Here is a 115,343-nt window from a genome sequence, read left to right on the forward strand (position 1 = left end):
ACGTGGCCGACAACTACATTCTGCTGATCATCGACAATGGCTCTTACGGCTCCACTGGCGATCAACCGACCTATGCAGGCAAGAAAACCAAGCTGGAAAATGTCGCAAAAGCATGTGGTTGCGAGAACGTCGTCACCTGCAAGGCGGAAGAGACCGGGGCCGCGCTGCAAGCGGCCATCGACAGCAAGGAGATGACCGTGATCGTGAGCAAATGCGACAGCGGCAACATCAAGCTGCCGGTGATCACGATGGACCCGGTGGTGATCCGTGATCGGTTCATGAAAGCAGTTCAGGCCTGAACCGATGCCCGCCGCCGCCCATATCCACTCCGCAGCAGACGCCCGCCGCCTCGCCCGCAGGCGCCTGCCGTGGATGGTCTTCGACTACATCGACGGCGCTGCGGGCGGGGAAACCGGCGCCGAAAGAAACCGAAGAGAACTGGATAAGATGACCCTGAGCCCGCGCATCTTGCGGGATGTCAGCAACCGGTCGCTGGCCACCACGCTGTTTGGTGCGGATGCAGAGCGACCCTTTGGCATCGCCCCCATGGGGATGTGCAATCTCTCCGGGTCCGGTGCTGACCTGATGCTGGCGCGGCTGGCTGCGCGATACAAGGTGCCGCATGGGGTGTCGACCGTCGCGTCAACACCACTGGAAGAAATAATTGAAGTGGCACAGGGGCATGCGTGGTTTCAGATATATTTCAGTGGTGATGGGACCGGGACATTCAAGCTGGTGGAACGGGCCAGGCAGGCCGGCTATCAGACTCTTGTGCTGACGGTCGATGTGCCAGAGGTAGGACGCCGACCGCGCGAATTGCGGCACGGGTTCAAAATGCCCTTCCGGATCGGGCCGCGACAGTTTGTGGATTTTGCCCTGCATCCGCGCTGGTCGCTGGCGGCGCTCTTTAAGGGCAAGCCACAAATGGCAAATTTTGACATGCCTGGCTATGAGTTCGATCGAACTGAAAGCCGTGCCCGAGCAGATTGGGAAACGCTGGCACGCATGCGAGACGTCTGGCCGGGCAAGCTGGTCGTCAAGGGCGTCCTCAATCTGGAAGATGCGGTGGCGTTGAAATCGAAAGGGGTAGACGGGATACAGGTTTCAAGCCACGGGGCGCGGCAGCTGGAAAGTGCGCCGTCACCCTTTGCCCTGTTGCCGCAGATGCGTCAGGCCGTTGGTCCCGGGTTCCCGCTGTTTTTCGACAGCGGATTGCGCAGCGGGGAAGACGCGCTGAAGGCCTTGCTTTCTGGCGCAGATTTTACCTTCTTCGGGCGGATACTCCAATTTGCCATCGCCGCAGGCGGCGAGGAGGGCCTGAACCGGCTTTGGGACATTCTGAGCGAAGAGATGAGTATTGCCATGGCTCAGATCGGGCTGTGCGATCTGCAAAACCTGCCTGATCCGAAAAGCTGAAGCAGGGCCGCGCGCGATGCGCTCTGGGAGAGGTGTCGCCCTTGGTCAGTCTGCCTGATAACTCGGTGCCGAGGCCAGGAATTCCCCGTAAGCCGCCGCGTCGGGATACGAAAACTGCTCTGCCAGTGGATTGCTGCGCTTTGTTTTTCTGGCCCCCATGTCGGCGAGCAATTCATCGAAGTGCTTGAAATGAAAGGGCGCTGAACACAGGCCACCGTAGATTTTGGCCGCGGGCCGTTCATTTCGTTTCCAGTCCAACATAATGTCGATGTTGCTATTCATGTCATCTGTGGTGGGCTGCCGGGCCAGCTTGCCATCTGCGTATCGGACCAACCAGTTGGCGATCATTTCCGCGGAGAGAACCGTGCAGAAGCTGGAATTGAAACCAACAAAGCCCATGTCCGGTAAATCCGGGTTCACGGATAGGCGGTAAACCCGGTATTGCCCATCAGCCTCGATCAGCTTGCCCTGATACTCTTCTGACAGATAGGGCACTCCAAGCTTCCAGCCGGTGGCCAGGATCGCCAGATCGCAAGGTACCGTTTCGCCGGTGCTGAGCTTCAGCCCTTCTTTCTGGTAGCTTTCAAATGTGCCGATCACCGGGATGATCGTGCCCGCATTCAGACACTCAAAAAGACCGGGCGTCACAATCGGAACGGAGCAGGAAACCTCTTTTTCAATTGGCGTGGTTGGCACCATATTGTGTTTCTTGAGGCCCAACTGGAACTTCAACAGCGCCTCAAGCCCGCGAAAATTGACCCATACCAGAGGTTTGAAAGCAGCAGCGATCACCCGCTGCAACGGGGTTTTGCCCCATTGATTGAACTGCTGCTCCTGCGCTCGCATGTAGAGCAGTCGTTTGAAATTTATCCCACCGACAAAATAAGGGATGCGCCAGACGTTTTTCAGATAGACCAGACGTACGGATTTCGCGCCGGAATTGACCGCATTCACCGCGATGTCGGTGGCCGATTTCGATCCACCCAGAACAACCACGTTTTTGCCGTTGACCATGTCGGGATCGGTGTAATCCGACGAATGCATCACCTGGCCATCGCTTGCGATGAACGCCTCCTGACCAGGGTGGGAAATCACGTTTTTATCCGAAAACTGCCCCGTGCAGACGGCAACAAAATCGAAATCTTCCGTCCATTCTCCACCGGCAGCCTTCAAGGTCAATGTCCAGCCCGGTTGGCCGTCAGTGCGGGGCTTCATCGCTGCGACGTTTGTGTTGAGCCGAAAGAGACGCGCCAATTTGTGTTTTGCGGCATAGGAATGAAGATAGGCGTGGACTTGCGGCCCTTTGGGCCATTCCGGATAGGTATCCGGCATTGGGTGGTCGGTGAAACAATAAAGATCCTTGGGAGATTGTGTCTGAACATCCGGGTAAGATCTGGACAGTTCCCAAACCCCGCCAAAATCGTGGCTGCGTTCAAACCCGACCACGCGATGTCCTTTTTCATCAAAGGCTTTGGCGGCGGCAAGCCCGCTTACCCCGCCGCCAATGACTGCGACCTTTTTCCTTTTGGGCATGATTGTTCCCCTGAATTCAGTGTTGTTACGCGTCCGCAGGCGGCGGCAGGAAATCGACTTCGTGCAATGCAGAAAGGCGGACCAGTTCTTGCGGATCTGTAACGCCATCCAGTTCGATGAAAAGGTCAAAGAGTTTGCGGGCGGGTGCCACGCCGAATATGCATTTTGCTTCCTTGCCCGAGCGGTTGAAAATGCCATGAGCTTCGCCCTTCGGCATCCGCACTGTATCGCCCGGTCCCGCTTTGTGAACATCACCTAGGAATTCCACTTCGAGAATGCCTGATTGTACGATGATCCACTCATCCTGGGTCGGGTGAACATGTGGCGGGACGAAAGTATCGGGGGGCAATGTAGCTTCCCAGACGAACGCGTCATTGCTCAGTAATTTGGGCACGTAGGTCTGCCCGACCACATTCCACGACAACCCCTCAATTCCGTTGTTGGCCTTTGTGATGCCTTTTTCCATGAAATATCTCCCGTTGATTTGCCATAGTCTGCGACAGGTTGGTCAAACGACTTATCCAAAAAACGAACCTTTCCGAGGATTGCCGCGATCTTTCTTGCAAAAGACCTCTGTCTGATTAGGCTTCCAGATCAGCACGGAAGGATCAAATGACATTTGAGGCTTTGCAGACCAGCGAGGTATTTCTCGCCGACCATCCCCTGCTCAGAACGGGTGATCTCGACGAAGCGCGGTATTGTGTCGGCCAGAAATTCTGCGATCACCGGCTTGAAATCGCAGGTTGCGGTGCGCCGCTTGCGGTGCAACACAATCACGTTGCGGGTAAAAACATATCGGTGAACTACCTGCACTACGGGGCGGACGTGACCATTGATCCGGGACGTCTTGGCTCTTTTTACCTGCTGCAAATCCCGCTGTCCGGCCGTGCCTTCATTCAGCACCGAGGGAGTGAGGTACAGGCCGGTGTTGACTGTGCATCGTTGCTTAATCCTGACAGGCGCACGCATATGCAATGGCAGGCCTCTTGCAGGAAGCTCTTGCTGCAAATCCGCAAATCACACCTCGATAACGTCGCCGAGGAGTTAACAGATGTGCCCTTGCCGGGGCCCATAAGGTTTGATGCCGAGGTCGATATGACGACAAAAAGCGGGGCCGCTCTGAGGCAGATGACGTTGTCATGTGCGAAGGCCATAGATGGCGGCCATTTGTTCCGGGGGCCGTTCAGCGGAAGAGACCTGCGGGTTGAATACGATCTGGCGCAAGCCCTGTTGATCCACCAAAGGAGCAACATTTCGCATGTCATCGACCGCGCGGACAGCGGTGTGTCGCCGCGTGGTATTCGTCTGGCAATCGAGTTCATTCACGTAAATCTGGGCGAGCCGATTTCCTTGCGGGATATTGCCGGGGCGGCAGATATGAATGTGCGTACACTGCAAAAAAGGCTTCAAAAGGCGTTTTGGAGTGACGCCGATGCAGTTTGTGAGGAATGCACGCCTGGATGCGGCGCGTTACCATCTGAATGTGCGTCGGGATCCGCCGAGCGTGACCAGCGTCGCCTTTGCCAATGGCTTCTCGCATCTGGGCCGGTTCTCTCAGGAATATAAGCTCCGGTTCGGCCATCTGCCGAGCGCGCGGCATCGGTGAACGCTCGCGATTTTGGTCGCCGATCACCGCGGGAATGTGCATGTTGGTAATGGGCCTGTTGGCGGCCGATTGGCGTGAACAGCATTTGCAGCGTCGGATGGCAAATCAACTGCATAGCGAATCTTTCATTGGCCAGTCTGTAGCTCAGGTCACGCGATAAGGGAGTTTTCTTGTGAAAAAAATCATCTGGTCGCCTGTGTTGTTTTCGACGCTTGTCCTTTTTGGCGTCTCCGCAGAGGCCCAGAACCTAGTTCTGACAAATGCCGCTGTATTCACAGTCAACAACACCAGAGATTGGGCGGAAGCGGTTGCGATCGATGCTGATGGTTTCATTGTTGCGGTGGGATCAGAGACCGAAGTGATCGCCCAGGCCGGGCCACAGGCGGATGTCGTTGATCTGGCGGGCAAGATGGTTCTGCCGGGGTTCCAGGATATTCATGTGCATGCGGTCGAGGCCGGGATAAATGCCGTTTTATGCCCCTTCGAAGCATTTGATGATCTGGAAGGCCATATCGCGTCGGTCACGGAATGTGCCAAAAACGGTGAAACCGGACCATGGGTGCTGGGCGCAAACGTGAATATGGTCAATCTGCTGGAGCTGCATGATAACCCCGTCGCCGTTTTGGACGTGGTTGTCCCGGACAAACCCGTCTTGATCCTGGATGACATCGGGCATGGAGCCTGGGCCAATTCGCGGGCATTGGAAGCGGTAGGATATGACCGGGCCGTGGATCAGAACAACGGCAACATCATTTTGCGGAATGCAGCAGGCACGCCCAATGGCATCGTTCTGGAAAATGCACCGCATAATCTGCGGTCGGCGGCCTTTCCGCCAACTCAGGGAAATCTGGATTTTGCTTACGACAGCCTGCTTGATGCAGCCGCAGAACTTAATCGCAACGGCGTAACGTCCGTAAGTGACGCGGGTGGCTACTGGCCTCAGGGCCACCATCAGGTGTGGAACTGGGCAGAGGACGCAGGTGTGCTGACACTGCGTGCCTCCAACGCGTTCTATATCTATCCTGACCGCTCGTTGGATGATCAACTCTCGGAACTACGCGCGATTTTTCACAATGATCCTGACCGCAGGGTGCGGTTCAACGTGGCCAAAATCTATGTGGATGGCATTCTGAGCCAGGCAACAGGCGCCCTGCTGGAGCCTTATGAAAAAGCTTTGGCTCTGCCCACCGAGGAAGAACGCGGATTTCTGTATTTTGAAAAGCAAGCGCTCTTTCGAGCGGCGCGGGAGCTGAGTGCCGCTGGATTCCAGCTCCATTTTCACGTCACGGGAGATTACGGGACCCGCCTGGCGCTGGATGCGATTGAACAGGCCGACCCTCAATCCGGTCCACATCGGTTGACGCACATCTACCTTGCCCATCCCAGCGATTATCCACGCTTTGCCGAGTTAGACGCGATCGCTGATCTGCAACTCGCGCCAAGTGCGTTGAGTGCGGAATATCAAAACTTCATCGGCGCGTTTATCGGGGACCGTGTTGACCGCTTGCTGCCCGCCGGCGCTTTACTTGACGCAGGTGCGACGGTCACCTTGAGCAGTGACTGGGACGCCGATGAGTTGAATCCCATGGTCAAAATCGCGGCGGCGGTCGGCCGGGAAAACAACGGGTTCCCGAATGTGGCCAGCGCCATTGAAGCGATGACAATCAATGCAGCCATTGCCTTGCGGCACGCGGATCGCACCGGGTCTATTGAGGTCGGTAAATTTGCCGATCTTGTGGTGCTGAGCGACAATATTCTTGACATGTCGGTATCTGAGATCGCGACCGTCACGATAGAGGCAACACTCCTGCAAGGAGAGGTGGTGTTTGATCGGGTTGGTCAGTTTGAAAGGTAGAATGGCCGCGTCCTATGATAGAGATAATGTTTTATTTGCAATATATTATATGCGCTATCTAATGTGACGCGTAGCGAAGGTTTCTGATTCAGAATGCGCGCCGAGAGACAGGATTTGCGCGCGCGGCGTGTCGCATCTTAAGCTGGTGTTGCGCAGAACAGGAGAGGTGTAGGTCATGGCCAAAACTGAACGCCAGAAGATGGCGGCGGGTGAATGGTACACCTGCCTTGACGATGAACTTGAAGCACTCAGAGTGGCGGCCCGTGCAGCGGTCCATCAGCACAATTCTCTACCGCCTGAGGCGCGCGGTACCATCGGGCCAAAACTTGGCCAACTCATCGAGGCGCAGGACGCCATTATCGAAGCTCCTTTTCATTGCGCTTACGGGATCAATATCAAGCTTGGCCATCACGTCTTCTTGAATGCCGGCTGCACCATTCTTGATTGCGCTGAGGTGATCATCGGCGACCAATGCCAGCTTGGACCAAACGTTCAGATATATTGCGCGGAACATCATAAGGATCCGGTCAAACGATGCGTGGACGGTCTTGAGATCGCGCATCCGGTGCATATCGGCCAACGCGTCTGGATTGGCGGGGGAGCGATCATTCTTGCAGGTGTTACGGTTGGAGATGGCGCGGTCATCGGCGCGGGTAGCGTTGTTACAAAGGATGTCGCGCCCGGACAGATCGTCGTTGGAAATCCTGCGCGAAGCTTACCGCCCAGGCATCGCTGAGCTTTTGCAATTATGGCGCTATGCGAAAAACCTGAATCACCCGGCGCTGCCTGAAATCAGAGATTTCAACGCATTAGGTGCTGTGTGATGTCTCAGGCATTTCGTCAAACGCTATAATTGGGCAGGTTTAGCTATTCTTGATCCGATCCGGGCAATCTGATCGCGTAGCAAAGGTCAGGCTTCAGCGGCTACGGAACGTTTGTGGTGGGAATACCCGGGGCTCAGATACAGGGCGATAAATCGGCCAACCACAGCTATCGGTTGTTTTTTTTCCGCTTACCGCGTTCAATGGGCCGAAGACTCAAAATGATACAGGAAGTTCAGCTCGTCATTTCGGTCAGTTGACATGCGTGCTGTCGAACCTGTGCGGAAGAAAGTCTTGAGTTACGCAGAACTGATCATGGCAGGTCAGGGAATGTGCCCGGTTTGCAGGGCGCATGGGTTGCTCAAACGTCACGGCCATAACGGGAGGACATTTCATGAAACGACATCGAACCAGGTTTTCTGGGGCATTCATTGCGCTTGGTGCGGCAGCGGCTTTCCTGAGCGCTGCCTCGGTGCATGCGCAGACGGCAGAAGGTTCATCTGCATCGCCGCAACCGGAAATCACCTTCACTTCCTGGACCGGTCCTTACATGCGCAGCCAGATGCTGGGGTTTGTCAGGCCGTACGAGGAAGAAAACGCGGTCCGCATCCATGTCGACCATTACAATGGCGGCATTGATGAAATCCGAAATCAGGTGGAAAGCGCGAACGTCATTTGGGATGTTGTTGATCTGACGCAGGCGGATTCTTTGCGGGCCTGCAAAGAAGGGCTTCTCGAAGACCTGTCTGGGATCGCTTTGCCGAATGGTGCGGATGGAGCTGCATCGGGTGACGATTTCGTCCCGGGCGCGCTGAATGATTGTGGCGTTGGGGTGATCGTCTGGGCGACCGCCTTTGCCTATAGCAATTCGGAATTTGCCGACAACCCACCAACTACCATCGCGGATTTCTTCGACACGGATGCCTACCCAGGCGCGCGCGCCATTCGGGATGACCCCTCGGTGATCATGGAGTGGGCGTTGATGGCAGATGGGGTGGCGCGCAAGGACGTCTACCCGATGCTTGAAACCGAAGAAGGTGTCGCGCAGGCCTTCGCCAAGATGGACGAGATCAGGTCCGGTCTGCAAGTCTGGCAAGCGGGCCGGGAACCGGTGCGGATGTTGAACTCAGGCGACGTGACCATGTCGATGATCTGGGCCACGACGGGTGTGACGGCCTCGCAGGAAGAGGGCGCGGATTTCACCGTGAACATGGACGGGCGCGTGATTGAGCTGGACCTGTTCGGCATTCCGAAAGGCAGCCGCTACAAATCGCAGGCAATTGAGTTCATTCGGTATGCGAGTAGCACCAAAGCCCTGGCTGACATGGTGTCTCATCTGCCCAACGGGCCGACGCGAAAATCATCCCTGGCGCTTTTGTCGGACGCGACCTTGAACCAGATTCCCAATGGTCCGGCCTATGAGGACAAGCAATTCATTCGGTCGGATGCAGAATGGTGGGCCGAAAATCATGCCCGTCTGGAAGAGCAATTTGACATCTGGATGTCTGCCGGAGCCCGACAGGGTGCCGCTGGCACAGTCCGCTAAGCCGGAAAACAGGACATAGAGGTATTAACAAGATGAGTGATCAAACAAGTAACAGACCGGAAAATCTGGTCGCTAGCTCGGGGCTCTTCAAGGGGATGAACCCCTTGATGGGGATCCTGTCGATGCTGATGATACTCGGCTTCGTGCTCTACACGATCATGGATGTGGAACGGTCGAGCGAGGTCTTTTCCGCCGGTAAGAACTTCATCATCGGGACAATGGACTGGTTCTATGTACTGGTGGTGAACGCGGCTCTTTTCTTCGTTTTCTGGCTGATGATCAGCCGGTTTGGAGACGTCAAACTGGGCAAGGATGACGATGAGCCCGACTTCTCCACATTTTCATGGATCTGCATGTTGTTCAGTGCGGGTCTGGGCTCAGGCCTGATCTATTGGGGCGTCGCCGAGCCGATGTACCACATTCAGGGCAGCCCGTTTCTGGACCGGACCGGCGCGGAAGCCGGGAGTGTGGATGCCGCAATTGCCGCCGTGACCGTGACCAATTTTCACTGGGGTTTTCATGGCTGGGGGCTCTACGTGCTGGTTGGCCTGTCGCTTGCTTACTTCTCTTATCGGCGCGATCTGCCCCTGACCCTACGCACCGCTCTCTATCCCGTGCTGAAGGAACGTATTTACGGACCTTGGGGGCATCTGGTTGACCTGATCGGTGTCTTTGGCACGATCTTCGGATTGGCCACGTCTTTGGGTCTGGGAGTGACGCCGATTGCAGCGGGTCTGGAAAGCCTCGGCTGGATGAGCAACACGCAGACCAATCAATTGATTCTGGTTGCCATCATCACCTGCCTGGGTACGGCTTCGGCCGCATCAGGGGTGGGCAAAGGCGTGCGTATCCTGTCTGAGGCGAATGTGATGGCCAGCATCGGATTGCTGATCCTCTTCATTATTCTGGGGCCAACCGCGTTCGTGCTGGGGATCACGATTTCCGGATTTGGCGACTATCTGTGGAATGTCATCCCGATGGGGTTCTGGATCAATGGCGATCCGGAGAACCAGTGGCAAAGCTGGTGGACCATCTTCTACTGGGGCTGGTGGATTGCCTGGTGCCCATTTGTGGGGCTGTTCATTGCGCGGGTCTCCAAGGGGCGCACGATCCGGCAGTTCTGTTTCTGCGTGCTGCTGATCCCGACATCGGTTGTGATGCTCTGGATGGGGGTTTTCGGCGGGGCCGCGGCGGGTGTTGACCTGTTCTACAAGGCCGGCGTGATGGATGCGGTGAACAACGATTACGCGGCGGGCGTGTTTCAGACCGTGGCAGGGTTTGGTTATACGTGGTTGACCTATCCGATCACCGTCCTGATCACCGTTCTGCTGATCTCGTGGTTCGTGACCTCCTCTGACTCCGGTACGTTGGTCATGTGCACCATGTTGTCGATGGGTGACGAACACCCACCGGTGAAGTTCCGTATCTTCTGGGGGCTCACGGCGGGTATTGTGGCTGGCGTGCTGATGCTTGCCGGGGGCCTGAGTGCCCTGCAGACCGCATCCATTGTGGCCGGCCTGCCGATTGCGGTGATCTTGCTGTTCATGATCTACGGCATCGTGAAATCGCTGCACGAGGATCATCCCGTCCCGGATGTGGAGGACAAATACGCGCTGGAGTTCCTTAATCGCTAAGGGGGCGCAAAGCGTTGGAAAGGGGCAGGGGCGGATTTCCGCCCCTTGCTACATGAGGCATTCACAACCGGAAATGGACCCGGTTATGCTGCCGGTCGCAGCCTCTGACGGCTTGGGTGTTCAATCCGCCTAATACAGTCTAGGGTTGTAGTGTCACGCAGAAAGGAAATTCAACTTGGCAAGTTCAGTCATCGAAGAAGACCTGACGATTGAAGGCAACATCAAATCGGATGAAGGCAGTGTTGACGTCAAAGGCAAAGTCGTTGGTGATGTCACGGCGCAATCCGTCATTGTGCAGACAGGTGGGGCCATAAATGGGGCGCTGTCGGCGAAATCCGTTTCGATTGAAGGTAAGCACAAAGGGAAATTGCAGTGTGATGACCTGAAATTGGCCTCTACATCGACCGTGCAGGCGGATGTGACAGCTAAGACAATGACTTCCGAAAGCGGTGCAAGAGTGGCGGGCAACGTTCAGATTACTGGTAACTGACACCCACTCTGCTGGACCGACGCAGCGGGTTTGGACCTGTGTCGTCTGCCCCTTGGTCGGGGCAGAGCAGGGCCGTCAGATCGGTGGCAAGGCGCATTAGGTCCGCAGAAAATCTTCGACCAGCATATTGAAAATCTGTGGTTTCTCCAGATGCACCGCATGGGCGCATCCGGGGACCACAGCAAGATGCGCGTTCGGAATATGCCGCCAAAGAAGTTCCGGCTGGCTCCATTGATAGGTGCGGTCGCTGTCTCCCCAGATTACCAGAGTTTCGGAAGCGACCGTCTTCAGGAATTCCATGCCCGACCAGTCCCGCATCGCATCTAGACCTGCGGCCAGCGCCTTGGCTGCGGACTGTTCGGCAATTGCCGCGCAGGCGGGGTACTCGGGTGCGATGGTGCTGTCGACAAACCAGGTGGCGGAAATTCGACGCGCTGTTTTTCGCACGCCGTCCTGTTGCGCGCGGATTTTGCTCTGCTCGATGGTCTCAAATCGCCCCGGCAAAAGGCCGTTGGGCCCCGTGCCATAGAGGACAAGCTTTTCAATTCGGTCTGGTACCTGATGCGCGATCTGTTGCGCAATCATGCCGCCCATCGAATGGCCCATCAGGTTGAACGTGCCAATCCCCTTGGCGTCGAGTTTTGCGATCACCCAATCCGCGAACCCCTTGATCGTGTTGATCACAGGCAGGTCGCGGTTCTCTCCAAAGCCTGGCAGATCAACCGCAATCAGCTCTCTGGAGGCTGCAAGCGTGTCCTGTTGCAGCGCCCATTGAGCGCTGCCGCCCATGAACCCATGGACGAAGACCAGAGGTGTCACTTTCGCTGACCCTGAACAATGCGGTCAAGGATCATCGCGCAGAACAGGATCGCAAATCCGGCCAGAATACCCTGACCGACGTTGGCATATTGCAGCGCCTCCAGGACGTCCTCACCCAGCCCTTTGGCTCCGATCAGCGAGGCAACGACAACCATTGCCAGCGACAGCATGATGGTTTGGTTGATCCCGGCCCGGATGGACGGGCTGGCGAGAGGCAGATCAACCCGCGTCAGCAGGTACCATTTGTTCGCGCCAAAGGAGATTGCGGCTTCACGCACGCTTTCCGGCACACCACGCAATCCCAGCACCGTCAGGCGCACCACTGGTGTGCCGCCGAAGATCATCGTTGTCACAACCGCTGCCGGTTTGCCGGTGCCGAAAAAGGCGATGACCGGGATCATGAAAACGAAAGCAGGCATGGTCTGCATGAAATCCATGATCGGCTGGATGAAAGCATAAAAGCGCGGACGCCGGGCGCAGAACATGCCCAGCGGTATGCCGATCAGGATCGACAGGCAGGCCGCTGTGCCAAGCAGGGCCAGCGTTGTCATCGCTTTCTCCCAGAACCCCAACAGCCCCATGTAGGACAGAAACGCTGCCGACCATATGGCGGTGCGAATGCCCGCAGTCAGCCATGTCAGCAGGATGATCAGGCTAGCGATCACGATCCAGGGGGTGCTGACGAAGATCAATTCCAACGCGTCGAGAATCAACCTGATGCCATAGGTGATGAGATCGAAAAGCGCTTCACCGTTGGCGACGCAAAAGGCGAAGAAGGCTTCGACCCAGGCAATGCTGTTCAGCCGGTAATTGGGATTTGTCGGGAAGTCGCTCAAAAGCGTAAAACGTCCCGGCAAACTGTAGTGAAGCATGGCGGCACAGACGATCAGCACCATGAAAATCGCGCTGAAAACAATATGCGAAACCGGCAGACCAGAGCGGACTGTCCGGTCAGACAGCCAATCGGAAAAGCGGGCTTCGAGTGCCCAATTGGCAACCGTTGCCTGAACCGCCTTGGCGATGATCAGAATGGCCAGCCCGGAAAGGGCAATCCAGACACCTTGGCTTGCAATTACTTCCGCTTCGGCGCGAATACCGCCGATGGCGGCTTCCAGAGAATCCACGGTGCGCTGATACACGTCCACCTTGTCCGAGCCGCTTTCAATGGCGGCCGCAAGCTGCTGTTGCCTCAGCTCCAGCGTCCCCTCGATAGAGGCGATGCGGGCGCGGGCATCTGCCGCGAGATCGCCAAAAAGACCACGTGCAATCTGAACGAAGGCCATTGTCTCCAGGATCAGGAAGGGCAGGGCCCAGGACCACAAACCCCGCGCACCAAACCAAATGGGGCCAAACAGCCCCGCCATGGCATTGAATGTTGCGGTAAACTTCGCACTGGCACCGATCTTGTCGAATTGGGTGATGTAGTATTCCGGATTGGTGCGCACGAAGGTCCGGATGTTTTCGCGGCGCTCGGCGGCATAGGCGCGTGCCACATCCGTGTCTGTCGCTTCCAGCGGGTTTTGAGCTGCGTCAGTCATGACATTTCCGTTCCTTCAACCACAGTGCGCAGGATGTCTGCACGGGTAATGACACCGATATCTTGTCCCTGGTCCTCAACCAGAATGGGACTGTCGTGATCGATTGCGAGATTGATAAGCGTGCTGAGCGTTTCGCTTTCGTTGACCCGTGGTGCGTCCGTAGCGATGGGTCCGGAGCTTTGCACGAAGGCCTCGAGTTTTTGCATGACCGCATGGGCCCTAACGACTTTCAGACGGGAAATGCCGGCTACGAAATCTGCAACATAGTCATCTGCCGGGTTCATCACGATTTCTTCCGCCGTGCCGATCTGAACCAGTCGACCGTCGCGCATGATCGCAATGCGGTCCCCGATCCGAACAGCTTCGTCAAGGTCGTGGGTAATGAAAATCGTGGTCTTCTTGAGGATTTGCGAAAGGCGGATGAATTCATCCTGCAACTGACGGCGGATCAGCGGGTCAAGCGCGCTGAAGGGTTCGTCCATCAACAAGACATCGGGATTGGCGGCAAGGGCCCGGGCAAGACCCACGCGCTGTTGCATGCCGCCAGAGAGTTCATGCGCAAACTTTGACCCCCAGGCACCCAGTTCCACGATGTCCAGAATGGCGGCCGCCTGCCGCATGCGGTCATTCTTGCTGACCTGACGGATCTCCAATGGCATGGCGACATTGTCGAGAACGGAGCGGTGCGGCATCAGCGCGAAATTCTGAAAAACCATCCCGATCTTGCGGTTGCGGAATGTTTGCAGATCGCCGGGTTCAAGACCCATCACATCCGTTCCCTCGATCAGGATTTTCCCGGCGGTCGGTTCCAGAAGTCTGTTGAAATGGCGCACTAGGGTGGATTTTCCGCTGCCGGAAAGCCCCATGATGCAAAAAATTTCGCCGCGATTGACCGACAGGCTGACATCAGCAACACCGACGACGGCGTTGTGTTGGGCCAATACCTGGGCTTTATCGAGACCTTGCTCTCGAATGGCTTTCAGCGCGGCTTCGGGGTGGGCGCCGAAAATTTTCCAGACATTGGAAATCTCGACAACAGTGTCATCGCTCATAGCGTTCCATCCATTGGCTGGCGTTTGATGGTGAGGCGCATCCGGGGCGCAGTGACCGGGCTCAAAGCTCTCAAGCCCGGTCGATGTTCAGAGGATCAGAGGCCCAGCCAGGCGTCCACGCGCTCCGGGTTCGCATCGACCCATTCACGCGCAACCTCTGCGGCATCACGGCCTTTGCCGCTGATCTCATAGGCAAAGTTGCTGACGTCATCCGCGCTCAGAGAGAACCGTTCAAAGAACTCTGTAATGGCAGGGGAGCGGTCGGCCAGTGAATTGGACCAAGCGATCTGCACGGCCTTCAGCGCGTCCTTGGAGGCCACATTGGATTTCTCATACCAATCCGCGTCATCGGATGGTTGCACCATCACGTATTTGGCCGGATCAAAGGCAGGCTCGCTCAACATCTCGACATCGAACTGATACCAGATGGCGTGCGGCTTGTAGCAATAGAATGCGTAGCCCTCTCCCTTGGCGATGGAATCTTTCACACGTGCTGTCTTCACGCTTTCCTCTGCGCGGATCGGTTCTACGAAGTCGAGCAGACCGTAGTCGCGCACCTTCACCTCGTTGACATTCGCCGAGGCCCAGCCGGGTGCACCGATCCACATTTCACCCTTGCCATTGCCATCACTGTCCATCAGCGCGGCCACATCGGGACGGCCCAGATCGGCGATGTCGGTGATGCTGTTGGCCTTTGCGAAATCCTGGGAAACGCAGAAACCCTGATTGCCCTCATAGGGATTGGCGGACAGGGTGACCGTACCAGCTTCATCCACATACTTCTTGGTGAAGCTTTCCTGATTGGGCAGCCAGACATCAGGGTGCACGTCAATGTCGCCTTTGCCCTGATCCATGGCCTGGAAGATTGTTGCGTTGTTGCCAGGCACCATTTCCGCAGTCCCGCCAATACGCATTTCAACAACAGCCGCGAGCAGATGGGCAATGGCCTGGGCACCGGTCCAGGACGGCACGCCGATCTTGACTTCCTCGGCTGCAAAAGCCGGGGCGCTGAACAAGCCAATCGCCGTTGTTGCCGTGATGAACGTTTTTCTAAATGACATGAATGTCTCTCCTTGTTGGTTCTTTTTTCGTGTTTATTGTTATTCTGTGTAGCCGTGCAGATCGAAGGTCTCAGGATAGCCGAAAAGCGCGGCACTTCCTCCAGTATGCAAGAAAACGACGTTTTCCATATCTCCAAAATGACCGCCGCGAACGAGATTTATAAGGCCATCCAGCCCTTTGCCTGAATAAACTGGGTCAAATAGCAGCCCTTCGGTCCGGGCCAGCAACTTGACGGCTTCCTTCATCCCATCGGTTGGCAACCCATATCCGGGGCCCACGTAGTCACAATTGGCTCTGACCATGGCGCGGTCGATATTGATGCCGGTTCCCAGATAATCCGCCGTACGCTGGGCCAGATCAAAAACCATCTGCTCCTGCTTTTCCTGCGGCGCGCGCACACCGATACCGAGCAGGTGAATGTCGCTGCGGATTGCGGCCAATCCCGTCACGAGACCCGCTTGGGTGCCCGAGCTGCCTGTCGCGTGCACGAAGGCATCAATTTTCAGGCCGATGTTTGTTGCCTGCTCCGCGATTTCACGGGCACAGTTGACGTAACCGAGCGCCCCGATCGGATTGGAGCCACCACCGGGGATGACGTAGGGCGCACGCCCGTCTTGCAGGAGTTTTTCGGCAAGCGTCGCCATTTCCGCGTTCATGTCGGTGCCACCGCCACGTTTTGAAACGGTCGCGCCATGCAGACGGTCCATGAGCACGTTGCCACTCAGATTGTAGCTGTCGTCGTTGTAGCCCGTGCGATCCTCCAGCAGGATGTGGCAGGCCATGCCCAGTTTCGCTGCCGCTGCCGCGGTTTGACGCGCATGGTTTGATTGCGTCGCACCCTGCGTGATGATCGTATCTGCGCCCTGAGCCTGCGCGTCGGCCATCAGATATTCCAGCTTGCGTGTCTTGTTGCCCCCTGACGAAAGCCCGGTGCAATCATCCCGTTTCACCCATAGCCGAGGCCCCCCCAAAAGTTCGCTCAGCCGGTCCATCGGTTCCAGCGGCGTTGGCAGATGCCCCAGACGCACCTTTGGGAACTTCGCCAGTGCGATAGAGAGATCCTTGCACAGGCTGAGCGTCAACTCCGGCGACTGTTGGTCATTCCGCTCAGACAAGAGATTGTTTTCAGGCACGCATCCATATCCTTCAAAATGTGATCAGGCAAAGAATGCCAAAGACTATGGCTTAAAAATAATGCTTTTTCTTTGGGCCACCCATACATATTGTTTGCCTGGGGGTGCCAAATGGATTTGCAATGGCTTGATGACGTCCTTGTTCTTTTGGAAGAGGGCAACATGACCCGCGCCGCGGCGCGCCGCAATATTACACAACCTGCCTTTTCCCGACGTATCAGGGGGTTTGAAAACTGGCTTGGTACACAGGTCCTGACCCGCGCGGCTAACTCGGTTGAGATCAGCCCGGCTTTGGGTGCAAACGAGGCGGAAATACGGGCTTTGATCGGGCGCATCAGGGATTTGCGTGGAAAGATCGCCCATTTCGATCCGGCTAGCTCGACGGTCTCGCTGGCGGCTCAACATGCCTCCGTGATTTCAACATATCCAGACATGGCATTACACGCCAAACGGCATTTTCCGTCTCTGAAATTCCGGTTGCGCCCGGGAAACCTGGGTGATTGCGTCACCATGTTTTTGCGCGGTGATGCGCATATTCTACTCTGCTATGAGGCTGATAACGCGGCGCCCCTGCCTTTCGCCGGCACAATCAGGCGGGCATTTTGGGGACATGACTATCTTGTGCCGCTTGTCGGGGGTGGGCTGCGCTACGCGGTTCGGGATGATGGTTCGCTACCCGTTGATGCGCCAGCCATCGTCTATCCTGAAAGCAGCTATTTCGGGGAGGTTCTGAACGCTTCGGAACGCCCGTTTGGCACCCAAACCTTCAGCAATAACGCCGTATGCGAGACCGCTTTCTCCAGTGGTATCAAGGAATTGGTCCTCAATGGCATGGGGGTGGGGTGGTTGCCGTTCAGCATGTCGCACAAGGAGATCGAGAGTGGCGAATTGATCTCTCTGGCCAATCACATGGGCCGCGAAAGGCTCAAAATCGTGCTCTATGCCGACATGCAGGAGCAGATCGCCATGTCGCTTTTGGATATCTGGAGCGCCGACCGGCGATAGGGCTATGCCTATTTTCTTGTCAGCGTATTGATGGCATGCAGCAGATCGAGCGTATCGATCGGTTTGGCAAGCGTAATGTCCGCGCCCAGATCCCTTGAAATCTTCAGAAGATTGGACATGCCGGGATTATGGATGGCCCCGGACACCGCAATGATCGGCATTTTTTTCATCCAGGGTTCAAGTTGATTGTTGAGCGGCCCGCGCAAGCGCGCAATCAGCGAGATGCCGCCATCAGGAATGGGGACCTTGTTTTTCTGAACAATGATATCCGTGATCAAAAGATCAAATTGGACTTTTTCCAGAGCTGCAAAGGCTTCGGTTGCGGATTCGCAAATGGTGACGGTATGACCTTCTTCACTCAAAACTTCCCGCAAAACCGACGCGAGATCCGCGTCATCTTCCATCAATAGTATGTCGAGCAAGAGCCACCCCATTAATTTTGCGACAACGGACCGTATTGCGAACCGATTGGGGTAAAAAACGCCGATGGTTGGTCGCCCGGAATCGATGATCCGATGATATTAATGCAATCTTAGATAGAAGATTTTGAATTGGCCAGCGCGTTACTCAGAACTTCTGCCAATTCCACCGGCGGGCAAGGTTTTTGTAACAACGGGGCCACGACATCGCCCATCTCCGCTGATGTGAACCCGGTATATCCCGACATGTAAACAATCGGCACATCCTCTCGGAGCAGTCGGATACGATTGGCAAGCTCAAACCCGCCAATGCCGCCGGGCATGACAATGTCGGTCAGGACGAGATCAACTTCGTCGCCGTTCTCTATGATCTTGAGCGCTTCCGCCCCCGATGTTGCGGGCACGAAATTGAAGCCCAGTTCCATCAGCAGATCTTCCATAACGGCTAAAAGGCTTGGCTCATCTTCGACCACCAGAATGCGTTGTCCCTGGCCCTGTCTGGCGGGCAAACGCACCATCGGGCCCTCGCGTTCATTTTCCGGCGTTCCACGCGGCAGGATCAGGCGAATTGTCGTGCCAAATCCCATTTCCGAATAGATGCGTAACTCACCATCGGAATGCTGAATGAACCCATAGACCATCGACAGGCCGAGACCGGTGCCTGAGTTGCTGTCTTTGGTCGTAAAAAACGGGTCTATGGCGCGGCTTTTGACTTCCTCCGACATGCCGGGGCCGTCATCCGTGACCGAGATTTCAACGTAGCGATAGGCCTTGGCGTCGTGCCGGGCCACATCCTCGGCGTGCTCTTCGCGCATGCCTTGAGTGATATAGGCGTGTGGATTTTCACGGCGCAGCAGGAGGTCGACATCAACCTCGTCAATAGCGCGGGCCTTGATCATGATCTTGCTGCCTTTGCCGCTGCGCATGATCGCGTCGCGGCTGTTCAGCACAAGGTTCAACAGAGCGTTGTCCAGTTGCCCGTGATCGCAGTAGACAAGCAATTCCGGATTGGGCGCTGCCAGCGATATCTCTACCGTTTCCTCGATCGCAGGGCGGGCCAGCGCTTCGAATTCCGCAAATGTCTCGGAAAGGGGGCGTGATCGTTCAAGGCCGGGCTGGCGTTTGGCAAAGGCAAGCAGACGTCCGGTCAGGTCGCGACCGCGTTCAACCGCTTTCAGGGCTGTGGCAAGAACCCGGTCAGACCGCTCGGAAATATTGTCAGCCCGGGTCAACTGCATCGCATAAAGAATGGTCGCGAGCAGGTTGTTGAAATCATGTGCAATACCGCCGGTCAGCTGACCCAGTGCATCCAGCCGCCCTTTACGTTCGATCTGCTGGCGGTTTTTCTCCAGCAGCGAGACGTCGTCCAGCACGATTACGGTCCTCAAGGGGCTTGTGGGGTCGCTGACAATGGCGCTGGAGATGCGAACATAGCGATTTTCGACCTGTCCAAGCCTTGTCATGAGATGGGTCTCGCCCTTCAGGATTTGCCCGGCCAGCGCGCGGTTGATCGGATCGGAAGACGCATCCAGCGGATGCATGTCCGCGATGTCGAGAAACTTGATTGGCGATGGCCAGCTAAAGGGGGTGCTTTCGGATTTTCCGGCCAGCATGTGACGGGCAGCGGGATTGATGACCTGCACCATTCCCTCAGAATCCAGCCCGATAATACCGTTAACGGTGGTATCCAGAACAACCCGAAGCTGGGCGGAAGCTGCACTCAGGTTCTTGTCATAATCGACCATGCGGGCGCGCGTTTCATTGACCGCCTAAGAAATCGCATCGAGGTCGTCTTCTCCGGAGATATTTTGGCGATCCAGTTTGAGTTCCGGTCCCTCCGTCAGCCACTTGGGTTGCGACACGTAAGATGCGATGTCGCGCAGGTGACGGCTGACAATGCGCTGAAAGATGACAAGAATGGCAATCGCCGCAAAACCTGTCTTTGCAAGATTTGACAGAAACACCACCAAAACGAGCGCGTAAAGGTTTGACCAGATGCGCGCGCGGCTCAGCCCCAGTTCCAATTGCCCCAGAACCGTCTCGCCCAGGACAGGGTCCGTGTATGATAGCTGGACTTCCTGCATTTGCAGCTGTTCGTCAGGATCAACCGGCCCGCGTTCCCAGACCAGATCATCTGATGACAGTTTCAGAGATGAAATATCGGCTTCGGCGAAAATGCCGTCCAGCAGCAGATCGACCTGCTCTGTGTCGTAGGACCACAATGCCGAGCTGAGGCTCTGGGCAAAACCCTTTTCGATCTGCACCTTTACGTCAAAAAGGGCCGCCTCCTGACGCTGGAAGTTCGCATATAGCTGAACTGTCGTCGCCAAGGCGGAAAGCAGGGCACTGCAGACCAGCACCCAGACCAGTAGCCGTTTTGCCAGGCGGTTGTTTAATGGATCCCCCACGTGCCGCGCCTAATCGATCTGGTGTTTTTTGAGAAGTCGCGCAAGCGAACCGTCTTCCCGCATTTCTTGCAGAGCTGCATTAAAATCAGACACGATACGGTTGTGATCGTCCCGAAAGCCTGAAACGGCAATGTGTATTTCCTGCCGCGCAAGGGCAGGGTCCAGAAATTCGATCTGATCAAGAATGTCTGGGTCTTGCAACCGGATCGAATGCCGGACAACCTCCATACTGTCCAGCGTCAAGTCTACCCGGCCGGCAGCGACCATTCGCAGGCCCTGAATGGGCGTTGTGACTTCTATCTTGTCGAGGAAATCGGCGGTATCGAATGCCTCCTCATAGACATAACCGGCAGCAACGGCGATGCGATATGCCTGCAGGGAATTCAGCCCTTCGAAGGTGATCGGCCCACCTTTGCGTTGAACGAAGCGAACGGTTGTCTCAAAGAAGGGCTCAGAATAGGTCATCACCTTCTGTATCTCAGGGTCGCGAAACAGGCTGGTAATAACATCATATTCGCCGGTCTGCGCGCCGCTCATGATCCGCGCCCAGGGCAGCACGGCAACTTCTACATCGTAACCTGCGCGCGTGAGAGCCGTACGCGTTATATCGAGCGAGAGACCCTTATCTGGCAGGTTTTGACCTGAGAAGGGCGGCCATTCATCGGCGACAATCAGGAGGCTGTCCTGCGCCATGCCGGGCGTGGTGGCGAGGGACATGAGCACCGCACAGCTCAGCAAAAGCCGTTTCAGACCAATCATTTCAGGAATTCCCATTTCCACCCCAGAGGCGCTAGAACTACGCAATTTTGCAGTATATTTCAAGTGATGGTTGTATTGTCGGTCATGAGTACTCCCCAATTGAAATATTCTGCGCAACCAGCCTCATCCGTAGATTGATCTAGAGCAAAGTCACTCCCCGGAGCAGGGGGTAGTGTTGTGACGCGCGAGGGATTTTTCAGACATGACTGAGCACCTCTACTGCCTGTGATGTGAGAAATGGTTTTCTCGCCCTTTTTTGAAGAGGAGGAAGGCATGACCACGATGATCGTTTATGCGACGATAGAGGGCCAGACGGGAAAAATCGCCCGGTTCGTAGAAGATCAACTGCGCCGTCAGGATATTGCGGTTCAAGTTGTCGATGCAGGAGACAAGGCGGTCTCGGTTTCCTTTGAGGGGGTCGACAAGGTCATTCTCGCCGCGTCGGTGCATGAACGCCGCCATCCGAAACCTTTCGAAGTTTTCCTGACCGCGCATCGGCACGAGCTGGCCCCGATCGATACGCTTTTGCTGTCTGTCAGTCTGAGCGCTGCCTTCCCGGAAGGCCTTGAAGAGGCCAGGGAATATGTGATCGAGATGAACATGCGCACCGATATGAAAGCCGACAGGGACGTGCTTGTGGCGGGGGCCGTTCGAACCAATCAATATGATTTTTACGCCCGCCAGGTTCTGCGGCACGTCGTTCTGCGCGACAAGGACTTCGATCCCAATGTGGAAGAATACGAGTTTACCGATTGGGACGCGCTGGCCGTAGAGGTTTCAAAATTTATAGAACCGGCCACATCGGCCGCGTGATCCGGGGGCGCTTCCCCCACATGGGGATCAGTCGGAGCTTTCCAGATAGGCTTTGAGGGCAACCCGGTCGTCATCCGGTCGAAGTCTTGCACTGCCCATATCGGGCAATTCATGCGCAATGCCCTTGTGACAGGAAATGCAGGTCTTTTCGCCCGTCAGCAGGAACCGTTCATGCGCCTCCGAGGCGCGTTTGCTCTGCAAGGTGATGTCCATGCTCTCAGCGGAATGGCAATTGCGGCATTCCAGGCTGTCATTGGCCTCAAAGCGGGCCCATTCGTGCTGGGCCAGTTCCAAACGCTTTTCAAGAAACTTTTCCCGAGTGCTGATGGTGCCGAAAATCTTGCCATAAACCTCTTTGGAGGCGGCCATCTTGCGGGCAATTTTCGAGGTCCAGGCGTGCGGAACATGGCAGTCGGGGCAGGTTGCACGGACGCCAGAGGCATTGGAGTAATGCACGGTGGGTTGCAGTTCGACAAAAACATTGTCCCGCATTTCATGGCAACTGACGCAGAATTCTTCGGTATTGGTCAGTTCCAGGGCCGTATTGAAACCGCCCCAGAAAATCACGCCCATGACAAACCCGCCCATGGTCAGAAACCCAAGGGACAAATGGGTTGCGGGCCTGCGCATGATCCACCAGATGCGGGAAATCAGGCCACGCATCAGTTATTGCCCCCACCATGCGACTGTATGTAGTCGAGAACCTGATCCACATCGACAAATGTGTTGTCCAGCTTTGGTGCGGCTTCGGACTGCGGCACGTGACATTGAGTGCAAAAGAAACGACGTGGGGACACAGAGGCGAGGAATTGGCCTTCGCGGTCCATGAAGTGGGTAATCGACACCATCGGCGCCTGGCTGACGTCGATTGCGGAGCGCGCGTGACAGGTCAGGCATTGATTGTAATTGGTGTCGATCTGATAGCCGTCAATCTTGTGAGGGATCACGGGGGGCTGTTCGGGGTAGTTGCGCACCTGACGAATATCCGAGTTGACGACCTTGGGAATGACTGGTGCGCGCTCGGTCTCATCCAGTGGTGCCGTGCCGCGCAGCGTGGCCACCTGGTTTTGCGCGGCAGCTGCGGTGACAGACAGTGCAACCAGGATCGGAATATAGAGCTTTTTCATGATCTTACCCCACCACCGGCTCAATTTTGACGGCGCATTTCTTGAAATCGGTCTGTTTCGAAATCGGGTCCGTGGCATCCAGTGTCACCTTGTTGATCAACTGACTGGCGTCGAACCATGGCACAAAGACCAACCCGCGTGGCGGCTTGTTGCGTCCCCGGGTTTCAACGCGCGTGATGATCTCGCCGCGCCGCGAGGCGACCCGCACTTCGGATCCACGCCTGAGACCCTGCGCCTTGGCGTCATCGGGGTGCATGTAGCACAGCGCATCCGGGACGGCCTTGTATAGTTCCGGCACCCGTTGCGTCATGGAGCCCGAGTGCCAATGCTCCAGCACACGGCCCGTTGAGAGCCAGAAGGGATATTCGTCATCCGGGCTTTCGGCCGCAGGCTCAAAGGGCAGGGCAAAGATGACCGCCCGCCCGTCCGGTTTGCCGTAGAAATCGAAATCCGAGCCCGGTTTGGCGTAAGGGTCGGAACCCTCCTTGAATCGCCAGAGTGTTTCCTTGCCGTCCACAACCGGCCAGCGCAGCCCGCGCGTTTCGTGATAGGTCTCGAAGGGTGCCAGATCATGGCCATGCCCGCGCCCAAACCGGGCGTATTCCTCAAAAAGGCCTTTCTGGATGTAGAAACCGAATTCGGCCGCTTCATGGTTTTCATAGTCTGTGCTGGTCTCTTCCAGCGGGAAGGCGTCAACCTGACCATTGGCGAAAAGCACGTCGTAAAGCGTCTTGCCTTTGTATTCAGGGTTGGCATTCAGGATATCCGCCTCCCAAACCTCATCGGTCGTGAAGCGTTTGGAAAACTCGACCAGTTGCCACAGATCGGACCGGCTCTCACCCGGCGCGTCCACCAGCTGGTGCCAGAATTGCGTACGCCGCTCTGCATTGCCATAAGCGCCTTCCTTTTCCACCCACATCGCGGTGGCCAGGATCAGGTCTGCGGCCTCTGCAGTGACGGTGGGGTAAGCATCCGAGACAACGATGAAGTTGTCCGGGTTGCGGTATCCGGGATAGCCTTCTTCGAGCATGTTCGGGGCGGCTTGCATGTTGTTATTGACCTGCACCCAGTAGCAATTGATCTTACCGTCTTTCAGCAGCCGGTTCTGCAACACCGCGTGCGCGCCGACCTTGCCGGGGATCGTACCAGCGGGCAGTTTCCAAATCTCTTCTGCGAACTTGCGATGCTCCTCATTGGCGACCACCAGATCAGCCGGCAGGCGGTGGGAAAACGTTCCCACCTCCCGCGCGGTGCCACAGGCGGATGGTTGACCTGTGAGGGAGAAAGGGGAGTTCCCGGGGGTCGAGATTTTCCCGGTCAAAAGATGGATATTGTAGATCATGTTGTTGACCCAGACACCGCGTGTGTGCTGGTTCACGCCCATGGTCCACAGCGACATCACCTTGGTGTCGGGGTCGGCATAGAGTTTTGCCATTTCCTCCAGACGATGCGCTGGCACGCCCGACATTTCGGCGGCATATTCAAGCGTGTAGGGTTTCACGAAGGCTGCAAAGTCCTCGAACGTCATCTCGGAAGACCCGCCCACCTTGTCGTTGTTCGTGGCGGCCTGTTCCAGCGGATGTTCAGGCCGCAGCCCGTAGCCGATATCCGGATTTCCCAGGCGGAAATTGACATGTTTGCCGACGAAATCATGGTTCACCGCATCGTTTTCGATCAGATAGTTGGCGATGTAATTGAGGATCACCAGATCGGTCTGCGGCGTGAACACCATGGGGATATCGGCCAGATCGAAACTGCGGTGTTTGAAGGTCGACAGCACAGCAACCTTTACATGTGGGTGGCTGAACTTGCGATCCGCGATGCGCGTCCAGAGAATTGGGTGCATCTCTGCCATGTTTGACCCCCAGAGCACGAAAGCATCCGCATTCTCGAAATCATCATAACAGCCCATCGGCTCGTCGATGCCGAAGGTGCGCATGAACCCCCCCACGGCCGAGGCCATGCAGTGCCGCGCATTCGGGTCGATGTTGTTCGACCGGAACCCTGCTTTCATCAATTTTGACGCGGCATAGCCTTCCCAGACGGTCCACTGGCCGGAGCCGAACATGCCGATGCCCTTGGGGCCTTTGTCCTTCAGGGCCGCTTTCCATTTCTCGGCCATGATGTCGAAAGCTTCGTCCCATGAGACGGGCGTGAATTCCCCCTCCTTGTCGTAGACCCCATCGGTTTTGCGCAACAACGGTTGGGTCAGGCGGTCCGCGCCGTACATGATCTTGGACAGGAAATAGCCTTTGACGCAATTCAGGCCGCGATTGACAGGTGCTTTGCTGTCGCCATGGGTTGCCACGACACGTCCCGCTTTCGTGGCGACCATGATCGAACAGCCCGTACCGCAGAACCGGCAGGGTGCTTTGGACCATTTCAATTCCGTCAACTCCGCGTCGGTCACAAGGTTCTGCGCCGAGGCAGGTATCGCAACACCTGCTGCGGCGGCCGCAGCCGCGACGGCCTGGGCCTTGATGACGGCACGGCGGGTAAGATCGGTCATGCTGGGTTCCCTTCAGCTGGCTGTAACGGCGGGGCTTTGGCGAGAGCCTCCGCGTGGTGATAAACCAGAGCAGCGCTGACAACGCCGTCCAGAAGTTGAATGTCTGTGAGTGCCTGAACGATCACGCTCTCGTCTGGCGTTTCCAGAACGACGATGATCTTGCCGACCGCATCCGCGTGGGCCACGTCAGCGATCGTCATAGCGGATAGTTTCGATACCACCTGGGGGACCAGATCAGGCCGCGCCGTGACCAGCAGGCTCGAAATATGGACCTGTTCCGTCATGCCGCATCAGCCCTGATAAATGGTTTCAGAGAGATGGCTGATGTCGGGCAGGCCGCGACGCACATGCCGCAACTTGTACAGGTTTCCTGATCGATGCGAAGCGTGCCGACGGGTGGGTGGTTCATATCAAACCGCAGTGCCTCTACGTCGCAGAAATCCGTGCAGAGCTGGCATGAAACACCGCTTTGCAAAAGACAGCTGGCTGACACAATTACATCCGCGTTCCAAGCGGGTCCGTCGGTGACCTTGAAAACTTCGTGAGTGCAGGCCTCTGCGCATTCTCCGCAGAATGTGCAGCCGGTTTCAGTAAAATCCACTGCAGGCTTCCGATCGGCGTCCAAGTGCAAAATATCTTCCGGGCAGGCCGTCACACAGTCGCCACAAGAGGTGCAGGATCGCAGGCTCAGCTGCGTTACCCAAGGCGGACGCAGGGGCAGTTCTGTCGGTCGCGGTGTCCCGCGCAGGAATTGCCGACGGTTGATCCCGGATGGTTTCATGCGCGCCTCAATGGCTCGGAGGCCCGAGCAAAAGCTGCGACATCCAGATTGTGAAGCCATAGCCGCCAACAAGGACGACGCTCAGAATTGGGGCCAGGAATACCGCCAGAAAAACGAATGTTCGGCGTTCTTCGGCTTTGCTTGCTACATACGCTTCCGTTGGAACCGTTTCGCTGTCTTGGGTCACGCGACTCTCCCGTGCTAAGCGTCCACGGTAGGTCAGCTGCGATGAGCTTGCCTTGACTTATGTCAAGTGATTTCGGTTTTTTGCGGTGAGGTCATTCGCTGTCGAGGAATCTTATCAGATTTTCGATATCGTCGATGGTGACGCGGGTTGCGTCGACCCGGACACCGTGTTCTTTCAGCCTGTTGAACGAGCGGGAAAGCGTTTCCGGCGTCATTCCCAGCACACCGGCGATGACGACCTTGTCATAGGGCAACTGAACGGTGGCTGATCCGGTTGGCCCGTCGCACAGAGCGACCAGAAACCGTGCCACGCGCTTTCGCGCAGAACTTGCCTTGAGTTGCGCCACCTGATCGACCAGCTCATGCAGATGCTTGTAGGTGGCGGCCAATACAGCACCAATCGTTTCCTGCGATTGCATCAGGGTGGCGCGAATTGTCTCGCAGCCAAATGCCAGATAGCGGCTGTCGGTGAGGGCGGTGCAGGTGACCGGATATTCATTCGGGCTGAAGGCCAGCGCGGTTGCGATGCTGTCCCCGGGTCTTTGAATGGCAACAACCGCTTCATTGCCCTGTCCATCAATGCGGGACAGTTTCAGCTGTCCTGCCAGGACGACGTAAACATTGACGGCAGGGTCACCTTCACGGAACAGGACCTCCTGGGCATTCAGGCGCCCGGATTGCGCGATCTTGAGCAGCGTTCTTGCCGATGCTTCTGGCATGTTGCGCAGCAGCACAGAGCCCATTGCGACGGATTGATCAGTCATGCGCGGCCCACCGGAGTGTTCAAATTGATCCCCTCTTCATCTTTGCTGGTGACAAGGTATCAGCAGATTGACGTAAAAACAGGGGGCAAGCCACCGCTACAAATTTAGCGATACAATTTCGGCTATGAATTCGGAGCGGGCAGTCCCCCTGAGAAGGAACGCAGGAGGGGTCGCTTCCCCTCAATTTCTGATCTCTCTTGCCATGCGGTGTGCCACCGTCCTTGCACGCAACGCGACGGCCGCTGGAAGGGTTGCCGCATCGCGCCGCCGACAGCCGCAATCTGTCTAAAAGTCCTACTTTCTTCGACACGCACAATTAGCGGCTTGCAACACTATATTAATCTTTGGTGTCTAGCCGAGATCTGCAAACCGAAGGTGAGAGCTGGTCATGAATTCGCAGGTAACTACACGCCAGGCGTTCGCGCTTATGGCGCTCCGCATCAGTCTTGGGATGCTGCTGGTCTGGTGGGGCCTTTCTAAGGTCGTTAAGCCAGGCATGGGCGTCAAGATTCAAGACAAGTTCTACTTTGGGTTCTTTCCCAGCGAAAACCTGCAATATGTATTTGGGTATTTAGAACTGCTCATTGGATCGCTTGTCGTCCTGGGCCTCTTTCGAACATATGCTGTGCTGGCTCAGCTTTTGGTCACCGGTTTTTCCGCGCTGACAATTTGGTCAGCCTTGCTTGATCCCTTCGCGCTCTGGTTGCCGGTCAGCAAGGTTTCAGGAATGCAGCATCTCTTTTACCCAAGCGTTATCGCCCTTTGCGGTGCAGCTGTGATGCTCGCATTTCGCAGTCAGGATCGCTTCAATCTTGATCAGTTTATCCAGCATCGTAGGCGCAACGCCATAAGCTCCACTGTCCCAGCAGAGTAACACCTTCGGATCATTGGTGCGAACGTTCGCTTTTCCCGCACCTTACCGACATGGGAAGATCAAATACTAGGGCCCTTTAGCCGGCGGTCAGTATTTTCATGGGTTTGGCCAGCCGCCATTGCTTCAAAGGCGGTTCTCCAACCGTCCGCCAATTCCGCAACACGCGCGAGCTTCCTTGCGTTTTCCGCAGAGATTTTGCGTGACAAGCGGGCTCTGGTGACAAAAGCGACCGTCCAGGACGGGTTTGGGCGGTCCACCAGTTTGATTTCGTCCCCCACCGCGACTGATCCGGTTTCAAGCACGCGGTAATACCAGCCGGTACGCCCGGATTTCTGGAATTGATAGGCCATGGCGTCATTCGCCGTGTAGGCGTTCAGCTTCCAGCAAGGTTGCCGACCTTGACTGATCTGGATCAGTGCTGACCCTAAGTGGAAGATATCGCCGATGCAGATTTGGTCCTCCGTCAGGCCAAATGTGGAGATATTCTCGCCAAAGGCGGCGGGGGTCTGATCCTGAGGGATCATCCCTTCTTTCTGCCAGGCGGCGTAATGATCCGCCGCGTAGTGATGCAGTGCTTTGTCTGCGCCGCCATGAACACTCAGATCTGCCTGGGCGTCATTTTCGAATCCCAAGGACGTGATCACTTGTTTCCCGCTGACAGCAGTCTTGTGGATTGCGGAAGCGGGCTTGTCTCGCCAGGGGATCTGGATTTTTCCGGTGAAGAGACCGGTGATGGCCGTTTTCAGGTCAGGGGGCGTCATGTGGTGTCCTGTTCTATGCCGGCTGCGTCAGCGGTTTTGACAGCCATCGGCTCGTTGAGACGATCTGGTGTAGCGTGCCCCGACGGCGTTTAGCTTTGCCCGGTGCGTTTGCCAGTTGCGGAAGATTTCAGTTGCTATTGTCGTCGCTGGCATTGGTTTTGCAAATGGGAAAACGAATTGCAAATAGCAATTGGCAGGGAGCATCGATGTCGCTTGCGCGGGATGGCTTCGTGCCGTCATCCTTTGCGCGAAAACGGGTCAGGGGGTGTGTTCAGCCGCAAATGGCGCATGAATGCTCGCGCAATTCGGGGGACGGGGCGCGTGTCCGAGGTCACAAAATAGCTCTGATACCGGATCGCTGACTGGAACGGCACAAAGGCCAGATCATCGGAGCGGTAGTGATAAAGCGGGAAGGGGTTGATGACGGTCAGTCCCAATCCTTCCTTCGCCAGATCCGCTGCCGCGAATGAGGTCGAAACCTCTGCAACGATGCGGGGTGCGCTTCTGCTCTGATGCAGCAGCCTTTCCAGTTGCCCACGCCGTGCGTGACGGTGTGTGAGGGCGATCATGTTGTGCTCATGCAGGTCTTGCGGCTCAATCCCGGACCGCTCCGCCAGCGGGTGATCATGCGGCATCACGCAGACCGCCTGCGACAGCCGGTAGGGAAGCAGTTTGACCCCGGCGCGGCTTTGCTCAACGCCGGTGACGCCAAGGTCGAACCGGTCATCCAGAATGCCGCGCGTGACTTCTTCGGAGGTATTCACCTCGAAGCTCACAAAGAAATTCGGATTCATTGTCAAAAAGCTGTTGATCAGCGAGATCAGGAAACGATGCGCATAGGTCGGGGGCGCGATGAGCCTTAAGGTCTCCTGAACGGGTTCGGCCGGGCCATCAATCCGGTCGAGTGCTTCAAAGAGCGGATCAAGGCGCCGGTTCAGACGCACCGCCTCCTGGGTGGGGCGCAGCCTGCCGGCCTCGCGTTCGAACAAGGCAGTGCCGAGGCGGTCCTCAAGGTTGGCGATGGATCGGCTGACGGCTGATTGCGACAGACCCAGATGATGAGCGGCCCCGGTTGTGGTGCCGGACTGCATCAGCGCGCGCAACGCGTTGTATTCCGGTATGGAATGCCAGGTTTTTGACTTGCTCACGCAGTATCCTTTAAAGCCACTAGCTCTATGAGTAAAACGCATAGCATTTCCTCTAACCAATGCAAAAAACTTTTGGTTACTGTGGCGATGTGGGAAAATTCGGGGGTTCTTCAGTGCCAGACACTGCACCGCTCATCTTTGACGGACATAATGACGTATTGCTGAAACTGTTCCGCGCAGGTGGGGTTGCACAGGCCGATCTTTTCGTGAACGGGCGCGACGGTGCTGTCGATTTGCCCAAAGCGGTCCAGGGTGGTTTTGGCGGTGGGTTTTTCGCCGTCTACGTGTCCTCGCCGACCGATCTTGATTTCAAGTTCCAGGAAATGACCAAGGACACCTACGACCTTCCTTTGCCGGAAGAAATTGAATGGGAAGACGCCATCCCGGTGGTGGCGTCGCAGGCGGCGATCCTCTTCGAGTTGGAACGCAAAGGCGCATTGAAGGTCTGCCGGAGCGTGAAAGATATCCGCAGCGCGTTCACCGATGACAAGATTGCCGCAATATTTCATATCGAAGGGGCGGAAGGAATCGACGCCGATTTGCACATGCTGGATGTGCTCTATGCTGCGGGTCTTCGGTCTATTGGCCCGGTGTGGAGCCGCCCCACGATTTTCGGCCATGGCGTGCCATTTCGGTTTCCGTCGACGCCGGACATTGGAGATGGTCTGACCGATCACGGTATCCGGCTGGTCAAGCGTTGTAATGCGCTTGGCATCATGGTGGATCTGTCTCATCTGAACGAGGCGGGTTTTTGGGATGTGGCGCGGCATTCCGATGCACCGCTGGTGGCCACCCATTCCAATGCCCACGCGATCTGCCATCATGCGCGCAATCTGACGGATGATCAGCTGCGTGCGATTGCCGAGAGCGATGGTATGGTGGGCCTGAATTTCGCTGTTGCCTTCCTGCGTGAAGACGGCAAGATGCTGGCGGATGTCCCGCTCAGTCAGGTGCTGCGGCATCTGGATCATCTCATCAGTATATTGGGAGAAGACCGCGTCGGACTGGGGTCCGATTACGACGGAGCAGTCGTTCCGGAAGACTTGACGACAATCGCCGAGCTTCCGAAACTTCGAGAAGTAATGGCAGAGCACGGATATGATGACACGCTCATCAGGAAACTGTGCCACGAAAACTGGCTGCGTGTCCTTGAAAAGACCTGGGGGTCTTGAGGGCGCGATTGGCCGGGAAAACAAATACCAACAGAAAGAGGATAGATCATGAATGCTTTTAACAGACTGATGACCGGTGCCGCCCTTGGATTGGCGCTTGCGGTCACGTCAGCCCCAATGGGGATCGCTGAAACACCTGCGAACATGCTGGTGATTGCCAACCGGATTGACGACATTACCACGCTGGACCCGGCAGAAAGCTTTGAGTTCGCGGGCTCCGACGTCAGCCGCAATGTCTATCAGAAACTTGTCAATTTCGACCCGATGAACCTGGATGCAGGCTACCAGCCCGAGGTGGCGGAAAGCTGGACGGTTTCGGACGACGGCAAAACCATCGCCTTCACCATTCGCGATGGTTTGACGTTCCATTCCGGCAATCCGGTGACGGCGGCGGACGTTGAATTTTCCTTGCGCCGCGCGGTGATCCTGAACAAGACACCTGCGTTCATTCTGACGCAGTTTGGCTTTACCGCAGACAACGTCGAACAGACCATTGTGGCAGATGGCAATACCGTCACGATCACGACAGACAAGCCCTATGCGACCTCTTTTGTGCTCAACTGCCTGACCTCGACCATCGGTGGTATCGTGGATATGAAAACCGTCATGGCCAATGAGGCTGACGGCGACATGGGCAATACTTGGCTGAAGACAAATTCAGCCGGATCAGGGGCTTACAAGCTGGTGAGCTGGAAGCCAAACGAGAGTGTCACGCTGCAATCAAACCCTGATTTCTATCTTGGCGCCCCGGCAATGGAACGCGTGATCGTGCGCCATGTGCAGGAAAGCGCCTCTCAACGCCTGCTGCTGGAACGCGGCGACATAGATATGGCCCGCAACCTCAACCCCGAAGACATCGCGGGTGCACGTGGCGCAGAGGGTGTTGTCATCACTGACGAACTGCGCGGGCGTTTGATGTATGTTTCCATGAACCAGAAACACCCCGAGCTGTCGAAGCCCGAAGTGCGTCAGGCGCTGAAGTACCTGATTGACTACAAAGGCATGGAAGGAAGTTTCCTGAACGGCCAGTATGTGATCCACCAGAACTTCCTGCCGCGTACTTTCCTGGGGGCCGTGGATGAAAACCCGTTCTCGCTCAACGTGGAGAAAGCCAAGGAACTGCTGGCGGCTGCCGGAGTGGAAAGCATGGAGCTTGAGGTGGGCGTGCGTGAAGCGCAAGAGCGCATCGAGATTGCACAGACGCTGCAAAACACCTTTGCGCAGGCGGGCATCAAGCTGAACATTACGGTCGGCACCGCTAAACAGATCCTCGCACGCTACCGGGCGCGGGAATTGGATGTCTATCTGGGTGCATGGGGGCCGGATTATCCCGATCCGCACACAAACGCTGGCACTTTCGCTTACAACCCGGACAATTCTGACGAAGCTCAGGCGACAGGTCTGCTGGCCTGGCGCAACAGCTGGGACACGGGCGGGTTGACGGAGAAAACGGCCGCAGCCGTGGTAGAGAACGACCGCGATGTGCGCAGTGGCATGTACGCGGAAATTCAGGCCACTTTCCGTGAAACCGCTCCCTTCGCGGTGATGTTCCAGAAGATCGAGCAGACCGCGCAACGTGAAAACGTGGCAAACGTCAACCTTGGGGGTGCGACCACAGCGGTATCCTACTGGCCGATCACCAAGTAAATGGCCATCACAGACACCAATGGGGGGCGCCGCCGGGCGCCTCTCGCTTCGTGGATCAAGGGGACTTGTCTGACGCTCGGTTCGATTGCCGTGACCATGCTCGGGCTTCTCTTCATCACCTTTATCATCGGGCGCGTGATGCCCATCGACCCGGTTCTGGCGATCGTCGGGGAGCGCGCCTCGCAATCGACCTATGACGCGGTCTACCTGCAACTGGGGTTGGACAAACCCTTGCTGGTCCAGTTTCTGTATTATCTCTGGGACGTCGTGCGCGGCGATTTCGGCATGTCATTGCTGAATGCGCGGCCCGTTTCCGAGGACATTGCGCGGGTGTTTCCCGCCACGCTAGAGCTTGCCACACTGGGTGTCATTATCGGGATCGTTTTGGGTGTGCCTTTGGGGGTGATCGCCGCCGTGCGTCGCGGGTCGTGGATCGACCAGATCGCCCGCGTTGTCGCACTGGTGGGGTATTCCATGCCGATCTTCTGGCTGGGCCTGATGGGTTTGCTGGTTTTCTACGGTATTCTCGGTTGGGTCGGGGGGCCCGGACGCCTCGATATCTTTTATCAGGACATCGTGCCTTCGCGCACGGGTATGATACTGGTCGATAGCGCCATCGCCGGTGACTGGTCGGTGTTCCGAAACGCCTTTTCTCACATCGTGCTGCCAGCAGCGCTTCTGGGGTATTATTCGCTGGCCTATATCAGCCGAATGACCCGGTCTTTCATGCTCGAGCAACTGTCGGCCGAATATGTCACTACCGCCCGCGTCAAAGGCATGTCGGAGCGCGCGGTGATCTGGCGCCATGCCTTTCGCAACATCCGGGTGCAATTGATCACGGTCATCGCGCTGAGCTACGCAAACCTGCTCGAAGGCTCGGTCCTGACGGAGATCATCTTCTCCTGGCCGGGCATCGGCAGCTACATCACCACGGCGCTCCTCAGTGCGGATATGAACGCCGTATTGGGTGGAACGGTTGTGGTCGGGCTGATCTTCATTTGCCTGAACATCCTGTCCGATCTGCTGTACCGCGTCTTTGATCCGAGGTCGAAATGAGTGACATGAGTGCCCCCAACCCAACCTGGCGCGAATGGTTGTTGACCGATGCACCGACGTCGCGCCGCCATGCGCGGCTGGCCAATTTCTATCAGGGCTGGCTGTCGCTGCGCTCCAATACCATGGCGATGTTCGGCCTTGGCATCCTGATTTTCCTGCTGCTGGTCGCGCTCTTTGCCCCGTTTCTCGCGCCTTATGATCCCTTCGTGCAAAGCCTCGGCAACAGGTTACAGCCGATGGGCGCGGAAGGGCATCTGCTAGGCACGGACAGCCTGGGGCGGGACATCCTCAGCCGCCTGATCTATGGGTCGCGCATCACGTTATATATTGTGGCGCTTGTGGCTTTGATTGCACCCGTGGCCGGATTGCTGGTGGGGACGGTGGCAGGTTATGCGGGTGGGTGGACGGACACGATCCTGATGCGGATCACGGATATTTTCCTCGCCTTTCCCCGCCTTGTCCTTGCGCTGGCTTTTGTGGCGGCTTTGGGGGCGGGGATCGAAAACGCGGTGCTGGCAATATCGTTGACCGCCTGGCCGCCTTACGCGCGGATCGCGCGGGCGGAGACGCTGACCATCCGGTCTTCTGACTATATTTCCGCCATTCGGCTGCAAGGGGCAGGGGCGCTCAGGATCATCACGAAACACATATGGCCGCTGTGCATTTCTTCGCTGATCGTGCGGGTCACGCTGGATATGGCGGGCATCATTCTGGCCGCTGCCGGTCTTGGGTTTCTGGGGCTTGGCGCGCAACCGCCCAGTCCCGAATGGGGGGCGATGATTTCCGAAGGCCGCCGTTTCATCCTCGATCACTGGTGGGTCGCCACGGTGCCGGGGCTGGCAATTTTCACTGTCTCGCTGGCCTTTAACCTGCTGGGCGATGGTTTGCGTGACGTGCTTGACCCGAAGGATAGTGGCCAATGAGCCTGCTCGACGTTGAAAACCTCTGGGTCAAATTCCCAACCCGGCAGGGTGTCTTTGATGCGGTGCGCGGCGTGTCTTTTTCGCTGGACCGTGAACGGCTGGGCATCGTCGGGGAAAGCGGATCCGGCAAATCCATGACCGGGCGGGCGATCCTGCGGCTCATTCGCAAACCGGGGATCGTGGAGGCCGATCACATCACCCTTGAAGGCCAGAACCTGCTTGCCTTGAGCGAGCCGCAGATGCGCGAGGTGCGCGGCCAGCGGATTTCCATGGTTATGCAGGACCCGAAATTCTCGCTAAATCCGGTGATGACGGTCGGGGACCAGATCATGGAAGCCTACCTGCTGCATAACAACACCTCCAAGGCGCAGGCGCGGGCGAAATCCATCTCGATGCTGGAAGCCGTCTCCATTCGCGATCCGGAACGGGTGATGCGGGCCTATCCCCACGAGGTGTCGGGTGGCATGGGGCAGCGCATCATGATCGCCATGATGCTGATACCCGATCCGCAAATCCTGATCGCGGACGAACCCACGAGCGCGCTGGATGTGTCGGTGCAGCGGCAGGTTCTCGACATCATGGACGGGCTGGTCAAGGAGCGTGGCATGGGGTTGATCTTCATCAGTCACGATCTGAACCTTGTCTCGGAATTTTGCGACCGGGTGCTGATCATGTATGCGGGCCGGATCGTTGAGGTTTGCGATGCGGACAAATTGCATGAGGCGCAGCACCCCTACACGCGCGGACTGTTGAATTCACTGCCGCGGCTCGATCAGCCGCGTAAGTATCTCGAAGTCCTTAAACGAGATGCGACATGGTCGGATGCACAAAGCGTGCGAGGTGGGAAATGACAGCGCTCAGCATCGAAAATCTCAATGTCTGGTTCGGCGCTGACCATGATCGCGTTGATGCTGTGAAATCCGCAGGGTTCGACGTGGCAATTGGCGAGAGCTTTGGCCTCGTGGGAGAAAGCGGCTCCGGCAAATCCACCATCCTTCGGGCAATCACCGGGCTGGCACCCACATGGTCGGGCGAGATCACCGTGGAAGGCAAAACCCTTCTTGGGGCCAAACGGGATCGGGCGTTCTACAAGACCGTGCAGATGGTATTTCAGGACCCCTACGCCTCGCTACACCCGCGCCACACCGTTGATCAGGTGCTCAGCGAGACCTTGCAACTGCATGGCATGCAGGACATCGATAGGCGGGTCGAAAAGCTGCTCGAAGATGTGGGCTTAGGCAAACGGTTTCGCTTTCGCTACCCGCATCAACTCTCGGGCGGACAACGGCAACGGGTAGCCATTGCGCGCGCGCTGGCCGGAGAGCCGGACATCCTGTTGCTGGACGAACCCACATCAGCGCTGGATGTTTCCGTGCAGGCGGAAATTCTCAATCTGCTTACCGATCTGCGTGACGAACACAAGCTGACCTATCTGATGGTGTCGCATGATCTGCCAGTGATCGGTCATATGTGCGACCGGCTTGCGGTCATGAAGGACGGTGAAATCGTCGAAATCATGATGTCGGATGATTTGCGCAACAGCACCGCCAAACACGCCTATTCCCAATCGCTTCTTGCAGCCTCAGCGGCAATCTAGGCGGTTTTTCAGATCGATCGGAGGCAGTATTCCGGGTGGCGCGTGACCGGTCCGAAAGGTCTAGGTCGTCCAGATGGACGCAGCGGCGTTTTTTTGGTTCAATAGGATCAGATCGACGTCCATCGGGGTACAGCCAGAGACGTTCGGACCAGGGGAGATCAGAAACATGTGCCAGGTATTTGCAGGACAAGATCCACATCGCTATGAACACACGACCCGGCGCTTGCGTCTGAACGGGCAAAGCACGAGCATCCGGCTTGAAAACAGCTTCTGGGACATCCTCGATGAGATCGCCGAAGCGAGCGACCAGTCCACGCCCGCCTTCATTTCCACTCTGCACAGCGAAGTTCTCGAACTGCACGGGGAGCCGTCCAATTTCTCATCGCTTCTGCGCTGCGCCTGTCTTGTGTTTCTGGACAAGAAGAAAGAGGACGCTGCGGTCAAATTCGCGGCTGAATAGCGCGACATCCCAAAAACAGGCTTGGTAGTACTCCGCTACTACCCCCGCCGATCTCCCCGTGTTCTGCTGGTCGCAAGCGAGGACGCTCAAAAAGGGAGAAAGGTTTTTGGCTAAAGCAATTCACAGCATGATCCGTGTGCTCGACGAGGAAAAGTCGGTCGCCTTTTACCGCGACGCCTTTGGGCTGGAGGTCGCCGACCGGTTGGATTTCACCGATTTCACGCTGGTTTACCTGTCCAACAGCGAAACCGCTTTCGAGTTGGAGCTGACTATCAACAAGGGGCAGTCCGAGCCCTATGATCTGGGCAACGGTTACGGCCATCTTGCTGTCTCCGTGGACAACCTGGAAGCGGAACATGCGCGGTTTGAGGCCGCCGGGCTGGCCCCGCGCAAAATCGTGGAATTTGCGCGGGACGGCAAACTCGTCGGCAAGTTCTTTTTCGTGGCTGACCCTGATGGCTATCAGATCGAAGTTCTCGAACGCAGCGGACGCTTTCTCTGACGTTGCCAGCGGGACACAGAAATTCACCAAGATTGAGGGAGGAGACTCAATGACCAACCAACCTAGAGCGAAGGGAATGACCCGTCGCGAGTTGCTCAAAAGCAGCGTTGCGGCAGGCGGTACATTCGTATTGGGAGCCAGCTTTGTCGCAGGCTCGGACGCGGCCTGGGCGATGGAGCTTCAGGCACTGCAACCACACACGATGGCCACGCTGATCCAGATGGCGCGCGATATTTATCCGCATGATCAGGTGCCGGACTTGCATTACGCGGCAGCCGTCAAGGGGTACGACACGGCAGAGGCTGCTCCCGGCATTGAAGCAGGCATTGCAGCACTTGATGCCGCAGCCCAAGGCAAAGGCCATGCCGATTACCTCTCCATCGGGTGGGAGCGCGACAGGGTCGATCTGTTGCGTGCGATGGAAGACAGCGCGTTTTTCCAGCAGATCCGTGGCGGGCTTGTGACCGGTCTTTACAACCAGAAAGACGTCTGGCCGATCTTCGGCTACGAGGGCGAGTCCTTTTCCAAGGGCGGCTACATCGAGCGCGGCTTTGACGACATCAACTGGCTTTGAGCCATAGCAGGGAGGATAAAAACTATGGCTGCACCTTTTGATCTGAACGACGCTTCGGTCGTTGTGGTAATTGGCACTGGCGCGGGCGGCGGCGTGCTGGCAAATGAACTGGCCCAGAAGGGCGTAAGCGTTGTGGCGCTTGAGGCGGGCGGGCGGTATCTGCCCGAGGATTATGTCAACGACGAATGGGAAAGCTTTGGGCAATTGGCCTGGCTGGACCCGCGCACGACCTCGGGCGACTGGCGCGTGGCAAAGGATTTTTCCGGTCTGCCTGCTTGGATCGTGAAAGCCGTTGGGGGCACAACCACCCACTGGGCGGGCGCGTCGTTACGTTTTCAGGACCACGAGTGGAAAGCAAAGACCAACTACGGTGACGTGCAGGGCGCGAACCTGCTGGACTGGCCCATCGACGGGGCCGAGATGGCGCCTTGGTATGATCTGGCCGAGAAAAAGCTCAACGTCACCCGAACCCATGGCAATGCGGGGCTGCCCGGCAATAACAACTACAAGGTCTTCGAGGCAGGGGCCAAGGCGTTGGGGTATGAAGAGGTCCACACCGGGCGCATGGCGATCAACAGTGCCGATACCGAAGACCGGCTGGCCTGTCAGCAAACGGGTTTCTGTTTTCAGGGATGCAAGTGGGGGGCCAAATGGTCGGCTGCCTATACGGACATTCCCGATGGCGAGGCCACCGGCAATCTGGAAGTGCGCGAGAAGGCGCATGTGTTGCGGATCGAGCACGGCGAGGACGGGCTGGTCAACGGTGTTGTCTACGCAGATGCGGACGGCAATGAGCACAAGCAGATGGCGCGTGTGGTCTGCGTTGCGGGGAACTCGTTCGAAAGCCCCCGGATGCTGCTGAATTCAGCGACCTCTATGTACCCTGACGGGCTGGCCAACAGTTCCGGTCAGGTCGGGCGCAACTACATGCGTCACATGACCGGGTCGGTCTACGGTGTCTTCGACAAGCCGGTGAAGATGTGGCGCGGCACGACCATGGCGGGCATCATTCAGGACGAGTCCCGGCATGATCCGTCGCGCGGGTTCGTGGGCGGCTATGAGCTGGAAACGCTTGCCCTGGGTCTGCCGTTCATGGCGGCCTTCCTCGATCCGGGCGGATGGGGGCGTGAATTCACCACCGCGCTCGACATGTATGAAAACATGGCCGGTATGTGGATCGTGGGTGAGGACATGCCGCAGGAAACCAACCGTGTGACGCTGAACCATGACGTCAAGGATCAGTTCGGCATGCCGGTGGTGAATGTCCATTTCGACGACCACCCCAATGACATCGCCATGCGCAACCACGCCTACAAACAGGGGGCTGCGGTTTATGATGCGGTGGGTGCCACCCGGACCTTCCCGACACCGCCCTATCCGTCCACCCATAACCTCGGCACCAATCGGATGTCGGAGAATGCGCGCGACGGGGTGGTGAACAAATGGGGCCAGACCCATGACATCAAGAACCTGTTCATCTCGGACGGCTCGCAGTTCACAACAGGGGCTGCGGAAAACCCGACGCTGACCATTGTGGCTCTGGCCATTCGACAGGCGGATCACCTGGCAAGAGAGCTTTCTGCTCAAAATCTCTGACCACCGACCTTCAACCAAAGGAAAAGCGGCGCGTCCCTGTGCCGCTTTTTTTTGAAACTCGATGCTCATTCGTCGGTAGCGGTTTTAAACGCGTCGAGGTCACTTTGCCGCGTCAAAAAGCAGGTAGTCCAATTGGACAATCCCTGCGATTCGACACGATGTGTTCGTGTGGATAACTGTATTTTGTCATGTCGATTCCATGCGTGCGCGTTGCATTTATCAAGCGCGAATGCAGCGCTCACCCAAAAAACTGATTGTTTTAATCAGGAAATTAATTTTTTTCCGACAAAAACACTCAGATAGCTTGATTTCGGTTTCGAAAAAGTATCTGAGTAATTTAGTAAATCAATTCCACAGGGGATATGCATGTCGCGTACCACTCAAATTCTGACCGCTACACTGACAACGGCAACCGTGGCTTTGGGCCCGATCGCCGCATCCGCAGAAGGCGAGCTCAACCTTTACTCCTCACGTCACTATGACACTGACGAGCGGCTCTATTCGGATTTCACCGAAGCCACGGGCATCACCATCAATCGTATCGAAGGCAAGGCGGACGAGTTGATCGCCCGCATGGAAGCCGAAGGGCCCAACAGCCCCGCAGACATCCTGCTGACCGTGGATACCTCCCGGCTGGAGCGGGCAAAGGATGCAGGTGTCCTGCAATCTATCGACAGCGCGGTTCTCGAAGCGCGCGTGCCGAGCAAACTACAGGACGATGACAACCAATGGTTCGGGTTTTCACAGCGCGCGCGGATCATTTTTTACGATAAGAATGATGTGACCGAGCCGCCGCTAACTTACGTTGATCTTGCTGATCCCAAGTACAAGGGCCAGATTTGCCACCGGTCTTCAACAAATGTCTATTCGCAGACATTGCTCGCCGCCGTGATCGAAAACCACGGTGCTGAGGCTGCCAAGAATTGGGCTCAGGGGGTTGTCGACAACTTCGCGCGCGATCCTCAGGGCGGTGACACTGATCAACTGCGTGGCCTGGTATCGGGCGAATGTGATGTGTCGATCTCCAACACCTATTACTTCGCGCGGGCGTTGCGCAAAGACGTGAGCGACCTGTCCGCAGAAATCGACATGATCGGATGGGTGTTCCCCTCTCAGGAAGCTGAAGGGGCGCATATGAACCTTTCGGGTGGCGGTGTTGCGAAACATGCTCCAAACCGGGACAACGCCATCGCCTTCATGGAATACCTCGCAAGCGATCAGGCGCAGGAATATTTCTCCGCCGGCAACGACGAGTTCCCTGCCGTGGCCGGTGTGGCGCTAAGCCCATCTGTGGCGAAGCTTGGTCTTTTCAAAGCGGATGATGTCGATCTTTCCAAAGTCGCCAAAAACGTTGCTGAAGCACAGAAAATCTTCAACGACGTTGGTTGGAAATAAAGCCATTTCACATCGGGCGGGCGTTTGACAGCCCGCCCGATGTGCTCCCAGCAAGCCCCGGAGAGTTGCAGTTTCGAGGGGCGCAACCAGACTTCAGGTCGCCCGAGCCAGGAATGGCTCTGGTCGGAACCCGCCATCCCCGGAGGCATCCCGATGATCATCCTGACGCAAACGCCCCCCAAGCCGCTCGAGTCCACGCCGGAAGATCCACAACCCCCCGCGTATGACGCCCGCATGATGGTCGGGGATGGCACCCAGGCCAGGCTGGTGCTGGATGACCAAACCTATTTTTTGCGGATCACGCGCGCGGGAAAATTGATCCTCACCAAGTGAGGCAAGACGCCATAATGACGCGCGCTAAGCGTCTGAAACGAAAACCAATACGACCACGAGGACATGAATTCATGACATTGAAACTTTCCGCCATTCTTGGAACCGCAGCACTGGTGGCCAGTCCCGCCTTGGCCGATAAGGCCGCTGTTCTTGATAACTACGCCGATATCGCTCAAGCGAAATACGCCGATAGCCTGACCACGGCGCAAGCGCTTCAGGAGGCGGTCAATGCCCTGATTGAAACCCCGTCGGCAGACGCACTTGCCGCAGCCAAACAGGCCTGGATCAACGCGCGTGTGCCCTATCAGCAGACGGAAGTGTACCGCTTTGGCAATGCCATCGTCGATGATTGGGAGGGGAAGGTGAACGCATGGCCTCTGGATGAAGGGTTGATTGACTACGTTGATCCTTCCTATGGCGGGGCGACCGACGAAAACGAATATGCCGTTCTGAATGTCATCGCCAACCCAAGCTTCAAATTGTCGGGTGAAACCATCGACGCCTCCGAGATCACACCCGCGTTGCTGGAAGGGCAATTGCACGAAGCGGATGAAGTGGAAAGCAACGTCGCCACCGGCTATCACGCGATTGAGTTCCTGCTGTGGGGGCAGGATCTCAACGGTCATGAGGCTGGTGCGGGTGCGCGTCCCTGGACAGATTATGCGATGGGGGAGGGCTGTACGGGCGGCAATTGCGACCGTCGCGGTGACTACCTGAAAGCGGCGACGGATTTGCTGGTTTCCGATCTGGAATGGATGGTTGCCCAATGGCATGACGATGGTGCTGCCCGTGCCGAACTGGTGGCCGATGAAAAGGCGGGGATTTCAGCGATCCTGACGGGTATGGGCTCGCTAAGCTACGGTGAGCAGGCCGGTGAACGCATGAAGCTGGGCGTCTTGCTGAACGATCCCGAAGAGGAACATGATTGTTTCTCCGATAACACCTACAACAGCCATTTCTATGATGCGTTGGGCATTCGCAATGTTTACCTGGGCAGCTACACCTCTATCGACGGAACGGTCGTGTCGGGCGCGTCCCTGTCATCGCTGGTTGCCGAGGCAAATGGGGATGTGGACGCGGAATTGCGCGGCAAGCTCGATGCGACGATGCTGGAGATGTCAGAGATGAAAACCGCTGCCGAGGCGGGTTTCGCCTATGACATGATGCTGGAGCGCGGCAACGAAAAGGGCGAAGCGCTCATCATGGGGGCTGTCGATGCGTTGATCGACCAGACGCGCTCTATTGAACGCGCCGTCGCGGCTTTGGGCGTTGATGAGATTGCCTTCGAAGGCTCCGACAGCCTGGACGATCCCAACGCGGTTTTCCAATAAGGCTTTCGGTATCAGGTCGGCATGTTCCCCAATCGCCAACCTGTGCCCACCGCCTGATGGGGTGGTGACGCGCGCCGGGCCGTTTTTGCGTCCGGCGCGTGTTGACGTTCGACGAAGCCGTCCCCAGTTCAATCGTGCGATTGCAAGGTTCACTTCATGCCCAAAACTCCAAGCCCCTGTATTGATGTCTGCAAATATAAACGGCAAGGCCATTGCATTGGCTGTTCGATGACCAAGGCACAGAAATCGCTGTATAAATCCTTGAAAAAGGACAGCCACCGGGCGGCATTCGTCAAGATGCTGACCTCTCAGCAACACCGTTTGGGAAAGTTCCAGCATTGGCATGAAGCCTATCGCAAAAAGCTCTCCAAACGGAAAATCGCGCTCGAGGAAATCCTCTGACCGCGATTTTCAAGCTAATATAGGGTTCAGCTCAGATGTGATCGCAGAAACCAGGCGAATTTTTCGTGGGTCTGGCCACGTGCGATGCACAAATCCTCGGTAAGCGTGTCACCGTGTGACGCTGCCAGTTCCCCCGCACCCGCAAGCGTGCTCGCAAGGGTCACCTGGGCCTCCATCATCAGGCGGATCATTTCCTGATCGCTGGCATGACCATCATGTTCGGTCACTTTTGAACGCGCCAACATACCGGCCAATGTGCCTTCTGCATGCGCGTCAATGGCTCTGACCCGTTCGGCCAGATCATCCTGGGCGATAAAATGGTCTTCGTAGATTTTCTGGAACAGATCGTGAAGCGGCCCGAATGCCATCCCTTTCACGTTCCAGTGAAAATTCTGTGCCAGCATTGTCGCGACGGCGGTTTCAGCAACAGATTGGTTCAACGCGTCGGCAATCTGGGTGCGTGCATCGGTGGTAAGCGCGGCGGCGGTCTGAGTCATTTGCAAACTCCCTCAATCGAATGAATTGTCGGCTGGCTTGCGGTTCGCTGGCTGGCTGTCACCGAAACATAGTGTTTCAATAGCGCTTGCCAAGTCTTTTTTAGAACAATTCTAATCCAGACAGAATTGCTCGGAAATACGGGCGATCAGAAACCCGATATAGCGCCGGTCAGGGGGGGCGACCCGAGACCCCAGCAAAAATCGCAGCGAGCTTTGATCGTCTTGCCGGACCGCCTGGACGCATCGCAGAATCCACGCTTCGTCAAAAGACAATTCTGCCACGCCAGGCCGATACCAGATCACCTGTTTGCTGACGGCTGTTGCAAGGCATTTGACCAGGGTTTCCGCAAAGGTACGTTTGGCCGTTTCACCGTCCAGATTGAGAAGGGCGCAGGCTTCAAAGAGATCAGCACGCGCCGCTGTGCGGCACTCAAGCGCGACGAGGCGTAGATGGGTAACAAGCTCTCGCAAGCCCGGATCAATTGCGGGCGCAGCCTCGTTGCGAGGTTGCCTGCGTGGCGGTGAAACTGAGAGTTTCGAGAGGGACACCATGTCGCGGTTCACCCGATAAAAATGGTCGGCGACAGACTCGCCATTCGTAATTCCTGAGTATACTTATAAAGTATTACGGAGAGATCAATGACCCATGAACAGATCGTGCGTAAACTGTGCCTCATAAGCGCGGTTTTTTTGACATCCCCCCTGCAGGCCGCCGATCTTCAGGACCTTCATTTGCCCGTGGTGCCGCGCACTGAAAGTGAGCGTGCGCGTATTGCTGCGATCGTGGCACCGACGCACGATTTTACAACGGCGGAAAAATTCGAAGCGAATTCGGGTGGGGCGGCGACCGTGCGCCCGACAAAGACCGCCGATGCCTTCAGCCAGCCTTCCGGCAATATCTCGTTTGAACGAGAGCTGGATTTCAAGGTCGGGAACGGGCTTTTTCGGAAACTCTGGGTGTCATCGCCGTCTTCCACACTGGCCTCTGATGGGTTGGGCCCGCTCTATAACGCGCGTTCCTGCCAGCGTTGCCATCTGAAAGATGGGCGTGGCCATCCGCCGGAAGGGCCAGACGACACCGCGGTGTCGATGCTGGTGCGCTTGTCGGTCCTGGATGAAAGCCGGGCGATTGCCGAAATTGACGCTTATATCGCCACAGGGCCTGATCCAACCTATGGCGGGCAGGTCCAGGATTTTGGTGTGGCGGGCCATCCTGCCGAAGCACGCATAATCGTGTCCTACAGCGAGGCCTCCATCGCGTTGTCAGAGGGCGAATTCGCATCACTGAGAACGCCGGCTTATGAGTTGGCCGATCTGGGCTACGGGCCTGTTGATCCGCAGGTGATGTTAAGCGCACGCGTGGCACCCCAGATGATCGGGCTGGGGTTGCTGGATGCTATACCTGCTTCGGATATCCTCGCCCTTGCGGACCCGGATGACCGCGATGGCGATGGAATCTCCGGGCGACCCAATATCGTTTGGTCGACGGTGTATGATCAACCGATGCTGGGCCGTTTTGGTGTGAAGGCCGGGCAGCCCAGCGTGTGGGAACAATCGGCCGGTGCCTTTCATGGTGACATCGGGATTTCATCATCGCTTCATCCGCAGGGCTATGGCGATTGTACCGAAGCGCAGGCGCTGTGCCGCGCAGCACCCGATGGGAATACGCCGGATCATGACAATGCAGAGATTTCCGATGTCGGGTTGGAACTGGTGTCGTTCTATTCCGCCAACCTTGGGGTGCCGGGTCGGCGGGATGTGGACGACAAGGACGTGCTGCGGGGCAAACAGGTTTTCTATGAGACCGGCTGCACTGCGTGTCACACACCCAAACACGTCACACACCGTCTCGACGATCAGCCCGAACAGAGTTTTCAGTTGATCTGGCCCTATACCGACATGTTGCTGCACGACATGGGCCCCGGATTGGCGGACAACAGGCCAGAGGCACGGGCGACCGGACAGGAATGGCGGACCCCACCGCTTTGGGGGATCGGTTTGACGCAGCAGGTTTCCGGGCATAGCTACTTTCTGCATGACGGGCGCGCGCGCAGTTTGCTCGAAGCGATCCTGTGGCATGGGGGCGAGGCCGAAGCGGCCAAGACCCGCGTGATCGAGATGCCCAAAGCGGACCGTGCAGCGCTTGTTCGATTTCTGGAGAGCCTGTGATGCGTTGTTTGACCCTTGCCTGCGTTATTTGCGCGATCGGAATGCCTGCTTCGGCGGATCTCGAAGCCCTGCGTGACGATCACATCCTGCCCCGATACGCCGCTTTTGCAGAAGCGACGGATCACCTGAGGGCTGCTGCTACCGACGATTGCCTGCCAGGCTCGGTCCTGCCAGCTTATCACGATGCCTATGATACATGGCTCCGCATTGACCATGTGCGCTTTGGTCCCGTTGAAGCGCAGGATGCAGCCCTGTCCATCGCCTTTTGGCCTGATCCAAAGGACCGGGTGGGCAAGGCGATGGCGAGACTGACATCCGCCCGGGATGAGGCGGTTACTGACGCGGCCGCATTCTCGCAAGTATCTGTTGCCGCCCAGGGGTTTACGGCATTGGAGCGGCTGCTGACTGAACCACAAAGTGATCCCGGCTACGCCTGTAGTTTCACACGGGCCATCGCGCGTCATCTTGCCCAGACGGCCGCCGATGTCTCAGCGGAGTGGCGCGACGAATACGGTGCGGTGTTGGTCTCCGCCGGGGCAGTTGGAAATGCCGTTTTCCCGAGTGCAGAGGATGCAGAACGAGCGGTTTACACCTCCATTTCAACGGCGCTGGAGTTTCTGCACGACCAACGTCTGGGGCGCCCTTTGGGAACCTTTGACCGGCCCCGGCCCAACCGGGCGGAGGCGCGCCGGTCGGAGCGGAGTGCGCGGCATGTCCTGCTCAATCTGAGGTCCCTCAGGGCGATGACAAATGCCTTTGCGGATGTTCCTCTGGAGCGCGCTAACACGGCCTTCGATGCCGCGATTGAGCGCGCCGAAGTGCTTGATGACCCGGCGTTCGCCGGCGTTTCAGACCCGGCGAAACGTTTGAAAATTGAGGTCCTGCAACGCGCGGTACGCGATTTGCAGGTCGTCATGGCCGAAGATGTGGGGCGTGTGCTGGGCATCAGCGCGGGGTTTAACTCTCTTGATGGCGATTAAGATGCCCTCGCGACGCAAAGTGATCAGCGGGGCATTGGCTGCCGCGACCTTGTCCAGGCCTCTCTGGGCGGATGTCGGCACCCCCACGCATCTGAGCGCTGCACGCACCCCAGAGGGGGCCTATATTTTGTGCGGGTTGCGCGCCGATGGGAGCCTGGCATTCTCGGTGCCATTGCCGGATCGTGGGCACGCCGCCGCAGCCCACCCCGCTCTCTCCCACGCCGTCGCCTTCGCACGCAGACCCGGGGTTTTTGCGGTCGTGCTGGACTGCGCAACGGGAATTTCGCAACACAGGATTCAAGCCCCAGCGGGGCGGCATTTCTACGGGCACGGCGCGTTTTCGCGTGACGGCAAGACATTGTTCACCACCGAAAACGACATAGACACAGGGGCAGGGCGGATTGGTGTCTGGGATGCCGCTGACGGATATCGCCGCATTGGAGATCTGTCCTCTAACGGTATCGGCCCGCATGAGATCATTCGCTTGCCCAATTCGGACATTCTGGCGATTGCCAATGGCGGTATCCGAACCCATCCGGCATCCGGGCGCGACAAACTGAACGTCGATACGATGCAGCCAAACCTGACCCTCATGGATGTAGAGGGGCGCGTGCGCGACACTGCCGTGCTACCCGCAGAATTGCATCAAAACTCGCTGCGCCACATCGCAGCTTTCCCTGATGGTCGCGTGGCTTGTGCCTTTCAATGGCAGGGCGATCCTTTTGCTGCGCCGTCAATAGCGGGTGTCTACGCCCCAGAAGATGGGCTGCAACTGGCCCCCATGTCGGATCAGACACTGCGCGGGCTGGACGGTTATGCAGGCAGTGTCGCGGTGCTGGGAACGGAACATATGGCCGTGACCTTTCCGCGCGGGGGGCTGATGCAACGCATCAACGTCAGAACCGGCGAGACGCTGGATCTTTGGCGTGGCGATGTTTGCGGCGTTGCTCCGGCACGTTGGGGCGGGCTGGCAACGGATGGCTTGGGCGGGGTGCAACGTGTCGAGGCTCATGGGTTTACCAAAGTTGCTCAGCACAACCTGGCTTTCGACAACCACCTTGTGGCGGTGAGCGCATCGTCCTGAGCCAGAGCAGTCGGTTTCTTCTAGGCCGCCATTTGTGTGTTTTTTACGGCCACGGTTTCGAAATTTGGCGTCACAATGACAACCGGCGCGTAATCAACATGGCGTTCGGTATCGTTTTTCGCGCGAGAATGACCGTTCGAAAATGACAGAAAGCGCAGTCCAATCACTACAGCGTGTGCACGTTGGGCTCGCATCATATCTAGCATCGGTGACCGATTGGCGAGGAAGCGAAGTAGATTAATAAACCTCTATAACTATCAGAATAATAATGAAATTCTGTGTTTCTGAGAGGCCGAAATTGGCGCTAGCGTTGATGGCGTAGTTGGCCCTGGCTCGCCAATTCGTCGGCCATTTTTCGCCGACAAGAGCGTTGGAGGGTCGGTGCGACTCGGATTTTCAAGTATTAAGGGAATGCTTTTCTTAGGAATTTATCATGGTACGTCGCCCAACTCGTGGCGGCTCTGTCGGGGGTTTTCCACGATCCCGTCGGCGTGTTTCTGTCGGCCGGGATCTCTCGATAGGTCGGAATTTTCCAGATCGCGGTGTCTTTGTGCCGCGTCCGATCGATTTTGTGGGCAATCTTTTTGAGACACGACGCCGCGGAACGCCTGTCGTTCGCCCTACGGATCTTCTGGCTCTCAGAATTGAAATGCGCAATCTGCGCGTCAAATCGGGCAGTCCGCCGGTTTTGCGTAAAACCGGCAGCGGTGCTGCGCTACTGATCCTGCATTTTCCACCTCAGGCGATCACCGAAGAAACTTTTTTTGAGGCCAGTCGGCCCGGCATGGAAGAAACAATTGACGACCCCACGCTGGACCCGAAACCCGAGATTGATGCGCCCGGGGCACCAAGTGCCACCGTACCGCCCCCCTTTGGCCGCACGGCAAATGCGCGTATCGCCGACGAATCCAGGCTGGTCTTCAAGGTTCCGGATGACGCGGTCATTCCCTATACGCTCGATGGTATCCTGACGGCAGTTCAGTCGCTTGAACCAAAGGTGGCGGCAAACGCCAGAGCCCGCCAGATACGCCGCCGTTTCCCGATTGTGGAAGCCTTATTGCAGGCCAATGTCGTGGCGTCTCTCAATCCAATTCGCCGTGCCGCCTTGTCCAACTTTGCGGCCGCCAGCATGCGTATCGCGGCCACCGATCCCGGTAATGCGACCCTTATGAGGCGCCAGATTGGCGGTGGCACCGGGTTTACCGACGTCTCGCGCCTAAAACCCGGGTTTCGCATCCCTGGAATTCTGCAAATACCGCCGAAACCTGCCAAACCCAATTCCACGACCACGGCCATCGAAATTCCCTGGCGGTTGATCCTGTCGCCGCACAAAGACACGCGCTGGCGTCATGCCACCCAGCCTGTCACATCGACGGCCACCAATCACACCGAACTCTGGCACTCGCGTCTGGTCGCACCGGACGAGGACGGAACGGCGATTGAACCACCGGCGGCAGACAAGGCACGTACGGTGCGGGCAATCTGGGCCAAGACGGGGGAAGCCTCCAAGGAGGCGATGACCTCAAGCGCGACCGAGATACCGGATTTGGAACCCAGTCTCGCGCCCTTCCGCATGCCCATGGACGATTTTGACCGGATTCAGATCGCGCATGAATCGTCGAATTTCTCGCTGGGAACGCCAAACCCGATCGACACCAACCTGATGATGATGACAGCGCTTGGCGGCTGGCTGGATAGCAGGGGCACCTGGGATCCGCCCGGTGGATTTTCCGTTCAGGAATGGGTGCATCGCGCCAGCATGGCCCGGGATCACTATGTGAAGGTGGTTTATAACGGGTGCCTTTGCCCGCTTAATTTTCACGTCTCATTGGTGAAAGTGACCGAGCGAAAGTTCCATAACGGCGCGCGGAACGACGAAAATGTGCCTCAGATCGAACAGATCGCGGGGAACACGGCCTATCTGCGCCAGCGCATGTTCATCGTGCCACGCGAACGCGTGCGCTACTATGGAGAAGCGGATTTACGGAGCAACGATGGCAAGACCAACCTGCCGTTGAAATTTCCCTTCGCAAAGGTCGAGTTGCTGACAGAGCGAACGCCCAATCTTGATGATCCACAGGACTCTGACATAGACGGGAAATTGCAGCAGTTTTTCTGGCCGTCCGTTCTGGAGGAGCCCTACAAGTTCCAATGTGTCGGAACCGATCTGGACGGTCGCCGCGTAGCCTTTGAAATTCCGATGATTTTCATGGACAACACCTTCGCCACACCGTTCCATTTTGATGAAAACGGTAAACGCGGCCCGGATTACCACAGCGCTGAAATCAACGCGCACCGCGCCACCGAAGTCTTTCGCTTGGAGGGCGATCGCAAGACTGTTTCGATCAAGCGCCAGCGCGTCGCCCTGGCCAGTAGTCTGAAATCCGGGGACACCTCCGTAGAGGTCGAAGAGATGGATTTCGGCGGCTTTGCCGAGGAGTTCAATTCCGATCTGCGCAATGCGTCGAATGAGCTTGAACGTGCGCCATTTGTGCCGGTGATTACGGGAATGGACGTCCGCATCGGCGCTTTGTCGCATCTGACCGGGTCAAATGCCTCGAACAGGCTGACATATCATCCACATTACCTGGAACACGGGTTTAACCAGAAGGGCGAGGTCTTTGCCAAGGTTGAGAAAACCTTCAACATGGCCAAACTGGATTTCTCTGCGCAAGCGGATCGGTCGGGTGGTTTCGTGCAGCCCAATCTGGAACCGCAGGCCCTGTCGCGTCTGGCAGGTCCCATCATGGGGGATGTCCAGAAATTTGCGGCCGACGGGATGGTCCCGCCGGGGGGCGGCTTTCCGGAGTCCATCAGCGATCTGCCACTACCTCTGATCTTTGGCTGCATACCCCTCAACAAGATCATCGAACTGGTCTCTGATCTGACCGACACGCCGGAACAGGTGCCAAAATTCGGCACCGAAGCCTCGACACAGATCGAGAGCTTCATAAATGCGCTGGTGCGCCTGATCACTCTGGCGACGGAAATCGCGTCGCAGCCCGCGAGCATCGCGAATGCCGCCCTGACCACATTCCTGTCAACACTGGAAGATCACATCCAGCAGACGCTTGGACTGGCCGCGGCGCAGGCGGCCGCCATCGAAACGGCAATAGATGATGCAAAAACGCAGGTCGAGGCCGTTGCGACCGAAATCGGGGCGTTGCTGGGCGCAACCCTTCAGACCGGGCAGCCGGCACCGGATTTCACAGATGTCCTGACCGCGGTATCGCAGGCCCGCAGCGCAATCGAAGACTTGCAGGATGCGGCAAATGCTCAGGTCGGCGGGGTTTCATTGCCAGCGGGGCTTCGCCAGCAACTACTATCTACCGCGCAGACCATTGATGCCTTCCTTCTGGACCTTCAGAAACTGCCTGCTTTGGTTGCAACGGGCAAAGACCTGTTCGATGCACTGGATGCCATCGTGGGCCAGCCGGAAGTTTTGGGCACGCTTTTTGAAGACCCAGGTGAACTGGCCGCACGAGTTGGGGCGGTTGAGACCGCAATCGGAGATTTCAAACCCGCCCTTGCAGACATTCAACTGCTGAACGGGGCACCGAAAACGGCTATTCTGGACGGGCTGCAACTGGTTCAGGAGGCTTTCGGTGTCGCCACCGATCTGCTTGAACTGGTTGAAATGCTGACCGGCGACGAGTTGACCATTCGCTTTGACTGGAACCCGAAAATCGGCAGTTTCCCGGCCAGTGACCCGATTTTCCGCGCCAATGATCCCAAGGGGTTTTCCGTTGCCGTCGAGGCCAAGGTCAAGAAAGACGGCAGTGCCTCGCCAAAAATTTCCGTCACCTGCGGGTTGAAGCACTTCGATCTGGTTCTGATCGCGCCCGCGAGCTTCATCGAGCTGATTTTTGAAAAGATCGAATTCCGCATCGACAGCGCGGCCAAGATGGATGTGGATGTACAATTCACGGACATCAAGTTCGTTGGCGTTCTGAGCTTTGTCGAAACGCTGCGCGACCTTATCCCGCTCGACGGTTTCAGCGATCCACCCTTCCTCGACATCACGCCGCAGGGAATTGATGCAGGTTTCTCCATCGCTTTACCGGGCATCACCTGCGGTATCCTGAATATCCAGAACCTGAGCCTCGGGGCCGGGTTCACGGTGCCCTTCATCGGTCAGCCGCTTTCTGTGCGGTTCAATTTCTGTACGCGCGAACAACCCTTCCTGCTGACGGTCTATATGTTCGGCGGCGGTGGTTTCTTCGGGATCACCATTGATCCCAACGGCGTGCAGATATTGGAGGCGTCCTTCGAGTTTGGCGCGTCGATCTCTATTGATCTCGGCGTCGCTTCAGGTGGCGTGTCGGTCATGGCAGGCATCTACTTCCGGATGGAACAGGATGAAGCTTCGCTCACAGGGTATTTCCGTCTCGCAGGTCACGTGGACGTCTTGGGGCTGATTACCGCCTCATTGGAGCTTTATCTGGAACTTCGCTACGAATTCCAGTCTGGCAAATGCGTGGGCAAGGCCTCTTTGACCATCGAGATTTCCGTTTTCATCTTCTCCGGCAGCGTGACGGTTTCCTGCGAACGCAAGTTCGCCGGTTCCAATGGCGATCCGAACTTGCGCCAGATGCTGGGGCTGCAACCGGAACTGCCGCTGGCGCAGGAGTTGGACATCATTGACAGCGAAGATGTTGAATATGCCTGGCGCGACCACATCGAGGCATTTGCGTAAACGAAAGGAGTGAGACATGGCAAAACGAACGCTCCTTTGGACCGTCACACCGAACGGTCGGGTGCCCGAGGGTGAAGAGCATGAGGGCAAATTACGTGTCTCCGCCATTCTCAGCCCGCGCCTGACCCCCGAAGCTGCTGATGAGCAGAGCCTGACCGCTTTCCCGGGATTTCTGGATTGGCCGGCGGAGCTGGAACAGGCCCGTTTTGGTCTGCGTATTGCGGCGGGCACATTGGAAATGCGTCGATTGTCGGAGCCGGATAGCGATCTTTGGAAAACGCTTTTTGGTCCGGAAACGCCGGTGGCGGGGTTCGAGTTCATGGATATGAGCGACAAGAATCTGCGCTCCTTCCCGGTGCGCAACATGTTGGGGTATCTGCGCAAGCACTACACCCGCCTGGCAGAGCAATCAGCGTCAAATCATCCGACCCTCCTGCCGTGGAAAAATGCGCACCCCGATCTCAAGGACATGTTGTCGGATGCGGGAACGCGCACCCGTCTTATCCCGTTCGATGACCGCACAATCGAAGTCGCGCTGCCGGGGTTTTCGCGTTTTTTCGGCGGCGAGGACAACCAGACCGAGGAACGAATAAACGGCCAAGTCTTTGGCATACGCAGCGTTTACAAGCTCGATGTGCCGCAGGTCGGTGCGGAAGAGGGGCAATTGCCATCAACCGGAAGCTCCGCGCCGCAGCGCGCCCTGCCGCCTGACTGGTATGATCCGCGGCCTAGCGGCCCGTCGGGACCACTGGTTGCAAAGCCTGACGCTGCGCTGATGGATAATTTCAGCAGTCAGGCCGAGTACACCATGTATCAGGCGAACCGCTTTTACAGCCGTGAAATCGCCTCTGAGGAAGAGCGCAAAATGCGCTTTCCGAAATTCGAAAACCTGCCACCACCGCCGGAGGTGCCGGAGTATGATTTCCACCGCATTGCCGCCTCTTATGGCAGCTATCCGCAACTGCAGCGGGCGCTTGGTCTGGTCGTTGATTTCGCCGTGGAGGATCCTGATGGCCTGCTGGTTTCGGGCGGATCTCCTGTTCTGGGGAACATGGCGCTTGCGCTGAATTGGGCGGATGGTCGCGACGACAGTGCGGATGGCTATCCGCGCACGGCCTTCTACCTTGATGACGAGCGGTTTGTGCCCCGGCCACGCAGTGATGACCTGGACCGTGGCCTGCTGCGGTTGGAGCACAGCGATGATGGCTGGGGGGTGGTGAACAAAGAGCATGACGGGCTCTTTGACATCTACCAGGTGGACCCGGATGGGGCGGCGCTGAAAACCGTCGACTTCACGCTTTCCACCCAGAACCTCGTTGCCAAACACCTCGATGTGCTGCGACCGGACGGTCAGGTGACATATACCACCGGCGACAGACAGCCCGTTGCCGCGCTCCGCACCGGGGGCCTGGGGGTTTCGCAACATGGGCGAGCGGAAAAAGTGGCGCTTGACGCTGCCGCCGCGGCCCAAAAAAATCAGGCCGTTGAGGCTGGCAACGCGCAGGATGTTGTCTTTTTTGCCGAAGACCTCATGCGGGGCTTCCGCGTGGATGTGGCGGCTGTTCCCAAGGAAGATGCAGCGGGTGACTGGTTCAGTCTGAATGCGCGGGTGGGGACCTACGAGGTCATCTCCACTGGTCACACCTTCGAGCTTGGACCGGATGAAGGCCATGTTTCCGGAGCCTCCACGACCCGTTCGGAATCGGATAGCGCAAACCCTGATGATCACTATCTGCACGAATCCCTCTTTCGCTGGACTGGCTGGAGCCTTTCGGCACCGCGTCCTGGCAGGACGATCAGATCCGGGACCGTCGAAGGCACGCAGCTACAGACGGAAACCCCCTCCGACGTTACGGACAAGGCCGAAAAGCGCAATAATCTTGCTGTCACTTACCGGGTGCAGAAGGGCAGTTTGCCAAAACTGCGCTTTGGTCAGCTTTACCGGCTACGGGCACGATATGTGGATGTGGCGGGCAACAGCCTTGCTCTGCACGACCCGACGCTGGACCCGCTGGAACAGGCAAGTGATGCTGTTGGTTATTGGCGGTTCGAACCAGTGGACCCGCCCGCTCTCATGGGGCGGGCGCATCTCTCGGAAGGCGAATCTCTGGAGCGCATGGTGATCCGGTCGAATTTTGACGCGACCCCGCAGCAGTATCTGTCCACACCGGATTTCAGCACATCCATCGCAGAAGATCCTTCGGCGGATTTCGAGTATACCGCGCAGAATGAACGCCATGTGGTTCCGCCGAAATCATCCCAGCAGCAATGCGAAACACATGGGCTTTTTGATCCGTTCTTCGGCGCGTGGGATGACATCAAGAAAGGGTATGAAATCGCGGCACGCGAGGACGGCACGCTTTACGATTCAGGGCCGGGGGCGACCGTCGAACTGGTGACGCCGAAAAATCTGGAAGGCATCGCAAAGACCGAAGACGTGCCACCTGCATTACCCAGCCCGGATAATCCGGTCGGAGAGAGGATCGCGCCCGGTCAATACGTGATCCACCGCGAAGCGCAGATCATCCCGCCCTATCTGCCGGATGGGGCCGCCGCGGGCGTAGCCCTGCGCGGGATGCCGGGAGAGAATATTCCCGGCGTTTCCGCGCCCGGGGCCATTGGGCCCGGTTGCGTTGTTCTCAAAGCGCCCAACGGCGAACTGGTGATGATCATCAGCCATGCCAAGCCCTGGCCTGACAGCCTTGGGTTTCGCATCGTTCTGGCCGAACGTGCAGCGGCGCTGACCGAATTGCCCTGCAAGGAAGAGTTCCCTGACGACGGGGAGCCGCAGTGGGATGATGAAAAACGGGTCCTGACGCTCTTTCTGCCCAAAGGCAGAATTGCGCGGTTGAGGTATTCCAGCTTTGCACATTCTGATCACATAGATTCATTTGGCATTGTGGAGTGGGGGCGCGACACGGTCGATCCCGACTTTGTGCGCGACATGGGGCTTCTTGGGTGTCATTGGATGCTGACACCTTTCCGAGCTTTGACCCTTGTTCATGCAACGCAGCAGCCGATCTGCCTGCCGCAGATGATCAAGCCTGGCATTCAGCGCGAAGTCGGGGCGCAATCCGCGCGGATCATTTGCCGCCAGATCAGGCTGCATGGTCCAACCACGGGCAAATTCGAGATACAGGCCGAATGGCATGAATGGGTTGACGATCTGAACAAGGAGGCGCCGGAACGTGTCTGGCGCAAAGGGCAGCTTTCGGAAATTCATCTCACTGAAAATCATGAAAATGTATTCCCTCTGGGGGCGGTTGTGTCGGCGCAGGATGTGGATTCTCAGCGACCCCGCGCCCGCGGCGATTTGCATGAGTTTGGCGATACGAAGTTCCGGCTGATCTCCTATCAGTTGCTTGCCTCAACCCGGTTCCGGGAGTATTTGCCGCCGTCGCTCTATGCGAAACCCGAGCTTGTGACGCGCCTCGGTCCTGTCCCGGTTGGCGATGCGGTGGTCACCGGTGCGCCGGATGATGCCGGTGCGCCCGTGCTCAGGCAATCTGGCGCTGACAGAAGTTTCAAGGTGGTGCCGGCCAGTGAACCCCCTGACGACCCCCGGGTTCTTTACGTGGTGCCGACGTTCCGCTGGCGCAATCAGGAGACCCCCAAGGGTGCCGATATCACCCGGCTGGGCAACGGTTTGCGCATCTGGCTGGACAGGCCCTGGTTCTCGTCGGGTGACGGGGAGCTACTGGGCGTTGTGCTGCACGCGGAAAACGGGCGTTTCACGGATATCCCTGACAAGATGCAGACCCACGTGACGCAATGGGGGCTCGACCCGATATGGGAGACGGCTGTGTCGAAATCCCGTGCTCGCAGCACCGATTTCAGCGCCCGTGTGCATAGTGAGCACGCGAGACTGCAGGAATTCCCCGATGATGCATCCGTCATGATTGTGGGGCATCGGGTGCATTGGGATTCCGAGCGCAGGCTGTGGTATTGCGATGTCGAGCTGAACCCAGGGGCGTCCTACATGCCGTTTGTGCGGTTGGCCGTCGTCCGATATCAACCCAATGCGCTGCCGGGGCAGAAAATTTCCAAGGTCGTTACGGCGGAATTTGCGCAGGTCCTGCCGCGCAGGCGCGCGGTTTTCAGTCGCGACGGTGATACCGTGGGCGTACGCGTATACGGGCCGGTGCCTGTTGGGGGCCCGATGAAGTTTAACGTGGAATCGCCGCTGGTTGGAATGTCCCCGGCGGACGGTCCTTTCGATACCGGGCGCAATCGCTTCGAGCTGGTATTGCAAACCCGTGATCCTGAGATCGACAGCGACATGGCATGGCGTGATGAAAAAACGCTGGAAAGCGCCGTTGTCAGCGGGTCAGGCGGTGGGTTTACTGTCACGCCGGGTTTCAACCCCGGCGGTATTTTTGGACGCCCTGCGGTGGCCGCGCGCGCATCCCGCACGATTGCCACCCGCTCCAGCGGATCGGTCACGTTGAATGCGGAGCTTGCACGTAACATCGGCGCGCTGGGCACGCTGACCGACCTCATTGATCCACCGATCTGGAACCCTGAAGCGACGCTGCCAGATACCGGCCGTCGACCCGGCAGGCTGATGCTGCGGGAATTCGAGCGCTACTATACCGATCAGACGATTGGTGGCAGCCGTGGCCTCCGCGTCGGCCAGCGCCGTATTGTCGAAGAAAGGCTCGTTTACGCCACGATCTTTGAGTTATCGCCCTAGGTTATTCATCCAACGGAAAATCGACGTGAATGTGATTGCCGTCCGGATCCCAGATATTGAACTGCACGATATTGATTGAGGCCAGTTCATTGCGATGAAACTTCTCGCCATTCTCCTGAAGGCGCGCGACAAACTCCGCTGATCCTGTGGCTGAAAAGGCGAAGTGCTCAAGTTTGAGATCACTCTCGGAACCCACGCTTTCGTCTCCACCGGCAGCGACAAGATGAACGGCGGCCGTCGACCCTGCATACATCCAAGCGCCTGGAAAGGGAAAATCAGGGCGCGGGCCGTCCTTGAGCCCCAAAATATTGCTGTACCACGCCACCATCTCTTCCAATTTATTGGTACGCAAATTCACATGATCCAGTTGCCCGATTTTCATTTTGAAGCCTCGCTTCTGATGGATGTTCGGCTGATCATATCGCCGAGACTTTGCGATGTCTCCCGTCGATCTTGCAGCCAAGATAAAGTACTATTTGGGATGCCATGGCATTAATGCATCAAAGAAGCCACCACGCGGCACCCTAGCCGGTTGTGGAAGGATGCGCATTCTTTGGCAAGGGCAAGCACCCGGGCAAGCCTGCGGGCAGAACCACCCATGCGCCGCTGCCGTAGAGAGCGCCGGCAAACTTCGGTTGGTCTGAAACCAGCGTCACGCTTACGCGCGACGACCCAATGATGCTCACATCGGACGGCAGGTTCGCCAGAAATGACTGGCTGGGAAAAAGGACGACCGATGCAGGTGCGGCATCTGTCATCAACCCTACAAAGACCAGAACGGCGATCCAGCCCGCAAAAAGCGTCGGGAGGGCAATCAGGATGGTCCTAATAGTCATGGATATGTTCCAGCGTCAGACCAGATTGAGGCAACTGACGCAGTCTTTCCGCCAGATCGCTCACTTTGAGCAGGATCAGATGCCGATAATCGCCGTACCCTTGTCGGGCGAAACTGTGAATGGCGTCCGGATGCTCAGGTGCGTTGCCGATGGCAGTGAACAGAATGTCGTTATTCCCCGCGATCTCGATGAAATTCACGCCATCTGCGGCCATTGATTGCAACAGTTTTGTCAGTTTGCGGTATCGCGGCACCTCGATTTCAGTGCCCGAGACACCCGCTTTGATGATCTTGACGTCATCTGACGTGACCGCCCCGAGGCCGTCCACAACCATGCGCAGGGTCAGCTCATCCGCACCGGTTGATGCAACGGCAGCGGCGATGGCCTTGGCATAGACTGCTTTGCCTCCATATTCGATACCCAGCGCGCGTTTTCGTTCGCGGTCTCGGAAGACGGTCGTAGGCTGGGCGTCAAGGGCTTCGGCGGCTTTTGTGAAATCCCACTTGTACCAGGGCGTCTGCTGCAGGAACTGCGCGTAATCAGCTGCTTGCCGGGCAGAAAGATCATCCAGTGGCGCGCGGTCACTGCCCCGAAGGAGCGCGCTGGCCCGACCAATGGTCTCCTCATAACCCGCCTTGAGAAGCAATTCGAGCGAGAAGCTGACGCCAATGACATAGACAAGCTGCTTGGTCTCGCCGTCAACGCCGCCGTGGCGGTTCGCGGTTTCGGTCAAAGCGCAGAGCGATTGCCAATAGCCCGCGATGCTACGCAGATAGCCAAAGTTGTGAGGATCACCGGTCGCGATCACCCGCGCATAGTCATCATAGGCATGCACGATGTGCCATTCAGGGTAGGTCATCAACGTGCGGGCTTCCGATCTGTGGTGTTCGGCAGGCAAAAGGGCCGTGTAACCTTCGGCCTCCTCATCCCCGTGACACATGGTTTCCACGTAAAGGATTGGCGACAAGAGCAGCAGGACAAGCAGAAAACCTGCGATGATCAGTCTTTTAAGCCAGCGCCAAAAGAACCTCATGCGGAACGCTCAACCTTCAGCCCCGCCCACAGTCCAAATCCGCCCAATGCCAGATGCGGCAGATTGGCCAGAATCCGGCCCAGCGAGAAATCGAGGCCCAGGGAGGCATTGGTGAAAATTCCCAGATCGAGAAATCCGTAACCGGTGAAGAAACCGAAAACCCCGTCGCCCAGATAAGCGGCCCCAAAGAGGATCAGAAAGCTGCGCGAAGCTCTTTGCGATATCAGGCCAGAGACAAGTGCCCAGAGGGCGGACGCCACATGCAGCGCGTCGTCGTAAAGGTCCAGAGCGAAAATACCAAAGGCGAGGCCATCCTCATCGGTCAGACCGGGAATGTAGTTGATTGACGCCGCAATCATCAGGGCCACGAAATAGCCAATGGCAATTTTTTGCAGAAGGGTCATAGGCTTTCCAGATAGGTGTCCCAAAAGTTGTTGCGCAGGAGCAGATCAGGATCGATCTCGCGTTTTGCAGCGGCAAAGGCAGGTGCCGCCGGGTAGGTTTTGACCAGCTGATCACGTGTCGGATGCGGTCGGTAAGGTAGGTAATAAGCCCCACCGATCTCTGCAACCCGGTCGATCAGTTCACGTGTCATACGTTGCATATCCGCTTCCCCGCGCGCCGTTAGCTCCTGGCTGAATGACATCACGGCGGCAATGCGGGGAACGGGCGCATAAGACAGCGTGCTTTGGGCATCGGTATTCACAAAACGCAGAGTGACGTTCAGGAACTCCTGATATGAGGCGGGGATCACCTCCTGACAGGCGATCAGGAAATCGTTGAAACGATCAAAACCGACGAAATATTCATGCAGAATGTCAACCCGGGCCGGGTCACCGTCGTCGAGGGTGACAACGGGTTCATTGATCAGGCTGTTGCGCGTCACCTCGCCCCCGCCAAGGGAGGGAAAGGCGACCGTCTCACTCCACCAGCGGAATTTCTTCATCCGCTCGTTGCCCAATTGTCCGCGGTAGACACGGCTGGCGATCTGCGACATGGCGCCGGACCCGGAGGCGGCGGACAGGTCGGATTGATCGGGTGTTTCGCGGTAGGTGATCAACAGGGCCTCATCGAAAAAAGCGCCGCGCTCGACATTCAGTCGGCCATAGGCCATCGTCACGGCCGGGTCTTGCACCGCCGTCTCGAAAGCGGTAGCGAAAGCGGTCGCAGGCATGACCTCAAAGCTCGGCGTCAGCCGGGTGTTTTTGGCCATTTCAACCTCAAGATCGACAAGCGCCCCGATCAATCCGTAACCGCCCATGGCGTGTGCGAAAAGCGCGCTGTTTTCGGTGGGGGAGCATGTGACAAGCTCGCCCGATGGCAATACCATTCGAATGGATCTGACCGTCGCGCCCATGGGACCAAAAGGCACCGGCCAGCCGTGCGCATTCACACAGAACGTCGATGCAACACCAAAATCATTGTTTGATTGCATGACCTTGGGAGAGAAACCTAAAGGGTCCAATGTCGCGATGACCTGCGACCACCTGGCGCCCGCGTGCACTTTGAAAGTGCCGTTGCCCGTGTCAGGGTCGACGCTGCCGTTGTCGAAGGTGATGGCCTGCCCATCCCTTGGAATGGCATGCCCGCCCATAGAATGGCGCGCGGCCCCGATGTTGAAGGGGCGCCCGGCGGCACCGGCTTCTTTCATTTCTGCGCGCACCGCATCCACCAGCGCGTCGCCCGGGTCCTGGGTCAGGATAATGTGCTTGTGGACCGGTGTGGCTGATAGTTCGCTGGCATCATTGAGCACGTCGCCGGGCGGCGCTGATGCGACCCCTCGGGTGCCATCGTAAATGGGCAGATGCGCGCGAAACATGGCGGACGCCGTCCACCCGGCAACGCCACCCGCACCAAGCAAGAGAGTTCTTCGCGTGAGATTGGTCATACCTTGGTCTTTCTGTGCCCGCTAAATTCATCTTTTAACATGCTCCAGCGCATCCAACAGGGCATTCTGAAACTTGCCGGGGTCCTCCAGTTGCGGAATATGGCCGACGTCTGGCAAGACGATCAGCTGCGACCCGGCCACCAGCTTTTGCAGCGCCTGAGCCTGCGAGAGTGGCGTGACGGTGTCGCGGTCGCCCCAAATGAATGCCAATGGTACGGCAAGAGCCTGCCAGTTTTCAGGACGGGTACTCGCGGCTTTCTGCGGGGGCACAAACAGTTGTGGCACCCAGGCCGCTACCGCCTCCGTATAGCCCAGACGCTTCATGGGCCGTTGCAAGGTTGTGACGACGTCCGGGGTCGCGACATCCTTCACAAACATGAAATTCTGCAGGAAACGCTCGGTCAGCATCGGGTTTGTCGCCGTTGCTGATACAAGCGCAGAGCGCATCTTCTTGGGGCGCAGAAAAACCGGGACCTCGTTGGGCGTGAGGTGTCCGTTCAGCGCCAATGCCCCGTCAACGATGATCAATCCGGAGACAAGATCGGGGCGCGCCATGACCGCCTCTGTAACCGGGCCCGCACCAACAGAATGCGCCACCATGATGGGCTTTGTATCCAGCGATTGCAAAAGCGCGATCACCCGTTCCGCTTGCCGAGATCTGCTGTAGTCGAGGTCTGCGGCATGTTCGGAAAACCCGAAGGGGGGCATATCAAAGGCGATGGTGCGATAGCCCTGCACCGAAATGGCGCTCAGAGTTGGCATCCACAGACCTGACCAAGCTGCCGTCCCGTGGGCAAAAAGAACTGCCGGATCATCCGGCTTGCCCTTCTCAATAGTGAAAATCCTGCCCTCTCGCGTCTCGTTCAGTTCTCCGAACGGCGGCAGACTATCGGCCAGCCCTTCGGTTTCTCGCTGTGCCGCAGCAAGGCGAAAGCTGACCAAGAGCACGCCAACCAGCAAGGCTGTCGAAACCGCCAAGTATAGAGCAATTCTTGCGATGCGCTTTCCCATGAGACTTTCATATCGGCGCAGCAGGTTTTTGCAATTGTTGCAGCACTGTCTGTATCATTTTGTGAGCCGGTGCCGTTTGGCTGAACACCCGCAGCCCTAAGCTCAGCGCATGACAAAAGGGTTCGCCATCGGGGCCTCTGACGTATTGATCCAGGTGGTCTTGACGCGGGTGTAATCAAGGATGGCTTCCTTGCCCGCCTCGCGCCCGTAACCGGATTGGTTGAAGCCGCCAAACGGCGCAATGGGGGAGATCGCGCGATAGGTGTTCACCCATGTGATGCCGGATCGGATGCGCCGGGAAACACGGTGCGCGCGGGCAAGGTTTGTCGTGAAAATCCCCGAGCCAAGGCCAAAATCACTGTCATTGGCCAGTGCAATGGCTTCTTCTTCGGTGTCAAAGGGCAGCAGGGACATCACCGGGCCAAACATCTCTGTTTTCAGTGTTTCAACCTGCGGCGAATTACACGCGACAAGCGTTGGCTGAAAGTAATGCGGGCTTGCTTGATCGGCTCTTGCGCCACCAAAGATGATTTTTGCCCCCTGATCGGTCGCCTTGCGCAACGTGTCTTCGATCCTTTCGACCTGAGCAACCGTGCAAAGCGGGCCAAGATGCGTTGCCGGATCATGTGGGTCGCCCACAATAAGCTGGCTGCTTTTCTCCGTGATCGCCGCGATCAGGCGGTCCATAACAGGCCGGTGAACCAACCCGCGCGTTCCGGCCACGCAGGACTGTCCCGACGCGCCAAAATTACCCGCAATCAAACCGTTGGCGGCCGCATCGATTTCGGCGTCATCAAAGACAAGGATCGGCGATTTGCCCCCCAGTTCCAACGTGGTCACGGCAAAGTTTTCAGCCGAATTACGGATCACATGTTTGGCGGTTTCCGGCCCACCCGTAAAGGCGATCCGGTCCACATCCTTGTGTCGGGTCAGCGGCACCGCGCAGTTTTCGGCATCCCCCGTGATGACAGATACAACGCCGGGTGGAAAACCTACCTGATCAATCAATCTGGCAAATTCGATCATCGGGGCTGGTGCGATCTCAGAGGCTTTGAGCACAACGGTGCATCCTGCGGCTAGGGCGGGGGCCAGTTTCGTCGCAGCCAGGAACATCTGCGCATTCCAGGGCACGATCCCGGCGACCACCCCGATCGGCATGCGCTGGGTGTAGACATGCATGTCGGGTTTATCGATGGGCAGGACCGCGCCTTCGATCTTGTCAGCAAGGCCCGCGTAATAGCGATAGTAATCAGCGACATAGCCCGTTTGCGCCATGGTCTCGGAGGCCAGTTTGCCACTGTCCGTCGTCTCGATACGGCCCAGATGTTCCGCGTTCTGCGCGATCAGATCGGCAAGCCGGTAGAGCAATTTGCCGCGCGCGGTCTGGGTCATGTCGCGCCACTCCGGACCCTCTAAGGCAGATTTGGCAGCAGCAACAGCGCGGTCCACATCCTCTGGGGCAGCACAGTCGAAACTTGCCCAGGGTTGGCCATCGGCGGGGTTCACCGAGTGCATTACCTGACCGGTGGCACCGGCCTGCCACTGGCCGGCGATGTAGAGTTGGTAGTGGGGCAGATTGTTCATGTTGGTCGTCCTGTTATCAGGCAAAGGCGGGCATGACATCGTCGATAAAGCGGCTGAGCGAGGCGCGTTTTCGCTCCGCACTCATACCGCTGTCGATCCAGAATGAAAATTCATCATAGCCCAGATCTTCGTATCGCTTGAGCCGGTCAATGACTTCCTGCGCGGTTCCGATCGTCAGATCACGCCTCAGGGTATCTGCAGCCATCATGGCATTCCCGGCAATCTCCGCCTCGGTCAACGTTTCGATGAGGCCTTGTTTGACGGGTCGCTTGTTTTGAAACCAGGCACCAAAATAGTTATAAAAGCGGCTGAGTTCCTCTGCACCAACCTGCGCATCCTCCGCGTCAGAAGCCACATAAGTATGGTGCAGCAACATGATTTTGGGGCGCGCGCCGTCATAGGACGCGCAGGCCGCGTCAAACCTCTCCATCAGCGACGTAATCTCCGCATCACCTTGCCAGAGCGGTGTGACCTGCACGTTGAACCCGTTGTGCACGGCAAATTCATGGCTGTTGGGATCACGGGCTGCGACCCAGACCGGTGGGCCGTCTTTCTGGACAGGTTTTGGTGCGGCGGTGGTTTCGGGGAAGGTGTAAAAGGTCCCTTCATAGGCGCAATCGCCCGCCCAGAGTTTGGGCAGCAAAGGCAGTGTCTCGCGCATCCGTTGACCAGCATCCCAGGCATCCATGCCCGGCATCAGGCGCTCGTACTCATAGGAATAAGCGCCGCGTGCAGCACCAATTTCCAACCGACCGCCGGTGATCAGATCGGTCATCGCCGCTTCACCCGCCAGCTTGATGGGATGCCAGAACGGCACGATGACCGTCCCGGTGCCGAGCCGCACATTCTTGGTCTGATGCGCCAGATCAACGATCATCGTGAACGGGTTGGGGGATATGGTGAATTCCATGCCGTGGTGCTCGCCCGTCCATATGGCCCGCATGCCGCCCTCATCCGCCATTTTGCACAGCCCGATGAATTCATCGTAGATCTTGTCGTGTGGCTGGTCGGCACTCAGCCGTTCCATATGCGCAAAAAGGGAAAAATCCATTTCGCTACCTTTCGTTGAGCGGCAAGACATCGCCGGTGCGTTCGTTGCCGATGTAGAAGCCAAAGTTCTGGGTTTTGTGTTCACTTGCAAAGCGTTGCAGCAAAGACTTGATCGCAGGATCGGGGGTGGCAGAGGCGTCGGGGGCGTCTATCGGCACGAGTTTCAATGCAGATGGCCTCTGGCTGCAATGTCCGCGAAAGACGATGCGCCGTCCTGCCTTTCCTTCGTCGTAAGTGGCGTAAACAACGCTCAATTCGGCGTCGATGCCTGCCGTTGCGAGTGCTGATGCGAGTGTCCTCAGCGGGCTTTTGTCGGTGGGTACGGAGATGGTAAAAAGCCCGTCATCTTGCGTCAGGAAAAGATTTTCCCCGTCATCCAAAAGCACGCTGGCGCGTGTGTGTGGCGCGGTCGGTGCCTCGGCCTTGCGTTCCTTGTTCAGGGTGAAATACCCGTCGGGCCCGTAGCCAAGGCCGTCCTGATGGGTGCAATCGGCATGCAGGACACGTCCGATCAGCACAAGATGATCCCCGGCAGGGATTTGTTGAAACATGTCACAGACAAACCCGGCCGCGCGTCCGGTGATCAAGGGAATATCCCCCACTGGCTGATCCCAGTCACAGAGTGCGAACCGATCCGCCTTGCTGGATGCGAAGGTGTTTGAAATCTCCTGCTGTCCTTCCGACAAGATGCTGACACCGAACCGGGTCGCCTGACGGAAGGCGTCAAAACTGGACAGGTGATTGCCGGGACACACCAGCAGGAGGGGAGGGTCCAGTGAAACGGAGGTAAAAGAATTGGCGGTAAAGCCTACGTTTTCGCCGGTCTCGGTGCGGGTCGTCACAACCGTGACGCCCGTCATGAAGCGGCCAAAGGCTTGCCGCAGGTCCTTGGGGTCCAGCATCACGGTGCCTCCCCGATCAGGTGCCGTATCATCGCAACACTTACTTCCCGGGGGTGTGTCATCGGCATCATATGGGCGGCATCGTGGCAAAGCAGACTGTGACCTTTTGCGGAATTTGCCGCCATCCGGCGAGACATTTCCGGTGTTGAATTGGGGTCGTCCGCGCCGGTCATGAAAAGGGCTGGCATAGTGAGAGACTGCAGCAGTGCGTCAGAGGGACCATCTGATTGCGCAAAGACGTGATAGGCGCGGGCGTAGCCTTGCAAATCGGTTTCTGTCAGCCATCCTCGGCATGCCTCTGCTGCATCCAGCAACGCGCCTTCGGGGTCCGTTCCAAACCATCTTTGCAAGGTTGCCGAAGGATCGGCGCGGCCCGATGTCTTCAGTGCGGCGGCGCGCGCCCGCACGGCTTTTGCGGCTGCATCCCCGCGCCGGTAGATGGCGTTTAATGCCGCGACACCGCTGATTTGTCCGGCACAGCCACCGGCAACTTGCAGCGCGATGATGGCCCCCATGGAATGCCCTGCGATGTGGCATGGTGCATCAAGGGCAGCTAAAAATGCGCGCACACGCGCAACATAGTCGGGAAGGGCACGCGCGTTGTTTAAGGGGGATGAGCCATGTCCGGGCATGTCCACCGCGTAGGTTTTGAAGTGTCGGGCCAGATGAGGGATCATCCCTTGCCAGGCCTCCGCCCGCAAACCGACACCATGGATGAGCACCAAGGGCGGCCCGTCGCCAGCACTGATGTAATGCAATGCGCCTGGCCCTTCAGACCGCGGCTGGATTGTCCAGGTCATGGCCCAGATCCTTCAAGTCTTGATACCGATCCCCGATGCGGTGGTGCGGACGCCCGCCCGTTGCCGCCCCCAATGCGATGACAACTTCGTCAGCGCGCGGCGCATCAACGATGGAGAATTGAATGGTCAGATAATGCGATCGGCGTCCGGCATCGTTCTTATCCATCAAGGGTATCTGGATAGCGGTGTTTGCAGCGCCGCGGATATTGGTGAAGGCCAGATAGGATTTCGCGCCAACGGCCTCTCTGAAATGATTGCCAAACCGCAGGGTGTGGATCAGGCCCGAGGCGTGTTCGATCTCACCATCGAGACCGACAATGCCTGCTTTTCCAAAGGCTTCTATCTTGTCGCCACCGCCTGTCAGGTCGGTGATCTTTTGCGTCAGTAACGCGCCCAGTTCAGGACCAAATGCCTGGATTACCGGTTTGAGGTCTTCGACGTAGCGGCCGGCCCAGGGGTTTGTGATGACGGCTGCAACGGCGAACAGACGCCAGGGTTCTGAGGCTGGCTTGAAGCCCTCAATGAGGACGTCTTCGGTGTAGCTCACAATTTTTCGGATTTCTGGTGTCATCTCTTGCTCCGGTTTTCAGAAACCATATCGAGCAGAATTTCTCGTGACAAATGATAGAAAACGATGTGAGTTCATTAAAAAATCTAATGCGAAAGAAGAAAAATGTCCTTGCCACCGCTTACATGGTTCCGAGCTTTCGATGCTGCCGCGCGTCATTTGAGTTTTACACTGGCGGCTGAAGAGCTTGGTTTCACTCAATCGGCCATCAGCCAGCATGTACGCGCGCTGGAGGAGCGATTGGGCACGCAGCTGTTCGTACGCGGTCACCGGTCCCTGATGTTGACGGATGCAGGCCGCTTGCTGGTGCCCGATGTCGCCGCTGCGATGGGGCGTCTGACACAGGCGACCGAGCGGTTTCAGCCCCGCATATCGAAACCCAAACTAACCGTTGCCACCAGTGCTAGTGTGGCCCAGTGGATACTTTCGCCGATGCTGCCCCGGTTTCGAGAGGATCATCCCGATGTGGCTTTGCAGATCGTGACAACTGTCTGGCCGGATGATTTTTCGACCACCAATGCCGACATTGAAATCCGGTTCGGCTCGAAAGATGTCGTCGGGCAGGGCGCAGAATTGCTGGGGCCGTCAGAGCTGCATGTGGTTGCCGCCCCTTCCCTTGCCTCGGCCCATGAGGGCGCGCTGAACTGGACCAAATTGCAAGCGTGCACGCTGATCCAACCGATCGGGATATCTACCGGCTGGGCTGACATTGCACGACGCGCGAAGTCACCTCATGATATCGAGGCGTCGGTGTTTGTGGACACCCACGGTCTGGCCGTCGATCTTTCCGTATCGGGGGTCGGAGTGGCTTTGACCCACAGGCTGATCAGCCAGATGGCACTGAAGGACGGGCGGCTGCAATGTCTCAGGGTTGCGCCAATTGAAGCGGAAGAGGGATATTATCTTGCGCGCAAGACCACTGGTTTCACACAAGAGCAGGAGGCCTTCATTGCCTGGTTTTACGAGAGCCTTGACGCCCTTCAGGCTGAGTAGGAAAGGTTCCATTCCTGTGGCACAGCGCTGCCCTTGTAATCCGGACCGTTGCCAAAATCCAAATCCCCCCGGCGCAGGATTTGCCTGACGATTTCGGGGACCATGACGCCCGCGATATGCCGCCCCAGACACGTATGCATGCCGTGGCCAAAGGTATAGGTGTCGCTGAAATCACGGGTTGGATCGAATTTTTCGGGCTCAGAAAACGCGGAAGGGTCAAACATGGCGCTATGCGTCACGGCCAGAGCCGTCGTGCCTTTGCGCACTGTTGCGGCCTGGGGTGTTCCGCCTGAAAGTTCGGTGTCGCGGTGGCATACACGGAAGAAATAGGGGAATGCAGGGTTAAAGCGCAGAGCCTCAAAAACAAATCCGTCGAAGTCTTCGGGTCTGCCACCCAAAGCCGCATCACGGGCATCTTTCAACAATGCAGGGTCTGATGTGAGATGTCGCAGCGCATTGCAGACACCATGTGAAGTGGTCTCAACCGCGCCAATGAGCAGGCCGCCGACGTTGAAGATCACATCGCGCAAATTGAAATCCACGCCGTCGCTGAATGACAGGCGCAACAGCCGGGAGACCGGATCGTCCCTGCGACTGCCCAGTTTTACAGCGGCACTTCGCCGTAAGACGAGCCGTCCGATGTAGATGCCCATCATCACGCCGGCACGCTTGCGGTTCTCGATGATCCCGGCTTGATCCAATCCCTCGACAACACTGTCAAAAGGTTGATTCCAGAAAGCATCCTGCTGATTCCAATAGGACCAGTCGATCAGTTTTTCCGGGTCTGACCGGGTAAAGCCGAACCAGTCCTGCACCAGCCTGACCGGCACACCGCGCGTGACATTACGCACCAGTTCAATGGAGCCGTTTGCACCGTCCAGCGCTTCGTCAGCAGTATCACGCACGAAATCACGGATTTTAGGCAGGTCTTCCACGTCGAGAATGGATTTCATGATCGACTTTTCGCGCCAATGTTGGGCGGTGTCATCCTGCGCCATGAAATAGCTGCCCTGCTTGGGCTTATAAAGATCGACGCCGAAGGTCAGGGGGCGTCTCAGGATCAGGTTGCAATCCGAAAACCGCGTCACAAGAGTGACCTCATCCATGGCGAAGACCGGACGGTTTTCACGCAATTCGGAGAAGAAGGGTAACGGCTCTTCAAATAGAAAACCGCGGGCCATCTTCCAACGATCCGCCGGGGCGGCCGCATCCAGTTTTTGCAAATAGCTGGTCATGTCATCGCCTCACAAGGATTTCATGAATTCAACGAGGGCGCGGCGGTCTTCTTCGGAAAACCCTTCGGCGCCATAGTCATGACCTGCATTGGAATCCGCCTCGACCACCCGGTTGCCCTGACGGGTTACCAGCTCAAAATCGCCACCCGTTGTCACATAGCCTACGTTGACGGGGTCGTATTCGTGATTTCCGACCGTGAAACTTCTGGAGCGTTCTTCGGCGGGCAGGAGCAGCTCATACAAGTTCGGCACCGATCCATTGTGCAGGTAGGGGGCGGTGGCCCAGATGCCATCAAGGGGGCGCGCCTTGTACCCCAGAACCAGCACATCCTTTTCGGTCATACAGGTGGACCGCTCCCCGGCGCGTGGATCAAACGGGCCGGGCGCCAGGTCAACTTCCGGACGCAGGCGAATGCCAAAGAAGGTCGGGATCGCCTCCTTGACGAGGTCCCCCTTGGACCCCAGCAGCGCGCCCTTGACGGTGGCACCCAGCATATTGGCCACGGTTGCGGTCTCTCCCATGACGTTTCCGGCATTGTCCTTTGTGCCATTCATCGGACCGGTGGGTCCCTGATAGACATAGGCGTTGCAGGCCATCCAGATGTCGGTGAGGTTCTTCTTCGAGGTCTTCTCGAAGGGGATCATCCGTTCGGTTGGTTTGCCTTCTTCCTGCATGTCCGGCAGCAGATGGCAACTGGCACATTTCTGGCGATAAAGGGTTTCACCTTTGGCGGCGAGATCAGTGTCAATGGCAGGAAAGGCATCCGGCCACTTGGGCGCATCGAGTACCTGGATGATCTGTTCCAGACGCATCAGGTTGTTGACCTTCACCGAGGAGGTATATCCGGTGATCGTGTCGATGGTGCCTTGATTGGGGGTGATAAGCACCTCGCCAAAAACCCCCATGACCTCACCGGTGTTGCGGCCCAATGCGCCATATTCCAGCGTGTCGCCGGGCAGGTTCAGGCGACTGTTGGCGGCAACACCGTTCCACTGGACCCGCTCCTGACGCCAGATGTCCCACAGGAACGGATAACTGACCGGCGCATTGGCCGGGTTCCCGTTGTTGGCATTGGCGCCCGTGAACATCAGGATCTTGTTGAGAATATGGCCCACCGCGTCCAGCCGACCATAGCCGTAGCGCACGGGCGTTTCATTCATTTCATCGGTCAGACGTTGCCAGGCCAGCAGCTGATCGAAGGCTTTCGCCAGCATCTCGCGGTTTTCGGGCGTGTCCTTGCCGTCAAGAACCGCGGCATTGAAACGCTCCCACTTGTCCGCGTCGCTGCGGGTTTCCTCCAGAGCCGCATCCAGACCTTCGATGAAGGATTGGAAATCGAGAAGGCTGGGGCCGCCGTCAACGATCATCTCTGTGCCCTGATAGGTGATCTTGGCGGTATGACAGGCAGAACAGTTCAAGCCGATCCAGGTCTCGGCCGTCTTTTCGCCGCCTTTCTGGCCCTCGTACCAACGCAGGCCAGTGTTTATGAATTCCTCATCCGCCTGCGTGTCTTTGGCAAAGCCGATGGGGCGGGTCACGCCGGTGCTTTCGGGTGGCGCAATAAATCCGTAGCTGGTCAAATGATCCATATCGCTGAAAGGATTACTATTTCCCGCCTGTTCGAGAGCAGCAAACCATGTTTCGGGGATCAGCCGCGAGCCTTGCGTCGCCCAGTACCAGTCAGAGCGATTTTCCTTTGTCCATCCTTGCGACACGTTGGCGTTGCCGGGATCGTCATGTCGGCATCCCGAAGCAATCAGGGGAACACAAAGCGCCATGGCCAATAGAGCGGGTCTGCTAACTTGAGGTTTCATATACTGTCCTGATAATTTGTGTTTTTCTTCGAAAATCTCGTCCTGACGGGTTATTTGATCGCTTCCCTGAGTGTTTCGACGGTTTTGGCGATGTCACCTGTTGCGTCGAGCTTCACTCCGTATTTCTTTTCGGCAATCTGCACCGCGCGCAGGGTCTTGGCCCCAATGATCCCGTCAATTGAACCAACCGGTAATCCGGCTTCGGTGAGTGCGCGTTGCAGTGCGCGTACATCCGCATCCCCGATGATCCTTTTGGGTCCTCCGTCTTCGGCGGGCGTAGAGAAGCGCATGACGGTGCGGTTTTCTGCTGAAACCGCAATGGCGAAATCTCCCGCAGTGGAAACATCGATATCTACGGGGCGTGCGGGCAGCCGGATCGTGCCAACGCGTTCCAGCGATGACAGGAATTCGTTGCGGGCAAACTGGGCGACTTCGTTGCTTGTGCGGCTACCCAGAAAGATAACGGACTGGTCGCAGGATGAAGAGAGCAACCCCGCTGGCAGGCGCAAATCCGTGCCCGGCAAGGCAGGGCTCAGAGCGCGGGTCGGGGCAAGGTTGAACTCGACGATAGAGAGCGTATCGAGGCTTTGAAATGGCTCGTTGTAATCCACCAGTGTCAGCACATCGCGGTTCAGGTCAGCAATCAGAAAGCTGGTGGCACCATCGTTGCGGCAACCGCGGTTTCCCATCAGGGCTGACACCACGTAAGGATCGCCAAGACTGCCACTGTCAGTCTGGACCCCGAATTCGCTCATAACGTAGGATTTGCCGGTCGACAGCGCCAACAGCCGCGAGTCCCAAGCGGCATTCAGAAACAGGGCACCCGAACGCGCATCGAACCAACTGCCCGCAACGCCCCCCCATGCTTCACCGGCATAGATATCGCTGCGAATCTGCGGGTCTGACGGTTCGCGGATATCCAGAGCGCCCAGAAATCCGTCGGAGAAATCGGTGCGCAGGCCTGAAACGATCAGCAAGCCATCGGCCGTGGTGGAAAGCTTGGGATACCCCAGCCGGTTTTTCATGCTTTTCGTCGCAATCGGGGCAAGCTTGGCGTCCAGCACATTGAGCTGGCTAAGCTGCCCGTCGTGCCCGATCACGTATAGTGCATTGCCACGCGGGTCGGCTGCAATATCGTCAACCTGCAACTCCTGGGGCGCGAGAGAGAGGACATCCAAAGTCTTGGTATCGCGGATTTCGATGACATCCACGCCGGCTGCATTGGACCCCAGAATATACATCACATCGCCTTGCAGCGTGACTTTCTCGGGCTCATAGCTCAGCGCTTCACGGGTTTCGAGCACCAGCGTTTGCACCGGGGCGAATTCTTCGCCCGCCACAGTGGACTGAGGCGCCAGCATCGCCATGGTGACGGCGGCGGCAATCATGCGTGTGTAGTTTGCAAGGGTCATGTTCTTAATTCCATGCATAGGTTGGCACGACGGAAAGCCTTCGTGTCTCAAGCGTTTCGCCCCCCACAGTTGGAAGGATTGTTACTTCGATATTCCGGTAGGGCTCGTCGGGCGGAACGTCGGCAAAGACGTCCTTGAGCGCGTCGAGCTTGCTTTGGACATCGGGGATCAGGAATTCGCCGATCCTTTCGCTTTCGTCAAGATTCCGACGTTCAAACAGGTTTTTCCCGTTGTCCGTCAGTTTCAGCGGTCGGGTGGCTTGGGTCTTGATTTCCCCGTCTTCCTTGAAGCGAATGTAGGGTTTGACCTGAATGGTGATGTCGCCGATTTGCGCCCCACCACCGATCAGTTTCTCGTAGCGAATCCGCAACGTACCGTCAGCCGCGGTAAAGGCTGTCCAGGTGAAGCGGCTGCTGAGCTGATGAATGTTTTCCTCAATGCCTTTCAGCCGCAGATGCAAAGGCGGATCTTCCGGTGTCAGCCCGTCGACCACCCCCATCAGCCATTCGACCTGCTCATTTAGCCTGTCAATTTCAAGATGGCCGATCAGTGGCATTGCATAGTCGATTGGGACAATAAGTGTCAGCTCATCATCCTCCTTGGCGGTCGCTTTGACGACGCCCAAGACGCGACCGTCGCCATCATAAACCGGGCTGCCGCTCTGACCGCTGTTGGTTTTGACATTCACCGTCCAGGCGTAGGGAAAATCGTCGCTTTCCGATGCGTTGAATTCCACCTCTTTGCGCCGGTAGGTCTCGCCATGAAAGCCGGAGGTGAAAAGGGGTGTCGGATTTTCGCGGTTATATTGGCTGGGTCGGCCGATCTGCAGGGGTTTCGGGGCGGGTTTGTCAAAGGGCATGTTTGCCTTGAGCAGCAAAAGATCGACGCGTTTGAGCTCTGAGGCGATCAGGACGGGAATGTCGTCCGAACTGGCCCCGCCGATAGAGGCCGTGATGGTGACTTGCCGCGCTTCGGCGTCCTCCAGCGGATCAAGAAAGTGCCGCGTGGTCAGAATGAAGCCGTCTTTGCCGACAAAAAAACCGGTGCCCTGACTGATCACCCCGCCTTTGACGCCGCGCTTGGGATGGCCTTCTTTGCCAGCCGTCCCCGACGCCTTGAGATAAATCAGCCCGGGTTTCACGTCGTCGTGAGGGGTCGCCTGTGCCAACTGCGGTCCCGCCGCAAAACCAATGAGAAAAATAAATGAGAAAATAAACCTGAACACATTATCCCTTTCGGTAAATGACTTGTACCGCGGCAATGTCGAGCGGGCTCAACTTACCGTCGTTTCCGTAGATGGCATTGCAATAGTTCATCACTGAATGCGGGTCGTAGACCGTGAGCGAGGTATTGTCGCCGATGGTTCCCTGGGCCTTGTCGCAGGCTTCCGGCGTATCGGGTCTGTTTTGTTCATGGGCAAATCCGATGGCGTGGCCAAATTCGTGCACGGCAATGATCCGCGTGCAGTATTCCAGCATGTCCTGACACCCGGGGGACCAGAAATCATAGGTGAAATTCAGAACCATGCCTTCGGGCATCCCGTCGATGAATTTGCCCAGCTGTTTGACGTGCGGCGCGGTGTCTTTGATGGCGATATGGATGCCGCCTGCGCCTTCAACACATTCCGACCAGCCGAAGAACTCAAGGTCCGATGCCGCTTGCCAGGTATCGGTGACCGCCTTTTGCACAAGAGCGCGCTGATCTTCGAACGCAGGGTCCATATCCTCCCAGCAAACAAAGATCTCGGGGAAATCCCAGATCGCGGCCTCCAGTGGAAACGCCCGGTCATTGATATAGGCCTCCTGTTCGTCCGTGAGCCGGTCGATGAAGGAGCCCTGTTGCGGTGTCTCGGTCTCTTCGACCTCGGTAAGGCCACCTTCGGGGGGACGAATCTCAATGAAGCTGCCGACGGGGGAGACGTCGGCGGTCGCATCGCCCTCTTCTGTACCAGCATCCTGCGCCCGTGCCACATTGGCCACAGACAACGTGATCCAGAAAACCCCGATCACAATATGAGTAAATAGTTTCACCATCACACCCCCGCAGAGGCAGGCAAATCGCCTCAGGCCTTCGGTTTAAAAAAATAAATCTATGAGCAATCAATATCACCATCACCTTCAACCACAAAGAGAATTTTCCACAAATAGGCAAGATCTTGAGCTTGGAGCCTGTGAAATCGCCGTAGGTGCCATCCCGGCCAATGTCAGGGTTTCATGTCTGCACTTCTTGTTGCTCTGCTGGCAGCCGTTTTTGCCGGGGCTGATCAGCGTGCGCGAGGCGTGTCGACACTCGGTTAGGCGAGGAGTTTTCTATGGTCGGGTTCAGATAAACAGCTTGTTAGTTACAAAAGTAACCAATACATCCATTCCTGTCGCAATCGATGGAGGGCTCAATGAACGATCAGACGCAACCACGTGACATGGTGCAAGCGCCGTCGTTGCCCGGCCCACACGCGGGATACATGCCCGGGTTTGGCAATGACTTTGAAACTGAAGCCTTGCCCGGCGCACTGCCGCAGGGGATGAACAGTCCGCAAAAAGTGAACTACGGTCTTTATGGCGAACAGCTCTCCGGTACAGCTTTCACGGCGCCCAGCCATCAGAATGAACGTACCTGGTGTTACCGCATCAGACCGTCGGTCAAACACTCGCACCGCTATGGAAAGATAGATGTGCCTTACTGGAAGTCCGCGCCTCATGTTGATCCTGATGTGGTCAGCCTTGGCCAGTATCGCTGGGATCCCGTCGCCCATGACGAACAGCCGCTTACCTGGTTGACGGGCATGCGCACAATGACGACCGCGGGGGATGTGAACACGCAGGTCGGCATGGCGAGCCACATCTATCTGGTGACCCAATCTATGCAGGATCAGTATTTCTATTCGGCCGACAGTGAATTGCTTGTCGTGCCGCAAGAGGGGCGTCTGCGGTTCTGCACCGAACTGGGGATCATCGATCTGGAGCCAAAGGAGATTGCGGTTCTGCCGCGAGGTCTGCTTTACCGCGTAGAGGTGCTGGAAGGCCCGGCGCGGGGCTTTGTCTGCGAAAACTACGGCCAGAAGTTCGATCTGCCGGGGCGGGGGCCCATCGGGGCCAACTGCATGGCCAACCGGCGCGATTTCAAAACACCGGTTGCTGCCTTCGAGGATCGCGAAGAGCCCTCATCCGTTGTGATCAAATGGGCGGGCCAGTTCCATGAGACCAAAATCGGCCATTCGCCCCTGGACGTGGTGGCCTGGCATGGAAATTATGCGCCGGTGAAATACGACCTGCGGACCTATTGCCCGGTGGGCGCGATCCTCTTTGATCATCCTGATCCGTCGATCTTCACAGTGCTGACCGCGCCAAGCGGAGTCGAAGGCACGGCCAATATTGATTTTGTCTTGTTCCGTGAACGCTGGATGGTGGCTGAGGACACGTTCCGCCCGCCGTGGTATCACAAGAACATCATGTCTGAACTGATGGGCAATATATACGGTCAGTATGATGCCAAACCGCAGGGTTTCGTGCCGGGCAGCATGAGCCTTCACAATATGATGCTGCCGCATGGACCGGATAAAAACGCCTTCGAAGGGGCCAGCAACGCGGATTTGCAGGCGGAAAAACTCGACAATACGATGTCGTTCATGTTCGAGACCCGCTTTCCGCAGCATCTGACGCGATTTGCCGCTCGGGAGGCGCCATTGCAGGATGATTACATCGACTGCTGGGACAGCCTTGAGAAGAAGTTCGACGGCACGCCGGGGAAGAAATGAAGCTCTACTCCTACTGGCGGTCCACAACATCCTACCGCGTGCGCGCGGCGCTGAACCTCAAGGGAGTGACCTATGAGACGGTGCCGGTTGATCTGGTTGCGGGCGCGCAACGGGACGTCGCCTACCGTGCGCTCAATCCCGGTGCCGGCGTGCCCACGCTGGTGTTGGAAGATGGCACAGCCTTGACGCAGTCCATGGCTATTCTGGATTTCATAGAGGCGACATGGCCTGAGCCGCGACTGATCCCCCAGGATGCGCTGGAAAGAGCGCGGGTTCTGGCGGTGGCTCATACGGTGGCCCTCGACATTCACCCGGTCAACAACCTGCGTGTCATCGGGCAACTGAAGTCCCGCTTTGGGGCAAGTGCCGAACAATCGCAGGGATGGATGTGCCACTGGATGGCAGAAGGGTTCGCCGCACTGGAGGCTCAACTGACCGATGATCATCCTTTTGCCTTTGGTACGACGCCCGATCTGGCGGATCTTTGCATCGCAGCACAGGTTTATAATGCCCGGCGGTGGGGGCTTGATCTGGCACCTTACCCGAAAACCGAACGCATAGAGACCCATGCGCTGAGTGTTCCCGCAATCGCTGCTGCCCACCCGGACCGGCAGCCGGATGCGGATACCCCGGTGTAACGACAAATGTGCAGCTGCAAAAATCCACACTCTGCGGTGCCATCCGTGCCGCCCCTGAAACATCGGCTCAGAAACGGGCCAAAGGAGACAACCAGATGAGCAAAGCATTCGCATCCGCAGGCGATCTGACGGAGAAAGCTATTTCTTTCACCGAGGTGGGCGATGGCTTGTGGGCCTTCACCGCCGAAGGCGACCCGAACTCCGGCGTGATCATTGGCGATGACAGCGTGATGATCGTGGAGGCGCAGGCAACACCGCGGCTGGCGAACAAGGTCATTGAGAAGGTGCGTGACGTCACCGACAAACCGATCAGCCATCTGGTGTTGACCCACTATCATGCGGTGCGCGTGCTGGGCGCATCTGCCTATGGCGCGGATCAGATTATCATGTCCGACAAGGCGCGCGCCATGGTGGTCGAGCGCGGTCAGGAAGACTGGGATAGCGAATTCCAGCGTTTCCCGCGTCTGTTCGAGGGGCATGAAAGCATCCCCGGTCTCACCTATCCGACCACAAGTTTTTCAGACAGCATGACCGTCTATCTGGGCAAGCGCCAGGTCGACATCAAGCATCTCGGGCGGGCGCATACGGCGGGGGATGCGGTCATTCACGTGCCCGACCAGAATGTGATGTTTACCGGTGACATCGTGGAATACCACTCTGCCTGCTATTGCGGTGACGGACATTTCGGCGACTGGGGCGGCACGCTCGATGCGATCAAGGCCTATGATGTGGACGCCATCGCGCCCGGTCGTGGCGATGCGCTGGTGGGCAAGGACATGGTGACGGCGGCCATTGAGAACACGCGCGATTTCGTGACCAGCACCTACCGCCCGGCGGCCCGGATAGCCGCGTCAGGTGGCACGCTGAAAGAGGCCTGGGACGCTGTGCGCGCAGCCTGTGATCCGAAATTCAAGGATTACGCAATTTACGAGCACTGCCTGCCTTTCAATGTGGCCCGTGCCTTTGACGAAGCGCGCGGCATCGACACACCGCGCATCTGGACGGACAAGCGTGATCTGGAAATGTGGGCAGCCCTTCAGGGGTGATTTGCCCTGCTTGAAGGTCACGTAGGGTTCTGGGGAGGACACCGATGGTAGACGTCAGATATGACCTTGCGTTCAAGCTTTACCCCTACGCGCGGGTGGCGGCGCAGGATATGCCGATGCAGCGCCTGCCGGTGGTCGTAGTGGGCGGTGGTCCGATCGGTATGGCCACAGCGCTTGATCTGGGGCGCAAGGGCACGCCGGTTCTGGTGCTGGACGATCACGAAGGCGTCGGGCAGGGCAGCCGCGCGATTTGTTTTTCCAAACGCACGTTGGAGATTGCAGACCGTTTGGGCGCAGGTCAAGCCATGCTCGACAAAGGTGTCATCTGGAATGTTGGCAAAGTTTTTCATGGGCCAGACCGGGTTTTTGAATTCAACCTGCAACCGGAGGCGGGTCACAAGATGCCAGCCTTCATCAACCTGCAACAACCCTATTTCGAAAAATTCCTGGTGGATGAAATCCGCGTGGCGCAAGCGCAAGGCGCGCCTATTGAGATCCGGGGGCAGAACGCTGTTACAGGCATTGCACAACAGGGCGAGTGCGTCGTTCTGGATGTGGGTACCCCCGAGGGTCTCTATCAGATCGCGGCGGATTGGGTGGTGGCCTGTGATGGCGCGCGCTCGCCGTTGCGCACCATGCTGGGTCTCAGCTTTGACGGGCGTGTGTTCGAAGACAACTTCCTGATTGCAGACGTAAAGATGACGGCGGCGTTTCCGACCGAGCGATGGTTCTGGTTTGAACCTCCTTTCAAGGGCAGCGGTCAGTCGGCACTGCTGCACAAGCAGCCTGATGACATCTGGCGCATTGATTTCCAACTGGGGTGGGACATCGACCGGCAGGCCGAACTCGATCCCGTCAGGATCAGGGAGCGAGTGGACGCGATGCTTGGGGAGGGTGCCGAATACGCGTTGGAATGGACCTCCATTTACACCTTCCAGTGCCGCCGGATGAAAGAATTCCGGCACGGGCGCGTGATCTTTGCCGGCGACAGCGCGCATCAGGTCTCTCCTTTTGGCGCGCGGGGGGCGAATTCGGGCATTCAGGATGCGGATAATCTGGCGTGGAAGCTGGATTTCATTGTTAAAGGTCTCGCACCGGAAAGCCTGCTGGACAGCTATTCGGCAGAGCGCGCGCATGGGGCGGATGAGAATATCCTGAATTCCACCCGTGCTACGGATTTCCTGACGCCCAAATCTGATATGAGCAAGATATTCCGCAATGCCGTGCTTGATCTGGCGCGGCAGCATGAATTTGCGCGACCCATGGTGAATTCCGGTCGCCTCTCCGTGCCGTGCGTTTATGATCATATGCCATTGAATGGCCCGGACGCGTTGGCGGGGCCGGACATCACCCGCGTGGGTGCGCCCTGCATCGACGCGCCGCTGGATCAGGGCTATCTTCTGGACAGGTTGCCGGGCCAATTCACAGTGCTCGCCCTCAATTGTGCGGCCCCAGAAATCGATGTGGTGGAAGGGGTACCGCTGACCCATCTGGCACTGACAACGGCTCAGCATGATCCGACCGGTGCATTGGCGCAGCGCTATCTTGGCGCGCAACCACAGGCCCTTTATCTGATCCGGCCTGACCAGCATGTGGCGGCGCGCTGGCCGGAGGCGGATGGTGATGCGCTGGCCGCCGCCGTCAAAACAGCGATTGGCAAGGGAGCCTGACCATGACCCTCAACCTGGCACCGAATATCCCTGATCCCGACGGGTTCTATGACGCGCTTCTGGCCGCACATGAAGGACTTGATAAGGATCAAAGCGATGCCTTTAACGCGCGGCTGATCCTGGTTTTGTGCAACCACATCGGCGACCGGGATGTGCTGCGTCAGGCGCTGGAAGCCGCCAAATCGCCTTAGTCCTGCCGGTTATTTCTGAGGCACACCTGCAACATAGGTCTGCGCGATGGCGCGATCATCGCCCATGATCTGGAGCACAAACAACTCCTCTTCCAGTGTTTCCGCGCGCTCCATCCGAAGTGACATGGCAGGCGTGGCACAAGCGTCAAGCACAACGATATCCGCTTCACTTCCCGCTTCCAGCGTGCCGATTTTATCCGCAAGTCCCAGAACATCTGCATTGCCCCGCGTGATCCAGTCAAAGGCGCGCAGGGCGTGCAGTTTCTGATCCTGAAGCTGCAGGATCTTGTAGCCCTCATTGAGGGTTTGCAGCATGGAATAGCTGGTGCCCGCACCAATGTCTGTGGCAATCGCGTTGCGCACACCGGCCGCGCGCAGGCGCGCGTCATCAAAGAGCCCCGAGCCCAGAAAGAGGTTGGACGTGGGGCAGAAAACGGGATGCGCGCCGGTTTCCGCCAGTGTTGCCACTTCGCGGTCCGACAGGTGTATGGCGTGACCCAGCAGCATCCGGTCATTCAGCAAACCATAGGTTTCGTAGATGTGCAGATAGTCCTTGGCATCGGGATAAAGGGATTTCGCAAAAGCGATTTCATCCAGGTTTTCGGAGACATGTGTCTGCACGTGGCATCCGGGGTTTTCGGCGACCAAAGCGCCCGCCATCTCCATCTGAGCGGGTGTCGAGGTGATCGCGAAGCGGGGCGAGATGGCATATCCCGCACGCCCTTTTCCGTGCCATTTGTCGATCAGCGCCTTGCTGTCGTGATAGCTGGTTTCGGCCGTGTCACAAAGCGCATCCGGCGCGTTGCGGTCCATCATCACCTTGCCCCCGATCATGCGCATATTGCGCTGGGCGGCTTCTGTGAAATAGGCGTCCACGGATTGGGTGTGAACAGAGCAATAGGCCACAGCCGTCGTGGTGCCGTGTTGCGTCAGAACGTCAAAGAACCGTGTCGCAATGGCACTGGCATGCGCCGCGTCCTGAAAGCGGGTTTCTTCGGGAAAAACATAGCCGTTCAGCCAGTCCAGAAGCTGACTGCCCCAGGAGGCGACAACCTGCGCCTGCGGGAAGTGCAGATGCGTGTCAATGAACCCGGCCATCAGCAGATTGGGGCGGTGATCGACAAGTTCGGCGTTCCGGGCCTGTGGCGCGATCTCGTCGAATGAGCCTGAGGCCACGATCAGCCCGTCGCGCACTACCACGGCAGCGTCCTCGATATAGGTATAGGCATCCGTGTCACTGGCGTCTTCCGGCGCGTGGTGAAAGGTCAGGAGGCGTCCGCGTAGCAGAGTATCGTTCATGTTTTCTGGGCCTTGAAGATATTGTGTGCGGGGCGGCAGAAAAACCGCCCCGCCTGTGCTCAGGCGCGCTCGCCCGGCAGGTCAGTGTTCAGAAAATCAGGCTCATCCGGCACGATCACGCGGTGTTCGAGATCTTCCTTGGGGGCAATCGCGGGATAGATCAGCAGGAAAGCCCCGACGATCAGATAGCCGATGGTGATACCGTCAAGCTGTGGCACCTGCAGGCTGGCGGCGTGGATGATCCCGATGGATGACATGACTGCGGCGGCAATGGCGAAACCCCCGGCGTTCTTGAACTTGCCGTCGATGATGGATGCCACGATCGCGCCCCAGATCAGCCCGGTGATGATCGCGCCCTGCGACAAGGCCAGATGCCCTTCGTAATGTGCGCCTTCCATCAGCAGGGCTGCGGTCAGATCGGCATCCCCGAGGTTGGGCAAGCCTTCAACACCATTGCTGCGCAGCGCATTCATCAAGGACCCCCATTTGGTCACGAGAAAGCTGGAGATATGCGGCAGGATCGCGAAGGAGACAGCCGCCATATGCTCGGTCTTGACCGAAAAGGCCGTGTTGGTGATCAGGCTGACCGAGACAAAGACCAGAACCGGTGCGGCGGCAGCAATCGGGATCAACCCGTTGAGAAAAGCAAGAAACCCAAAGAAAGCGGAAAAGGCGATAACGGCACCAACACCGATAACGTAGCCTGCATGAGCGTCCATGCGTTTATAGGCGGGGTGTCCGATATAGACAGTTGTGGGGAAGGGTGAGCCGAAGATGGCACCGATCATTGTGCCCATACCGTCGGTCACCTGACAGGCGGCAACGGGGTAGTGATCGCCCGCGGCCTCGGCGCTTTCCACGTTATTCATGGTCTCGATGAAATTGTAGATTTGTACCGGCACCAGCACGAGGAAAAGCTCCGGATTGGCAAAGAGGTATTGCACGCCCGCGATCAGATCGCCGAAATAGGGCAGCGGCGGATAGAACCCCACACCCTCAAAGCTGAAGCGTGACTGGCCGAGCAGAATGGCAATGAGTGTGCCGACACCAATGGCGATGAGGCCTGCGGGAATGCCCATTGGCAGGCGAAACCGGCCAATCAACCCCCAGAGGATGAAAACAAGCGAGGCAAAGCCGATGATCGGGTTTTCAAAGACTTGGGTCAGTGGCACCGAACCGATGAAGACAATGGCAATGCCGCAAAGCGTGCCGAGCATGCCCGCACGCGGCGTGATGCGTTTGAGATACGGCCCGACAATGGCCCCGAAGGCCGCCACGATGCCGCCCATGAAACCGGCACCTATGCCCACCTGCCAGGCCAGAACCGCGTCCTGCGTGCTCCAGTAGATCGGCCCGATCACGCCAAAGAGATAGACAAACATCACCGGCGTGGAGATGCCATAGGGCAGGGCGGTGACGTCCTTGCCGGTTTTGTTGGCCACGCGTTTGGCCATCAGCACATAGACCAGAACGCCTGCGAGAATGGCCACGGCAGCGCCCGGAACAATGCGGCCGTAAACGATGTCGGCGGGCATCTGGAAGACGAACTGACAGACCGCTGACAGCACCATGAGATTTACAAGGTTGTCGGTAAAAAGCGCCCAGAAAGCGCTGTAATCGCTGCGCGCGAAAAGTTTGTAACTGTAGCTGGCCTGTGCCATTTTATTGTCCTCCCTAAGACAAGTCTTTTGAGCGCACTGCCGGTACGGCGTGCGGGCGTTTGTGACTTTCGGTAACCGCGCTCAGGCGGTGATTTTGGTATTCAGTTGCGGCTCGGTGAGCCTGGCCATGACCTCGGCCACCACAAAAGAAGCGATCACATGGGGTCGCTTGTCGGTACTATGGCCCGCCCCGATGGGGCAGATCAGCGCGTTGGTTGATACCTCCGGTGTGCTGGTTCGGCAGTAGGTTTCGAATTTTGCGCGTTTGGTCGCGGACCCGATCAGACCGACATAGGCGGCATCCGGTCTTGCCAGAGCCTCGGATGTCAGCAGGAAATCAAGGGCGTGATCATGGGTCAGCACGATGAAGGCGCTGCCAGCGGGGGCCTGTCTGATCTCAGCCTCCGGCAGGGCGGTGCATCGTTTGTCCACGGCGGCATCGGACAGCGCCAACTCTTCGGCGCGGGTGTCGACAAGGCAGCAACGAACGGGCAAATGCTGGAAAAGCTGCGCCAAAGCCCGCCCCACATGACCGGCCCCCAGAATGTAGACTTGGCGATAGGCGCAGTGATCGGCTGTTTCTCTGGCGCAAGCCGCAACGGTTTCCGCTGCGCTCAACTGCGTGAGGTGCAGCACCACGCGGCCCCCGCAGCATTGCCCGATTTCCGGCCCCAGCGGCACATTCATCTGCGTGCTGGCACGTCCCTGCCGCAGCATGGCGCGCGCCTGATCGATGGCCATATATTCCAACTGGCCGCCACCAATGGTGCCATAGGTTGCAGTCAGTGCCACGAACATCTCCGCCCCGGCCTCACGAGGTGCGGAGCCGCGCACGTCGGTCTGGCGCACATGGATGACCTTACCATGTCTGTCAAAGAACGCTTCAAGAGACATCCGCGCGCCCCTTTCTGAGCCGTTCAACCGCCATCAGAACGCACTCCGGTGTGGCAGGCGCATCCAGACGCGGGCAGGTCTTGTAATCATCCACGCTGGCTACGGCCATGGACAGGGCCTCGAATACGGAAATGCCCAGCATGAAGGGTGGCTCACCCACGGCCTTGGAACGTTTGATCGTATTCTCGCGGTTTTCCGACCAGTCCGGCAGGGTGACGTTGAAAATGCGCGGGCGGTCCGAGGCCAGCGGGATTTTATAGGTCGACGGCGCGTGCGTGCGCAACTGACCCTGTTTGTCCCACCACAGTTCTTCGGTTGTCAGCCAGCCCATGCCCTGAATGAAGGCCCCTTCGATCTGACCGATATCCAGTTGCGCGTTCAGCGACCGGCCCACATCATGCAGAATATCCGTGCGCTCGACGATGTATTCACCGGTCAGCGTGTCGATCGTGACCTCGGAACAGGCTGCACCATAGGCATAGTAATAAAATGGACGCCCCTTACCGGAGGCGCGGTCCCAGTGGATCTTGGGCGTCTTGTAGAACCCCGCCGCAGATAGCTGAATGCGCGCCATATAGGCCTGTTTGATGAAATCGGAAAACGGTACTGATTCCGCACCGATATGCACGTGATTGTCGGCAAAGCGAATGGTGTCAGGCTTGGCCTGCCATTTTTCGGCGGCAAACTCGACCAGCCGGGCCTTGATCTGTTCACAGCCGTCAAGGGCGGCCATACCATTCAGGTCAGAGCCTGAAGAGGCCGCTGTGGCGGATGTATTGGGGACTTTCTCCGTTGTCGTTTTGGTGATTTTCACGCGGGCGAAATCAACGCCGAAAGCTTCCGCCGCGATCTGGGCAACCTTGGTGTTCAGCCCCTGACCCATTTCGGTGCCGCCGTGGTTCAGCGCAATCGACCCGTCATTGTAGATGTGCACAAGTGATCCGGCCTGATTATACCATGTCGCGGTGAAGGAAATCCCGAATTTGACCGGTGTCAGCGCGATGCCTTTGCGGGTGATGCCGCCCTTTGCGTTATGCGCCAGAATGGCCTTGCGCCGGGTTTGATACTTGGCACTGGCTTCCAACTCATCCACGATGCGCGGCATGATGTTGTCTTCGACGGTCTGATGGTAGGGCGTGACGTTGCGGTCCTCGGTGCCGTAGAAATTGGCGCGCCGCACCTCCAGCGTGTCTTTGCCCAGAGCGTAGGCGATTTCTTCCATGATCCGTTCCGCCGCGATCACCCCCTGCGGGCCGCCAAAGCCGCGAAAGGCAGTGTTTGAGACGGTGTTTGTCTTCATCGGATGCGAAGTGAGACGCACATTCGGATAGAAATAGGCGTTGTCCGCGTGAAAGAGCGCGCGGTCTGTGACCGGCCCTGAAAGATCGGATGAAAACCCGCAGCGCGCCGCGAAATCACCATCAACCGCGTGGACTTTCCCGTCAGCGTCAAAGCCCACATCATAATCAATCACGAAGTCATGGCGCTTGCCGGTTGCGGACATGTCATCATCCCGGTCTGGCCGGATTTTCACAGCGCGGTGCCATTTCTTGGCGGCCATGGCGGCGACCGCGCAAAAGAGGTTCATCTGCGTTTCCTTGCCGCCAAAGCCACCGCCCATACGCCGCACGTTGACGGTGACCGCATTGGAGTTCACGCCCAGAACCTTGGCCACCATATGTTGCGCTTCTGACGGGTGCTGGGTGGAGGAATGCACGACCACGTCTTCATCTTCGCCCGGAATGGCAAAGGCGATGTGACCTTCCAGATACATGTGATCCTGCCCGCCAACCCGCATCTGGCCCCACAGGCGATGCGGTGCGGCCTCCAATGCAGGCGCCACATCGCCGCGCTCCAGCTTCAGGGGCGGGGTGACATAGGGGTATTGCGCCGCGCGCGCCTCTGCGGCGTCGAGCACATGGGGCAGGTCTTCATAGGTGATGTCGGCCAGCTTGGCCGCCCGGCGCGCGGCATCGCGCGTCTCGGCCACAACAGCGAACATGGGTTGACCCCAGAATTGTACGAGGGGTCCGGCAAAGATCGGTTCGTCCTTGAGGCCGGTCGGGCTGACGTCGTTCTCGCCGGGGATATCTTCTTCGGTCAGAACGCCGACCACACCGGGGGCAGCGCGGACAGCCGCGAGGTCCATCACCACCACCCGCGCATGCGCGCGCGTGGACAGCCCCAGATAGGCATGCAAAGTGCCAATTGGTTCGGGAATATCATCGGCATATTCCGCCCGGCCCGTCACATGTTTGATCGCTGAGTCGTGCCGTGGGTCCAGTGTCATCGAAGTGTCTTTCATCGCCATGCCCCCTCAGCCCCGAACCAGCTGAACATCGGATGTCGCACCGGAATGTTCGGCATAAAACCGGCGGAAAAGGTTTTTAGAGACCTGCATCCGGTAAACTGCGGAAGCCCGCCAGTCGGTCAACGGGCTGAAATCCTGCGCCAGTGCTTCGGCAGCGGCGGTCAGGCTTGCCTCCGCCCATGTTTGACCCACGAGCGCCTGTTCTGCGCTGGCGGCCCGTTTCGGTGTTGCCGCCATGCCGCCAAAGGCAATGCGCGCCGATTGGATCGTGCCGTTCTGCACGGTCACGTTGAAAGCGGCACAGACCGACGAGATATCTTCATCACGCCGCTTGGAAATCTTATACGCGCTGTGCCGTGCATCCGGGCCGGGTCGGGGCACGCGGATCGTTTCGAGAAATTCACCTGGCACCAGATCCTGTTTGCCATAATCGACGAAGAAGTCTTCGATGGGCAGGGTGCGGCGTGCATCGCCCCGCCGCAGCGTGATCTCCGCGCCAAGGGCAATCAGCACCGGGGGGGTGTCACCGATGGGCGAGCCGTTGGCGATATTGCCGCCGATGGTGCCCATGTTTCTGATCTGCCAGCCGGCGATCCGGTCCCAGAACGCGCGCAGATGCGGGTACTCATCACATAAAATGGCCTCGGCATCGGAATAGCTGACACCCGCACCGATGTGAATATGATCATCGCGCCGTTCGATTTTCCTGAGTTCTTCCAGATGGTTGAGGAAAACAACGGGAGAGATGTCCTTGAGGAACTTGGTCACCCAAAGCCCGACATCCGTGGCACCGGCCACCATGGTGGCATCGGGCGTTTCCAACAGGACCTGCGCCAGATCATCCGTGTTGGCAGGCAGGATCGCGCGGCTGTTGTCTTTGCGCAGATCAACCCGCTTGCCATCCTGCAAAGCGCTCAGACGTGTGGTGATGTCGTCCCGTTCCATCGTGAGCGCATCCTCGGCGGGCGAGCCATGTTCTGTGATCGCCTTTGCGGCGCGAATGATCGGGGCGTAACCGGTGCAGCGGCACAGATTACCCTGCAAGGCGGTTTCAATCTCGTCTTCGGAGGGATCGGGTTTTTGCATCCAGAGCGCGTAGAGCGACATGATAAACCCCGGCGTGCAAAATCCGCATTGGCTGCCATGATGTTCGACCATCGCCTGCTGCACCGGGTGCAGCTTGCCATGCGGACCGGACAGATATTCGACCGAAACGACGTGACAGCCGTCCAGTGAGGCCATCAGGCGGATGCAGGCATTCACCGCTTCGTAGCGCAAACTGCCGTCCTGCAAGCGTCCGACCAGCACGGTGCAGGCCCCGCAATCACCCTCGGCACAACCTTCCTTGGTGCCGGTCAGGCGACGTTCCAGTCGCAGATAGTCCAGCAAGGTATCGGAGGCCCCCACGTCGTCCAGGCTGATGTCACGCCCGTTCAGCAAAAAGCGGATGTTGGGTCTGGAGTGCATGGGTTGAATGTCCCCGATCTGTGGTTCCGTCATGTGGTTGTTCTCATCATGACCTATTTCGATCTTCGACAAAACGCCTGAGACTGGTAAGCTTTTTCAACGATTCATTGAAAATCGAGGCGGAAACATGCCGTATCTTGAAAGTCTGAAAGTATTCGTGCGTGTGGTGGAGCTTGGCAGCATCACCGCAGGGGGGCGCGATCTGCGTCTGACACCGGCTGTGGCCAGCAACAGGATCAAGGAGCTGGAAAAACGGCTGGATGTGCGTCTGTTCAACCGCACAACCCGCAAACTGACGCCTACGGAAGCCGGGCAGAGTTTTTACGATCATGCGCGCACGATTGTGGAGAACGTTGAACACGCCGAAGCGGTGATCGCCGGGTTTGCAGGTAGTCCGCATGGGGTTATTCAGGTTGCAGCCCCGCTTGGGGTCGGCAAACGCATCGTTGCCCCGCTGGTGCCACGGTTCGTAGAGAACTATCCCGACATTTCGATCCGTTTGCGCCTGTCTGACCGCAAGGTCGATTTGCTGGATGACCGGCTGGATGTGGCCCTGATGGTCGGAACGCCGCCCGAGTCCACGCTGACGCTGCGCAAGATTGCGGATTGTCCTCGGGTGCTTTGTGCAACGCCGGAATATCTGGCAGGGAGAGGCGCGCCGCAGCGCCCTCAGGATCTTACCGAAAAGGAGCACAACTGTCTTTTGCTGCGTTATCCCCGCTCGCCCGAGTATTTCTGGACGTTACAGACGCCCGAAGGGCCAATTAAAATCGAACCCGCTGGCAGCTACGATTCCGATGATGGCGATGTGCTGACCGCTTGGGCGCTTGACCATCGGGGGATTGTGAACAAACCCGTCTTTGATGTGGCCGAAGAACTGGAAAGCGGCCATCTGGTGGAAGTCTTGCCGCAAACGCCGCCTATGGACGCGATCTTTGGCTGTCTTTATCCCCACCGCCGGTTGCAGGACCCCAAAATCCGACTGTTCGTTGATTTCATGGTGGCGCAGTGCCGGGTGCAGTTACGGGAGATGCAGTCCGGCTATTTCAGAGGGCGTTGAATGCTTGGGTGATTTTCAAAAATTGGCGAAAGCTCCTTAAGGGGGAAGCGGTCTTGCGGTGGCGGTTTGGCTGGGTGAGGGTCAGCCCATCCCAACGCAGGAACAACACAATGTCGAAAGCCCCTTATTACGCCCCGACCGGTGGGCACCCGGATCAGACCACCCTGTTGACGGATCGGGCGGTTTTCACAGATGCCTATGCGGTCATTCCCAAAGGAACGATGCGTGACATCGTGACAAGTTTCTTGCCGTTCTGGGACAAGACACGTCTGTGGGTTCTCTCTCGCCCGCTCAGCGGTTTTGCCGAGACGTTTTCACAGTACATCATGGAAGTGGCACCGGGGGGTGGTAGCGACAGGCCGGAAACGGATGCCCGTGCGCAGGCGGTTTTGTTCGTCGTAGAAGGCGGGTTTGATCTGGTGATCAACGACACGCAGCACGCGCTGGCCGAAGGCAGCTATGCCTATATTCCGGCGGGCAGCGACTGGTCCTTGCGCAACAACACGCAGGCGGTGACGCGGTTCCACTGGATCCGCAAAGCCTATGAGCCGGTCGAGGGGCTTGCGCATCCCGATCCGATTGTCACACGAGATCAGGATGTGGCACCGACGGTCATGCCGGATACGGATGGCAAATGGGCAACCACCCGTTTCGTTGACCCGTCAGATATGCGCCACGACATGCATGTCACCATCGTCACCTTTCAGCCCGGTGCGGTGATCCCGTTTTGCGAAACCCATGTGATGGAACACGGGCTTTATGTTCTGGAAGGCAAGGCGGTCTACCGGCTCAACCAGGATTGGGTGGAGGTCGAGGCAGGCGATTACATGTGGCTCCGCGCTTTTTGCCCGCAGGCCTGTTACGCAGGTGGGCCGGGTGCTTTCCGCTATCTGCTCTACAAGGACGTCAACCGGCATATGAAACTGGGGTTGGGGTAACGGATCCTCAGCCGGGGGCATCCCCGGTGATCTGCCAGGGAACATCAAACCAGTGCTCCTGCAAATTAGCGCCGTCACCGATGCGGTCGACCACCGCAAAGAGCCCGGGAGGTGCCAGCGGGCATAGAACCCCATGCCAGACATTCCGGTGATAATTCACGCCCTGTCCCGGTTGTGCGACGAAAGCAACAGGTTGGGCCGGTGCGCCACCTGCATCCTTTGCCACAACCACCAGATAGGGGTTCTGGTGCATGGGGATAAAGGCCTGTGAGCCGTCGGGGTGCCGTTCCATCATCTCCAGCACAAAGGGCAGGCTGCGCGGTTGCGCGTCAAAGAGGCTGATCCCCGCGCGGCCCGTGGAAAAGTCCATCCGCCCGCGGTCATGGTGACGCCCGCAAAGCCCCTGATTGATCAGCTTGTCGGGATCGCCCTGAACCTCCAGCACGTCGCCGAACGCCGCGAAATGCTGCGCCGAGAGCGGCCGGGCGATCACAGACCGGGTCATGGCAGAAGATCACGCAGGCGGAATTCCGCGATCCTTTCCACCTGATGGCAGGCTTCGGCAAATTCGGTGGGGCGGTCATTGTCAATACGTTCCCTGAAGCGCGCCAGAATGCCCGCCTTGTCGTGATCCCGCACGGCGATGATGAAGGGAAAGCCGTGTTTGGCGACATAGGCGTCGTTCAGGCTGGTGAATTCTGCGCGTTCCGCATCGGTCAGGGCGTCAAGTCCGGCTGTGGCTTGTTCCGATGTGCTCTCGGCGGTAAGCCGTTTTGCCTGCGCCAGTTTGCCCGCCAGATCCGGGTGCGCCGTCAGAACCCCCAGCTTTTGCTCCTCATCCGCGCTGCGAAACACGCGGGCCAGTGCATTATGCAGGCCGGCCGCCGTGTCATGGGCGGGGCCCAGTTCTGCCGCATGGGCCCCTTCGGCGATCCAGGGTGAATGTTCAAAAATGCCGCCAAAGCGGGCGACGAAAGCCTCGCGCCCGAGCGCGCTTGGCTTCTCGCGGCGCTGATGCGGATAGGTCTGGGCCCAATGATCAGCGATCTGTTCGCGCGTGGCGAACCAGACGCCATCATGCGATCTGGCATGATCGAGAAAGCGTTTGAGCGACTGGACCCTGCCGGGACGCCCGATCAGACGGCAATGCAGACCGACGGACATCATCTTTGGCGCACCCTCATCCCCTTCGGCATAAAGCGCATCGAAGGTGTCGCGCAGATAGGCAAAGAACTGGTCCCCCGAATTGAACCCCTGCGGCGTGGCAAAACGCATGTCATTGCAGTCCAGCGTGTAGGGCACGATCAACTGATCCGTGTCGTCAAATTCCATCCAATAGGGCAGATCATCGGCATAGCTGTCCGCGACATAGGCAAACTGGCCGGTTTCAGCCGCCAGCCGCACGGTGTTGTCACTGCAGCGCCCTGTGTACCAGCCGCGTGGCGCGCTGCCGGTCACTTCGGTGTGCAGGCGAATGGCTTCGGCCATATCGGCGGCCTCTGCCACGGGATCGGCGTCCTTGTATTCGATCCATTTCAACCCGTGGCTGGCGATTTCCCAATTGGCCTGCTGCATCGCCGCGACTTGTTCGGGGGAGCGCGCCAATGCGCTGGCCACCCCGTAAACCGTGATGGGCAGATCCTTGAGCAATCGGTGCAACCGCCAGAAACCGGCGCGTGCGCCATATTCATAGATCGATTCCATGTTCCAGTGGCGCTGCCCGGGCCAGGCGGCGGCCCCCACGATTTCAGACAGGAAGGCCTCTGACGCCGCATCGCCGTGCAGGATGTTGTTCTCGCCACCTTCTTCGTAGTTCAAAACGATCTGGACGGCGATTTTTGCGCCACCCGGCCATTGCGCATCTGGCGGCGTGGCACCGTAGCCTATCATGTCACGGGGGTAGCGGGTCATAGATGTGCTCCTTTGCTCACCATCCGTATATTACAGGTAATGATTGGGGTTTATCAAAAAAAACCATAAACACTATTGCGAAATGACCGGTTTCACCCGGTGACGGGCCGGATCAGAATGGGCAGGCAAAGGAGAATGAAATGGCGGGTTATCTGACCACACATGTACTGGACACGGCGCGCGGCTGTCCCGCGTCCGGTTTGGAGATTGAGCTTTTCCGGATCGAGGGTGCCCAACGCACCAGCCTGCGGCGGCTCGTCACCAATGAGGACGGGCGCACGGATGCACAGATTTTACCGGAAGCCGATTTTGAAACGGGCACCTATGAGCTGGTGTTTTACTGCGGCGATTATCTGGACCGCAGCGGTGTGGCACCGGAAAGCCCGCGTTTTCTGGATGAAATCCCACTGCGCTTTGGCATGTCGGAGGCCGCCCATTACCATGTGCCGCTGTTGCTGTCGCCATTCGGATATTCGACCTATCGCGGCAGCTAGGCGGGTTTCTCCGCCACCGCTGCGGCCATGCGTTCGATGACGAATTCCATGAACAATCGCGCCTTGGGGTCCTGATGACGCCGGTGGGTATATAGGCAGGCCATCAGAACGGGCAGGGGCGGCGTTTCCTCCACAACCCGCACCAGAGCGCCGCTTTCCAGATGATGCGCGACTTCAAACAGCGGTTTGAGCGCGATACCGGCCCCCGCGAGGGCCCAATCAGTCAGCACATCCCCGTCGTCACTTTCAAACCGGCCCCGCACGTCGAATTTGCGCGGGCCGTCTGCGGTGTTCAGTTCCCACTGAAATTCGCGCGCCCCGGGAAAGCGCAGGTTCAGGCAATTGTGCCGCCCGCGTTCAATCTCCGCGCCTGACCTGGGGCACCCGTGCTGCGCGACATAGGACGGGCTTGCACAAAGCACGCGCGTGCAATCGGCAATCTTGCGAATGCGCAGGCTGGAATCTTCGGGCCGCCCAAGAAAAAACGCCACATCAAGCCCTTCTGCCGTGAGGTCCAGTTTGCGGTCACTCAGCCGCAATCGCACATCAACCAGCGGATAGTTTTCTGCAAATTCAGGTAGATGCGGGGCAATCAAGCGTCGCCCGACGCCCAGAGGGGCCGAAATATGCAAGGTGCCGCGCGGGTTTTCAGTGACATCGCCAATGCCCGCTTCGGCTTCTTCGACTGCAGCCAGCACACCGCAGGCCCCCTCGTAGAAAATCCGGCCCTGTTCCGTGGGCGTGAGGCTGCGTGTCGTGCGTTGAAACAGGCGCACCCCCAAATGCGCCTCAAGCTGCGACATGCGCGCCGAGGCAACAGCCGGGGAAATGCGCTGGTCCCGCGCGGCGGCGGACATGGTGCCAAGCTCGTAGATGCGGACAAATGTGCGGATATTATCGAAGTAGGACATTATACGGTTTTTTTTGAGAGAGATTTAAGAATGCCAAATATAGCCAACAAATTCCGGCTTGGATAGACTGCGCAAAACGACGGAGATTTTGCCATGTATGATCTGGCCATCATTTGGGATTGGATTGCTTTTGCGGTGCGCTGGCTGCATGTTATCACGGCCATCGCTTGGATCGGATCCTCCTTTTACTTTGTGGCGCTGGATCTGGGTCTGAAAAAAGTGCCGCATCTGCCCGTGGGCGCGCATGGCGAAGAATGGCAGGTCCATGGCGGCGGGTTTTACCACATCCAGAAATACCTCGTGGCACCCGAAAACATGCCCGACCATCTGGTGTGGTTCAAATGGGAGAGCTACGCGACCTGGCTGTCCGGGGCGGCTCTTTTGATGGTGGTTTACTGGGTCGGGGCCGAGCTCTTTCTGATCGATCCGGCCAAGGCTGATCTGTCCGTCTGGCAGGCGGTGCTAGTCTCTGCCGGATCGCTGACAATCGGCTGGATTTGTTACGATTTCCTGTGCAAGTCGAAGCTGGGCGATCACCCCACGTTCCTAATGTTGCTGCTGTTTGCGATCCTCGTGGCCATGTCCTGGGGCTACAACCAGATCTTCACCGGGCGCGCCGCATTGCTGCATCTGGGAGCATTCACAGCCACCATCATGACGGCCAATGTGTTTTTCATCATCATGCCCAACCAGCGCATTGTGGTGAAGGATTTGCAGGAAGGCCGGACGCCGCACCCCAAATATGGCAAGATTGCCAAGCTGCGCAGCACGCATAACAATTATCTGACGCTGCCGGTGGTATTTCTGATGCTGTCGAACCATTATCCACTGGCCTTCGGGACGGAATATAGCTGGATCATTGCATCGCTGATTTTCCTGACGGGGGTGACGATCCGACACTATTTCAACACCATGCATGCAACGGGTAGCGGTCCGCACTGGACCTGGGCGGTAACGGTGCTGATCTTCATCCTGATTGCCTGGCTGTCGACGGCGTCATCATGGGATGGCGATTATGACGCGCTCGAAGAACAGGCCCTGACCCCATACGAGCAGCGTTATGCACAGGCCGCGGGCTTTGACGACGTGCAGGACATCGTTTTGGGACGCTGTTCCATGTGCCATGCGCGCGAACCCGTCTGGGAAGGCATGCTTTGGGCACCCAAGGGCGTGCACCTTGAGACCACCGCCGATATCGCGCGTGCGGCACGGGAAATCTACATGCAGGCCGGGGTCAGCCACGCCATGCCGCCGGCAAACATCACTGGACTGCCGTCCGAAGACCGCACAAAAATCGTCCAATGGTTCCGCAATGTGGGACGCGATCAGGCGGCATTGGATCAAAACTGAGCGTTGAAAATAGCCAGTACTTTCAACGCCATGCCGCCCGTTCAACTGGCCTTAACGCACGGCGAGCCCGGCGGTGTCGAAAAAGCGGGTCAGTCCGGGCCCAAATGACAGGCCCGCTGCGTCCCCCGGAGAAAGATCGCTGTCGCCGGTTACCCGCACAGTGACTTGACCGGCTTCGCCACAATCCATGACAACAAATGTATCGGCGCCAAGATACTCCAGAACATCGACCTTGCCGCCCACGTGACCGTCGCCTTCAGCGACGAGCGTAATGTGCTCGGGGCGAATGCCCACGTGCGTAGCGGTTGCCGGTGCATCGCTTACCGAAGTGGACCCAAGAGGCATCACGTTCATGCGGGGGGAGCCGATGAATTGCGCCACAAAGAGGTTTGACGGGTTTTCATAAAGTTCCCGTGGGGACCCCACCTGAACCACAAGACCGGCCTCCAGCACGACGATACGGTCGGCAAGCGTCATCGCTTCGACCTGATCGTGGGTGACATAGATCATCGTGGTAGCCAGTGTCTGGTGCAGTTTGGCGATTTCATAGCGCATCTCGACCCGCAGGGCGGCGTCGAGGTTCGACAAAGGCTCATCGAACAGAAAGGCCGTGGGATCGCGCACAATGGAGCGGCCAATGGCCACGCGTTGGCGCTGACCACCTGACAAGTCCTTCGGGCGGCGGTCGAGATATTCACCCAGTTTGAGCGCCCGGGCTGCCTCATCGACTTTCTCGGCAATCTCGGCGGCCGGAAGACCCGCCGATTTCAACGGGAAGCCCACATTGTCGCGTACCGACATGTGCGGATAAAGCGCGTAAGACTGGAACACCATCGCCAGCCCTCGCTTTGATGGGGGCTCGGCTGTTGCATCCCGGTCCCCGATCATGATTTGTCCGCGGCTGGTCTCTTCAAGCCCTGCGATCATGCGGAGCAGGGTGGATTTGCCGCAACCGGAAGGGCCCACGAATATAACGAACTCGCCTTCTTCGATTTCCAGATCCACGCCCTTGATGACCTGGACGTCGCCATACCATTTCTCGACAGCTTTCAGAGAGATTGAGGGCATTATGCAGCTCCTTTCGCAGCGTTTTCCTGCGGTTCATGACGGGCCCAGGTAAGCCAGATGGCGGCTGTCCATGTGAAATCCTTACCGCCACATGGCGTTGTATCGACCGGATCGAAATATTCGTAAAAGCCGTGCTTTCGGATCAGGGCCGCCGTTTCCGAACGGAGCCTTTCGGCAAGATCAATATGACCATCTGCATTCAGCCCGATTGCAATGAGGGCATTGACCACAGGCCAGGTTGGCCCGCGCCAGTATTTGCGCGGGTTGAAAAGATCAACTTCCGGATCGGCCGACGGGACACCGTAATTCACGGCGTTCCAGGCGCGCAGAAGCTGGGCTTCCAATTGCGGATTTCCAGCCCCGGCGAGATAGGCAAGAAAGGCCCCGGAGCCGAGAATATTGGCGAAAGCCCCATCACGCAGGTTGCGCGCATCAAAGGCATTCAGCGCATCGTTCCAGATCAACGGCAGGGCGGAGCGCAGGGTGGTTGCCCAGCTTTCGATTTCAGATACGTCTTCTCCCAGCGCGCGCCCGAGCACCGCGAGGTCATCATGCGCCCTTAGCAACATGAAGGTGATCCCGGGATCGGCCATCAAAAACGGCCCGTCCTGAACAATTTTCGTGTCGTCCCAACCAACACTGCGACCAAATTCGACGATGGCAATATAGCGGTCGTAGTCTTCCTTGGTAGGGCGCATGTCGGCGTGAACATGGCCCAGATCGCGCCGTTCGTAGGGTCCGACAGCTGAGCCGTCGACACCGGCCATCCCGATGTCCCAGTCGGGGCAATTGTCACGCCCGCTTTCCCAGGGATGGATGATGGCCACGGGGCCGTGGGTGCAGCGCATTTCCTGCCACCAGCGATGCCATTTGACCAACTTTGGGTAAAGCGCTTCAAGTCGCGCACGCCCGGTGCGCTCATCAATCTCGAAGATCAAGCGCGCCATGATGGCCGTTATCGGGGGTTGCGAAATTCCCGAGGTTTCGGGGGTCTGGCCTGTTTGCCAGACGTCCGGCCCCGGAAAATAACCCGGATCGGGCTGGTGGAAGATAATATGGGGGACCATGCCATTGTCCCATTGGCTGGCCATCAGCGTATCCAGTTCGTCCCAGGCGCGTGCCACGTCGAATGTCGCAAACCCCCAGGCGGCAAAGGCGCTGTCCCAGTTCCACTGGTAGGGGTAAAGACCATGGGTGGGCAGCGTGTAGCCGCCCTTGTCATTTTGCCGCAAAATCGCGCGGGCCTGTTCGTCGAGATGTGTCATTTTCCTATCCTTTGACGCTGCCGGCCGTGAGACCTTTGGTCATGAACCGTTCCAGCCCGAGGAAAAGCGCCATGATCGGCACGGTGGCGATCACGGAGCCTGCCATCAGGTGTTGGCGGGGGATTTCTGATGAGTTGAGAGAGGCGATGCCCCGCGTCAGCGTGAACTTCGAGGGATCATCCAATAACATGAAAGCGAGCAGGAACTCGTTCCAGGCGATCATGAAAACATAAAGCGACACCGACGCCATCGCGGGCAGCGACAGGGGCAGGGTAATCTTCCAGATCACCATCAGTCGCGACAGGCCATCCATCAGCCCGGCCTCTTCGACCTCTGCCGGCAAGCCGCGGAAATATCCCTGCAACATGTAAAGCGCGACCGGGATCGTGGTGACCGGGTAGATCATGATGATCCCCCCCAGCGAATTGCGCAGACCGGTCATCGAAAAGGCGATGTAGATGGGCAGTGCCAAAACGATCATCGGGACCATATAGATCAGCAGGATCGAGCGTGAGAAAGCGGCGCGCCCCCTGAACCGCAGCCGCGCCACCGCATAGGCCCCCGGCACTGCAAAGAGCAGCGTAATGGCAACGGTGAGGACCGAAATCAGGAAGGAGTTCAGCAGGTAAACGCCGAAATCGAACTGCGTGAAAAGCTCGTCGTAAGAGCGCAGAAGTTCGGTCCCCTTCGAGAAATCAATGGAGAAATCCAGCGGATTCTGAATGAGTTCCGCCTGATTCTTCAGACTGGTAAGCACCATGACATAGAAGGGGATCAACACGATTGCCGTGAAAAAGATATAGCCGAAACCGGTGCAGAACCTGATCACCGCGCCCTCGAAGATGTGCCGGTTGATCGGGCCTAGCTCGACCTCGTCCAGCATGATCCGCAATCCAAGGGCTGCAAATCCGGACGTCGCCACAGCTCCCAAAAGAGCGGAGAAAACCGAGACACCTGATCCAATCACGATGGGGCCGAAGCCTGCTAGGGTAACCCCTGCAATCAGGATCGCGGCAGACGCGGGTTTCCAAAAGGGGCCGGGCAGACAGGCAAAGCCCAGTAGAACCCCCCAAACTAGCGCCCCTACCCCAGAAGGGCGGAACGCAGCGCCGGTTGCGAAGCTCATTGCGACGGCGACCGTTGTGGCAACGACGAATACCCACAGGACGCCCAGTAACGGGGCCGTAATATATCCACGGCGCAATAAGTCCATCATCACAAACCCTCCTCTTGGCTGATGAAGCGGAAGAAAAAGAAGCTGAAGGCGAGCAGACATCCAAAGATGACTACTGCCACGGCTGCACCCGCACCAATGTTGGAAATTGCAAAGGCCTGCTCATAGACGTTCACGGTCAGCGTTCTTGTACCCGCGTTCCCACCCGTCAGCAGGAAAATGTCGTCGAATTTGTTGAACGTCCAGATGAAGCGCAGCAAGAACAGAACGGACAGGATGCCCAGAAGCTGCGGCACGCTGAGATACCAGAATTTCTGGAACGGGGAGGCGCCATCCATATCCGCCGCTTCGTACATATCCGTATCGATGGATTGCATGCGTGCGAGAATGAACAGGAAGGAAAGCGGGAAGTAGCGCCATATCTCGAAGATAGTGACCATGATCAGGGCCAGAGGGCGTTCGCCAAAGAAGTTGATGGCTTGATCGGTTACGCCCATCTGGATTAGGAGCGCGTTGGCACTGCCCGAAAAAGGATCAAAAAGAAGAATCCAGGCGAAGGCCACGGCGATGATCGGCGAGACATAGGGAAAGAGATAGAGCCCTCTGAGAATGCCTTGCCCTTTGAAGGACTTGTTCAGCAGCAAGGCGGCAAAGAGACCAAAGAGTAATGCGCCAATGGTGCCGAAAACGGTATAAAACAGTGTGACCCAGAGAACTGACCAGAACTCGTCGCCGTCGAAGACACGGGCGAAGTTGTCCAATGTGAATGTTGCGTTGGTCAGCACGTTGGAAGCTTTGCCTTGGGTTATGGCCGGGCTGTCTTTCGGTCCTTCGCCGTTGTCGAGATAGGCCTGCTCAATCGTGACGGGGATCATCAGGTTTTCGCGATAGCCTGGCTCCCAATCACCCAGATCGCAGGAAAGGTCGCGGCCTTCGAGGGTGCAGCGCGGGTCGAGTTCAGTAACGGTCAGTCCCGCGGGCACCCTGTCTGTGAAGGAGACGTCAAGAATGGGTTGTTCCTGTGAGGAGTTGCGCAAGCGATACCTGATGTTCGCCTGATCGCCGACGGCTTCGTCGTCGCCGCGGATGTCTTCGCGTAAGACAACCTCTGGCGGGCGCAGATCAGCAAGCGACACCGGCTTGAAACTGATCCAGAAGATTGCCAGCAGGGGCAGGACGACCACGAGGGCCACGGCGATGATCGTGGGCGCAAGCAGACCCCATGCCAGACGTGCTTCAATACGTGCCAGCGGGCCCGTGCCCTTTGGGGGGACGGCTTCGGTCATGGCTCTCATGCTCCGATGATGCGAATGAGGGGACGGGGCGACAGGGATCGCCCCGCAGGATCGTTATGGTTTAATTGACGCCAGCGATGGCCTTGTTGAGTTCCGCTACGGTCGCTGCCGCATCGCGTTCGCCGTCGATGAATTCACGCACAAAGCGATTGATCACCTGGCTGTTGATGATCTTGGAAGCCACCGCCAGTTGACCGTCGGAAACGCCCCAACGTTGCGCTACATCCAGACCTCCGACGATTTCATCAATCATCGCCTGCTCGTAGAGATCACCCAAGGGGGCTTTGCGATCGACGCCCACATCAAGTCCCGCCCACAAGGTGCTGAATTTCGAGGGATCTTCCTCGGTGCCGCGCCGTACGGGAAATTTACCTTCCGGTGCAATGGAAAGCGTCTGACCGTATCCTTCGTTCATCGAAAACTGGACAAACTCCATGGCCGCATCGGTTTCCGCATCTGAGGTAATGCCAAAGTAACGGACGTCGCCCCAGGCTGCGCCATCGGGATTGGACGGTCCGGCAAAGTTGGTCACGATCCCGGTGGCAGCGGCCAGATCACGCGACTGCGGATCGTCGTTGATCGTAGGGGGTGCGCTGTCACGTAGGCCAGCCAGTTCGTCGAGAATGAAGGGCGACCAGATGATCATTGCCGCGTTGCCCGAGAAATACAGCGTGCGGGATTGATCCCAATAGAGGTCTCCCGGCGGCGAGGCTTCGGAGATTGCTTTGTAGAACTCCAGAACCTCGACTGTTTTGGCCTCATCAAGAGGCTGCACGCCATCGGGCCCGACGGGAGAAACGCCGTTTGCCAGAAATACGTGCTCAAGCACCTGGCTCATGAAGTTCTCGTCAATCTTGGTGGCGGCCACAAATCCGTACATTTCTGGTGGATTATGAAGCTTTTCGACTGCCGCCAGCACATTGGCATATGTCGTGGGCGGTGCGAGGCCGTTTTCTTCAAACTTATCCGCGCGGTAAACAAGCATCTGGGTCCAGCCATCGACCGGTACGGAAGCAAATCCGTCACTGGTGGCTGCCATTGCAAGTGCGCCCGGCGCGAAGGTTTTTTCACCGAGATCTTCGATCACATCGGTTGCCGCATCGGTGTCGAGAATTCCGGCGTCCGCCCAGGGCAAAGCGTATTGCAATGGATGATAAATCACATCGGGCAAATCACCCGCGGCAAAGGCCGCTGTGGCACGCGTTCCCAGGTCGCTTTCGGTGACCGGAATAACTTCCACCGTGTGGCCGGATGCGGCTGCGAAATCGGCGGCCATCTGTTCTTGCCGCTCCAACCTTTCGGGCTGCTCCTCCGTGGTCCAGAACCGCAGGTTCTCGGCATTTGCGGCGAACGTGGACAAGATCAGGGCCATTGCAGCCCCCGATAAGATCTCCGCTTTTCTGTTCAGTTTCATGATGTCCTCCCTTGGGTATTTCAGATCTTTGGATGTCAGCTTGCGCTGGAAACCCTTTGCGCAAGTTCGATGGAATTGAGACATGGCGGGCCGGATGAACCCCGATCCAGAAACGTTGCCTTGACCGTTTCACGCAGGACTTCGGGATCTTCTCCCTTGATGCGGCGTATCAGCAATGCGCTCAATCGCTGCCCGGATTCTGTGAAGTCGACGGCGTAGGTTGAAAGCGGCGGTGCCGCATGTGCGCCTTCCGGAATGCCGTCATAAGATATCACCGACAGGTCTTTTCCGACCTCAAGCCCGCACTCCGAGGCCGCTGTGTAGACGCCCAGAGCGGCCTTATCGACCGCACAGACAATTGCGGTCGGTGGATTTGAGGTGCGCAGGATTTCCCTTGCGTGGGCTGCTCCGGTGGATTGCGTCACGGCACCTTCGCGCATGTGGGCGACCGCTGGTTTCAGACCCGCAGCCTGCATTCCGTTGAGGTAGCCGTCGCGGCGCAACGCACCGTAGGTGTACTGCATTCCGCCATTTATAAATCCGATGCGTCGATGTCCGAGTTTCGCCAGGTGGGTGACAGCGTCGAACATGGCGTCTTCCCCAAGAACATCGAACCAGGCGCAATCGGCGGGGTTTGGACTGCGCCCAAAAAGCACAAAAGGAACACCCGCATTGCGCAGCAACGTCACGCGCGGATCGACAACCATCGTCCGCGGCAGGATGAAACCGTCCGCCTTGCGGTTGCGGATCATGTCGTTGAAGACCGCCTCGGTCGGGTTGGTTTCATTGGAAGCCGCGATGGTCAGTGTCCAGCCTTCGGCACTCGCTCCCTGGCTCAGACCGGCGAGAAATTCCGCAAGGAAAGGACGGTGCGCATCATGGTCCGTCATCTGGATGATCAGGCCCAGAGATTTGGTCAAACCGGTGCGAATGGCCTGGGCATGGCTCAGCGGATGATAGCCCATTTTCTCCGCCATTCGTCGCACGCGCAAGCGCGTGCCTTCGGAGATGTCAGGGTAGTCATTCATCGCGCGTGAGACCGTAGACTTGGTCAAGCCGAGCGCCTCAGAGACGTCCGAAATCGTGACGCGCAGAGGTTGAGTATGACCTGCAGTGGATTTGATTTGAACCGTCACGCGATTCCTCCCTTGAGAATCAGCGTGATCTCCGAAACCGGTTTCGGCAAGGGATTTTCTGTAATCCGAATGCACCCGTGCCGGTTTCACCCGCAGTTTGGCGCATCGAATGTGGTTTTGCGCCATCACCCGGCATCCGAATTCGCATCTGATTGTCAGAGGTTTTCAGATTGCTATCAGCACTCGAAACGATCACGCAACTGCCCGAGCGCAACGGGGCTACGCTCGGATCTGAGGGCAGGCGGTTTTGTAGTCTCAGGGCATCAGGGAAATCTGATCAATGCTCAAGGTTTCCATACCATCTTCCTGCCATTTTGCCGTGATCGTGGCTTGTCCTGAAGGCGAGGAGGGAGGCGTGTAAATGACTTGCACGATCCCGTCCGGGCCGGAAATCGCTTCGCTCAGGTTTAGAGTTCCCGACCCGTCAAGCTCAAAATGGACACGTGCGCTTGTTTTGTAGTGCCGGCCTCTGGCCAATTGATACTGCATGATCACATCCTCCCCATTGGCAGCGGAGGGGGAAAGCTCGAAGGTCGGCGTATCGGTTGCCGTGTTCCAGCCGCCCAGCGACAGCAAAGTCAGCCCGCCTTTCACGACAACTTCGGTCGTGTCTGTGACCAATCCGCCACCCGCAAGGCTCGCGAAAACCGTCAGTACAAGATTGTTCAGATCGCCGGTTTGCCAGGCTGTTGCCTTGCCAACAAATGATCCGAATTCGATCTCGGCGGCAAAGGGCGTATTTTCGGTTGTCTGGCCCTTCAGCACCGTCGCGTTTGCCATCTCGAAGGACCTTATTTCAACGTCGAATGAATGGCCCCTTTCAAGCGTGCCATCGGCGCGCACCAACGCGGCACCGACTGAAACAGTGATTTTGTTCTGCGGGAAGATGCCATCCTGGGGGACAGGGATGGGGTCGATCTTCAGCGCGATGTTGAGATCCGAAATGTCAAACTCCGGGTCAAGGCCCAACTGGACCGCTTCGGCATAGTCTTTTGAGATGATTTCCAGATCGGTAATGATCGTGGAGCTGTCTTTGAGTTTTTCGTTCAGCTCAGACAGGTTGCCGTCGTAGGCTTTGGTCAGGCGCTGGCGCGCGAGGCTGTAACGCGATGACAGCTCATCATTGCCCTCAAGTCCAAGCTGGGACACGGTCCCGTACCAGGTAACGAACTCGCGCGCCGCATCATTGGTCTTCGGCCCAGGGTCTTCGATGGCTTGCCCGATGCGTAACCCGACTGCCTGGTCAAACCATTTGCGCAGCTCAGCGATGACTTTTTCGCGATCGTAGCTGGCTCCGTTCTCGTCGAGCTCGTTGCCGATGGTTTCCAGAACCTTGCGCCCGAGGGGGCTGATTTCACCTGGCTCGAAATCCGGCGGGGTGTCTTCGTCGTCTTCGGAAGGATCAGACGGGTCGCCTTCGGGCGGGTTTGACCCGGAGGGCGGTGGGAATGGCTGAACCGGAGGAGGCGTACCCGAGCCCCCGCCCGTACCACCACCGGGCGGTGGTCCATCGGGGTTGTCATCGGATTCCGTCAGCGTCGGGCCACCGCTGTCCCCTGTGTCGCCCGAGATGGGAATACCCTCGCCGTCGCCTGTCGCATCAGCTGTCTTGGCGCCAACTTCCGGGTCTTCGTTCTTGGCGCCTTCTTTGATGGCGTCGACCACAGCCTTGGTCGAGGCGGCCTTCTCGGTCGGGTTCTTGGGGGGATCTGCCACTTGACGCATGGACTGGCTGTGCAATTGCTGCGCCAGTTTTGCCGCCGCTTCCCCGATCTGCACCGAAGCCTTCAGCGCCTGTTCAGCCGCGTCACCGGTGAGCTTCGCCGAGGCTTTCCCCATTTCACCCGCAAGATCATTCAGGCTGGACATGGTGGAGACCAGCTGATCCGATTTGGACATATCGCGGAACATGTTGCCATCGCGTACCGCACCAAGGATGTTCTGAAGCCCGGTTGCCGCCTGAAATGCCGGTGCGGATGATTGTTGCAAATGGGGGGCCTGAACATTCGGATCAAGGCTGCCGGGGGTTTGGTAGGGAGCCTGCAGGGACAACGGGCTGATTTCCGGTGCGTGATGCGGAATGGGGCTGTCCTGCCAGTTCCAATAGCGATCCGGCACGACATATTCGGCCCCATTCGCTCGACCCAGGATAGACTCGGCAAAGACACCGGATGAGGGCAGGTAGACCAATCCCGCCTTCCCGGATGCATCGCGATCATCGGCGAACTTCTTGGCCACTATGGCGTGATATTTTATCAGGGTGCCGAGGCTCACGAGCTTGTCCGCGCCGTATTTTGCGACAAGATCCTTGAAGCGGGCCAAAAGATCGCTTTCACGACTGATGTCCTGTTTCAGCCAGAGCACAATGGCACCGTCGGTGAAACCCAGGGGCCGCGTGTCTGCAATCTCGTGCAGTGGTATTTTCGCGCCATCGCCAGCGTCCGACAGGATTTCAATGGCATCCAGCAAACGGGTGATGGCGGGACCGGCGGCCAGCGAGAATACCTGACGCGTAAAGGCATAACGATGCCGGTTCAGATGATCTATGATCTGGGCGCGCCATTCCTCGCGCAAGGCCACGGAATCTTCATAGGCTTGCTGGGCTGTGGCATTGTCAGTCTCGATCTGCGTGATTTCTGCCTGGGCTTCAGCAAAACTGTTCCACTGGTCGCGAAGATCGGAAACCGGATCGAATTCAAACTGCCCCGAAAAGAGGTTGTCCTGTCGTGCAAGAGCTTGTGTCGGCAAGGAAATATTGGCGTGAGTTTCGAGGAAGCTGGGCCCGCTGATCATCAGATTGTCGATCTTGACCTTGCCGTTCACCGTGACACCGGTTTCCAGCCCGGTCAGTTTTTCGAACATGTTGCCCGCCACATCGGTCATTGAATCGCGATGCGTCAGCTGAACAAATATCCCCCGCAGGTCTCCGCTGATGTTTCCGTCCGGTATACCGAACGTCATATCGATACGGCGCCCGCTGAACACGAGGTTGGCAACCAGCTGAGCCAGATCGCTGATGTCTTTGAGCCCTTTGCGCTGACCGTCCTGTGTTTCCAGATAGACCTCGACCAGTGAGAAGAGAGAGGCAAGCTGCGTGGGATCATTGATCAGAAGCTCTCCGAGCGTGAGGGGGAAATCCAGTGTCACCGTGATTTTTGCATTGCTGACTTTGAGGTCCGACAGTTTGGGTGCCGGGGCATTCGGCAGGTCGGGAACGGATGCGGGAACCGGTTCCTTCAGGGGGGGCGCGAGATAAAGCGCATCGCCCCAATCCAGCATATCGCCGTCGAAACTGACCCGCAGGGACGTCCAGTAGAGGTCTGTGGCGACATCGTCAAAAAGGATCGGCGCGAAAGGCAGCATCAGGAAGGGACGTGTCTCGAAAGGGCTGGTGTGGACCAGATAGCGCTGCAAGACCTCAAAATAGGTCACGTTGAGCGCGTGCATGTGATTGTAGTTGGTCACATTGGAGGATGTCAGGTTCTGGCTTTCGGATTGTTCATCAGTGACCACGACCGCAGAGCGCAATGACCGGACGAAACTGGCCTGCTGGGCCGTGCTTTGCTGGATGCGCTGACTGGTCTCGCCCATCACGTCCCGCTCTCCAGCACTTTCGGATTCGATCACGCCAAGGGCTGTGGCCCCCGAAAAAATCAAGCTACCTGCCGCAACACCGGCACCGGCACCAACTGCCGCGCCGATGGCAGTGCCACCGCCGGGCTCAACGGCTGTTCCGATCAGACCGCCAGCAATTCCGCCGACAGCTGCACCGGCCATCACAAAAGAACCAGCGGTGACCATGGACCCAGCCATTGCCGAGGTTCTGCCGAATTGCTGTTCCTCAGCGACGGCTTGGGCGACTTCATCGAGCGCGCGGTGGTGCTGTTCGCGGTTGCGCAGTTTCTCGCCCGCTTGTGTCGCCTCATTGCGCGCGGCCTGACTGCGGCGGGTCCAATCGACCACCGCGACATTGCGGCTTTCTCCGGGCGCCATGCTTAAAGTGTGCAGAACCTCTCCCAGTGCTGTGCCAAGCGCGTGCCAGGATTGATCGTATCCGACCATGTACCCAAGCCGCAAAACAGGGCAGGGCAGCCTGTCAGAGGTGATCAGCGTATTGGCCAGGGGGCCGGGGCTCATTTTTCCGCGCGCGGAAGGCACAACAAGATCCGAGGGCAGGCAATCGATATCGACTTTTAACCGCAGGTCTCGCAAGTCGCGGTCCACGACCCAACTGGTAAAGCGTTTGTTGACGTGACCCCCTCCGGCCATTTCCGGCAAAAGCTCCGCCGGTGCGGATGGAGGTTCGGAAAACCCGTTTGCCGGGAACGCGCTGTCGAGAAGATCGCTCAGGGCATCTGGCAGTCCCGCAAGATCAGCCAGAGTCAGAATGCCTGCATCTTTGAGTGTTTCGGCGTCGCGATCTGATATGCCGTGCAGAACCTCAATAGGAAAATCGGATGGGTGCCGGGCTGCTGCGGTAGCTGCCCGTTTGGCGTCAATGAAAGGTGATAATGCTTCGGACGAACTGGCACCCTCTCGGGACAGCCTTACGACAGACCGGGCGGCGACAATCGGTTGATAGTTCAGCAAACCCCGCGCCGAGCGCAGGCCGAGACGCTCAAGAAGGGATGCATAGGGCATCGAAATCGACATGACAAAATCCAATTCTTGAATTGCTTCAACCAATGGTTACGAGGACGTTAACATAAAAGTGAACATCGCGCATATATGTGGTGGCGCGGCCGGATAGCGTAGCGAATGTGCCCTTTATTTCGCCCCTTTAACCGCAATTTCAGGGTAAATTGGTCGGGTTTTTTTGAGAGGAGTTGTGGCAGGGTCGGTCAAAATTTGCGGAACCACCAAAAAAAATATCTACTCTGCCCAAGGAATGGCTGATCCCGCGCGTCTAAAGGGAGACATGCGATTGGAAGTATCAGATGGGGACTTGGCGCGCCAAGCTGCCGCCGGTGATCGGGCGGCCTTTGCGGCGCTGCTCAATCGCCACTACGATCTGATATTTCGGGTTGCTTTTCGATTTTCCGGACATCGTCAGGATGCCGAAGATCTGACGCAGGAAATCTGCCTCCAATTGGCGCAAAAGATCAGCGGCTGGGAGGGGCAGGCCAAGTTGACGACATGGCTTTACCGCGTGATCGTCAACGCCTGCCATGACCGACGGCGCCGTGATGCGACCTACTCCCGGGCGGCGGCCGGTTGGGGCGAAGTCGAACTCTCTGCGCGACAGGCCGCATCCGAGCAAGCGGAAGCGCAGGATTGGCTGGGCGCTGCGCTGGCCGAAATGCCTCCGACGTTGAGAGATACAGCGGCGCTGACCGTGGGCGAAGACCTGACACATGCGCAGGCAGGTGAGATACTGGGTGTCTCCGAAGGCACAATTTCCTGGCGTATGGCGGAAGTTAAAAAGCATCTGCGCGCAATGGCACAGAAAGAGATGACCGATGGATGACGACCTTAAACGCTTCCGGCAAGCCATGGATCAGACCACACCTGAACCTTCAGCGAAAAGGCGGGCAGAAAACCTTGATGCGGCGCTAAAAAAATTTGATCTTAGCCAAGGATTGGAAGATCCGGCGCGTCTTACTCAGGACCGTGCACCTCAGGCACGGGGATTTCTGAGAGGACTGAAGAAAATGATCACCGGATTTAAAAACCCAATCTCACTGGCGGCCACATCATCACTGGCCGTGGCATCGGTCGCTGCTTTTGTGGTGTTGCCAAATGTAAACTGGAACCCTGCGCCTCCATTACCCACTCCGGTTTCGGATTTTCAGGGTCGGGCCTTGGAGAGTGATGTCGCTGACCTGGCTGTGACGCAGGAGCTGGAGGCCGCTCCAGTGGCAACCCCGCTTCCAAGTCGGGAGGAGGCCGCAACGGCACGTATCAAAAGGGCACCTGTCTTACAGCAGAGCCAACCCCAGCACACCGAAAGCATAGGCGCGGGGGCTGCCTATCCAGAAGCAGATACCGAAGCCTATTCAAACGACGGTGCCAACCGCGTTGTCGCAACTTCTGAAAACAGCGTTTCGACCTTTTCGATTGATGTGGACACCGCATCCTACAGCCTCATTCGATCATCTTTGACAAATGGCCATGTTCCCCCTGCTGATGCAGTCCGCGTTGAGGAGATGATCAACTATTTCCCCTATGATTATGCGCCACCGGTTGGGGAGAATGTGCCCTTTTCGACATCGGTTGCGGTTTTTGAAACCCCCTGGAACAGCGGCACGCAACTCATGCGGATCGGATTGCAGGGGACAATGCCGCTGACCGAGGATCGCCCGCCGCTGAACCTCGTATTCCTGATAGATACATCCGGCTCGATGGAGGCTGCCAATAAACTGCCCTTGCTGATCCAGGCCTTCGGGTTGATGTTGCGCTCACTGGACCCGCTTGATGAGGTTGCCATCGTGACCTATGCGGGATCAGCCGGTGAAGTTCTGGCACCAACGCCCGCGGGTGAGCGGGACAAGATCATGGCGGCGCTGCAGAATCTGTCCGCAGGCGGCAGTACTGCCGGTCAGGCCGGATTGCAGCAGGCCTATGCGGTCGCCGAGAAAATGACACAGGATGGAGAGGTAAATCGCGTGATCCTGGCCACGGATGGCGATTTCAACGTGGGCATTTCTGATCCTGAAGCGCTCAAGGAATTTATTGCTGAAAAAAGCAGGACGGAGACTTATTTGTCGGTGTTGGGGTTTGGGCGCGGCAATCTTGATGACCGGGTCATGCAGACGCTGGCGCAGAACGGCAACGGCCATGCCGCCTACATCGACACGCTTGCGGAAGCGCAGAAAGTTCTGAACGATCAACTGTCGGGCGCGCTGTTTCCTATCGCTAATGATGTCAAGGTTCAGGTCGAGTTCAATCCGGCCATGATCTCTGAATACCGATTGATTGGGTATGAAACCCGGATTCTGGACCGCGCTGACTTCAACAATGACGCTGTGGATGCAGGTGAGGTCGGGGCAGGCCATCAGGTGACCGCAGTTTACGAAATCACACCGGTGGGCTCGCCTGCCACGCTCAATGATCCGCTGCGTTACAGCGCTGAAACGCCAGTTGAAAACCCCAACCGGGATGAGATTGCCTTCGTCAAGCTGCGCTACAAGGTGCCGGGTGAGGCCGAAAGCCGTCTTCTGGAGATGCCTGTAGCGCCGAGCCTTGCCACGCCGGATCAGGACGGGCGTTTTGCCGCCGCGATTGCCGGATTTGGCCAATTGTTGAGAGGGTCTTCGCATATGGGTGACTGGGGCTATCAGGAGGCGATTGATCTCGCCAATGGTGCCAAAGGTAATGACCCCTTTGGATACCGCGCCGAGGCGGTCACGTTGATGCGGTTGGCGAAGACTCTGACTGAGAATTGAAAATCCAGATGGCGCTTACCGGGCATTAACTGAAAGCGCCATCACTTTCCAACATCGAGTGCGGGGCCGGATCAGCCTGAAACTTGAAAAGGCCGGGTTCTTGGTTGAGCCCGGCCCGCGCGCGTTTCTCAGTGAGGCCAGCCGCACCGGATGAGCGCTGCCTTAGACCCAATGAAATTGATTTTTGCTGGCTAAGCTGATCAGAACCATGAACCCAAATTCGCAATTGGGGTATCACTGCCTTGAGCCGCTCGCGCCACAATGCATCAGAATTCCTCGGTCTGATGAAGCAGTTTTCCGACCGGGTCTGGCTTAAGCAGGCCGGCTACCGCCGAATGGCCTGCGGCAAGGTTACGTTGAACATTGCGCCCGGTTGCGTCTTCGCAATCAGCTCAATTGTGCCGCCGTGCGCAGAAACCACACGGTGGCAAAAGGCCAGTCCGACGCCGGTTCCTTTGCCTACATCTTTCGTGGTGAAAAGCGGATCAAAGATGCGGGTGACGTTTTGTTCCTTTACACCCGGTCCGTTGTCTTCGGTGATCAGGGTTATGTTGCCGGTTGCGGTATCCGCACGCGCGGTCACGACAATCTTGTCCCCGATACCGCTGTCGCGAATAGCATGGAGCGCGTTTGTCAGCAAATTGATCATCACCTGCGAAATCTGCAATTCGTCCACCATGAGATCAGGCAGATATTCCGGCAGATCGACGCGGATATCGACGGGGCTTTCGAGCGTCAGGGTTCCGACGGCATCCAGCGCAGTCTGGATGATCACCTCAACCGCAGTTGGTTTGGGATGTAGCGGCTCTTGTCGCGCCATGGCCAGAAACGAACGCACAATCTTTACACAGCGATCTGCGGCGCCCCCCATCTTGTCGATACGCTTGGTATGCGGCGTTCCGTCAAGGTCCTCTTTCAACATCTCGGTATTGCCCACGATGATCGATAGGGGGTTGTTCAATTCATGCGCCACCCCCGCAAGCAACTCACCCAAAGCTGACATTTTCTCAGCCTGGAAGACTTGCGTGCGCTTTTGTGCCAGCTCCGCCTGAACCGCCAGTATACTTGTAAGGTCCTCCATGTTGGACACGATCACATCTTCGCCGCGATATTCGATCAGGCGGGCGGAAATACTGGCGGGAAATTCCGACCCATCGCTGCGAATGCCGGTCACCCGCATGTCGTCCACACGCGCATCAGGCAGCAGTTCCGTGATGAAATCGGCACGTTCCGCGCGCTTTGCAAAATGTGAGAAACTGCTCTTGGCCGCCCCCAAAAGCGCTGTTGCGGCAGGGGATCGATAGATGATCTGACCATCACCGATCCGCGACATTGTCAGACAGGCAGGGCAGGCCTCCAACACTTTGCTGAGCAGGATTTCGACCTCGCTCTCGGTATCATCATGCCCCTTGTCTTCAACCCTCTCAGTCTGAACAAGAATGAACCCGCCGTTTGAAGTTGCCTGCAACCGGATGACGAAAGACAGGCCGGGTCCGGCGGGCGCGATGACCTGATGACCATCATCGAGAGTTCCCAGCAGGTCGGCTTCGATAATGGCCAGGCGTTTGCAGACGTCTTTGGGAAAACAGCCCCTGTTCTCGGCCTCTCGCAAAAGTATGTCCCATGGTGTGCCGTCCTGCAGCAGATCACCCAGCTTTGGGTTCATCGCCCGGAAAGCCGCATTGGCGGTCAGCAAATATGCCTCTGCATCGAAAAGAGCGACACCTTCATGCAGCCCTGCAAGGGTCTCAGCAAAAAGAGGTGTCAATTGCGTCGTCATCTGACGGTGATCAGCCCGTGGCCGGGGCGGCAGCGCATTGCTCGCTTACGCAGACGGTCGCCACCCCGTTTATGTCTGGGCAGTTCGTTGTCTCGAACGTCTCGTCAAGAAGCGAGGAGATTGAGGCTTCACCAAGGATGGAGGCAGGTTGGGCGGCTTGCCGCAGTGCCAGAGCACGTGACACGGCCGGGCCGAACACGTCATAGATATAGCGTTGCACCCCGACCACCGAGCCGATCACATTGCCAGTGGCAATGCCGATCCGTGGTTGCCATTTGATTGGATGGCTTTCATTGCGTTGCTTAAGATAGCGCAGAAAACGCACCGCCGCATTGGCCACCGCTGTGACATGTTGCGGTTCGGGGTCCGGTACACCCGAAACCGATATATAGCTGTCGCCATGGGTGCGGATGCGCTGGCAGCCGAATTGCTCGCCAATCCGGTCAAGGGCGCTGTAGATGTCATTCAATTCGCTGACAATGACACCCGGTTCGTGTTTGGCAATCAAGGGATCGAAACCGACGAAATCAAGAGCCAGAACCGAAACCGGTTCAAACACGCGCGGTGCCACGATGCCAAAGGATTTGTATTCTTCGTAGGCAGAGCGCGGCATCATATCGAGCAGCAGCTTCTCAACCTGATCTTTCTCCCGTTTGATCTCGCGGGTATTACGTTCGACCATGACCGAATAACTGTCGATCATGGATTCAAGCTCCTTGATGCGCGTGATATTCTGGCAGACCAGCACGGCAATCGGCCCGCCAGTATCAACCGTGCGATTGAATTCCATTGCGACCGTCATGGTCCGTCTGCGCAGCTTGAAGGACGCTTCAGTGGTGTGCTGACCGGTCGATTTCAGACCTTCGTGCAGTGCTGTGATGTCGAGCGCTGGAAACAGGTCAACCAGTTGAGACGCGTTATCTTGTGGCCCAAACCACTCTGCAAACGTGTCATTACGAAACCCAAGTGTCATTTTTTCCAGATCGACGAGGGCGACGCCAACGCCAATGGCGCGCAGGAGCTGTTCGTTGATGGCTTCAATCGACATTTTCAACCCTCACCAGCAAGGGGCGGCGCTGCTCGAAAGCCTGCAAGACGCGGCCAATATCGTCTGGCTCGATATTGAAATCGGCGAGTGTTTCGCTGACCAAGGCTTTCAGCTGGTCAAAATGCGCGTCACTGATGACCATATGTCGATGGGCGCGCTGTATGTGATCGTCGGAAAATGATGCAGGGCCCCCAAGCAGGGATGAAATGAATTTGGTTTGGTGATCCATCAGTCTGGGCATGTCGACATCGTCGAAAAACGGGCCCACGGTGTCGTCGTCCAGCAGCCGGTCATAGAGCGACATGACAATGCGGCTGATGGCTGAAAAACCACCGTATTTGTCGAAAAGGGATTGTTCCACAATGGTCACCTTGGTGTTTCTGCGCGGCCAATATCAGGCCGCGCGCTTATATTTCTGACATTCACAACTGGTTTTGGCAAGAAATGCACTGACCAGAGGGTTCACTGTTTCAGGGTGCGTGATTGGCACCATATGGCCCGCACCGGCTACAATCTCGTGCTGCGTCTGCGCGATGAGATCAGACAAAGCCGTGGTTACTTCATGAATTTCCGGTGGCGATTGATCCCCCGAGATGCACAAGACTGGGCAGGTCACACGGGCCGCTTCGGCGGCCAAAAACCGGTCAGATACCAAAGCCACGAAGTCATTGTGAATCTTGGGCACACATTTGGTCATTGTCGCGCGACGATCCGGATCGGTCCTTTCCCAGAACCCCGGCCCGTTCCAGAAGTCCATGAAAACCTGCATGGCTCGCGCAGGATCACCCCCCTGGAGCGCATTGCGTGACACGCGGACCGCTTGATTGAAACCTTCGGTCTTCGGCGTTGAAATGCCCGACATGTTCCAAACCAGATTGAACGCAGCAGGTTCAATCAGGGTGAGGCTGAGCACCATTTCGGGAACGAGACTTGCGATCTTCAACGCAACGGCACCTCCGAAAGAATGCCCGACCAGATGAACGGGCGTGTGGCACCGACCCAGACCGTCGATGACATCGTGCGCGATCTGCTCCAACGTCCGGGGTGAGTGGACTGGCAGGGTGTCGGCACCGTAACCGGGCAGAACGGGCGTCATGACCTCGAAATCTGCCTCCAGCTCAGCGACGAGACGACGCCATTGTGATGGCGCACTCGCCGAGCCATGCAGCGCAATAACTGTCGTTCTTGCACTGGCGACAGGTGTCGGAACGGAAGCGGTTGGGGCAAACAGGAGCGTCATCTCTTCATCCTTCTCGTCTCTTCGAATGATCCGGTTCTAATTGCCTCGTTTTTCAGCCGGATGTCTGTTGCGCGCTCTTCATGTTTCAAGTGTTTCAACTTCGTTTTGAAAAAACCTGGCTGCTGTATCTAATTGTTCGGAAATGAGAAATCCCGCCGAAAAGGGCGGGATCGAAAATTGCGGTGCTATGGGCAATCGAACCAGATTTATTCGACAGAATTCCAAACCGAAAATTACGCATCACCTCGTAGTCGTCGGATCATCCGGGTGGATTTCAAACGGCTTTGGTACAAGCGCGAAGCCGATCGACAGGGTCATTCCTGCCTTGCACTCGCGACGCTCTGGTAGTGCCCGAGGCAAGGCGCTTGGTATTCAACGCTCCAGTATCTTTCGTTGTGATCAAGGTAGAATGCCCTGATCTGAAACTCACTTTACCGTGGCACCGGCATCAAGCCGGGAACTCGCAGTAGACAACGCCAGGGTTTTCTCATCCTCTGTCATCTCCGTCGGCACGTCCTCAAAGAGCGCTGTGGAAAGATAGCGTTCGCCGGTATCGGGCAGCATTGCCAGAATCTTTGCGTCATGAGGGGCCGTTTTGGCTATTTCGATCGCCGCAGCAAGCGTCGCACCGCCGCTGATACCGCAAAATATTCCTTCTTCACGTGCCAGAGCCTTGGCCATGGCAATGGCCTCGTTGCCTTCGACGGGTTGAATGTGGTCAATATCGCCCGCCTCAAGGGCATCATTGGCAAGTTTGGAAATGAAATCGGGGGTCCAACCCTGCATCATGTGCGGATGAAACCCCGGGTGACTGGCAGCAGGTGTTCCGTCGGCGTTGAAGGGTTGAACTTCACCGCTTGCCAGCAGAGCCGCATTGTCAGGCTCAGCCACCACGATCTTCGTCTCCGGGCTGAGCCGTTTCAAGCCGCGTGCAACACCGTTGATGGTCCCGCCGGTGCCAAAGCCCGAGACCCAGTAGTCCAGCCCGATGTCACGAAAGTCACGGGCAATCTCTTCGGCGGTTGTGGCCTCATGGTAGTCGGCATTGGCCGGGTTCTCGAATTGTCGGGACTGGAACCAACCGTGAGCCTCTGCCAGCTCTCGCGCCTTTTTCACCATGCCTGTTCCTTTTTCCGATGCTGGTGTCAGCACGACCCGAGCACCCAGAAACCGCATCAACTTGCGCCGTTCGACGCTGAAGCTTTCCGCCATGGTTACCACAAGCGGATAGCCTTTTTGAGCGCATACCATGGCCAGTCCGATGCCAGTGTTGCCGCTGGTGGCTTCCACAACGGTTTGACCCGGTTGCAACGTGCCGTCGCGTTCTGCGGCCTCAATCACGCCAATCGCCAGCCTGTCCTTGACCGAGCCCATCGGGTTGAAGGCCTCAAGTTTTACGAAGAGTTCAACGTTTGCAGGGCCAAGTTTGTTGATGCGCACCACCGGTGTGTTGCCGATGGTATCCAGTATCGAGGAATGTATGCGTGTCATGATCGTTCTTTCTTGGGTTGATTTGTGATTGCGACTGCCAAGCCTGGCAAAACCATACACGGATGCCGCCAAAGCGTGGCCTTGTTCAGACAAAGGGTCGTTGGGTGAGGGCCCTGAGTGCGTCAGGTCCTGCGATGGTCACAACGTCATCTGGATTGAGCCCGATGTCTCTGAGCATCTGTGTGTCCAGACGCGTCACATCGTCGGGATCTGCTTGATCCATCATGAATTCGCAGACTTTCTTGAATGGCCTCATTGCAGAAATAAAGATCGCGTGGCGCCTGCCAAAAGAAGCGCGCTTTGGGAAAAGGGTTGTAACAAACATAGTATTTACTCCGGTAGACGATAATGCGTCGGTGTCGTGTCTTAATGTCGATGGGAGCGTTTTGCCGCCGCGATGTTGCAATCAGATTTCTATGCTTGGCTCTTTGTGTTTCATTTGCTCCAAGATGTCGGGATTTAAGGTTGTGCAAAAAAGTTTTACTTTACAAGGATCTGTGAGCATTTATTCACCTTGTGGGTCTCGAGGCGCAGAAACAATTGAAACATTTGAAGGCTGACAGGAAAACCAACTGAAACAAACCGACGTTAGGTTCACAGCATGACGACGGCCACCAATTCAATAGATACCGAAGCATCCCAACCGCTTCGTGCCGCCCTTGAGGCCTTGACTGAAGGCGTCGCCGTCTTCGACCGCAACATGATCCTGGTCGCATGCAATCAGCGTTATGTGGACATGTTTCCGAAAGTTGCCGATATGGTTGTTCCGGGCGTGCATTGGGATGATCTTCTGGCGGCCTGCCTCGAACGAGGCGAGTACCTCGATCAGTTTGATGACAAGCAAGCCTTTTTGAACCGCGCATCGCACCATCGGATCAACTTTGATCGCGACATCATAGCAGAACATTCAGACGGGCGGGCCTATCACGTCCGGTTTCAGCCCACGGATGATGGTGGCTGCGTGGTCATGCGGCGGGATGTGACCGAGCAGCACGCGGCCGAGATGATGGTACATGACCGCGAAACCCTGCTGGCGACAGTGCTCGACACAAGCCCCGTCGCGGTGGTGATGTCCCATCTTGAGGACGGCAAGATCACCTATCGGTCACAAGAGGCGCGCGCGCTTTTTGGAGAGACCAGATTTGCCTATGAGCATCAT

General features: G+C 57.6%; 102 protein-coding genes and 1 pseudogene (1 of these 103 running past the window's edge). 44 read left to right on the top strand and 59 right to left on the bottom strand.

The genetic code is table 11. From position 1 onward, the window contains the following. Together ACOTTU_RS05645 and ACOTTU_RS05650 are read left to right on the top strand one after the other, a co-directional pair. Positions 1–299 (top strand): thiamine pyrophosphate-dependent enzyme (locus ACOTTU_RS05645; protein WP_425656491.1); only part of this gene is annotated, 299 nt, incomplete at its 5' end. A gap of 4 nt (positions 300–303) precedes the next feature. Continuing rightward, complete coding sequence (locus tag ACOTTU_RS05650; RefSeq protein WP_425656493.1) at positions 304–1,416, top strand: alpha-hydroxy acid oxidase; 1,113 nt, start codon at positions 304–306, stop codon at positions 1,414–1,416. Between the two features lie 45 nt (positions 1,417–1,461). Here ACOTTU_RS05650 and ACOTTU_RS05655 read toward each other — a convergent pair whose 3' ends face one another. Both ACOTTU_RS05655 and ACOTTU_RS05660 read right to left on the bottom strand, forming a co-directional pair. Beyond that, positions 1,462–2,949, bottom strand: a complete 1,488-nt coding sequence (locus ACOTTU_RS05655; protein WP_425656495.1) for a flavin-containing monooxygenase — start codon at positions 2,947–2,949, stop codon at positions 1,462–1,464. A 25-nt stretch (positions 2,950–2,974) separates the two neighbouring features. Then, positions 2,975–3,415 carry a cupin domain-containing protein gene (locus ACOTTU_RS05660; RefSeq protein ID WP_425656496.1) on the bottom strand — a complete coding sequence of 147 codons (441 nt, stop codon included), beginning with the start codon at positions 3,413–3,415 and terminating at the stop codon, positions 2,975–2,977. 146 nt (positions 3,416–3,561) lie between these two features. Between ACOTTU_RS05660 and ACOTTU_RS05665 the strand changes: the two are divergent. The 7 genes and pseudogenes from ACOTTU_RS05665 to ACOTTU_RS05695 all read left to right on the top strand — a co-directional run. Continuing rightward, positions 3,562–4,089 (top strand): annotated as a pseudogene (locus ACOTTU_RS05665) (cupin domain-containing protein); the annotation flags it as partial. A 292-nt stretch (positions 4,090–4,381) separates the two neighbouring features. After that, positions 4,382–4,555: a helix-turn-helix domain-containing protein gene (locus tag ACOTTU_RS05670; RefSeq protein WP_425656498.1), complete on the top strand. Its 174-nt coding sequence runs from the start codon at positions 4,382–4,384 to the stop codon at positions 4,553–4,555. Positions 4,556–4,727: 172 nt separating this feature from the next. After that, complete coding sequence (locus ACOTTU_RS05675) at positions 4,728–6,410, top strand: amidohydrolase (protein WP_425656500.1); 1,683 nt, start codon at positions 4,728–4,730, stop codon at positions 6,408–6,410. Positions 6,411–6,585: 175 nt separating this feature from the next. Continuing rightward, entirely contained in the window at positions 6,586–7,146 is a 561-nt protein-coding gene (locus ACOTTU_RS05680; RefSeq protein ID WP_425656502.1) for a sugar O-acetyltransferase, read from the top strand. A gap of 479 nt (positions 7,147–7,625) precedes the next feature. Then, positions 7,626–8,777, top strand: coding sequence for an extracellular solute-binding protein (locus ACOTTU_RS05685; RefSeq protein ID WP_425656504.1), 1,152 nt, complete (start codon positions 7,626–7,628; stop codon positions 8,775–8,777). A 32-nt stretch (positions 8,778–8,809) separates the two neighbouring features. Further along, positions 8,810–10,411, top strand: a complete 1,602-nt coding sequence (locus ACOTTU_RS05690) for a BCCT family transporter (RefSeq protein WP_298916864.1) — start codon at positions 8,810–8,812, stop codon at positions 10,409–10,411. A gap of 175 nt (positions 10,412–10,586) precedes the next feature. After that, positions 10,587–10,901 carry a bactofilin family protein gene (locus ACOTTU_RS05695; protein WP_298916867.1) on the top strand — a complete coding sequence of 105 codons (315 nt, stop codon included), beginning with the start codon at positions 10,587–10,589 and terminating at the stop codon, positions 10,899–10,901. Positions 10,902–10,997: 96 nt separating this feature from the next. Here the strand turns inward: ACOTTU_RS05695 and ACOTTU_RS05700 are convergent, their stop codons facing one another. The 5 genes from ACOTTU_RS05700 to ACOTTU_RS05720 all read right to left on the bottom strand — a co-directional run bounded on the left by ACOTTU_RS05700 (position 10,998) and on the right by ACOTTU_RS05720 (position 16,424). Then, positions 10,998–11,720: an alpha/beta fold hydrolase gene (locus tag ACOTTU_RS05700; protein ID WP_425656506.1), complete on the bottom strand. Its 723-nt coding sequence runs from the start codon at positions 11,718–11,720 to the stop codon at positions 10,998–11,000. Next, positions 11,717–13,258, bottom strand: a complete 1,542-nt coding sequence (locus tag ACOTTU_RS05705) for an ABC transporter permease (protein ID WP_425656508.1) — start codon at positions 13,256–13,258, stop codon at positions 11,717–11,719. The genes ACOTTU_RS05700 and ACOTTU_RS05705 overlap by 4 nt, the downstream gene beginning before the upstream one ends. Further along, the gene (locus ACOTTU_RS05710) at positions 13,255–14,310 is read right to left on the bottom strand and encodes a quaternary amine ABC transporter ATP-binding protein (protein WP_425656510.1); all 1,056 of its coding nucleotides are present in this window, start codon (positions 14,308–14,310) and stop codon (positions 13,255–13,257) included. Before ACOTTU_RS05710 ends, ACOTTU_RS05705 begins: the two co-directional genes overlap by 4 nt. A 95-nt stretch (positions 14,311–14,405) precedes the next feature. Then, on the bottom strand, positions 14,406–15,371 hold the full coding sequence (locus ACOTTU_RS05715) for a glycine betaine ABC transporter substrate-binding protein (RefSeq protein ID WP_298916878.1): 966 nt from the start codon (positions 15,369–15,371) through the stop codon (positions 14,406–14,408). A gap of 39 nt (positions 15,372–15,410) precedes the next feature. Continuing rightward, positions 15,411–16,424 carry a D-cysteine desulfhydrase gene (locus tag ACOTTU_RS05720; protein ID WP_425657134.1) on the bottom strand — a complete coding sequence of 338 codons (1,014 nt, stop codon included), beginning with the start codon at positions 16,422–16,424 and terminating at the stop codon, positions 15,411–15,413. Positions 16,425–16,616: 192 nt separating this feature from the next. Here ACOTTU_RS05720 and ACOTTU_RS05725 point away from each other — a divergent pair, with 192 nt between their 5' ends. Beyond that, the gene (locus ACOTTU_RS05725; protein WP_425656511.1) at positions 16,617–17,510 is read left to right on the top strand and encodes a LysR family transcriptional regulator; all 894 of its coding nucleotides are present in this window, start codon (positions 16,617–16,619) and stop codon (positions 17,508–17,510) included. 8 nt (positions 17,511–17,518) lie between these two features. On the opposite strand, the gene ACOTTU_RS05730 is transcribed toward ACOTTU_RS05725, so the two are convergent. The 4 genes from ACOTTU_RS05730 to ACOTTU_RS05745 form a co-directional block, all read right to left on the bottom strand. Beyond that, positions 17,519–17,944 carry a response regulator gene (locus ACOTTU_RS05730; RefSeq protein ID WP_425656513.1) on the bottom strand — a complete coding sequence of 142 codons (426 nt, stop codon included), beginning with the start codon at positions 17,942–17,944 and terminating at the stop codon, positions 17,519–17,521. Between the two features lie 98 nt (positions 17,945–18,042). Continuing rightward, positions 18,043–19,674, bottom strand: a complete 1,632-nt coding sequence (locus ACOTTU_RS05735; RefSeq protein WP_425656515.1) for an ATP-binding protein — start codon at positions 19,672–19,674, stop codon at positions 18,043–18,045. Between the two features lie 24 nt (positions 19,675–19,698). Then, the gene (locus ACOTTU_RS05740; RefSeq protein WP_425656517.1) at positions 19,699–20,337 is read right to left on the bottom strand and encodes a hypothetical protein; all 639 of its coding nucleotides are present in this window, start codon (positions 20,335–20,337) and stop codon (positions 19,699–19,701) included. A 9-nt stretch (positions 20,338–20,346) separates the two neighbouring features. Then, entirely contained in the window at positions 20,347–21,111 is a 765-nt protein-coding gene (locus ACOTTU_RS05745; protein ID WP_425656519.1) for a substrate-binding periplasmic protein, read from the bottom strand. A gap of 258 nt (positions 21,112–21,369) precedes the next feature. Between ACOTTU_RS05745 and ACOTTU_RS05750 the strand changes: the two genes are divergently transcribed. Continuing rightward, complete coding sequence (locus ACOTTU_RS05750; protein ID WP_425656521.1) at positions 21,370–21,909, top strand: flavodoxin domain-containing protein; 540 nt, start codon at positions 21,370–21,372, stop codon at positions 21,907–21,909. 27 nt (positions 21,910–21,936) lie between these two features. Here ACOTTU_RS05750 and ACOTTU_RS05755 read toward each other — a convergent pair whose 3' ends face one another. The 7 genes from ACOTTU_RS05755 to ACOTTU_RS05785 form a co-directional block, all read right to left on the bottom strand. Further along, positions 21,937–22,572 carry a NapC/NirT family cytochrome c gene (locus ACOTTU_RS05755; protein ID WP_298916894.1) on the bottom strand — a complete coding sequence of 212 codons (636 nt, stop codon included), beginning with the start codon at positions 22,570–22,572 and terminating at the stop codon, positions 21,937–21,939. Beyond that, on the bottom strand, positions 22,572–23,036 hold the full coding sequence (locus ACOTTU_RS05760) for a nitrate reductase cytochrome c-type subunit (protein ID WP_425656522.1): 465 nt from the start codon (positions 23,034–23,036) through the stop codon (positions 22,572–22,574). Before ACOTTU_RS05760 ends, ACOTTU_RS05755 begins: the two co-directional genes overlap by 1 nt. 4 nt (positions 23,037–23,040) lie before the next feature. After that, positions 23,041–25,545, bottom strand: a complete 2,505-nt coding sequence (napA, locus tag ACOTTU_RS05765) for a nitrate reductase catalytic subunit NapA (RefSeq protein WP_425656524.1) — start codon at positions 25,543–25,545, stop codon at positions 23,041–23,043. Continuing rightward, on the bottom strand, positions 25,542–25,829 hold the full coding sequence (locus ACOTTU_RS05770) for a chaperone NapD (RefSeq protein ID WP_425656526.1): 288 nt from the start codon (positions 25,827–25,829) through the stop codon (positions 25,542–25,544). The genes napA and ACOTTU_RS05770 overlap by 4 nt, the downstream gene beginning before the upstream one ends. Further along, complete coding sequence (locus tag ACOTTU_RS05775; protein WP_425656528.1) at positions 25,826–26,386, bottom strand: ferredoxin-type protein NapF; 561 nt, start codon at positions 26,384–26,386, stop codon at positions 25,826–25,828. Before ACOTTU_RS05775 ends, ACOTTU_RS05770 begins: the two co-directional genes overlap by 4 nt. Then, a complete protein-coding gene (napE, locus tag ACOTTU_RS05780) occupies positions 26,334–26,513 on the bottom strand; it encodes a periplasmic nitrate reductase, NapE protein (RefSeq protein ID WP_298916904.1) in 180 nt (59 codons plus the stop codon). Before napE ends, ACOTTU_RS05775 begins: the two co-directional genes overlap by 53 nt. 91 nt (positions 26,514–26,604) lie before the next feature. After that, positions 26,605–27,276, bottom strand: a complete 672-nt coding sequence (locus ACOTTU_RS05785) for a Crp/Fnr family transcriptional regulator (RefSeq protein WP_425656530.1) — start codon at positions 27,274–27,276, stop codon at positions 26,605–26,607. 388 nt (positions 27,277–27,664) lie between these two features. Here ACOTTU_RS05785 and ACOTTU_RS05790 point away from each other — a divergent pair, with 388 nt between their 5' ends. Beyond that, positions 27,665–28,150: a DoxX family protein gene (locus ACOTTU_RS05790; RefSeq protein WP_425656532.1), complete on the top strand. Its 486-nt coding sequence runs from the start codon at positions 27,665–27,667 to the stop codon at positions 28,148–28,150. Positions 28,151–28,209: 59 nt separating this feature from the next. Here the strand turns inward: ACOTTU_RS05790 and ACOTTU_RS05795 are convergent, their stop codons facing one another. Both ACOTTU_RS05795 and ACOTTU_RS05800 read right to left on the bottom strand, forming a co-directional pair. Beyond that, positions 28,210–28,911: an MOSC domain-containing protein gene (locus tag ACOTTU_RS05795; protein WP_425656534.1), complete on the bottom strand. Its 702-nt coding sequence runs from the start codon at positions 28,909–28,911 to the stop codon at positions 28,210–28,212. A 236-nt stretch (positions 28,912–29,147) separates the two neighbouring features. Next, entirely contained in the window at positions 29,148–30,059 is a 912-nt protein-coding gene (locus tag ACOTTU_RS05800) for a LysR substrate-binding domain-containing protein (RefSeq protein WP_298916912.1), read from the bottom strand. Positions 30,060–30,172: 113 nt separating this feature from the next. Here ACOTTU_RS05800 and ACOTTU_RS05805 point away from each other — a divergent pair, with 113 nt between their 5' ends. The 14 genes from ACOTTU_RS05805 to ACOTTU_RS05870 all read left to right on the top strand — a co-directional run bounded on the left by ACOTTU_RS05805 (position 30,173) and on the right by ACOTTU_RS05870 (position 43,047). Then, entirely contained in the window at positions 30,173–31,231 is a 1,059-nt protein-coding gene (locus tag ACOTTU_RS05805; protein WP_425656536.1) for a dipeptidase, read from the top strand. Between the two features lie 48 nt (positions 31,232–31,279). Continuing rightward, positions 31,280–32,878 (top strand): ABC transporter substrate-binding protein, encoded by a 1,599-nt coding sequence (locus ACOTTU_RS05810; RefSeq protein WP_425656538.1) that lies wholly within the window; start codon positions 31,280–31,282, stop codon positions 32,876–32,878. Continuing rightward, entirely contained in the window at positions 32,879–33,934 is a 1,056-nt protein-coding gene (locus ACOTTU_RS05815) for an ABC transporter permease (protein WP_298916918.1), read from the top strand. It abuts the gene before it with no gap. Next, complete coding sequence (locus ACOTTU_RS05820; protein ID WP_425656540.1) at positions 33,931–34,857, top strand: ABC transporter permease; 927 nt, start codon at positions 33,931–33,933, stop codon at positions 34,855–34,857. The genes ACOTTU_RS05815 and ACOTTU_RS05820 overlap by 4 nt, the downstream gene beginning before the upstream one ends. Next, positions 34,854–35,708, top strand: coding sequence for an ABC transporter ATP-binding protein (locus tag ACOTTU_RS05825; protein ID WP_425656541.1), 855 nt, complete (start codon positions 34,854–34,856; stop codon positions 35,706–35,708). Before ACOTTU_RS05820 ends, ACOTTU_RS05825 begins: the two co-directional genes overlap by 4 nt. Next, complete coding sequence (locus tag ACOTTU_RS05830) at positions 35,705–36,454, top strand: ABC transporter ATP-binding protein (protein ID WP_425656543.1); 750 nt, start codon at positions 35,705–35,707, stop codon at positions 36,452–36,454. Before ACOTTU_RS05825 ends, ACOTTU_RS05830 begins: the two co-directional genes overlap by 4 nt. A gap of 166 nt (positions 36,455–36,620) precedes the next feature. Beyond that, positions 36,621–36,914: a ribbon-helix-helix domain-containing protein gene (locus ACOTTU_RS05835; RefSeq protein WP_298916924.1), complete on the top strand. Its 294-nt coding sequence runs from the start codon at positions 36,621–36,623 to the stop codon at positions 36,912–36,914. A gap of 106 nt (positions 36,915–37,020) precedes the next feature. Next, positions 37,021–37,416, top strand: a complete 396-nt coding sequence (locus ACOTTU_RS05840; protein WP_425656545.1) for a VOC family protein — start codon at positions 37,021–37,023, stop codon at positions 37,414–37,416. A 49-nt stretch (positions 37,417–37,465) separates the two neighbouring features. Continuing rightward, the gene (locus ACOTTU_RS05845) at positions 37,466–37,990 is read left to right on the top strand and encodes a Twin-arginine translocation pathway signal (protein WP_425656546.1); all 525 of its coding nucleotides are present in this window, start codon (positions 37,466–37,468) and stop codon (positions 37,988–37,990) included. 24 nt (positions 37,991–38,014) lie between these two features. Then, the gene (locus ACOTTU_RS05850; protein ID WP_425656548.1) at positions 38,015–39,586 is read left to right on the top strand and encodes a GMC family oxidoreductase; all 1,572 of its coding nucleotides are present in this window, start codon (positions 38,015–38,017) and stop codon (positions 39,584–39,586) included. Between the two features lie 366 nt (positions 39,587–39,952). Next, positions 39,953–40,981, top strand: coding sequence for an extracellular solute-binding protein (locus ACOTTU_RS05855; RefSeq protein WP_425656550.1), 1,029 nt, complete (start codon positions 39,953–39,955; stop codon positions 40,979–40,981). Between the two features lie 153 nt (positions 40,982–41,134). Continuing rightward, a complete protein-coding gene (gene hemP / locus ACOTTU_RS05860) occupies positions 41,135–41,314 on the top strand; it encodes a hemin uptake protein HemP (protein ID WP_298916936.1) in 180 nt (59 codons plus the stop codon). Positions 41,315–41,385: 71 nt separating this feature from the next. Beyond that, complete coding sequence (locus tag ACOTTU_RS05865) at positions 41,386–42,645, top strand: imelysin family protein (protein ID WP_425656552.1); 1,260 nt, start codon at positions 41,386–41,388, stop codon at positions 42,643–42,645. Between the two features lie 156 nt (positions 42,646–42,801). Further along, positions 42,802–43,047 carry a DUF1289 domain-containing protein gene (locus ACOTTU_RS05870; protein WP_425656553.1) on the top strand — a complete coding sequence of 82 codons (246 nt, stop codon included), beginning with the start codon at positions 42,802–42,804 and terminating at the stop codon, positions 43,045–43,047. Between the two features lie 26 nt (positions 43,048–43,073). Here the strand turns inward: ACOTTU_RS05870 and ACOTTU_RS05875 are convergent, their stop codons facing one another. Next, positions 43,074–43,544 (bottom strand): Dps family protein, encoded by a 471-nt coding sequence (locus ACOTTU_RS05875; RefSeq protein ID WP_298916945.1) that lies wholly within the window; start codon positions 43,542–43,544, stop codon positions 43,074–43,076. A 111-nt stretch (positions 43,545–43,655) separates the two neighbouring features. Continuing rightward, positions 43,656–44,096: a hypothetical protein gene (locus ACOTTU_RS05880; RefSeq protein ID WP_425656555.1), complete on the bottom strand. Its 441-nt coding sequence runs from the start codon at positions 44,094–44,096 to the stop codon at positions 43,656–43,658. An 87-nt stretch (positions 44,097–44,183) separates the two neighbouring features. Here ACOTTU_RS05880 and ACOTTU_RS05885 point away from each other — a divergent pair, with 87 nt between their 5' ends. From ACOTTU_RS05885 to ACOTTU_RS05905, 5 genes are all read left to right on the top strand, one after another. Continuing rightward, positions 44,184–45,713, top strand: coding sequence for a di-heme oxidoredictase family protein (locus ACOTTU_RS05885; RefSeq protein WP_425656557.1), 1,530 nt, complete (start codon positions 44,184–44,186; stop codon positions 45,711–45,713). 41 nt (positions 45,714–45,754) lie between these two features. After that, positions 45,755–46,693 carry an imelysin family protein gene (locus ACOTTU_RS05890; RefSeq protein WP_425656559.1) on the top strand — a complete coding sequence of 313 codons (939 nt, stop codon included), beginning with the start codon at positions 45,755–45,757 and terminating at the stop codon, positions 46,691–46,693. Between the two features lies 1 nt (position 46,694). Beyond that, the gene (locus ACOTTU_RS05895; protein ID WP_425656561.1) at positions 46,695–47,777 is read left to right on the top strand and encodes a DUF1513 domain-containing protein; all 1,083 of its coding nucleotides are present in this window, start codon (positions 46,695–46,697) and stop codon (positions 47,775–47,777) included. Between the two features lie 433 nt (positions 47,778–48,210). Beyond that, positions 48,211–52,473 carry a hypothetical protein gene (locus tag ACOTTU_RS05900; RefSeq protein WP_425656563.1) on the top strand — a complete coding sequence of 1,421 codons (4,263 nt, stop codon included), beginning with the start codon at positions 48,211–48,213 and terminating at the stop codon, positions 52,471–52,473. Positions 52,474–52,489: 16 nt separating this feature from the next. Then, positions 52,490–57,166: a hypothetical protein gene (locus ACOTTU_RS05905; RefSeq protein WP_425656564.1), complete on the top strand. Its 4,677-nt coding sequence runs from the start codon at positions 52,490–52,492 to the stop codon at positions 57,164–57,166. Position 57,167: 1 nt separating this feature from the next. Here the strand turns inward: ACOTTU_RS05905 and ACOTTU_RS05910 are convergent, their stop codons facing one another. The 11 genes from ACOTTU_RS05910 to ACOTTU_RS05960 form a co-directional block, all read right to left on the bottom strand. Beyond that, positions 57,168–57,548 (bottom strand): VOC family protein, encoded by a 381-nt coding sequence (locus ACOTTU_RS05910; protein ID WP_425656566.1) that lies wholly within the window; start codon positions 57,546–57,548, stop codon positions 57,168–57,170. 142 nt (positions 57,549–57,690) lie between these two features. Further along, on the bottom strand, positions 57,691–58,002 hold the full coding sequence (locus ACOTTU_RS05915; protein WP_425656568.1) for a hypothetical protein: 312 nt from the start codon (positions 58,000–58,002) through the stop codon (positions 57,691–57,693). Further along, positions 57,992–59,035: a hypothetical protein gene (locus tag ACOTTU_RS05920; RefSeq protein ID WP_425656570.1), complete on the bottom strand. Its 1,044-nt coding sequence runs from the start codon at positions 59,033–59,035 to the stop codon at positions 57,992–57,994. The genes ACOTTU_RS05915 and ACOTTU_RS05920 overlap by 11 nt, the downstream gene beginning before the upstream one ends. Further along, a complete protein-coding gene (locus ACOTTU_RS05925) occupies positions 59,032–59,439 on the bottom strand; it encodes a hypothetical protein (RefSeq protein ID WP_425656572.1) in 408 nt (135 codons plus the stop codon). Before ACOTTU_RS05925 ends, ACOTTU_RS05920 begins: the two co-directional genes overlap by 4 nt. Beyond that, entirely contained in the window at positions 59,436–60,923 is a 1,488-nt protein-coding gene (locus ACOTTU_RS05930; RefSeq protein ID WP_425656573.1) for an FAD-binding oxidoreductase, read from the bottom strand. The genes ACOTTU_RS05925 and ACOTTU_RS05930 overlap by 4 nt, the downstream gene beginning before the upstream one ends. A 27-nt stretch (positions 60,924–60,950) precedes the next feature. Further along, positions 60,951–61,934 carry an alpha/beta fold hydrolase gene (locus ACOTTU_RS05935; protein WP_425656575.1) on the bottom strand — a complete coding sequence of 328 codons (984 nt, stop codon included), beginning with the start codon at positions 61,932–61,934 and terminating at the stop codon, positions 60,951–60,953. A 102-nt stretch (positions 61,935–62,036) separates the two neighbouring features. Next, entirely contained in the window at positions 62,037–63,518 is a 1,482-nt protein-coding gene (locus tag ACOTTU_RS05940) for an aldehyde dehydrogenase (protein ID WP_425656577.1), read from the bottom strand. 16 nt (positions 63,519–63,534) lie between these two features. Next, positions 63,535–64,569, bottom strand: a complete 1,035-nt coding sequence (locus ACOTTU_RS05945; RefSeq protein WP_425656579.1) for an LLM class flavin-dependent oxidoreductase — start codon at positions 64,567–64,569, stop codon at positions 63,535–63,537. A 4-nt stretch (positions 64,570–64,573) separates the two neighbouring features. After that, positions 64,574–65,470: a flavin reductase family protein gene (locus ACOTTU_RS05950; protein WP_425656581.1), complete on the bottom strand. Its 897-nt coding sequence runs from the start codon at positions 65,468–65,470 to the stop codon at positions 64,574–64,576. After that, the gene (locus tag ACOTTU_RS05955) at positions 65,470–66,270 is read right to left on the bottom strand and encodes an alpha/beta fold hydrolase (RefSeq protein ID WP_425656582.1); all 801 of its coding nucleotides are present in this window, start codon (positions 66,268–66,270) and stop codon (positions 65,470–65,472) included. The genes ACOTTU_RS05950 and ACOTTU_RS05955 overlap by 1 nt, the downstream gene beginning before the upstream one ends. Beyond that, the gene (locus ACOTTU_RS05960) at positions 66,242–66,841 is read right to left on the bottom strand and encodes an amino acid synthesis family protein (RefSeq protein WP_425656584.1); all 600 of its coding nucleotides are present in this window, start codon (positions 66,839–66,841) and stop codon (positions 66,242–66,244) included. The genes ACOTTU_RS05955 and ACOTTU_RS05960 overlap by 29 nt, the downstream gene beginning before the upstream one ends. A gap of 102 nt (positions 66,842–66,943) precedes the next feature. On the opposite strand from ACOTTU_RS05960, the gene ACOTTU_RS05965 reads away from it, so the two are divergent. Then, on the top strand, positions 66,944–67,831 hold the full coding sequence (locus ACOTTU_RS05965) for a LysR family transcriptional regulator (RefSeq protein ID WP_425656585.1): 888 nt from the start codon (positions 66,944–66,946) through the stop codon (positions 67,829–67,831). Here the strand turns inward: ACOTTU_RS05965 and ACOTTU_RS05970 are convergent. From ACOTTU_RS05970 to ACOTTU_RS05990, 5 genes are read right to left on the bottom strand one after another with little or no spacing between them, the layout of a single operon-like run. Then, complete coding sequence (locus ACOTTU_RS05970) at positions 67,819–69,066, bottom strand: cytochrome P450 (RefSeq protein ID WP_425656587.1); 1,248 nt, start codon at positions 69,064–69,066, stop codon at positions 67,819–67,821. The two genes, ACOTTU_RS05965 and ACOTTU_RS05970, sit on opposite strands and share 13 nt — an antisense overlap. A gap of 9 nt (positions 69,067–69,075) precedes the next feature. Then, on the bottom strand, positions 69,076–70,881 hold the full coding sequence (locus tag ACOTTU_RS05975) for a di-heme-cytochrome C peroxidase (RefSeq protein WP_425656589.1): 1,806 nt from the start codon (positions 70,879–70,881) through the stop codon (positions 69,076–69,078). Positions 70,882–70,931: 50 nt separating this feature from the next. Beyond that, on the bottom strand, positions 70,932–72,293 hold the full coding sequence (locus ACOTTU_RS05980) for a peptidoglycan-binding domain-containing protein (protein WP_425656592.1): 1,362 nt from the start codon (positions 72,291–72,293) through the stop codon (positions 70,932–70,934). A gap of 4 nt (positions 72,294–72,297) precedes the next feature. Next, positions 72,298–73,461 (bottom strand): S1 family peptidase, encoded by a 1,164-nt coding sequence (locus tag ACOTTU_RS05985; RefSeq protein WP_298917013.1) that lies wholly within the window; start codon positions 73,459–73,461, stop codon positions 72,298–72,300. A gap of 58 nt (positions 73,462–73,519) precedes the next feature. Further along, on the bottom strand, positions 73,520–74,323 hold the full coding sequence (locus ACOTTU_RS05990) for a M12 family metallopeptidase (protein ID WP_425656593.1): 804 nt from the start codon (positions 74,321–74,323) through the stop codon (positions 73,520–73,522). Between the two features lie 362 nt (positions 74,324–74,685). Here ACOTTU_RS05990 and hmgA point away from each other — a divergent pair, with 362 nt between their 5' ends. The 5 genes from hmgA (at position 74,686) to ACOTTU_RS06015 (ending at position 79,592) form a co-directional block, all read left to right on the top strand. Next, positions 74,686–76,047 carry a homogentisate 1,2-dioxygenase gene (gene hmgA / locus ACOTTU_RS05995; RefSeq protein WP_425656594.1) on the top strand — a complete coding sequence of 454 codons (1,362 nt, stop codon included), beginning with the start codon at positions 74,686–74,688 and terminating at the stop codon, positions 76,045–76,047. Further along, positions 76,044–76,685: a maleylacetoacetate isomerase gene (gene maiA / locus ACOTTU_RS06000; protein ID WP_425656595.1), complete on the top strand. Its 642-nt coding sequence runs from the start codon at positions 76,044–76,046 to the stop codon at positions 76,683–76,685. The genes hmgA and maiA overlap by 4 nt, the downstream gene beginning before the upstream one ends. A 95-nt stretch (positions 76,686–76,780) precedes the next feature. Further along, entirely contained in the window at positions 76,781–77,731 is a 951-nt protein-coding gene (locus tag ACOTTU_RS06005; RefSeq protein WP_425656596.1) for an MBL fold metallo-hydrolase, read from the top strand. Between the two features lie 44 nt (positions 77,732–77,775). Beyond that, positions 77,776–79,401 (top strand): FAD-dependent oxidoreductase, encoded by a 1,626-nt coding sequence (locus tag ACOTTU_RS06010; protein WP_425656597.1) that lies wholly within the window; start codon positions 77,776–77,778, stop codon positions 79,399–79,401. Between the two features lie 2 nt (positions 79,402–79,403). Continuing rightward, on the top strand, positions 79,404–79,592 hold the full coding sequence (locus ACOTTU_RS06015; protein WP_425656599.1) for a DUF2783 domain-containing protein: 189 nt from the start codon (positions 79,404–79,406) through the stop codon (positions 79,590–79,592). Between the two features lie 9 nt (positions 79,593–79,601). On the opposite strand, the gene guaD is transcribed toward ACOTTU_RS06015, so the two are convergent. The 5 genes from guaD to xdhA all read right to left on the bottom strand — a co-directional run bounded on the left by guaD (position 79,602) and on the right by xdhA (position 87,224). Further along, the gene (gene guaD / locus ACOTTU_RS06020) at positions 79,602–80,891 is read right to left on the bottom strand and encodes a guanine deaminase (protein WP_425656601.1); all 1,290 of its coding nucleotides are present in this window, start codon (positions 80,889–80,891) and stop codon (positions 79,602–79,604) included. A gap of 59 nt (positions 80,892–80,950) precedes the next feature. Further along, positions 80,951–82,552: a xanthine/uracil/vitamin C permease gene (locus ACOTTU_RS06025; protein ID WP_425656602.1), complete on the bottom strand. Its 1,602-nt coding sequence runs from the start codon at positions 82,550–82,552 to the stop codon at positions 80,951–80,953. Between the two features lie 81 nt (positions 82,553–82,633). Continuing rightward, positions 82,634–83,446 (bottom strand): xanthine dehydrogenase accessory protein XdhC, encoded by an 813-nt coding sequence (gene xdhC / locus ACOTTU_RS06030; RefSeq protein ID WP_425656603.1) that lies wholly within the window; start codon positions 83,444–83,446, stop codon positions 82,634–82,636. Beyond that, positions 83,436–85,736 (bottom strand): xanthine dehydrogenase molybdopterin binding subunit, encoded by a 2,301-nt coding sequence (gene xdhB / locus ACOTTU_RS06035; RefSeq protein ID WP_425656605.1) that lies wholly within the window; start codon positions 85,734–85,736, stop codon positions 83,436–83,438. The genes xdhC and xdhB overlap by 11 nt, the downstream gene beginning before the upstream one ends. A gap of 27 nt (positions 85,737–85,763) precedes the next feature. Further along, positions 85,764–87,224 (bottom strand): xanthine dehydrogenase small subunit, encoded by a 1,461-nt coding sequence (xdhA, locus tag ACOTTU_RS06040; protein ID WP_425657136.1) that lies wholly within the window; start codon positions 87,222–87,224, stop codon positions 85,764–85,766. A gap of 127 nt (positions 87,225–87,351) precedes the next feature. Between xdhA and ACOTTU_RS06045 the strand changes: the two genes are divergently transcribed. Together ACOTTU_RS06045 and ACOTTU_RS06050 are read left to right on the top strand one after the other, a co-directional pair. After that, entirely contained in the window at positions 87,352–88,284 is a 933-nt protein-coding gene (locus tag ACOTTU_RS06045; protein ID WP_425656606.1) for a LysR substrate-binding domain-containing protein, read from the top strand. Positions 88,285–88,394: 110 nt separating this feature from the next. Then, positions 88,395–89,222 carry a bifunctional allantoicase/(S)-ureidoglycine aminohydrolase gene (locus ACOTTU_RS06050; RefSeq protein ID WP_425656608.1) on the top strand — a complete coding sequence of 276 codons (828 nt, stop codon included), beginning with the start codon at positions 88,395–88,397 and terminating at the stop codon, positions 89,220–89,222. Between the two features lie 7 nt (positions 89,223–89,229). Here the strand turns inward: ACOTTU_RS06050 and ACOTTU_RS06055 are convergent, their stop codons facing one another. Together ACOTTU_RS06055 and puuE are read right to left on the bottom strand one after the other, a co-directional pair. After that, positions 89,230–89,727 carry an ureidoglycolate lyase gene (locus ACOTTU_RS06055; RefSeq protein WP_425656610.1) on the bottom strand — a complete coding sequence of 166 codons (498 nt, stop codon included), beginning with the start codon at positions 89,725–89,727 and terminating at the stop codon, positions 89,230–89,232. Then, positions 89,724–91,133, bottom strand: a complete 1,410-nt coding sequence (puuE, locus tag ACOTTU_RS06060; RefSeq protein WP_425656612.1) for an allantoinase PuuE — start codon at positions 91,131–91,133, stop codon at positions 89,724–89,726. The genes ACOTTU_RS06055 and puuE overlap by 4 nt, the downstream gene beginning before the upstream one ends. Before the next feature lie 140 nt (positions 91,134–91,273). Here puuE and uraH point away from each other — a divergent pair, with 140 nt between their 5' ends. Then, positions 91,274–91,627 carry a hydroxyisourate hydrolase gene (gene uraH / locus ACOTTU_RS06065; protein WP_425656614.1) on the top strand — a complete coding sequence of 118 codons (354 nt, stop codon included), beginning with the start codon at positions 91,274–91,276 and terminating at the stop codon, positions 91,625–91,627. Here the strand turns inward: uraH and ACOTTU_RS06070 are convergent. Further along, positions 91,624–92,538 (bottom strand): LysR family transcriptional regulator, encoded by a 915-nt coding sequence (locus ACOTTU_RS06070; RefSeq protein ID WP_425656616.1) that lies wholly within the window; start codon positions 92,536–92,538, stop codon positions 91,624–91,626. The two genes, uraH and ACOTTU_RS06070, sit on opposite strands and share 4 nt — an antisense overlap. 93 nt (positions 92,539–92,631) lie before the next feature. Here ACOTTU_RS06070 and ACOTTU_RS06075 point away from each other — a divergent pair, with 93 nt between their 5' ends. After that, the gene (locus tag ACOTTU_RS06075) at positions 92,632–93,888 is read left to right on the top strand and encodes a urate hydroxylase PuuD (protein ID WP_425656617.1); all 1,257 of its coding nucleotides are present in this window, start codon (positions 92,632–92,634) and stop codon (positions 93,886–93,888) included. A 51-nt stretch (positions 93,889–93,939) separates the two neighbouring features. Here ACOTTU_RS06075 and ACOTTU_RS06080 read toward each other — a convergent pair whose 3' ends face one another. The 7 genes from ACOTTU_RS06080 to ACOTTU_RS06110 form a co-directional block, all read right to left on the bottom strand. Beyond that, positions 93,940–94,956 (bottom strand): ABC transporter ATP-binding protein, encoded by a 1,017-nt coding sequence (locus ACOTTU_RS06080; RefSeq protein ID WP_425656619.1) that lies wholly within the window; start codon positions 94,954–94,956, stop codon positions 93,940–93,942. Beyond that, on the bottom strand, positions 94,956–96,221 hold the full coding sequence (locus ACOTTU_RS06085) for an MGH1-like glycoside hydrolase domain-containing protein (RefSeq protein WP_298917059.1): 1,266 nt from the start codon (positions 96,219–96,221) through the stop codon (positions 94,956–94,958). The genes ACOTTU_RS06080 and ACOTTU_RS06085 overlap by 1 nt, the downstream gene beginning before the upstream one ends. Positions 96,222–96,225: 4 nt before the next feature. Continuing rightward, entirely contained in the window at positions 96,226–97,434 is a 1,209-nt protein-coding gene (locus ACOTTU_RS06090; protein ID WP_298917826.1) for a carbohydrate ABC transporter permease, read from the bottom strand. A gap of 2 nt (positions 97,435–97,436) precedes the next feature. Further along, complete coding sequence (locus ACOTTU_RS06095; protein WP_425656622.1) at positions 97,437–98,681, bottom strand: carbohydrate ABC transporter permease; 1,245 nt, start codon at positions 98,679–98,681, stop codon at positions 97,437–97,439. 70 nt (positions 98,682–98,751) lie between these two features. Then, positions 98,752–100,104: an ABC transporter substrate-binding protein gene (locus ACOTTU_RS06100; protein ID WP_298917063.1), complete on the bottom strand. Its 1,353-nt coding sequence runs from the start codon at positions 100,102–100,104 to the stop codon at positions 98,752–98,754. Between the two features lie 35 nt (positions 100,105–100,139). Next, on the bottom strand, positions 100,140–101,240 hold the full coding sequence (locus ACOTTU_RS06105) for a LacI family DNA-binding transcriptional regulator (RefSeq protein WP_298917065.1): 1,101 nt from the start codon (positions 101,238–101,240) through the stop codon (positions 100,140–100,142). Between the two features lie 255 nt (positions 101,241–101,495). Next, the gene (locus tag ACOTTU_RS06110) at positions 101,496–105,893 is read right to left on the bottom strand and encodes a hypothetical protein (protein WP_425656624.1); all 4,398 of its coding nucleotides are present in this window, start codon (positions 105,891–105,893) and stop codon (positions 101,496–101,498) included. A 235-nt stretch (positions 105,894–106,128) separates the two neighbouring features. On the opposite strand from ACOTTU_RS06110, the gene ACOTTU_RS06115 reads away from it, so the two are divergent. Continuing rightward, positions 106,129–106,707, top strand: coding sequence for an RNA polymerase sigma factor (locus ACOTTU_RS06115; protein WP_425656625.1), 579 nt, complete (start codon positions 106,129–106,131; stop codon positions 106,705–106,707). Next, positions 106,700–108,625, top strand: coding sequence for a vWA domain-containing protein (locus ACOTTU_RS06120; RefSeq protein ID WP_425656627.1), 1,926 nt, complete (start codon positions 106,700–106,702; stop codon positions 108,623–108,625). Before ACOTTU_RS06115 ends, ACOTTU_RS06120 begins: the two co-directional genes overlap by 8 nt. Positions 108,626–108,950: 325 nt before the next feature. Here ACOTTU_RS06120 and ACOTTU_RS06125 read toward each other — a convergent pair whose 3' ends face one another. From ACOTTU_RS06125 to ACOTTU_RS06150, 6 genes are all read right to left on the bottom strand, one after another. Next, complete coding sequence (locus ACOTTU_RS06125; protein ID WP_425656629.1) at positions 108,951–110,405, bottom strand: ATP-binding protein; 1,455 nt, start codon at positions 110,403–110,405, stop codon at positions 108,951–108,953. A 10-nt stretch (positions 110,406–110,415) separates the two neighbouring features. Continuing rightward, on the bottom strand, positions 110,416–111,453 hold the full coding sequence (locus tag ACOTTU_RS06130; protein WP_425656631.1) for an adenylate/guanylate cyclase domain-containing protein: 1,038 nt from the start codon (positions 111,451–111,453) through the stop codon (positions 110,416–110,418). After that, entirely contained in the window at positions 111,443–111,814 is a 372-nt protein-coding gene (locus ACOTTU_RS06135; RefSeq protein WP_298917077.1) for a group I truncated hemoglobin, read from the bottom strand. Before ACOTTU_RS06135 ends, ACOTTU_RS06130 begins: the two co-directional genes overlap by 11 nt. Before the next feature lie 33 nt (positions 111,815–111,847). Further along, positions 111,848–112,693, bottom strand: coding sequence for an alpha/beta fold hydrolase (locus tag ACOTTU_RS06140; RefSeq protein ID WP_425656633.1), 846 nt, complete (start codon positions 112,691–112,693; stop codon positions 111,848–111,850). Between the two features lie 426 nt (positions 112,694–113,119). Beyond that, complete coding sequence (gene cysK, locus ACOTTU_RS06145; RefSeq protein ID WP_425656635.1) at positions 113,120–114,184, bottom strand: cysteine synthase A; 1,065 nt, start codon at positions 114,182–114,184, stop codon at positions 113,120–113,122. A gap of 85 nt (positions 114,185–114,269) precedes the next feature. After that, complete coding sequence (locus ACOTTU_RS06150) at positions 114,270–114,410, bottom strand: hypothetical protein (protein WP_425656637.1); 141 nt, start codon at positions 114,408–114,410, stop codon at positions 114,270–114,272. Positions 114,411–114,785: 375 nt separating this feature from the next. Here ACOTTU_RS06150 and ACOTTU_RS06155 point away from each other — a divergent pair, with 375 nt between their 5' ends. Next, a protein-coding gene (locus tag ACOTTU_RS06155; protein ID WP_425656639.1) for an ATP-binding protein crosses the window boundary here: on the top strand, positions 114,786–115,343 show its 5' end (the start). 1,674 nt of this gene lie beyond the right edge of the window; only the first 558 of its 2,232 coding nucleotides appear in the window; it begins with the start codon at positions 114,786–114,788; the stop codon falls past the right edge of the window.

The sequence above is a fragment of the Roseobacter sp. EG26 genome (genome assembly GCF_049830555.1).
Classification (GTDB): Bacteria; Pseudomonadota; Alphaproteobacteria; order Rhodobacterales; family Rhodobacteraceae; genus Roseobacter.

Coding starts and splice junctions, on each gene's coding strand:
- ACOTTU_RS05650 (WP_425656493.1), top strand. CDS start 304: ATGCCCGCCGCCGCCCATATCCACTCCGCAGCAGACGCCCGCCGCCTC.
- ACOTTU_RS05655 (WP_425656495.1), bottom strand. CDS start 2,949: ATGCCCAAAAGGAAAAAGGTCGCAGTCATTGGCGGCGGGGTAAGCGGG.
- ACOTTU_RS05660 (WP_425656496.1), bottom strand. CDS start 3,415: ATGGAAAAAGGCATCACAAAGGCCAACAACGGAATTGAGGGGTTGTCG.
- ACOTTU_RS05670 (WP_425656498.1), top strand. CDS start 4,382: ATGCAGTTTGTGAGGAATGCACGCCTGGATGCGGCGCGTTACCATCTG.
- ACOTTU_RS05680 (WP_425656502.1), top strand. CDS start 6,586: ATGGCCAAAACTGAACGCCAGAAGATGGCGGCGGGTGAATGGTACACC.
- ACOTTU_RS05685 (WP_425656504.1), top strand. CDS start 7,626: ATGAAACGACATCGAACCAGGTTTTCTGGGGCATTCATTGCGCTTGGT.
- ACOTTU_RS05690 (WP_298916864.1), top strand. CDS start 8,810: ATGAGTGATCAAACAAGTAACAGACCGGAAAATCTGGTCGCTAGCTCG.
- ACOTTU_RS05705 (WP_425656508.1), bottom strand. CDS start 13,258: ATGACTGACGCAGCTCAAAACCCGCTGGAAGCGACAGACACGGATGTG.
- ACOTTU_RS05710 (WP_425656510.1), bottom strand. CDS start 14,310: ATGAGCGATGACACTGTTGTCGAGATTTCCAATGTCTGGAAAATTTTC.
- ACOTTU_RS05715 (WP_298916878.1), bottom strand. CDS start 15,371: ATGTCATTTAGAAAAACGTTCATCACGGCAACAACGGCGATTGGCTTG.
- ACOTTU_RS05725 (WP_425656511.1), top strand. CDS start 16,617: ATGGATTTGCAATGGCTTGATGACGTCCTTGTTCTTTTGGAAGAGGGC.
- ACOTTU_RS05730 (WP_425656513.1), bottom strand. CDS start 17,944: ATGGGGTGGCTCTTGCTCGACATACTATTGATGGAAGATGACGCGGAT.
- ACOTTU_RS05735 (WP_425656515.1), bottom strand. CDS start 19,674: ATGGTCGATTATGACAAGAACCTGAGTGCAGCTTCCGCCCAGCTTCGG.
- ACOTTU_RS05745 (WP_425656519.1), bottom strand. CDS start 21,111: ATGGGAATTCCTGAAATGATTGGTCTGAAACGGCTTTTGCTGAGCTGT.
- ACOTTU_RS05750 (WP_425656521.1), top strand. CDS start 21,370: ATGACCACGATGATCGTTTATGCGACGATAGAGGGCCAGACGGGAAAA.
- ACOTTU_RS05755 (WP_298916894.1), bottom strand. CDS start 22,572: ATGCGTGGCCTGATTTCCCGCATCTGGTGGATCATGCGCAGGCCCGCA.
- ACOTTU_RS05760 (WP_425656522.1), bottom strand. CDS start 23,036: ATGAAAAAGCTCTATATTCCGATCCTGGTTGCACTGTCTGTCACCGCA.
- napA (WP_425656524.1), bottom strand. CDS start 25,545: ATGACCGATCTTACCCGCCGTGCCGTCATCAAGGCCCAGGCCGTCGCG.
- ACOTTU_RS05770 (WP_425656526.1), bottom strand. CDS start 25,829: ATGACGGAACAGGTCCATATTTCGAGCCTGCTGGTCACGGCGCGGCCT.
- ACOTTU_RS05775 (WP_425656528.1), bottom strand. CDS start 26,386: ATGGCTTCACAATCTGGATGTCGCAGCTTTTGCTCGGGCCTCCGAGCC.
- ACOTTU_RS05785 (WP_425656530.1), bottom strand. CDS start 27,276: ATGACTGATCAATCCGTCGCAATGGGCTCTGTGCTGCTGCGCAACATG.
- ACOTTU_RS05790 (WP_425656532.1), top strand. CDS start 27,665: ATGAATTCGCAGGTAACTACACGCCAGGCGTTCGCGCTTATGGCGCTC.
- ACOTTU_RS05795 (WP_425656534.1), bottom strand. CDS start 28,911: ATGACGCCCCCTGACCTGAAAACGGCCATCACCGGTCTCTTCACCGGA.
- ACOTTU_RS05810 (WP_425656538.1), top strand. CDS start 31,280: ATGAATGCTTTTAACAGACTGATGACCGGTGCCGCCCTTGGATTGGCG.
- ACOTTU_RS05815 (WP_298916918.1), top strand. CDS start 32,879: ATGGCCATCACAGACACCAATGGGGGGCGCCGCCGGGCGCCTCTCGCT.
- ACOTTU_RS05820 (WP_425656540.1), top strand. CDS start 33,931: ATGAGTGACATGAGTGCCCCCAACCCAACCTGGCGCGAATGGTTGTTG.
- ACOTTU_RS05825 (WP_425656541.1), top strand. CDS start 34,854: ATGAGCCTGCTCGACGTTGAAAACCTCTGGGTCAAATTCCCAACCCGG.
- ACOTTU_RS05830 (WP_425656543.1), top strand. CDS start 35,705: ATGACAGCGCTCAGCATCGAAAATCTCAATGTCTGGTTCGGCGCTGAC.
- ACOTTU_RS05835 (WP_298916924.1), top strand. CDS start 36,621: ATGTGCCAGGTATTTGCAGGACAAGATCCACATCGCTATGAACACACG.
- ACOTTU_RS05845 (WP_425656546.1), top strand. CDS start 37,466: ATGACCAACCAACCTAGAGCGAAGGGAATGACCCGTCGCGAGTTGCTC.
- ACOTTU_RS05850 (WP_425656548.1), top strand. CDS start 38,015: ATGGCTGCACCTTTTGATCTGAACGACGCTTCGGTCGTTGTGGTAATT.
- ACOTTU_RS05855 (WP_425656550.1), top strand. CDS start 39,953: ATGTCGCGTACCACTCAAATTCTGACCGCTACACTGACAACGGCAACC.
- hemP (WP_298916936.1), top strand. CDS start 41,135: ATGATCATCCTGACGCAAACGCCCCCCAAGCCGCTCGAGTCCACGCCG.
- ACOTTU_RS05865 (WP_425656552.1), top strand. CDS start 41,386: ATGACATTGAAACTTTCCGCCATTCTTGGAACCGCAGCACTGGTGGCC.
- ACOTTU_RS05870 (WP_425656553.1), top strand. CDS start 42,802: ATGCCCAAAACTCCAAGCCCCTGTATTGATGTCTGCAAATATAAACGG.
- ACOTTU_RS05875 (WP_298916945.1), bottom strand. CDS start 43,544: ATGACTCAGACCGCCGCCGCGCTTACCACCGATGCACGCACCCAGATT.
- ACOTTU_RS05880 (WP_425656555.1), bottom strand. CDS start 44,096: ATGGTGTCCCTCTCGAAACTCTCAGTTTCACCGCCACGCAGGCAACCT.
- ACOTTU_RS05885 (WP_425656557.1), top strand. CDS start 44,184: ATGACCCATGAACAGATCGTGCGTAAACTGTGCCTCATAAGCGCGGTT.
- ACOTTU_RS05890 (WP_425656559.1), top strand. CDS start 45,755: ATGCCTGCTTCGGCGGATCTCGAAGCCCTGCGTGACGATCACATCCTG.
- ACOTTU_RS05895 (WP_425656561.1), top strand. CDS start 46,695: ATGCCCTCGCGACGCAAAGTGATCAGCGGGGCATTGGCTGCCGCGACC.
- ACOTTU_RS05900 (WP_425656563.1), top strand. CDS start 48,211: ATGGTACGTCGCCCAACTCGTGGCGGCTCTGTCGGGGGTTTTCCACGA.
- ACOTTU_RS05905 (WP_425656564.1), top strand. CDS start 52,490: ATGGCAAAACGAACGCTCCTTTGGACCGTCACACCGAACGGTCGGGTG.
- ACOTTU_RS05910 (WP_425656566.1), bottom strand. CDS start 57,548: ATGAAAATCGGGCAACTGGATCATGTGAATTTGCGTACCAATAAATTG.
- ACOTTU_RS05915 (WP_425656568.1), bottom strand. CDS start 58,002: ATGACTATTAGGACCATCCTGATTGCCCTCCCGACGCTTTTTGCGGGC.
- ACOTTU_RS05920 (WP_425656570.1), bottom strand. CDS start 59,035: ATGAGGTTCTTTTGGCGCTGGCTTAAAAGACTGATCATCGCAGGTTTT.
- ACOTTU_RS05925 (WP_425656572.1), bottom strand. CDS start 59,439: ATGACCCTTCTGCAAAAAATTGCCATTGGCTATTTCGTGGCCCTGATG.
- ACOTTU_RS05930 (WP_425656573.1), bottom strand. CDS start 60,923: ATGACCAATCTCACGCGAAGAACTCTCTTGCTTGGTGCGGGTGGCGTT.
- ACOTTU_RS05935 (WP_425656575.1), bottom strand. CDS start 61,934: ATGGGAAAGCGCATCGCAAGAATTGCTCTATACTTGGCGGTTTCGACA.
- ACOTTU_RS05940 (WP_425656577.1), bottom strand. CDS start 63,518: ATGAACAATCTGCCCCACTACCAACTCTACATCGCCGGCCAGTGGCAG.
- ACOTTU_RS05945 (WP_425656579.1), bottom strand. CDS start 64,569: ATGGATTTTTCCCTTTTTGCGCATATGGAACGGCTGAGTGCCGACCAG.
- ACOTTU_RS05950 (WP_425656581.1), bottom strand. CDS start 65,470: ATGCTGGACCCCAAGGACCTGCGGCAAGCCTTTGGCCGCTTCATGACG.
- ACOTTU_RS05955 (WP_425656582.1), bottom strand. CDS start 66,270: ATGACCTGGACAATCCAGCCGCGGTCTGAAGGGCCAGGCGCATTGCAT.
- ACOTTU_RS05960 (WP_425656584.1), bottom strand. CDS start 66,841: ATGACACCAGAAATCCGAAAAATTGTGAGCTACACCGAAGACGTCCTC.
- ACOTTU_RS05965 (WP_425656585.1), top strand. CDS start 66,944: ATGTCCTTGCCACCGCTTACATGGTTCCGAGCTTTCGATGCTGCCGCG.
- ACOTTU_RS05970 (WP_425656587.1), bottom strand. CDS start 69,066: ATGACCAGCTATTTGCAAAAACTGGATGCGGCCGCCCCGGCGGATCGT.
- ACOTTU_RS05975 (WP_425656589.1), bottom strand. CDS start 70,881: ATGAAACCTCAAGTTAGCAGACCCGCTCTATTGGCCATGGCGCTTTGT.
- ACOTTU_RS05980 (WP_425656592.1), bottom strand. CDS start 72,293: ATGACCCTTGCAAACTACACACGCATGATTGCCGCCGCCGTCACCATG.
- hmgA (WP_425656594.1), top strand. CDS start 74,686: ATGAACGATCAGACGCAACCACGTGACATGGTGCAAGCGCCGTCGTTG.
- maiA (WP_425656595.1), top strand. CDS start 76,044: ATGAAGCTCTACTCCTACTGGCGGTCCACAACATCCTACCGCGTGCGC.
- ACOTTU_RS06005 (WP_425656596.1), top strand. CDS start 76,781: ATGAGCAAAGCATTCGCATCCGCAGGCGATCTGACGGAGAAAGCTATT.
- ACOTTU_RS06010 (WP_425656597.1), top strand. CDS start 77,776: ATGGTAGACGTCAGATATGACCTTGCGTTCAAGCTTTACCCCTACGCG.
- ACOTTU_RS06015 (WP_425656599.1), top strand. CDS start 79,404: ATGACCCTCAACCTGGCACCGAATATCCCTGATCCCGACGGGTTCTAT.
- guaD (WP_425656601.1), bottom strand. CDS start 80,891: ATGAACGATACTCTGCTACGCGGACGCCTCCTGACCTTTCACCACGCG.
- ACOTTU_RS06025 (WP_425656602.1), bottom strand. CDS start 82,552: ATGGCACAGGCCAGCTACAGTTACAAACTTTTCGCGCGCAGCGATTAC.
- xdhC (WP_425656603.1), bottom strand. CDS start 83,446: ATGTCTCTTGAAGCGTTCTTTGACAGACATGGTAAGGTCATCCATGTG.
- xdhB (WP_425656605.1), bottom strand. CDS start 85,736: ATGACACTGGACCCACGGCACGACTCAGCGATCAAACATGTGACGGGC.
- xdhA (WP_425657136.1), bottom strand. CDS start 87,224: ATGCACTCCAGACCCAACATCCGCTTTTTGCTGAACGGGCGTGACATC.
- ACOTTU_RS06045 (WP_425656606.1), top strand. CDS start 87,352: ATGCCGTATCTTGAAAGTCTGAAAGTATTCGTGCGTGTGGTGGAGCTT.
- ACOTTU_RS06050 (WP_425656608.1), top strand. CDS start 88,395: ATGTCGAAAGCCCCTTATTACGCCCCGACCGGTGGGCACCCGGATCAG.
- ACOTTU_RS06055 (WP_425656610.1), bottom strand. CDS start 89,727: ATGACCCGGTCTGTGATCGCCCGGCCGCTCTCGGCGCAGCATTTCGCG.
- puuE (WP_425656612.1), bottom strand. CDS start 91,133: ATGACCCGCTACCCCCGTGACATGATAGGCTACGGTGCCACGCCGCCA.
- uraH (WP_425656614.1), top strand. CDS start 91,274: ATGGCGGGTTATCTGACCACACATGTACTGGACACGGCGCGCGGCTGT.
- ACOTTU_RS06070 (WP_425656616.1), bottom strand. CDS start 92,538: ATGTCCTACTTCGATAATATCCGCACATTTGTCCGCATCTACGAGCTT.
- ACOTTU_RS06075 (WP_425656617.1), top strand. CDS start 92,632: ATGTATGATCTGGCCATCATTTGGGATTGGATTGCTTTTGCGGTGCGC.
- ACOTTU_RS06080 (WP_425656619.1), bottom strand. CDS start 94,956: ATGCCCTCAATCTCTCTGAAAGCTGTCGAGAAATGGTATGGCGACGTC.
- ACOTTU_RS06085 (WP_298917059.1), bottom strand. CDS start 96,221: ATGACACATCTCGACGAACAGGCCCGCGCGATTTTGCGGCAAAATGAC.
- ACOTTU_RS06090 (WP_298917826.1), bottom strand. CDS start 97,434: ATGGACTTATTGCGCCGTGGATATATTACGGCCCCGTTACTGGGCGTC.
- ACOTTU_RS06095 (WP_425656622.1), bottom strand. CDS start 98,681: ATGACCGAAGCCGTCCCCCCAAAGGGCACGGGCCCGCTGGCACGTATT.
- ACOTTU_RS06100 (WP_298917063.1), bottom strand. CDS start 100,104: ATGAAACTGAACAGAAAAGCGGAGATCTTATCGGGGGCTGCAATGGCC.
- ACOTTU_RS06110 (WP_425656624.1), bottom strand. CDS start 105,893: ATGTCGATTTCGATGCCCTATGCATCCCTTCTTGAGCGTCTCGGCCTG.
- ACOTTU_RS06115 (WP_425656625.1), top strand. CDS start 106,129: ATGGCTGATCCCGCGCGTCTAAAGGGAGACATGCGATTGGAAGTATCA.
- ACOTTU_RS06120 (WP_425656627.1), top strand. CDS start 106,700: ATGGATGACGACCTTAAACGCTTCCGGCAAGCCATGGATCAGACCACA.
- ACOTTU_RS06125 (WP_425656629.1), bottom strand. CDS start 110,405: ATGACGACGCAATTGACACCTCTTTTTGCTGAGACCCTTGCAGGGCTG.
- ACOTTU_RS06130 (WP_425656631.1), bottom strand. CDS start 111,453: ATGTCGATTGAAGCCATCAACGAACAGCTCCTGCGCGCCATTGGCGTT.
- ACOTTU_RS06140 (WP_425656633.1), bottom strand. CDS start 112,693: ATGACGCTCCTGTTTGCCCCAACCGCTTCCGTTCCGACACCTGTCGCC.
- cysK (WP_425656635.1), bottom strand. CDS start 114,184: ATGACACGCATACATTCCTCGATACTGGATACCATCGGCAACACACCG.
- ACOTTU_RS06150 (WP_425656637.1), bottom strand. CDS start 114,410: ATGATGGATCAAGCAGATCCCGACGATGTGACGCGTCTGGACACACAG.